The sequence below is a fragment of the Massilia sp. FBCC-B171 genome (genome assembly GCF_059134155.1).
Genome location: NZ_CP101443.1, coordinates 5364956 through 5480298 on the forward strand (window position 1 = coordinate 5364956; position 115343 = coordinate 5480298).

The 115343-nt window shown below is 64.0% G+C and carries 104 protein-coding genes and 1 tRNA gene (2 of these 105 running past the window's edge); 53 read left to right on the forward strand and 52 right to left on the reverse strand.

The window, feature by feature from the left end; genetic code table 11:
- The 6 genes from NMB41_RS24215 to NMB41_RS24240 all read left to right on the forward strand — a co-directional run.
- A protein-coding gene (locus tag NMB41_RS24215; protein WP_494380278.1) for a DEAD/DEAH box helicase crosses the window boundary here: on the forward strand, positions 1–2021 show its end. The gene continues 2113 nt to the left of window position 1, outside the view; only the last 2021 of its 4134 coding nucleotides appear in the window; its start codon lies off the left edge, out of view; its stop codon occupies positions 2019–2021.
- 60 nt (positions 2022–2081) lie between these two features.
- Complete coding sequence (locus tag NMB41_RS24220; RefSeq protein ID WP_494380279.1) at positions 2082–2564, forward strand: hypothetical protein; 483 nt, start codon at positions 2082–2084, stop codon at positions 2562–2564.
- Positions 2564–3025 (forward strand): hypothetical protein, encoded by a 462-nt coding sequence (locus NMB41_RS24225; RefSeq protein WP_494380280.1) that lies wholly within the window; start codon positions 2564–2566, stop codon positions 3023–3025. Before NMB41_RS24220 ends, NMB41_RS24225 begins: the two co-directional genes overlap by 1 nt.
- Before the next feature lie 71 nt (positions 3026–3096).
- Positions 3097–5052 (forward strand): DUF885 domain-containing protein, encoded by a 1956-nt coding sequence (locus NMB41_RS24230; RefSeq protein WP_494380281.1) that lies wholly within the window; start codon positions 3097–3099, stop codon positions 5050–5052.
- Between the two features lie 350 nt (positions 5053–5402).
- Positions 5403–7151: an extracellular catalytic domain type 1 short-chain-length polyhydroxyalkanoate depolymerase gene (locus NMB41_RS24235; RefSeq protein ID WP_494380282.1), complete on the forward strand. Its 1749-nt coding sequence runs from the start codon at positions 5403–5405 to the stop codon at positions 7149–7151.
- 228 nt (positions 7152–7379) lie between these two features.
- A complete protein-coding gene (locus NMB41_RS24240; RefSeq protein ID WP_494380283.1) occupies positions 7380–8261 on the forward strand; it encodes a DUF2167 domain-containing protein in 882 nt (293 codons plus the stop codon).
- Positions 8262–8334: 73 nt separating this feature from the next.
- Here NMB41_RS24240 and NMB41_RS24245 read toward each other — a convergent pair whose 3' ends face one another.
- Positions 8335–9306 (reverse strand): IS1595 family transposase, encoded by a 972-nt coding sequence (locus tag NMB41_RS24245; protein ID WP_494380284.1) that lies wholly within the window; start codon positions 9304–9306, stop codon positions 8335–8337.
- A gap of 232 nt (positions 9307–9538) precedes the next feature.
- Between NMB41_RS24245 and NMB41_RS24250 the strand changes: the two genes are divergently transcribed.
- The 6 genes from NMB41_RS24250 to NMB41_RS24275 all read left to right on the forward strand — a co-directional run bounded on the left by NMB41_RS24250 (position 9539) and on the right by NMB41_RS24275 (position 17321).
- On the forward strand, positions 9539–11038 hold the full coding sequence (locus tag NMB41_RS24250; RefSeq protein WP_494380285.1) for an alpha/beta hydrolase: 1500 nt from the start codon (positions 9539–9541) through the stop codon (positions 11036–11038).
- A 115-nt stretch (positions 11039–11153) separates the two neighbouring features.
- Positions 11154–11867 (forward strand): hypothetical protein, encoded by a 714-nt coding sequence (locus tag NMB41_RS24255; RefSeq protein WP_494380286.1) that lies wholly within the window; start codon positions 11154–11156, stop codon positions 11865–11867.
- A gap of 419 nt (positions 11868–12286) precedes the next feature.
- Positions 12287–13873: a flavin monoamine oxidase family protein gene (locus NMB41_RS24260; protein ID WP_494380287.1), complete on the forward strand. Its 1587-nt coding sequence runs from the start codon at positions 12287–12289 to the stop codon at positions 13871–13873.
- Positions 13870–14268: a c-type cytochrome gene (locus NMB41_RS24265; protein ID WP_494380288.1), complete on the forward strand. Its 399-nt coding sequence runs from the start codon at positions 13870–13872 to the stop codon at positions 14266–14268. Before NMB41_RS24260 ends, NMB41_RS24265 begins: the two co-directional genes overlap by 4 nt.
- Positions 14269–14296: 28 nt before the next feature.
- Entirely contained in the window at positions 14297–14791 is a 495-nt protein-coding gene (locus NMB41_RS24270; protein WP_494380289.1) for a RidA family protein, read from the forward strand.
- A gap of 58 nt (positions 14792–14849) precedes the next feature.
- Positions 14850–17321 carry a TonB-dependent receptor plug domain-containing protein gene (locus tag NMB41_RS24275; RefSeq protein WP_494380290.1) on the forward strand — a complete coding sequence of 824 codons (2472 nt, stop codon included), beginning with the start codon at positions 14850–14852 and terminating at the stop codon, positions 17319–17321.
- Between the two features lie 77 nt (positions 17322–17398).
- Here the strand turns inward: NMB41_RS24275 and NMB41_RS24280 are convergent, their stop codons facing one another.
- Positions 17399–19699, reverse strand: coding sequence for a TonB-dependent receptor (locus tag NMB41_RS24280; protein WP_494380291.1), 2301 nt, complete (start codon positions 19697–19699; stop codon positions 17399–17401).
- Positions 19700–19903: 204 nt separating this feature from the next.
- Between NMB41_RS24280 and NMB41_RS24285 the strand changes: the two genes are divergently transcribed.
- From NMB41_RS24285 to NMB41_RS24295, 3 genes are all read left to right on the forward strand, one after another.
- On the forward strand, positions 19904–21172 hold the full coding sequence (locus NMB41_RS24285; protein WP_494380292.1) for a ferritin-like domain-containing protein: 1269 nt from the start codon (positions 19904–19906) through the stop codon (positions 21170–21172).
- A gap of 21 nt (positions 21173–21193) precedes the next feature.
- Complete coding sequence (locus NMB41_RS24290; RefSeq protein WP_494380293.1) at positions 21194–21445, forward strand: MbcA/ParS/Xre antitoxin family protein; 252 nt, start codon at positions 21194–21196, stop codon at positions 21443–21445.
- 101 nt (positions 21446–21546) lie between these two features.
- Positions 21547–22884: an IS4 family transposase gene (locus NMB41_RS24295; RefSeq protein ID WP_494379701.1), complete on the forward strand. Its 1338-nt coding sequence runs from the start codon at positions 21547–21549 to the stop codon at positions 22882–22884.
- Between the two features lie 27 nt (positions 22885–22911).
- Here the strand turns inward: NMB41_RS24295 and tatC are convergent, their stop codons facing one another.
- The 30 genes from tatC to NMB41_RS24445 form a co-directional block, all read right to left on the reverse strand.
- Entirely contained in the window at positions 22912–23673 is a 762-nt protein-coding gene (tatC, locus tag NMB41_RS24300) for a twin-arginine translocase subunit TatC (RefSeq protein WP_494380294.1), read from the reverse strand.
- Positions 23674–23685: 12 nt separating this feature from the next.
- On the reverse strand, positions 23686–24177 hold the full coding sequence (tatB, locus tag NMB41_RS24305; protein ID WP_494380295.1) for a Sec-independent protein translocase protein TatB: 492 nt from the start codon (positions 24175–24177) through the stop codon (positions 23686–23688).
- 15 nt (positions 24178–24192) lie between these two features.
- Entirely contained in the window at positions 24193–24432 is a 240-nt protein-coding gene (gene tatA, locus NMB41_RS24310; RefSeq protein ID WP_494380296.1) for a Sec-independent protein translocase subunit TatA, read from the reverse strand.
- Between the two features lie 116 nt (positions 24433–24548).
- On the reverse strand, positions 24549–24923 hold the full coding sequence (locus NMB41_RS24315; RefSeq protein WP_494380297.1) for a histidine triad nucleotide-binding protein: 375 nt from the start codon (positions 24921–24923) through the stop codon (positions 24549–24551).
- Between the two features lie 67 nt (positions 24924–24990).
- Positions 24991–25329, reverse strand: coding sequence for a phosphoribosyl-ATP diphosphatase (locus NMB41_RS24320; RefSeq protein ID WP_494380298.1), 339 nt, complete (start codon positions 25327–25329; stop codon positions 24991–24993).
- Positions 25326–25748: a phosphoribosyl-AMP cyclohydrolase gene (gene hisI, locus NMB41_RS24325; RefSeq protein WP_494380299.1), complete on the reverse strand. Its 423-nt coding sequence runs from the start codon at positions 25746–25748 to the stop codon at positions 25326–25328. The genes NMB41_RS24320 and hisI overlap by 4 nt, the downstream gene beginning before the upstream one ends.
- 2 nt (positions 25749–25750) lie before the next feature.
- On the reverse strand, positions 25751–26512 hold the full coding sequence (gene hisF, locus NMB41_RS24330; protein WP_494380300.1) for an imidazole glycerol phosphate synthase subunit HisF: 762 nt from the start codon (positions 26510–26512) through the stop codon (positions 25751–25753).
- A gap of 14 nt (positions 26513–26526) precedes the next feature.
- The gene (hisA, locus tag NMB41_RS24335) at positions 26527–27303 is read right to left on the reverse strand and encodes a 1-(5-phosphoribosyl)-5-[(5-phosphoribosylamino)methylideneamino]imidazole-4-carboxamide isomerase (protein ID WP_494380301.1); all 777 of its coding nucleotides are present in this window, start codon (positions 27301–27303) and stop codon (positions 26527–26529) included.
- 37 nt (positions 27304–27340) lie between these two features.
- Positions 27341–27982, reverse strand: coding sequence for an imidazole glycerol phosphate synthase subunit HisH (gene hisH / locus NMB41_RS24340; protein ID WP_494380302.1), 642 nt, complete (start codon positions 27980–27982; stop codon positions 27341–27343).
- Between the two features lie 4 nt (positions 27983–27986).
- Entirely contained in the window at positions 27987–28577 is a 591-nt protein-coding gene (gene hisB, locus NMB41_RS24345; RefSeq protein WP_489874867.1) for an imidazoleglycerol-phosphate dehydratase HisB, read from the reverse strand.
- An 18-nt stretch (positions 28578–28595) separates the two neighbouring features.
- Positions 28596–29693, reverse strand: a complete 1098-nt coding sequence (gene hisC, locus NMB41_RS24350) for a histidinol-phosphate transaminase (RefSeq protein ID WP_494380303.1) — start codon at positions 29691–29693, stop codon at positions 28596–28598.
- Complete coding sequence (locus tag NMB41_RS24355; protein ID WP_494380304.1) at positions 29690–30547, reverse strand: DNA-methyltransferase; 858 nt, start codon at positions 30545–30547, stop codon at positions 29690–29692. Before NMB41_RS24355 ends, hisC begins: the two co-directional genes overlap by 4 nt.
- Positions 30544–31866 (reverse strand): histidinol dehydrogenase, encoded by a 1323-nt coding sequence (hisD, locus tag NMB41_RS24360; RefSeq protein WP_494380305.1) that lies wholly within the window; start codon positions 31864–31866, stop codon positions 30544–30546. The genes NMB41_RS24355 and hisD overlap by 4 nt, the downstream gene beginning before the upstream one ends.
- Positions 31867–31878: 12 nt before the next feature.
- Positions 31879–32553, reverse strand: a complete 675-nt coding sequence (gene hisG / locus NMB41_RS24365) for an ATP phosphoribosyltransferase (protein ID WP_494380306.1) — start codon at positions 32551–32553, stop codon at positions 31879–31881.
- A 7-nt stretch (positions 32554–32560) separates the two neighbouring features.
- A complete protein-coding gene (gene murA / locus NMB41_RS24370; protein ID WP_494380307.1) occupies positions 32561–33811 on the reverse strand; it encodes a UDP-N-acetylglucosamine 1-carboxyvinyltransferase in 1251 nt (416 codons plus the stop codon).
- The gene (locus tag NMB41_RS24375; protein WP_056341013.1) at positions 33812–34048 is read right to left on the reverse strand and encodes a BolA family protein; all 237 of its coding nucleotides are present in this window, start codon (positions 34046–34048) and stop codon (positions 33812–33814) included.
- Between the two features lie 17 nt (positions 34049–34065).
- Positions 34066–34833: an ABC transporter permease gene (locus tag NMB41_RS24380; protein WP_494380308.1), complete on the reverse strand. Its 768-nt coding sequence runs from the start codon at positions 34831–34833 to the stop codon at positions 34066–34068.
- Positions 34830–35765 (reverse strand): ABC transporter ATP-binding protein, encoded by a 936-nt coding sequence (locus NMB41_RS24385; RefSeq protein ID WP_494380309.1) that lies wholly within the window; start codon positions 35763–35765, stop codon positions 34830–34832. Before NMB41_RS24385 ends, NMB41_RS24380 begins: the two co-directional genes overlap by 4 nt.
- Positions 35766–35938: 173 nt before the next feature.
- The gene (locus tag NMB41_RS24390; RefSeq protein WP_494380310.1) at positions 35939–36214 is read right to left on the reverse strand and encodes an STAS domain-containing protein; all 276 of its coding nucleotides are present in this window, start codon (positions 36212–36214) and stop codon (positions 35939–35941) included.
- A gap of 2 nt (positions 36215–36216) precedes the next feature.
- Positions 36217–36864 carry an MlaC/ttg2D family ABC transporter substrate-binding protein gene (locus NMB41_RS24395; RefSeq protein ID WP_494380311.1) on the reverse strand — a complete coding sequence of 216 codons (648 nt, stop codon included), beginning with the start codon at positions 36862–36864 and terminating at the stop codon, positions 36217–36219.
- A 75-nt stretch (positions 36865–36939) separates the two neighbouring features.
- Positions 36940–37749 carry an MlaA family lipoprotein gene (locus tag NMB41_RS24400; protein WP_494380312.1) on the reverse strand — a complete coding sequence of 270 codons (810 nt, stop codon included), beginning with the start codon at positions 37747–37749 and terminating at the stop codon, positions 36940–36942.
- Positions 37746–38219 (reverse strand): outer membrane lipid asymmetry maintenance protein MlaD, encoded by a 474-nt coding sequence (gene mlaD / locus NMB41_RS24405; RefSeq protein WP_494380313.1) that lies wholly within the window; start codon positions 38217–38219, stop codon positions 37746–37748. Before mlaD ends, NMB41_RS24400 begins: the two co-directional genes overlap by 4 nt.
- Before the next feature lie 62 nt (positions 38220–38281).
- A complete protein-coding gene (gene mlaE / locus NMB41_RS24410) occupies positions 38282–39064 on the reverse strand; it encodes a lipid asymmetry maintenance ABC transporter permease subunit MlaE (protein WP_494380314.1) in 783 nt (260 codons plus the stop codon).
- Complete coding sequence (locus NMB41_RS24415) at positions 39061–39864, reverse strand: ABC transporter ATP-binding protein (protein WP_494380315.1); 804 nt, start codon at positions 39862–39864, stop codon at positions 39061–39063. The genes mlaE and NMB41_RS24415 overlap by 4 nt, the downstream gene beginning before the upstream one ends.
- A gap of 285 nt (positions 39865–40149) precedes the next feature.
- The gene (locus NMB41_RS24420) at positions 40150–41613 is read right to left on the reverse strand and encodes a glutamate synthase subunit beta (protein WP_494380316.1); all 1464 of its coding nucleotides are present in this window, start codon (positions 41611–41613) and stop codon (positions 40150–40152) included.
- Positions 41614–41727: 114 nt separating this feature from the next.
- A complete protein-coding gene (locus NMB41_RS24425; protein WP_494380317.1) occupies positions 41728–46449 on the reverse strand; it encodes a glutamate synthase-related protein in 4722 nt (1573 codons plus the stop codon).
- A gap of 237 nt (positions 46450–46686) precedes the next feature.
- Positions 46687–47391, reverse strand: coding sequence for a transposase (locus NMB41_RS24430; RefSeq protein WP_494380318.1), 705 nt, complete (start codon positions 47389–47391; stop codon positions 46687–46689).
- 242 nt (positions 47392–47633) lie between these two features.
- On the reverse strand, positions 47634–48314 hold the full coding sequence (locus NMB41_RS24435; protein ID WP_494380319.1) for a response regulator transcription factor: 681 nt from the start codon (positions 48312–48314) through the stop codon (positions 47634–47636).
- Between the two features lie 19 nt (positions 48315–48333).
- Positions 48334–49527: a PAS domain-containing sensor histidine kinase gene (locus NMB41_RS24440; RefSeq protein WP_494380320.1), complete on the reverse strand. Its 1194-nt coding sequence runs from the start codon at positions 49525–49527 to the stop codon at positions 48334–48336.
- 251 nt (positions 49528–49778) lie between these two features.
- Positions 49779–52895 (reverse strand): DEAD/DEAH box helicase, encoded by a 3117-nt coding sequence (locus tag NMB41_RS24445; RefSeq protein ID WP_494380321.1) that lies wholly within the window; start codon positions 52893–52895, stop codon positions 49779–49781.
- A 240-nt stretch (positions 52896–53135) separates the two neighbouring features.
- On the opposite strand from NMB41_RS24445, the gene NMB41_RS24450 reads away from it, so the two are divergent.
- The 4 genes from NMB41_RS24450 to NMB41_RS24465 all read left to right on the forward strand — a co-directional run bounded on the left by NMB41_RS24450 (position 53136) and on the right by NMB41_RS24465 (position 56926).
- Complete coding sequence (locus tag NMB41_RS24450; RefSeq protein WP_494380322.1) at positions 53136–53474, forward strand: PadR family transcriptional regulator; 339 nt, start codon at positions 53136–53138, stop codon at positions 53472–53474.
- Positions 53471–54016, forward strand: a complete 546-nt coding sequence (locus NMB41_RS24455; protein ID WP_494380323.1) for a DUF2812 domain-containing protein — start codon at positions 53471–53473, stop codon at positions 54014–54016. The genes NMB41_RS24450 and NMB41_RS24455 overlap by 4 nt, the downstream gene beginning before the upstream one ends.
- A 105-nt stretch (positions 54017–54121) precedes the next feature.
- The gene (locus NMB41_RS24460; protein WP_494380324.1) at positions 54122–56476 is read left to right on the forward strand and encodes a Tex family protein; all 2355 of its coding nucleotides are present in this window, start codon (positions 54122–54124) and stop codon (positions 56474–56476) included.
- 3 nt (positions 56477–56479) lie between these two features.
- Positions 56480–56926 (forward strand): GNAT family N-acetyltransferase, encoded by a 447-nt coding sequence (locus tag NMB41_RS24465; protein ID WP_494380325.1) that lies wholly within the window; start codon positions 56480–56482, stop codon positions 56924–56926.
- A gap of 67 nt (positions 56927–56993) precedes the next feature.
- Here the strand turns inward: NMB41_RS24465 and NMB41_RS24470 are convergent, their stop codons facing one another.
- The gene (locus NMB41_RS24470; protein ID WP_494380326.1) at positions 56994–57302 is read right to left on the reverse strand and encodes a hypothetical protein; all 309 of its coding nucleotides are present in this window, start codon (positions 57300–57302) and stop codon (positions 56994–56996) included.
- 156 nt (positions 57303–57458) lie between these two features.
- On the opposite strand from NMB41_RS24470, the gene grxD reads away from it, so the two are divergent.
- Positions 57459–57776 carry a Grx4 family monothiol glutaredoxin gene (gene grxD, locus NMB41_RS24475; protein WP_494380327.1) on the forward strand — a complete coding sequence of 106 codons (318 nt, stop codon included), beginning with the start codon at positions 57459–57461 and terminating at the stop codon, positions 57774–57776.
- Positions 57769–58374, forward strand: a complete 606-nt coding sequence (locus tag NMB41_RS24480; RefSeq protein WP_494380328.1) for a UbiX family flavin prenyltransferase — start codon at positions 57769–57771, stop codon at positions 58372–58374. Before grxD ends, NMB41_RS24480 begins: the two co-directional genes overlap by 8 nt.
- A 2-nt stretch (positions 58375–58376) precedes the next feature.
- On the opposite strand, the gene NMB41_RS24485 is transcribed toward NMB41_RS24480, so the two are convergent.
- The 3 genes from NMB41_RS24485 to NMB41_RS24495 form a co-directional block, all read right to left on the reverse strand.
- Entirely contained in the window at positions 58377–58535 is a 159-nt protein-coding gene (locus NMB41_RS24485; protein WP_494382938.1) for a hypothetical protein, read from the reverse strand.
- A 130-nt stretch (positions 58536–58665) separates the two neighbouring features.
- A complete protein-coding gene (locus NMB41_RS24490; RefSeq protein WP_494380329.1) occupies positions 58666–59079 on the reverse strand; it encodes a hypothetical protein in 414 nt (137 codons plus the stop codon).
- Between the two features lie 284 nt (positions 59080–59363).
- Positions 59364–60416 carry an MBL fold metallo-hydrolase gene (locus tag NMB41_RS24495; protein ID WP_494380330.1) on the reverse strand — a complete coding sequence of 351 codons (1053 nt, stop codon included), beginning with the start codon at positions 60414–60416 and terminating at the stop codon, positions 59364–59366.
- Positions 60417–60538: 122 nt separating this feature from the next.
- On the opposite strand from NMB41_RS24495, the gene NMB41_RS24500 reads away from it, so the two are divergent.
- From NMB41_RS24500 to NMB41_RS24530, 7 genes are all read left to right on the forward strand, one after another.
- Complete coding sequence (locus NMB41_RS24500; protein ID WP_494380331.1) at positions 60539–60970, forward strand: MerR family transcriptional regulator; 432 nt, start codon at positions 60539–60541, stop codon at positions 60968–60970.
- Between the two features lie 111 nt (positions 60971–61081).
- Positions 61082–62266, forward strand: coding sequence for an isovaleryl-CoA dehydrogenase (locus tag NMB41_RS24505; RefSeq protein WP_494380332.1), 1185 nt, complete (start codon positions 61082–61084; stop codon positions 62264–62266).
- A 198-nt stretch (positions 62267–62464) separates the two neighbouring features.
- Positions 62465–64288 carry a bifunctional isocitrate dehydrogenase kinase/phosphatase gene (gene aceK / locus NMB41_RS24510; RefSeq protein ID WP_494380333.1) on the forward strand — a complete coding sequence of 608 codons (1824 nt, stop codon included), beginning with the start codon at positions 62465–62467 and terminating at the stop codon, positions 64286–64288.
- Entirely contained in the window at positions 64285–65484 is a 1200-nt protein-coding gene (locus NMB41_RS24515; RefSeq protein WP_494380334.1) for an acetyl-CoA C-acetyltransferase, read from the forward strand. Before aceK ends, NMB41_RS24515 begins: the two co-directional genes overlap by 4 nt.
- 84 nt (positions 65485–65568) lie before the next feature.
- Positions 65569–66237, forward strand: coding sequence for an SDR family oxidoreductase (locus tag NMB41_RS24520; protein ID WP_494380335.1), 669 nt, complete (start codon positions 65569–65571; stop codon positions 66235–66237).
- A 32-nt stretch (positions 66238–66269) separates the two neighbouring features.
- Positions 66270–67397 (forward strand): acyl-CoA dehydrogenase family protein, encoded by a 1128-nt coding sequence (locus tag NMB41_RS24525; protein ID WP_494380336.1) that lies wholly within the window; start codon positions 66270–66272, stop codon positions 67395–67397.
- Between the two features lies 1 nt (position 67398).
- The gene (locus NMB41_RS24530; RefSeq protein WP_494380337.1) at positions 67399–67965 is read left to right on the forward strand and encodes a GNAT family N-acetyltransferase; all 567 of its coding nucleotides are present in this window, start codon (positions 67399–67401) and stop codon (positions 67963–67965) included.
- Positions 67966–68039: 74 nt separating this feature from the next.
- Here the strand turns inward: NMB41_RS24530 and NMB41_RS24535 are convergent, their stop codons facing one another.
- The 3 genes from NMB41_RS24535 to NMB41_RS24545 all read right to left on the reverse strand — a co-directional run bounded on the left by NMB41_RS24535 (position 68040) and on the right by NMB41_RS24545 (position 73853).
- The gene (locus NMB41_RS24535; RefSeq protein ID WP_494380338.1) at positions 68040–69101 is read right to left on the reverse strand and encodes a S66 peptidase family protein; all 1062 of its coding nucleotides are present in this window, start codon (positions 69099–69101) and stop codon (positions 68040–68042) included.
- A 19-nt stretch (positions 69102–69120) separates the two neighbouring features.
- Entirely contained in the window at positions 69121–71877 is a 2757-nt protein-coding gene (locus NMB41_RS24540; protein WP_494380339.1) for a TonB-dependent receptor, read from the reverse strand.
- Between the two features lie 188 nt (positions 71878–72065).
- Positions 72066–73853 (reverse strand): ABC transporter substrate-binding protein, encoded by a 1788-nt coding sequence (locus NMB41_RS24545; RefSeq protein WP_494380340.1) that lies wholly within the window; start codon positions 73851–73853, stop codon positions 72066–72068.
- A gap of 248 nt (positions 73854–74101) precedes the next feature.
- On the opposite strand from NMB41_RS24545, the gene NMB41_RS24550 reads away from it, so the two are divergent.
- The 3 genes from NMB41_RS24550 (at position 74102) to NMB41_RS24560 (ending at position 79575) form a co-directional block, all read left to right on the forward strand.
- The gene (locus NMB41_RS24550) at positions 74102–75340 is read left to right on the forward strand and encodes a nucleoside recognition domain-containing protein (RefSeq protein ID WP_494380341.1); all 1239 of its coding nucleotides are present in this window, start codon (positions 74102–74104) and stop codon (positions 75338–75340) included.
- 28 nt (positions 75341–75368) lie between these two features.
- Entirely contained in the window at positions 75369–76850 is a 1482-nt protein-coding gene (dacB, locus tag NMB41_RS24555; protein ID WP_494380342.1) for a D-alanyl-D-alanine carboxypeptidase/D-alanyl-D-alanine endopeptidase, read from the forward strand.
- A gap of 265 nt (positions 76851–77115) precedes the next feature.
- Positions 77116–79575 carry a TonB-dependent receptor plug domain-containing protein gene (locus NMB41_RS24560; protein WP_494380343.1) on the forward strand — a complete coding sequence of 820 codons (2460 nt, stop codon included), beginning with the start codon at positions 77116–77118 and terminating at the stop codon, positions 79573–79575.
- 36 nt (positions 79576–79611) lie between these two features.
- Here the strand turns inward: NMB41_RS24560 and NMB41_RS24565 are convergent, their stop codons facing one another.
- From NMB41_RS24565 to NMB41_RS24605, 9 genes are all read right to left on the reverse strand, one after another.
- Positions 79612–80244, reverse strand: coding sequence for a hypothetical protein (locus NMB41_RS24565; protein ID WP_494380344.1), 633 nt, complete (start codon positions 80242–80244; stop codon positions 79612–79614).
- 167 nt (positions 80245–80411) lie between these two features.
- Complete coding sequence (locus NMB41_RS24570; RefSeq protein WP_494380345.1) at positions 80412–81032, reverse strand: M15 family metallopeptidase; 621 nt, start codon at positions 81030–81032, stop codon at positions 80412–80414.
- Between the two features lie 2 nt (positions 81033–81034).
- On the reverse strand, positions 81035–81940 hold the full coding sequence (locus tag NMB41_RS24575; protein WP_494380346.1) for a LysR family transcriptional regulator: 906 nt from the start codon (positions 81938–81940) through the stop codon (positions 81035–81037).
- An 87-nt stretch (positions 81941–82027) separates the two neighbouring features.
- Positions 82028–82975 carry an N-acetylmuramoyl-L-alanine amidase gene (locus NMB41_RS24580; protein WP_494380347.1) on the reverse strand — a complete coding sequence of 316 codons (948 nt, stop codon included), beginning with the start codon at positions 82973–82975 and terminating at the stop codon, positions 82028–82030.
- A 41-nt stretch (positions 82976–83016) separates the two neighbouring features.
- The gene (locus NMB41_RS24585; protein ID WP_494380348.1) at positions 83017–83940 is read right to left on the reverse strand and encodes an N-acetylglucosamine kinase; all 924 of its coding nucleotides are present in this window, start codon (positions 83938–83940) and stop codon (positions 83017–83019) included.
- 120 nt (positions 83941–84060) lie between these two features.
- Positions 84061–85659, reverse strand: coding sequence for a glycoside hydrolase family 10-like protein (locus NMB41_RS24590; RefSeq protein WP_494382902.1), 1599 nt, complete (start codon positions 85657–85659; stop codon positions 84061–84063).
- A 149-nt stretch (positions 85660–85808) separates the two neighbouring features.
- The gene (locus NMB41_RS24595; protein ID WP_494380349.1) at positions 85809–87074 is read right to left on the reverse strand and encodes an MFS transporter; all 1266 of its coding nucleotides are present in this window, start codon (positions 87072–87074) and stop codon (positions 85809–85811) included.
- Positions 87075–87129: 55 nt separating this feature from the next.
- Positions 87130–88017, reverse strand: a complete 888-nt coding sequence (locus NMB41_RS24600) for an N-acetylmuramic acid 6-phosphate etherase (RefSeq protein WP_494380350.1) — start codon at positions 88015–88017, stop codon at positions 87130–87132.
- A 97-nt stretch (positions 88018–88114) separates the two neighbouring features.
- A complete protein-coding gene (locus NMB41_RS24605) occupies positions 88115–88858 on the reverse strand; it encodes a GntR family transcriptional regulator (RefSeq protein WP_494380351.1) in 744 nt (247 codons plus the stop codon).
- 97 nt (positions 88859–88955) lie between these two features.
- On the opposite strand from NMB41_RS24605, the gene NMB41_RS24610 reads away from it, so the two are divergent.
- The 14 genes from NMB41_RS24610 to NMB41_RS24675 all read left to right on the forward strand — a co-directional run bounded on the left by NMB41_RS24610 (position 88956) and on the right by NMB41_RS24675 (position 106337).
- On the forward strand, positions 88956–90278 hold the full coding sequence (locus NMB41_RS24610) for a serine hydrolase domain-containing protein (protein WP_494380352.1): 1323 nt from the start codon (positions 88956–88958) through the stop codon (positions 90276–90278).
- 125 nt (positions 90279–90403) lie between these two features.
- Positions 90404–91639, forward strand: a complete 1236-nt coding sequence (locus tag NMB41_RS24615; protein WP_494380353.1) for a D-amino acid dehydrogenase — start codon at positions 90404–90406, stop codon at positions 91637–91639.
- A 133-nt stretch (positions 91640–91772) separates the two neighbouring features.
- The gene (locus NMB41_RS24620) at positions 91773–92831 is read left to right on the forward strand and encodes an AI-2E family transporter (protein WP_494380354.1); all 1059 of its coding nucleotides are present in this window, start codon (positions 91773–91775) and stop codon (positions 92829–92831) included.
- A gap of 119 nt (positions 92832–92950) precedes the next feature.
- Positions 92951–95011, forward strand: a complete 2061-nt coding sequence (locus tag NMB41_RS24625) for a PAS domain-containing sensor histidine kinase (RefSeq protein ID WP_494380355.1) — start codon at positions 92951–92953, stop codon at positions 95009–95011.
- A 67-nt stretch (positions 95012–95078) separates the two neighbouring features.
- The gene (locus NMB41_RS24630; RefSeq protein WP_494380356.1) at positions 95079–95552 is read left to right on the forward strand and encodes a YchJ family protein; all 474 of its coding nucleotides are present in this window, start codon (positions 95079–95081) and stop codon (positions 95550–95552) included.
- A gap of 12 nt (positions 95553–95564) precedes the next feature.
- Positions 95565–97172: a carboxyl transferase domain-containing protein gene (locus NMB41_RS24635; RefSeq protein WP_494380357.1), complete on the forward strand. Its 1608-nt coding sequence runs from the start codon at positions 95565–95567 to the stop codon at positions 97170–97172.
- A gap of 10 nt (positions 97173–97182) precedes the next feature.
- On the forward strand, positions 97183–97968 hold the full coding sequence (locus NMB41_RS24640; protein ID WP_494380358.1) for an enoyl-CoA hydratase/isomerase family protein: 786 nt from the start codon (positions 97183–97185) through the stop codon (positions 97966–97968).
- A gap of 19 nt (positions 97969–97987) precedes the next feature.
- Positions 97988–99331, forward strand: a complete 1344-nt coding sequence (bioA, locus tag NMB41_RS24645; RefSeq protein ID WP_494380359.1) for an adenosylmethionine--8-amino-7-oxononanoate transaminase — start codon at positions 97988–97990, stop codon at positions 99329–99331.
- On the forward strand, positions 99331–100512 hold the full coding sequence (gene bioF / locus NMB41_RS24650) for an 8-amino-7-oxononanoate synthase (protein WP_494382903.1): 1182 nt from the start codon (positions 99331–99333) through the stop codon (positions 100510–100512). Before bioA ends, bioF begins: the two co-directional genes overlap by 1 nt.
- Positions 100512–101348, forward strand: coding sequence for a dethiobiotin synthase (bioD, locus tag NMB41_RS24655; RefSeq protein ID WP_494382904.1), 837 nt, complete (start codon positions 100512–100514; stop codon positions 101346–101348). The genes bioF and bioD overlap by 1 nt, the downstream gene beginning before the upstream one ends.
- A 10-nt stretch (positions 101349–101358) precedes the next feature.
- A complete protein-coding gene (gene bioB / locus NMB41_RS24660; RefSeq protein ID WP_494380360.1) occupies positions 101359–102393 on the forward strand; it encodes a biotin synthase BioB in 1035 nt (344 codons plus the stop codon).
- A 50-nt stretch (positions 102394–102443) separates the two neighbouring features.
- Positions 102444–104486 carry an acetyl/propionyl/methylcrotonyl-CoA carboxylase subunit alpha gene (locus NMB41_RS24665; protein WP_494380361.1) on the forward strand — a complete coding sequence of 681 codons (2043 nt, stop codon included), beginning with the start codon at positions 102444–102446 and terminating at the stop codon, positions 104484–104486.
- Complete coding sequence (locus NMB41_RS24670) at positions 104486–105415, forward strand: 2-hydroxyacid dehydrogenase (protein WP_494380362.1); 930 nt, start codon at positions 104486–104488, stop codon at positions 105413–105415. Before NMB41_RS24665 ends, NMB41_RS24670 begins: the two co-directional genes overlap by 1 nt.
- Position 105416: 1 nt before the next feature.
- Positions 105417–106337 (forward strand): hydroxymethylglutaryl-CoA lyase, encoded by a 921-nt coding sequence (locus tag NMB41_RS24675; protein WP_494380363.1) that lies wholly within the window; start codon positions 105417–105419, stop codon positions 106335–106337.
- Positions 106338–106449: 112 nt separating this feature from the next.
- On the opposite strand, the gene NMB41_RS24680 is transcribed toward NMB41_RS24675, so the two are convergent.
- Positions 106450–106526 (reverse strand) — tRNA-Pro (locus NMB41_RS24680).
- A 66-nt stretch (positions 106527–106592) separates the two neighbouring features.
- Between NMB41_RS24680 and NMB41_RS24685 the strand changes: the two genes are divergently transcribed.
- Positions 106593–107225, forward strand: coding sequence for a hypothetical protein (locus tag NMB41_RS24685; protein ID WP_494380364.1), 633 nt, complete (start codon positions 106593–106595; stop codon positions 107223–107225).
- A gap of 79 nt (positions 107226–107304) precedes the next feature.
- Here NMB41_RS24685 and rsmI read toward each other — a convergent pair whose 3' ends face one another.
- Entirely contained in the window at positions 107305–108210 is a 906-nt protein-coding gene (rsmI, locus tag NMB41_RS24690) for a 16S rRNA (cytidine(1402)-2'-O)-methyltransferase (RefSeq protein WP_494380365.1), read from the reverse strand.
- A 225-nt stretch (positions 108211–108435) separates the two neighbouring features.
- Here rsmI and NMB41_RS24695 point away from each other — a divergent pair, with 225 nt between their 5' ends.
- From NMB41_RS24695 to NMB41_RS24720, 6 genes are all read left to right on the forward strand, one after another.
- A complete protein-coding gene (locus NMB41_RS24695) occupies positions 108436–109485 on the forward strand; it encodes a penicillin-binding protein activator (protein ID WP_494380366.1) in 1050 nt (349 codons plus the stop codon).
- A gap of 1 nt (position 109486) precedes the next feature.
- Entirely contained in the window at positions 109487–109846 is a 360-nt protein-coding gene (locus tag NMB41_RS24700; RefSeq protein ID WP_494380367.1) for a YraN family protein, read from the forward strand.
- Positions 109847–109933: 87 nt separating this feature from the next.
- Positions 109934–110530 (forward strand): phosphoheptose isomerase, encoded by a 597-nt coding sequence (locus NMB41_RS24705; RefSeq protein ID WP_494380368.1) that lies wholly within the window; start codon positions 109934–109936, stop codon positions 110528–110530.
- Complete coding sequence (locus tag NMB41_RS24710) at positions 110523–111158, forward strand: BON domain-containing protein (protein ID WP_494380369.1); 636 nt, start codon at positions 110523–110525, stop codon at positions 111156–111158. The genes NMB41_RS24705 and NMB41_RS24710 overlap by 8 nt, the downstream gene beginning before the upstream one ends.
- A gap of 41 nt (positions 111159–111199) precedes the next feature.
- A complete protein-coding gene (locus NMB41_RS24715) occupies positions 111200–111715 on the forward strand; it encodes a peroxiredoxin family protein (protein WP_494380370.1) in 516 nt (171 codons plus the stop codon).
- A 194-nt stretch (positions 111716–111909) separates the two neighbouring features.
- Positions 111910–112551, forward strand: a complete 642-nt coding sequence (locus tag NMB41_RS24720) for a hypothetical protein (RefSeq protein ID WP_494380371.1) — start codon at positions 111910–111912, stop codon at positions 112549–112551.
- Between the two features lie 25 nt (positions 112552–112576).
- Here the strand turns inward: NMB41_RS24720 and NMB41_RS24725 are convergent, their stop codons facing one another.
- Positions 112577–113002 (reverse strand): PaaI family thioesterase, encoded by a 426-nt coding sequence (locus NMB41_RS24725; protein WP_494380372.1) that lies wholly within the window; start codon positions 113000–113002, stop codon positions 112577–112579.
- A 69-nt stretch (positions 113003–113071) separates the two neighbouring features.
- Positions 113072–115069 carry a helicase-related protein gene (locus NMB41_RS24730; RefSeq protein WP_494380373.1) on the reverse strand — a complete coding sequence of 666 codons (1998 nt, stop codon included), beginning with the start codon at positions 115067–115069 and terminating at the stop codon, positions 113072–113074.
- 256 nt (positions 115070–115325) lie between these two features.
- On the opposite strand from NMB41_RS24730, the gene NMB41_RS24735 reads away from it, so the two are divergent.
- Positions 115326–115343 carry the 5' end (the start) of a sensor histidine kinase gene (locus NMB41_RS24735; RefSeq protein ID WP_494380374.1) on the forward strand. It continues 1812 nt past the right edge of the window, so only the first 18 of its 1830 coding nucleotides appear in the window; the start codon lies at positions 115326–115328; the stop codon falls past the right edge of the window.

The window sequence follows — 115343 nt, forward strand, 5'->3', positions numbered from 1 at the left end:
TCGCCGATTTCAACGGCATCCGTACCGAAGCCAGGCGCGATCTGAACGCCGAGCGCGAAGCCGAGCGCCAGCTGGTGGCGAACTGCCGCGCACTCGAAAGCGCCGAAGAAGAACACGGCGAATGGCTGCTCGGCCAGCCGATCGCCTGCCTGGAACTGGTGAGCGAACTGCAGGAACTCGATCCATTGAAAGTGGTGATCGGCTGGCCCGAAGGCGAGCCTTTCCGCGTCAGCAAAAAAGTGGCCTCGCAATCGGTGCGCATCAACATCAAGCGCGACAAGGACTGGTTCGCCGCGAATGGCGAAGTGACCGTCGACGAGGGCCGCGTGATGGATCTGCGCTCGCTGCTCGACAAGGTGCGCGCCGGAGACGGGCGTTTTGTCGCGTTGGGGGACAACCAGTTCCTGGCGCTGACGAACGAGCTGCACCGGCGCCTGCTCGACGTCGCCGCCTTCACCGATGCCGACGGCGAGGTTTTACGGGTCCATCCGCTGGCCAGCTTCGCGCTGGAAGAACTGGCGCTGGGCGCCGGCGGGGTCGAGGCGGATAAAGCCTGGCGCGCGCACATCAAGAAGATGGCGGACAACGCCGCCTACGAACCGCAGCTGCCCTCGACCCTGCAGGCCGAACTGCGCGACTACCAGCGCGACGGTTTTACATGGCTGGCGCGCCTGGCGCACTGGGGCGTCGGCGCCTGCCTGGCCGACGACATGGGGCTCGGTAAAACCCTGCAGGCGCTGGCCCTGATCCTGCTGCGCGCACCGAACGGCCCGACCCTGGTGGTGGCGCCGACCTCGGTCTGCACCAACTGGATCGCGGAAGCCGAACGGTTCGCGCCAACCTTGAAGATCAAACTGTTCGGGCCGGGCGAGCGCGCCGACATGATCGAACAGGCCGGCGCCTTCGACGTGATCGTCGCCAGCTACGGCCTGCTGCAGAACGAAGCGCCGCAGTTCACCAAAAAACGCTGGCACACGATCGTGATGGACGAGGCCCAGTCCTTCAAAAACGCTGCGACGCGGCGTTCGCAGGTGGTGATGGCGCTGCAAGGGGACTTTAAAATGGTCGCCACCGGCACGCCGCTGGAAAACCACCTGGGAGAGTTGTGGAACCTGTTCCGTTTCATCAACCCGGGCCTGCTCGGCACCGCCGACCAGTTTCAACTGCGCTTTGCCGGCCCGATCGAAAAGGCGCAGGACAAGCGCGCCGAAAGCGCGGCTCGCGCGCGGTTAAAGCGGCTGACGCAGCCGTTCATTTTGCGCCGTACCAAGAGCCAGGTGCTGACCGAACTGCCGCCGCGTACCGAGATCGTGCTGCCGGTCGAACTCAGTCCCGAAGAAACCGCCCTGTACGAATCGCTGCGCCGTGAAGCGCTGGATAAACTGGCCTCGCTGGAAGCGCCGCAAAGCCAGAAGTCGATCGCGATCCTGGCCGAGATGATGCGGCTGCGCCGCGCCTGCTGCAATCCGGAGCTGGTGGCGCCCGGCCTTGGCATTGCCAGCAGCAAGCTGGCCACCTTTGCGCACCTGGTCGAGGGCTTGCTCGAGAACCGCCACAAGGTGCTGGTCTTCAGCCAGTTCGTCGACCATTTGTCCCTGATCCGCAAGCACCTGGATGCGCGCGAGATCCGCTACCAGTACCTCGACGGCTCCACCCCGATGCAGGAACGGAAAAAACGCGTGGATGCCTTCCAGGCCGGAGAAGGAGATCTATTCCTCATCAGCCTGAAGGCGGGCGGGGTCGGCATCAACCTCACGGCCGCCGACTACGTGATCCACATGGACCCGTGGTGGAACCCGGCGGTGGAAGACCAGGCCTCGGACCGCGCGCACCGCATGGGCCAGCTGCGGCCGGTGACGATTTATCGCCTGGTGGCGCGCCACACGATCGAGGAAGGCATCGTCGACCTGCACCGCCACAAGCGCGACCTGGCCGACAGCCTGCTGGAAGGCGGCGACCTGTCGGCGCGCATGGCGCCGGGCGAGATGCTGGCGATGCTGCAGCAGGGGCTGGGCGGCTAGGCCATCTGGCGCTGCCGCGCATTCCATGTGATGATTCCGCTTTTGTCACGGAACAGCACCATGGAAGAACAGAACGCGCCCGCTCCTTCGAAGGCCCAGGTCATCGGCCTGAAGTCCTGGCTGGCCTATGCGGGCGTCGCGGCGCTGGCGGTGATCCTGTTCGGCGTGCTGCTGCCCCTGTCCTTCCTGTGGCACGAGATGGCGGCCCTGGCCGTGCTGATCCTGTCGGCCTTGTTGGTCGGCTATGAATTCCTGTTGGTACGCAGCGTGCAGCTGTATATGGACGACCTGGGCGTCTGGGTGCATTCGGGGGTGCTGCCCTGGAAGCAGGGCGTGAGCGGCGTCAAATGGCGCGACATGGATGAAGCGACCTTCGTGAACGGTTTTAAAAGCTGGGCCACGCGCTCGTACACGGTGCGCATCGGGCACCGGTTTACCAAAGAAAGCGAGATCGTGCTGACGAATATCGCGCGCGGCAAGGAGGCGGTATCGATCGTCAATGCGCGCCACCAGGCGCTGATCCGCGCAGGCGTGGTCGACTGATGGATGCGCAGGCGGCACTGGCCTTTGTACGCGAACACGGCGTCGTGCTGGTCTCGGCGCGCTGGCCGGCGCCAACACTCACCCATGCGATTGCGGGCGAAGCGATCAAGGGCAGCTGGTGGGGCCGCCCCGCAGGCAAGCAGATTTTCGCTGTGCTCGAAGCGGTACAGGGCGAGGCCGAGATCCTGGTTTGCCGGCTGGTCGAGAACAAGATCACGCTGGTGCACCGGCGCCTGTGGGCGGCGCTGGCAGCGAGCGCGCCGGCCTTCGACTCGGCGCGCCTGGCGCGGGTGATGCAGGTGCATAGCGCCCATGGTCATCATGAAAACATTGAAACGCCCTTCCCCGACTGGCTGAGCGCCGAAGTCCTGGAAGAGGCGGCCACGCTGGACCCAAACGCTGCACTGGCCGCGTTGGGCCCTGCATTCGTTACAAAGCCGGGCAAGCGCACCCCGCGCTAAAAATGCTAATCTGGCGCGCTGTCGCGTTGTAAACAAGCCGCGCCGCTCCATGTCTTTACGGGCCGAATACGATGATGAAAACGAAACTCGCGCTGGCAGCCATGATCGCCAGCCTCGCGCTGGCGCCGGCCAGCGCCAAGCAAACCAAGACCTCCAAGCCGAAAGCGGCCAAGGTCGTCAAATCGAAGGCGTCCGCCAAGCGCGTCGCCGCTCCTGTCGCGAAGGCAGGCGCCAAGGGTAAACCGGGCAAGGGCAAAGGCAAGGCCGCCGCTGTTGCTGCGGTTGCTGCCGGCGCCGCCGTCGCCACGGCCAAACCGGAACCGGTGCAGGCGCAAGCCCCCGCATCGAACGAGAAACGCCTCGACCGCCGCGCCGATTCGCTCAGCATGCAGTACCTGACGGCGCTGTGGCGCGTCGATCCGGAAGGCGGTATCGCGGTCGGCAAGTTCGACGCCGCTGCTAATCTCACCATTCCCGATGCCGCCACGCGCGCCAAGAAGCTTGCCTTCACCGGCGAGTGGCTGGAAAAATTCCGCAAGATCGACACGCGCCAGCTGTCGCCGCGCCAGCGCACCGATCTCGCCCTCCTGATCAATAAGCTCGAGAACGACCGCTGGCGTTTGACGACGCTGCGCGAATTCGAATGGAATCCATCGCAGTACAACATCGCCCAGCCGCTCGACCTGGTCCTCAATACCGACTACGCGGCGAAACCGCAGCGCCTGCGCACGATCCTGAAGCGCCTGGCCAATGTGCCGGCCTATTACCAGGCGGCGCAAAGCAGCATCGTGAATCCGACGCGCGAACACACGCAGCTGGCGATCGCGCAGGCGCCGGGCACGCTGGTGGTGCTGGCCGACCTCGGCCAGGCGGCGCAGGGCTCGATCCTGAACGCGCAGGAAAAGGCGCAGTTCGCGCAGCGCGTTGCCGCCGCCGGCAGCGCCGTGCTCGGGTATGTCGACTTCCTGAGCAACCTGGAAAAGACGCAATCGGCCATCGGCACCGCGCGCCCGTTCAGGCTCGGCAAGGCGCTGTACGAACAAAAGTTCGCGCTCGAGATCCAGTCGGCCAGCAGCGCCGAGCAGACCTACCGCAAGGCGCTGGCCGCGCGCGAGGAACTCCTCACGCGCATGAATACGATCGCGGACGAACTCTGGCCGCGCTATATGGCCGATAAAACCAAGCCGAACGAGCGCTTCCAGAAGATCGGCATGCTGATCGACCGGCTCTCGACGCGCCACGTCGCGCGCGAAAACTTCTTCCCCGAGATCCGGCGCCAGATCCCGCTGCTGCAGGACTGGGTGATCAAGAACGATCTCTTGACGCTCGATCCGGGCAAGCCGCTCGAAGTGCGCGAAACGCCGATGTACCAGCGCGGCGTGGCCGGCGCCAGCATCGACGCGCCGGGCCCTTACCGCCCGAAGGACAAAACCTATTACAACGTGACGCCGCTCGACGGGCTCTCCGCCGAGCAGGCCGAGAGCAGCCTGCGCGAGTACAACGAGTGGATCCTGCAGATCCTGAACATCCACGAGGCGATCCCCGGCCACTACGCCCAGCTGGTGCACGCAAACCGTTCGCCTTCGCTGGTCAAGTCCCTGTTCGGCAATGGCGCCATGGTCGAAGGCTGGGCCGTGTACGGCGAGCGCATGATGCTGGAATCGGGCTATGGCGGCAACGCCCCCGAGATGTGGCTGATGTACTCGAAGTGGAACCTGCGAAGCGTCACCAACACCATCCTCGACTACTCGGTGCACGTGAACGGCATGGGGCGCGAGGAAGCGCTGGACCTGCTGACGCGCCAGGCTTTCCAGACGCGCCAGGAAGCGACGGAAAAATGGCGGCGGGTGCAGCTGTCGTCGGTGCAGCTGACCAGCTACTTCAGCGGCTACGAGCAGATCATGGAGTTGCGCGAGCAGCGGCGCCAGGCACTCGGAGAACGCTTCAACCAGAAGCAGTTCCACGACCAGTTCCTCAGCTACGGCAATGCGCCGGTGAAGATGATCGCGGAGCTGATGCGCGATTGAGCGCAGGCCTTATCAGCACGATCGAACCGGGGCCATGTGCCCCGGTTTTTTTATGCCCGGCGCGTTCACGCCCTGCCGCACCGATGCTGTGCAAACCGCACAAACAGCGTGCCTGCGCGCCGCTTGTGCGGTTTCCGTCCAGGTCTAGAATACCCTGGCGACTTCCCGTCGCGATAAAACTATACCGACAGCGGAGACAAGCCATGACCTTCCTTCCCTCGCCTGCCTCCTAGCGCCGTCCGCGCAGCTGCCTGCTCTCCCGTGTCACCAATCCCGGCGCTTTCCTTGCGACGCCGTCGCGTCCTCACGCCCGGGCTCATCCACGTGCGTCATGCAACGGAGGCTCTACCATGGCATTTTCCTTTTCAAGCGCGGCCCGCCAGGCCGTATTCCTCGCCGCGCTTCTCCCCTGGATCGGCGCCCAGGCGCAGGTGCAGGCCGGTCCCGGCACCTGGTCCGGCAACCAGACCTGGGCCACCGATACGGTCAACGGCGGCGCCCTGACCGGCTACTACTACTGGCCAGCCTCCAACCCCACGCTCGCGGGAAAGCGCGCGCTGGTGCTGGTGCTGCACGGCTGCTCCCAGAGCGCGGCCGGCGACGTCATCGACGGCACCAGCGACAAAGGCTATAACTGGAAAGGCGTGGCCGACCAGTACGGCGCGGTGATCGTGGCGCCAAACGCCACCGGCAACCTGTACGGCTCGCACTGCTGGGACTGGGCCAAGAGCACCCACAGCCGCACGACCGGTCACTCCGGCGTGCTGCTGGACCTGATCAACCGTTTCGTCAGCAATCCGCAGTACGCGATCGATCCGAAGCAGGTGTATGTCGCCGGCCTGTCCTCGGGCGGCGCCCAGACCATGGTGATGGGCTGCCTGGCGCCCGACATCTTCGCCGGAGTCGGCATCAATGCCGGCCCGCCGCCGGGCGTGACGACCCTCCAAATCGGTGCCGTGCCCTCGGGGTACACGGCCACCACCGCCGCCAACAACTGCAAGAACCTGGCCGGCACCAACGTCTCCCAATTCGCCACGCAGGTGGCCGGCGTCATCTGGGGCACCAACGACTACACGGTGGCGCAAGGCTACGGCCCGCTCGACGCGGCGGCAATGCGCATCGCCTACGGCGGCACGTTTACCAAAGGCGCGGCCGTGAGCGTGCCGACCGGTGGCAGCAACATCCCGTACACGGACGCCAACGGCAAGGTACGCACCTCGGAGATCACCGTCACCGGCATGGGCCACGCCTGGCCCGCCGGCACCGGCGGCCAGGCCAGCAATTATGTCGACGCCAGCAAGGTCAATTATCCGGCCTTCGTGATGGACTTCTGGTTCAAGAACAACCTGCGCGTGGCGCAGGTGGCGCCGCCCGCGATGACGTCCTGCAGCGCCAGCGTCTCGGGTTCCACCGTCACGGTGAACGGCGCAGGTGTGAGCAACAGCGGCGGCAGCATCGGCAGCTACAAGGTCGTGCTCAATGGCCCGACCCCGGTGAACGATGCGGCCGCTGGCAGCGGCGCAAGCTTCAGTAAAGCCTATACTGCGCGCGCCGACGGCTACTACAGCGGCAGCGTGACGGCCACCGACAGCGGCACCGGCCTCACCTCGGCCGCCTGCAACATCGGCCAGTTCCTGGTCGGCAGCCCGCCGGCCTTGCAGGCCCCAGCCAATCTCGCGGTCGGCACGCGCACCGCCAGCAGCATCGCGCTGACCTGGAACGCGTCGAACGGCGCCACCGGCTACAACGTCTACCGCAACGGCAGCAAGGTCAATGGCGCGGCGGTCGCCGCCACCGGCTACACCGATACGGGCCTCGCGGCGGCAACGAGCTATAGCTACCAGGTCTCGGCGGTCGGCAACGGCGGCGTCGAGAGCGCGCGCTCGGCCACGGTGACGGGCAGCACCACGTCCGGCTTCGTGTGCACCGCGACGACCGCCAGCAACTACGCCCACGTGACTGCCGGTCGCGCCCACAACAGCGGCGGCTATGCGCTGGCCAATGGCTCGAACCAGAACATGGGGCTGAACAACACCTTCTACACGTCCACGCTGGCGCAGACGGCGGCCGGTTACTACATCATCGGCAGCTGCCCGTAACGCTCAAATGCCGTACTTCGCCGGGGCCGATGCCCCGGTTTTTTTTCGCCTGCTTGCATTGACCCGTCTCAATATTTTTCACAGAGGCAACAATTGGAGAGACTTTTGGCCACTTCAGCCGCGTAAACTGCCGGCATGGATCCGGACGTGCAGGCTGCGCGCGGAGCCTGGCGCTGCGGCGCCCTCTTTCACCATCAGCGGCCGGCTGCGGCCATCCACGAGGAAGTCATGAAGACCTTGTTTGCGCGCGTATGCGCCACCGTCCTGCTGGCCGCATGCGCCCAGGTCCACGCACAATCGGCGAAGATCGACCCGGAAGCGGAAATGACTGCCGCCTTGACGTCCGCCAGGGCGGCGGCCAAGACGGGACCGGCCGACATCGCGCTGGGCAGCCGGGCATCGCTGAAACTGCCGCAAGGGTATTCCTTCATTCCCCAGCCGCAGGCGGGAGCGCTCCTCAAGGCGATGGGCAATGGCGAGGATCCGACGCGCCTTGGCATCATCGTTCCGCCCGACAGCGACAGCTTCGTGGTCCCGCGCTTTATCGACGCCGGCTATATCAAGGACGATGAAGCGGCGGACTGGAAGGCCGACGAACTGCTCACGGGCCTGAAGGAAGGCACCGAGGAAAACAACAAGGAGCGCGCGGCGCGCGGCATGGCGCAGATGGAGATCGTCGGCTGGAACCAGAAGCCCGCCTACGACAAGATCGCGCACCGCCTGGTCTGGTCGATCGAGACCCGGGACAAGGGCACGGACAAGGGTGACCATGGCGCCAACTACAACACCTATGTGCTGGGCCGCGAAGGCTATCTGTCGATGAACCTGGTGTCGAGCTTCGATGCGCTGGCGGCAAATAAACCCTTTGCCCAGACCCTGCTGGCCCACACCAGCTTCAACGCCGGCCAGACCTATGCCGACTTCAATGCGTCGACCGACAAGGTGGCCGAATACGGCATCGCCGCCCTGGTCACCGGCGTCGCCGCCAAGAAGCTCGGCCTGTTCGCCCTGATGGCGGCCTTCCTGGCCAAGTTTGCGAAACTGATCGCCGTCGCCGGCTTCGGCCTGGTCATGGCCTTCGGCAAATTTTTTAAACGCGACAAGGCCTGAGACAGGGCGAGCAGGCGGTCATGATTGTCCCAAGACCGGCGCTGCGGCGCCGTTTTTTTAGGCGCTGTTCGCGTTAAGTGTGGAAATCCGCCTTGCGCCCAATGCCCAGCGCCGCCCGCAGCAATCCATCGGCCGTGGCGATGCGCCCGCCATCGAGCGCCCAGCGCCAACCCAGATAATTGCTCAGATAACGGCTGGCCACGCCACGAAACGGCAGCAGCCAGCCGCGCAGCCGGCTGTGGTAGCTGTTAACGTTCTGCACGTGAATTGCGCCGCGTACCCGGACTCCGGCTTTCAGGTTGACCGCTTCGTGGGTGATGCCGGCCTGCCGTGCGAAGGTCCGGTAGGCGGGATGGCCGTCGGAGACCAGCAGGACATCGCGTTCCAGGCGCGGCAGCAGGTGCTGGTGCAATTGCGCCAACGTTAATGCTCCCTTGCCGGGAACCCAGTCCAGGGTCTGACCGGTCCGGTCCCTGGCCACCAGCACGCACACCTGCTCGTTCGATATTCCTCGTTTTGTGGCTTTGCCGCCGCGCTTGCGTGGTGGGCGATCGAGCGTGCGCGATCCCTTGTGCGACTCCAGTACATACATTTCGTCCGCCTCGGCAATGCCGCCCATGCACTGCGGCCGGTCGTCCTTGCTCACTTTCAGGAAGCGGTGGCGCCAGCGAAAACTGGTGGCGCCGGCCACGCCAAGATCGGTGGCGGTGCGCCGGATGCTGCGCGAGTCGAGCATGCCGCCCAGGTAATCGATCCATCTCTCCTTGTGGCGCAGGCGCGCCAGCGCGGTGCCGGTCAGCGCGTTGCAGGTGCGTCCGCAGTCCTTGCAGCGATAGCGCTGCAGGCCGTGCGCGCGCCCGTGCCGGTGGAGTTGGCGCGAATGGCAGCCTGGACAGGCGATCCGCTGCGCCGCGGCCTGCTCGATGAGGTCGACGGCCTGGTCGCGTTTGGCCGCCGGCACCAGCAGCGCAAGCAAGCGCTCGCGCTGGCGCCGGGTCAGCGCGGGAAGTTGCTTGAGAAAATGATCGAACGGACGTGCTTGCATGGCTTCTCCGGTCTGATTACGGTTGAGGTTGGACCTCAGCCGTTCCGGGAAATTCCACACTCAACGCGAACAGCGCCTTTTTTTATGCCCGTACCTGCCGGTTGCCGTAATCCGTTGCTAGCCGGTCACTGCCGCAGGCTTTCCTTTTATTGTTTTCCATTTAACTCTAGAATAAAACCGCCACGCGGACTCTGGTTTCGCTGTGCAAGACAATAATTTTAGGAGACCTTCGATGAAAAAGCAGTCCAGCATGTTCCATGCACGTCGATTCATCCCGCCGCTGGTGGCGGCGCTCGCCCTGACCGCCTGCGGCGGCGACGACGATTCCGCGCCACGCCCGCCCCAGGCCAGCGTTACCCCGGTTCCCACCACCGTCGCCCCCGAATCGACCCGCGCCCAGGACGGGCGTACCTTCGCCACGGTCGGGAGCGCGACGACCTTCGCGGCCCTGGCCGGCACGCCCGCCACCGACCGCTGGGCGGGCGTCCTGAACAACGCTGCCTACCAGGTCGAGGTGCCGAAGAACTGGAACGGCATGCTGGTGATGTACGCCCACGGGTATGCGGGCGAAGGCGCCAACCTGGCGGTGCAAACGCCGGCGCTGCGCCGCCACCTGCTGAGCCAGGGGTATGCCTGGGCAGCCTCGAGCTACAGCAAGAATTACTATGACGTGCGCGCCGGCGTCGAAGACACCAATGCGCTGGCGATCGCCTTTGTCGACATCGCGCGCCAGAACGGCCGCACGCTGGCGGCCCCCTTCAAAACCTATATTACGGGCGTGTCGATGGGCGGGCACATCACGGCCGCCGCCGTCGACGAGGAAAACATCGCCACCGCCGTCAACCGCATCCGCTACAACGGCGCCGTGCCGATGTGCGGCGTGCTGGGCGACACCGAACTGTTCGATTATTTTGCCGCCTACCAGACCGCCGCCCAGGTGGAAGCGGGCATGCCTGCGACCAGCTGGCCGGTGGCGAACTGGGCGACCGTCGGGCCGCAGGTGCAGGCCAAGCTGTTCTCCAGCTTCCCCGGCGGCACCCCGAACGGGCCGGCCGTGCCGACCGCGCAGGGACTGCGCCTGAAGCAGATCGTCCAGAACCTGACCGGCGGACCGCGCCCGCTGTTCGACTTCGCCTACGCCGGCCCGCTGCAGAACACCGTCTGGGGCACCTTCGGGCGCGACGGCAAGGTCAACGGCATCCTGAACGAGGACGCGGTGTCCACCCGCGACATCGTGTTCCAGCTCGATGCCGACCCGGCGCTCAGCGCCGAAGAGCAGGCCTATAACGCGGCCATCTTCCGCGTCCAGGCGGCGCCCGAGGCCAACCGCCTGCGCCGCGACGGCCTGCGCTGGATTCCGAAGACGAACGCCCAGATCAAGGTGCCGGTGGTGACCATTCACACCCTGGGCGACATGTACGTGCCCTTCAAGATGGAGCAGATTTACAAGCGTCGGGCCGACGCCAACGGCACCTCGGGCCTGCTGGTGCAGCGTGCGATCCGCGGCATCAGTCACTGCGACTTCACGATCGCCGAGCAGGTCTCGGCCTTCGAAGCCATGGTCAAATGGGAGCAGCAGGGTGTGAAACCCGAAGGCGACGACGTCCTGACGCCGTCGGTGGTGGCCGATCCGAAGTACGGCTGCAAATTCAGCGACAACACCGCTTCCCCGGACGACAGCGCCAACCTGCTGAACACGAGGAGGACGCTGCCGCAGTGCAGTGGCACCTGACGCACGCTGCCTTGTGAACCCTGAACGCCGGCTTTGACGCCGGCGTTTTTTTTGATCCGCCGCTGGCTCGGAACTTGCATCAGTAAAGACGACCGAACGCGAAAAGGATCGTCGAATGCTGCTTCGAAACGATTTACTCGAATACGCCGGGGATGCGCGCACGTTGCGGATCCTGTGGATCGACCCGAACCACAAGCTGGTCTACACCTTTGCCCTGGGCGTGGTCAGCGCCAGCCCGCAGCAAGCGTCGTTCGACGTGCTGGCCGCCGACCTGCGCGAGCGGCGCGCACGCCTGCTCGCAAGCGACGCCTGGCGCACGAGCGTCGATCCCGCCACGCTGCCGCCCAGCTACCTGGCCTTGCGCGAGAATGCCTGGGCCATCGTCAGCATGCTCACGCGCGAGGAGCCGGCCATATATGAGGCGCGCCGGCGCGGCCGGCTGATTGCGGCCTGCTGCCTGGCGCACGGCGTCTCGGCGCCCACCGTTTACCGCTACCTGCGGCGCTACTGGGAACGCGGCCAGCATCCGGACGCCCTGCTGCCCGACTATGCCAACTCGGGCGCACCCGGCAAGACCCGCGGCGCGAACGCCGGCGTCAAACGCGGCCGGCCCAGCAAATCCGGGGCGCCCGGCCTGAACGCCGACGGCCCCTTGCGCGACACGATGCGCGCCGCCGCCATGCGTTACGCCGCCACCCACGAGCGCTTTTCCCGGCGCGCCGCCTACCGCCAGATGCTCGACGATTATTTCGGCGCCAGCCGCCACGCCGCGCCCAGCTACGGCCAATTCAGCTACTGGCTCGACCGCGACGCCCTGCTCCCCAGCTGATTTCTTTTCCAGCAGTCCCGAGCGCCTTCCCACGTGCCTCGCACGGCGGAAGGCGCTCTGTTCTTCGATGATGCGTTTTCGCAAAAAAATGCTATCCCGGTGCGGGGCGAATCAAATTGGTGCAGCGCATCATTTAACAGCCGAGGCGGGTAGCGTGCGGCCATCCCAGAGCGCCTGGAACGTCCTGAAAAACAAAGTGTACCCCGCAAAATAGAGTCTGTTTGCCGCCCCGGGCCCTCCGCCACCGCCTCGCCCGCCTGGACCCTTTGGCATAAATACATTGTTTTTCACGGCGGTCGCGCGCTGCCTTTCTGGCCGAAACAACATTGTTTTTCCAGTGGCCGGAGCCGGCTTCAGCAGCGATTTTGGCACGCCGCTTGCTATGTCTTTCCTTGTAACAACACGGAAAGAGGTGAGGTATGCGTAGTTCGAACACAGCAGGTACGCGGCGCGAATTCCTGTACCGGGCAGCGGCGGTCGGCGGCTCGGCACTGTTACTCAATACGATGAACGCCTGGGGCATGGGCATTGCGTCCCGGGCAGCAGTGCCGCCGGCGCTGAGCGGCAGCGGCAAGGGCAAGAAGGTCCTGATCCTCGGGGCGGGCCTGGCCGGGATGACGGCGGCCTATGAACTGGGCAAGCTCGGTTACGACTGCCAGGTCATCGAAGCGCGCGGCTTTGCCGGCGGGCGCTGCCAGACAGCGCGCAAGGGTTTCAAGCTGCAGGAGCTGGGCGGCGAGATGCAGGAATGCCGCTTCGACGCCGGGCAGTACATCAACCACGGCCCCTGGCGCATCCCGATGCACCACCAGTCGACCCTGCATTACACGCGCCTGTTCGACGTGCCGCTCGAGGTCATGGTCAACGATAACGACAACGCCCTGATCTATCTCGAGCAGGGCGGGCCGCTGGCGAAGCGGCGCCTGCGCGGCGCCCAGGTCAAATCGGACATGCGCGGCCACGTCGCCGAGCTGCTGGCGAAATCGGTCAGCAACGACCGGCTCGACGCCCAGATGAACGCCGGCGACAAGGCCCTGCTGCTCGACTACCTGGCCAACGAAGGCCACCTCGATGCCGGAGATTTGCGCTACAAGGGCCGCAGCGGCCGCGGTTTCAAGACCAATCCCGGCGCCGGCGTCAGCCCGGGTCCCGGCGAAGCCTCCGATCCGCTCGGCTTTCGCGACCTGCTGGCCTCGAAGGTGGGCAAGGTCTACAGCGCGGTGCAGGACTTCCCGATGCAGGCGACCATGTTCCAGCCGGTCGGCGGCATGGACGCGATCGCACGGGCCTTCGAAAAACGCGTCGGCCGCCGCATCCGCTACAACAGCGAAGTGCAGACCCTGCGCCAGGACGCAAGCAAGGTGACCGTCACGGTCAAGGACAAGGCCAGCGGCAAGCTGGCCAGCATCAGCGCCGACTACTGCCTGTGCACGATTCCCCTGTCGGTGCTGCGCATGCTCGACACCGATTTCTCGCCACGCTTCAAGGACGCGGTGAAGGCGGTGACCTATATGCCGGTCGGGAAGATCGGGCTGCAGATGAAGCGCCGCTTCTGGGAAGAGGACGACCAGATCTACGGCGGCCACATCGTCACCGACATCAAGGGCATCAACACGATCTCGGTGCCTTCCTCGAACTGGCAGCAGAAAAAGGGCGTCCTGCTCGGCTACTACAACTACATGCTCGACGCGATCGAGGTCAGCGCATTGAGCCCGCCGGCGCGCGCCGAATTCGCGCTCGCCGCCGGCCAGCAGATCTTCCCGGCCTACCGCAGCTCGTTTGAATCGTCCTTCTCGGTGGCCTGGCACCGCGTCCAGTACAACCTGGGCGGCTGGGCCGAGTGGACCGAGGAAAGCCGCAAGGCGGCCTACCCGATCCTCAACGAAGGCGAGGGCCGCATCCTGCTGGCCGGCGAACACCTCAGCTACCTGACGGGCTGGCAGGCCGGCGCCATCGAATCGAGCTGGCAGCAAATCGAACGCATCCACGCGAGGGCGCAGGCATGAACATCCAGTCACTCTTCATCGGCATCCTGCTCGGTGGCGCATCCATGAACGCCGGCGCGCAAGCCATGGACGGCAAGGCGCTGTTCGCCAAGAACTGCGCCGCCTGCCACCAGGCCAACGGCAAAGGCATCCCGGGCGCCTTCCCTGCCCTGGCCGGCAATGCGCTGGTGCAGGGCGCGCCGGCCGAGGTGACCACAGTGCTGCTCAAGGGCCGCGGCGGCATGCCGGACTTCAGCGCCAGCCTGTCGGACGCCGACATCGCCCAGGTGCTGACCTATGCCCGCGCCAGCTGGGGCAACAAGGCCGGCGCCGTGCCCGACACGGAAGTGGCCACCCTGCGCGCGGCGCTCCAGGCCGCGCAGGCCGGCACCGCACGCCTGAGCAACAAGCATTGAACCCCTTATTTAACCAGGAAAGCGCCCCATGAAAACACGCCTCACTACCCTCTTCGCCGCCCTGCTGTGCGCCACCGTCCTGCCGGTCAGCGCCCAGGAGATCGTGCGCCACAAAATTCCCGGCTCCGATTTTCCGATCGCCCAGGCCGTGACCCTGCCGCCCAACGCGACCATCCACTTCATCAGCGGCCAGGTCCCGCCCGTCGTCGACAAGGCCGCCCCCGGCGATTCGCTGGCCGCCTTCGGCAACACGAAGCAGCAGACCGTCGGCGTCCTGAACAAAATCCGCGACATCCTCGCCGGCATGGGTTTGACGATGGGCGACGTCGTGAAGATGCAGGTCTTCATCGTCGGCGACCCGACCAAGGGGAACAAGGGCGACGTGGCCGGCTTCATGGAGGGCTATACCCAGTTCTTCGGCGGCGCCCAGCCGAACCTGCCGGCGCGCGCCGTGTTCCAGGTGGCGGCACTGTCGAATCCGGGCTGGCTGATCGAGATCGAGGTGGTCGCCGCCAAAAAATAATCGTTTTTTTACATCGCCGTCGCTTCGATTCGCAGTCCATTCAATTCAGGGGTAACACATGCTCAAGGCAAAACTCAAAAAAGGCGCCGCCGCCATCATCCTGCTGCATTCAGGCCTGTCGTTTGCCCAGGAGACGCAGGTCGCCATGGCCGACGTCCCGGCGCTGCTGCCGAATGCCGAAGCCGGGCCGACGGTCTCCGGCGTCGTGATCGTCACCGGCACCCGCGCCTCCGGCCTCAAGGTCGAAAACAGCGCCTCTCCGATCCAGGTGCTCGACGCCGCTTCGCTGAACCGCACCGGCCAGGCCGACCTGCGCCAGGCGCTCGGCCAGAACCTGCCGTCGTTTACGATCCAGGCCTTCGGTTCCGACATGGCGGCCATGACCTTGTCCGCCCGCCTGCGCGGCCTGTCCCCGAACAACACGCTGGTGCTGGTCAACGGCAAGCGCCGCCACGGCACGGCCAACCTCGCCGTGCTGGGCGGCGCCTTCCAGGGCGCGGCCGCGGCCGACCTGAACTACATCCCGCTGGCGGCGATCGACCATGTCGAGGTGCTGCAGGACGGCGCCGCGGCCCAATACGGCACCGACGCCATTGCCGGCGTCATCAACATCATCCTGAAATCGAACAGCAGCGGCTTGACGGGTAACGTGAATGGCGGCGGCTACTACGATGGCGGCGGCCATACCGGCAACGGCAGCGCCAACATCGGCTTCGCGCCCTTCGAGACGGCCTTCCTGAGCCTGACGGTCGAATCGAAATACCACGGTTTTTCCAACCGCGGCGGGATCGACCCGCGCGTCAACGACCCGGCCACCCTCGCGGCCCAGCCGCAACTGCTGCAGTCGCCCGGCTACCCCTACCTGAACAAGATCCAGGGCGACGCCCAGTACCGCCAGCACGTGATGGCGGCCAACTTCGGTTTCGACCTCGGGGCCGACACCAGCGTCTACAGCTTCGCCACCTATGGCGAAAAACGCGCCCGCGCATTCGAAAACTACCGCATGCCGAGCCGCGTGCCGCTGGCCTACCCGCTCGGCTTTTCGCCTTTGGAGACCTTCGACGAGACCGACTTCGCCCTCACGGCCGGAGTGAAAGGCAGCATAGGCGGCTGGAAGTGGGATCTGTCCAGCACCTACGGCAAGGACGTGACGAAGATCGGCGTCGACACCTCGATCAACGTCTCGCTGCTGGCCGACACCGGCTTCTCGCCGACCACCTTTGCGGCGGGCCAGTTCCGCGCCAGCCAGTGGACCAACAACCTCGATATCAGCCGCGAGTTCGATCTCGGCTGGGCCACGCCCCTGAACTTTGCGATCGGCCTCGAGCAGCGGCGCGACACCTACGAGATCGTGGCGGGCGAGCCGGCGTCGCGCTACAAGGAAGGCTCGCAGTCGTATCCGGGTTTTCTCCTGACCGACGCCGGCAAGCATGACCGCGACAACGAAGCCTTCTATGTCAACGTCTCGGCGCAGCCGGTCAAGGACCTGACGGTCGACCTGGCGGCGCGCTACGAGCACTTCAGCGATTTCGGCAATGCCAGGGTCGGCAAGCTCACCTCGCGCTACGACTTTTCGCCGGCCTTTGCCGTGCGCGGCACGGTCAGCAACGGCTTCCGCGCGCCGACCCTGGCCGAGTCCTTTTATTCGGCCACCAACGTCTCGCCGCGTTCGGCCTTCGTGCAGCTGGCGCCGAATTCGCCGGGTGCGCGCCTGGTCGGGATCGACGGCCTGAAGCCGGAAGAGTCGACCAACCTGTCGGCCGGCATCGTGCTCAATCCTTCTCCCGGCCTGACGGTGACGCTGGACGCCTACCAGATCAAGATCCGCGACCGCATCGTCGGCAGCGGCGCCTTGTACGGCTCGGGCGGCGCGGTCAATTCGCCGGCGGTGACGGCGGCCATCCTCGCCAACGGCAACGTGCTCGATCCGACCGTCGTCGAAACCGGCATCAACATCTTCTCGAACGCGATCGACACCCGCAGCCGCGGCCTGGAACTGGTGGCCACCAAGAGCAGCAACTACGGCAACTACGGGCGCGTGGACTGGTCGGCGGCGGCCAATTACAACGTGGTGAAGGTCATGAAGATCAACCAGGCGCCGACCCAGCTGCAGCCGCAGCTGCTGCTCGACCAGACGGCCCTGTCGGACATCGAGACGGCCTCGCCGAAGATGCGCCTGAATCTGGGCGCCTTGTGGAAGGCCGGTGCGTGGACGGTGAACCTGCGCGAGTCGATCTACGGCAAGTCGTCGGAGATGCAGTCGCCGGACGGCGGTGCGACCTATTACGAGACCGAGATCGGCACCCTGGCCGTGACCGACCTCGAGGTGGCCTATAAAATCAACAATAACTGGACGCTGGCGCTCGGCGCCAACAACCTGTTCAACAAGTACCCGGACGGGATCAATCCGGAAGTGCTGGCCATCCAGCGCGCCAACCTGGACAACTCGGCGGTGACGATCTATCCATCGTTCTCGCCGATCGGGATCAACGGCGGGTATTACTACGCGCGCGCGAATTTCCGGTTCTGAGCGGCGGCGGGGAAAAAAGCGCAAAAAAAAGCCGGCCCGATCTGACTCGGGCCGGCTTTTTTCAATTCAAGCACAGATCAGAAGTTGACCTTGGCCTGCACGCCCACGGTGCGTGGTTCGTTCAGGATACCGGTCAGGTTGTCGAAGTCGATGGCGCCGACCACTTGCACCTTGTCGGTGATGTTACGTGCGAAGGCAGCGACTTCGTACTTGCCGTCACCCCACTTGTAGCCGACGCGCAGGCCGCCTTCGACCAGCGACTTGGCCTTGTACTCGCGCGCTTCGTACAGGAACATGTTGTAGGTGCTGCGGTAAGCCCAGTCGGTGTAGGCGTAGAAGTCGCCATTGCCCATCGGGACGCTGTAGCGCAGGGTGAAGTTACCCTGCCACTTCGGCGCGCGCGGCATCGGGTTGCCGTCGATGCGCACGGTGCCCGCGAACGGACCGGCTGGATCGGTCACCGTGCAGCCGGCCAGGCCGCCGGTGTTGGCGAAGTTGCCGCACTGCTGGACGAACAGGCCGCCGTCCTTGATCTCGGTATCGTTGTAGCTGCCGCCCAGGGTCATGCGCAGCGAATCGGAGAGCACGGCCTGCAAATCGAGCTCGACGCCCTGGCCGGTGACCTTGTCGGCGTTGATCAGCTGGTTCATGTTGATCACGCCGCTGCCGGCGGTGAGCTGCTTGTCGTTCACGCGGTACTGGAACACGCTGGCCGAAACGCGGGCGCGGCGGTCGAACAGTTCCTGCTTGATGCCGGCCTCGTAGGACAGGGCTTTCTCGGCGTCGGCGAACGAAGGACGGTCGGCCAGGCCGTTCAGGCGGCCCTGCATGCTCGGTGCGCGGTAGCCGGTGGCGATGCGTGCGAACAGGTTGGTGTTCTTGTCCAGGGCGTAGGTACCGGACAGGTCCCAGCTGACGTTGTTCGAGTCGTTATTGATGACGAAGGGGCCGGCCGTGGTGGCTTCGACGCGGCGCGCCGAGAAGTCCTTCTGGTCGCTGGTGTAGCGCAGGCCGGCGCGCAGTTTCAGCTTCTCGGAGACCGTGTAGTTCAGCGAACCGAAGGCCGCCCACGATTTGGTCGACTGGTCCTGGGTCGCGTAGAACGGGTTCTGCGGATTGCCCGGTGCCAGCGAATCGAAGCTGATGCTGTCGATGCGGATGTCTTCCTTGAAGAAGAACAGGCCGCCGATCCATTGCAGCGGACCCGGCACGTTCGACTCGGCGCGGAACTCCTGCGAGTACTGCTTGTGCTCCGGCAGCAGGTCGGCCGTCTCGACGACGAAGGGAATGAAGCCCGGGCCCATCGGCTGCGCGTAGACGGCGCCGAAGCCGCCGTCGACGTCGGCGCGGCTGTAGAATTCGGCCGTCTCGTAACCGGTGATCGAGTGCAGGGTCACGCGGTCGAAGTTCCAGCGCAGGCGCATGTTGGCGCCGTGGGTTTTCAGGCGCTGCTCGTTGACGCCGTCGGTCGGGTACTGGTCGTAGTCGAAACCGTCGACCAGTTCATTCGTGCCCTGCTTGATGATGTTCGCGCGGAACAGCGTGGCGTTGTTGTCGAGGTCACGGGCATGGAAGTTCAGCAGCGCGCTGAACGCTTTATTCGGCTGCACCAAGAGCTGGAAGCGGCCGGCGTTGTCGCTGTAGCCTTCGAATTCGCGGGTGCCGGTCGGACGCGGGTTGTGCACGCGGTTGTCGCGGTTCTGGGTCTGCACCGAGACGCGCGCGGCGACCGTGTCGCCCATCGGCAGGTTGTAGGCGCCTTCCACATTCATGGCGCCGTCGGTGCCCAGGCCAGCCGTGACATAGCCTTCGGTCTTGCCCAGCACAGGGCGCACCGAATCGAACTTGATGACGCCGGCCGGCGAATTGCGGCCGAACAGGGTACCCTGCGGGCCGCGCAGGACTTCGACCTGCTCGACGTCGAACACCGGGAAGCCTTTGAGCATCGGGCTTTCCTGCACGATGTCGTCGACTACCAGGCCGACCGGCTGCGACGCGTTCAGGTCGAAGTCGGTATTGCCCTGGCCGCGGATATAAAAGCGCGGGAAGGAACGGCCGTAGTCGGATTCGACGTTCAGGCTCGGCGAGCGGCTGGCGAGGAAGCGGATGTCCTGGCCGCCGGCGGTCACGGCTTCGAGCCGGTCGCCGCTGAGCGTGGTGATCGCCATCGGCACGTCCTTGATGTTCTCGGCGCGGCGCTGGGCCGTCACGATCACGACGTCCAGACGCTGCCCGTCCTTCGTTGCCGCCTGGGCGGCAGGTGCTTGCTGCGCCGCAGTGGTGTCCTGCGCCAGCGCCGCGTGCACCGGGAAGGTGCCGGCGACGGCCATGAACATGAGGGTGCGGCAGCTTGGGAGCGACAGGCGGGAGCGTTTCATTGTGTTCCTTAGGTAGCAGAGAAAACCGGCGGCAATGTGTGCAGGGGCGCTGTTTGATTAACGCTTGGGCAAAATTGCGAAAACGGAATTATATCAACGCGTTATCCTGTCTTTACGCAATTTCCGCACGATGATGTTTTTTTGCACATGCGAGAAAGGAATGCCGTGCCGCGCTTGCATTCTGGCTTCCGGTATAGTGATCCAATGAACCGACCGATCCCGCCCGACCGGCACGACGTCCGCGTCAACGACCGCGAGCAGCTCATCTATTTGCTGACCGAAGCGGCCGAAATTGAACACGGCCTGATGTGCACTTACCTGTATGCCGGCTGGAGCCTGAAGCAAGCGGCGGCCGAAGGCGTGACGCCGGCCCAGCTGGAGGCCATCGATCGCTGGCGCAAGGAAATCCGCAGCGTCGCCATGGAAGAAATGGCGCACCTGGCCAGCGTCAACAATCTTTTGATGAGCATTGGCTCGCCGCCCCATTTCCGGCGCCAGAATTTTCCCGTCCCGGCCGGCTACCACCCGGCCAGCCTGGTGGTGCGCCTGGCGCCCCTGAACCGCAACACCCTGGCCCATTTCATCTATCTCGAGCGTCCCGAGGGGATGGAGATGGCGCAGGCGCCGGGCTTCGAGATGCCGGTTTCCTACCAGCGCCGGCCCCGGGCGTCGCGCCTGACGCCGACGGCCGAGGAGTTCGACACGGTAGGCCACCTGTACCGCGGTATCGGCGCAGGGTTCAAGGCCCTGGCCGAACGCCTGAGCGAGCGCGTCCTGTTCGTCGGCGCACCGGAGGCGCAGCTGGGGCCGGACATCATGACGCTGCCCGGCCTGGTGACGGTCACCGATCTCACCAGCGCGCTGCAGGCGGTCGATGTGATCGTCGAACAGGGAGAAGGCAGCCGCCACGACAACGAGGCTTCGCACTTCGCGCGCTTTCAGGCGATGGCCGCCGAGTACGACGCTTTCCTGCGCGCCGATCCCGCATTCACGCCGCACCGCCCCGCCGCATCCGACCCGCTCATGTTCGCACCGATCGGCGACGCGCCTGGCGTTCAGGTCACGGATCCCGGCAGCGCGCGCGTGCTCGACCTGGCGAATGCAACCTATGGCCTGATGCTGCGCTTGCTGGCCAGCGGCACCGGCACGGCCCAGGGCGTGGCGGCGCGCCGCAGCGAGATCGACGGCGCCGTCGGCCTGATGCATGTGCTGAACGGCCTGAGTGTCCTGCTCACGACCCTCCCGGCGGGCAGCGACCCGGCCCCGCACGCAGGCATGAATTTCCACTTGCCGCGCAGCGGACTGGCCCTGCCCCAGGCCGGCGCCGGCGCAGCGCTGCTGGCCGAACGCGCGCACGAAATCTCGCTGGCGCTCGATGTGCTGGCAGATTCGATCCCTGGCCTGGATGCCAAGCTGGCAGACCAGCTGCGCGCCGTCGCGGCAGCGCTGGTGACGCCGGCGAACGACCATTAACCATTTTTATACTGAATAGTCATGACCCAAGACGGACCACTCGCTCCCGATTCCCTCACTGCCCTGCGCGATCGCTTCGAGGCCCAGTCGCGCAAGGCGCAGGCCTATTACGCCGTCATGCACGAAGCGAAGCGCGTGCTGGGCAGCGACGAGGCGGCAAGCAGCTGGATGGAGGCGCCGCTGGCGGCCTTCGACGGCAAGACGCCGGCCGCGCTGGTCGGCGCAGGCCGCGAGCGTGAGGTGCTGGAGCAGGTCCGTTCGATGAAGCCTTGAGGGGCGCGCGGCGGATAAAAAAAAGCCGGGCTAGCCCTAATGCCAGTCACTTAAGGCATTGACCAGCCGGCGGTTTGAGCTAAAACGGATTCACGATCAACGTGAATCCGTTTTTTATTATGGCCCTTCAATTTGACATGGACTATGCGGCTGAGCTGGCACCGCATGAGTTCGAGCGTTTCGCCAGCCTGATCGATCCGGCCTGGATCGACGAAGCCTTGCAACAAACCGGAACCGTGTCGTTGCGCCGACGGCGCCTGCCGGCTGAGCGCATGGTTTGGCTGGTCATCGGCCTGGCCCTGTTTCGTAACGAACCAATCTGGCATATCGTCCAGCAACTTGATCTGGCCGATGGGCCAATGCCAAATGCACCCGTTCCCAGTGCCGCAGTGGCAGGCCGCGAACGCTTGGGTGAAGCACCGATGGCATGGCTATTCGAACGCTTGGCAAGCTGCTGGACAAGCGCTGCCATACCTGAACATGGTCTCTTTCATGGGCTGCGAAGCTATGCCGTTGATGGTGTCGTGTGGTCGCTTCCCGATACGCCGGCCAACTGTGAGAAATTTGGGCGGGGTTTCAACGACAAGAGCAATGGCGCCTGGCCTCAATTACGTGCAGTCTGCTTGATGGATACCTACACCCATCTGATCCGCGCAACCGAGTTTGGTGATTACGGTACGGGGGAGGTGAGCTTTGCCAAGTCACTCATGCACAAGGTACCGGATCAATCGTTGACGATTTTCGATCGTGCCTATCTCTCTGCAGCCCTTCTTCTGGACTGGCAGCATGCAGGTGAACAAAGGCATTGGCTTATGCGGGCCAGAGCGGGATTGCGTTATGAGGTGATATGCCAATTTGCCCCCGACGACTGTCTGGTGAGCTTTTCAGTGTCGCCACAGGCACGCAGGCAACGGCCGGACCTGCCGTCGCATTGGCAAGCGCGGCTCATCAAGTGCATGGTCGGCGGAGAGCCGCGGCAGTACCTTACCTCCCTGTGCGATGCGCACCGCTTTCCGGCGCGCGAGATCGTGGCGCATTACACGCAGCGCTGGGAGATTGAACTGGGCTTCAGGGAAATTAAGCAGGGCATGCAAAAGAACATGACGACCCTGCGTAGCAGATTGCCTACGCTGGTACGCCAGGAAGTTTGGGGCACGCTCATCGCCTACAACCTGCTACGTCATGAAATCGCCCAGATGGCCGACGAACTGCACGTCCCGCCACAGCGCCTGAGTTTCCAGTGGCTGGCCCTGGCCATCACCACGGCCCTGTATCACTGGCCTTTGCAAACGCCAGGCACCTTCCCCAGGCGCCTGGCATGGCTGCGTGAGCAGGCACGCGCTTATCTTTTGCCAGAACGCCGAAGGCGCTCCTATCCCAGAGTCGTCAAACAGCCCAGATCCAAGTTTCCAATGAAAAATGCCAGTCAGCTTAACTGACTGGCATTAGGGCTAGCCCGGCTTTCTTCATGGCTGCGCCGGCTCTTCCGGCGCCTGCGTCATGCGCACGAACAGCGGCGCGACCAGCAGGCCCAGTTCGAACAGCAGGCACATCGGAATGGCCAGGGCCAGCTGGCTGACCACGTCCGGCGGCGTGACGATGGCGGCAATGACGAAGGCGCCAACGATCAGGTAGGGACGAATCGATTTGAGTTTTTCGATGCTGACGATCCCCATGCGCACCAGGATCACGACCACCACCGGCACCTCGAAGGTGGCGCCGAAGGCCAGGCACATCGACATGACGAAGTCGAGGTAGTTTTCGATGTCGGGCATCACCGCGATCGAGGATGGCGCGAAGGCCGCGATGAAGTGGAACACGCGCCCGAAGACGAAGAAATAGCAGAACGCGACGCCGCCCATGAACAGCAGGGAGGACGAGAACACCAGCGGCAGCACCAGGCGCTTTTCGTGGGCGTACAGGCCGGGGGCGACGAAGGCCCACATCTGGTAAAACACCCAGGGCAGCGCGACGATCAGCGCGAACATGAGCGTGACCTTCATCGGCACCAGGAAGGGCGCGACGACGCCGGTGGCGATCATCTGCGCGCCGGGCGGCAGCGAGGCGATCATCGGCATGGCGAGGAAGTCGTAGATTTCCTTCGGTCCCGGCCAGATCATCAAGCCGATGCAGACGAGCGCGACGCCGATGAGGGCTTTGACGAGGCGGTCGCGCAGTTCGACGAGGTGGGAGATGAAGGTTTCTTCGACTGGCGCTTCTTCGGTCATTCGGTCTTAAATCTAGAAAAAGGAAGCGTTGGTTTTCACGCCCGGACGGAACTTGCGCACCCGTGCGGCGCCCGACAAGACCCGGGTCTTGCTGCCGTTGCGGTGCTTGTACCAGGCCGGCACGGCCGAGGTGCGCACGAGCTTCTTGCGCCGGAAGTCCTTGGCCTTGCGCTCGAGGTTATCCATGCTGGCAACCGGGGCCGGGGCGCTCGGCTGGATGTCGCCGCGCCAGGCGGCTTCGACTTCGCCGATGCTGCTCGACATATGGTGCTCGACATCCGACTGGAACTCGGCGGCGCTGTCGGCCACTTCCTTCTGCAGGTTGCGCAGCTCGTCGAGCTGGATCTCGCGGCTGACCTCGGACTTGACCTCGTGCAGGTAGCGCTGGGCGCGGCCGTACAAGGTACCGGCCATGCGCGCCACCTTCGGCAGCTTTTCAGGGCCGATCACGATCAGCGCCACCACACCGATGATGGCGATCTTCGATAGTCCCAGGTCGATCATGAGGCCGCGACCGGATTACGAACGGTGCTTTTCGCGGGTTTCGACGTCGATCGTCGACTTGTCCGCTACCTGGCCCGGCGGCACAGGGGTGGCCGGATTGGCGGCCGATTTTTCTTCGTCGCCCTTCACGCCATCCTTGAAACCTTTCACAGCCTTGCCGATGTCGGAGCCGACATTGCCCAGCTTTTTGGTGCCGAACAGCAGCACCACCACGACCAGCACGATTACCCAGTGCCAAATGCTCATCGAACCCATCTTGATCTCCTCAGTGGGCGCAGGCGCCCTCAATCAGTGAAGCGTAGTTGAAACGTACTGCACCAGTATAAGCCATGCAGGCGCTGGCGATGCTTAGTAACAGCTTAGCAAGTGTTTCAGGTCCCCAGGCCGCGCCAGGGGCGCGCGCCGCCATACACGTGCATGTGCAGGTGATAGACTTCCTGCCCGCCGTTCGGCCCGCTATTGATCAGGGTTTTGTAGCCGCCGCTTGGCTTGCCGTCAGCACCTTTCGTTACCGCCACACCGTGCTCGGCGGCAAGCTTCGGCACCAGGGCCAGCATCTTGCCCAGCAGCGCCGTGTGTTCCTCGGTCAGGTCGGACAAGGTGTCGACGTGGCGCTTCGGGATCACCAGCAAGTGGACCGGCGCGGCCGGATTGATGTCCTTGAATGCCAGCACTTCGTCGTCTTCGTAGACCACGCTGGCGGGGATTTGTTTAGCGGCAATCTTGCAGAAAATGCAGTTATCCATGTTGTCTCCAAGGGCAATCGAATTATCTTATCTGGAAACGATGACGGGGCAATGACGCCGCGCGCCATCAATCCTTGCGGGCGGCTTTTTCGTCGAGGCCGGACAAACCTTCGCGGCGCGCCAGTTCGTCGAGCACCTGCTGCGGCGTGAGATCGAACTTGGCCAGCAGCACCATCGAATGGAACCACAGGTCGGCCACTTCATACAGCAAGCCGGAAGGGTCGCCGGAGACGCGCGCGTCTTTCGCCGCCATCACGGTCTCGGTGGCTTCTTCGCCGATCTTTTTCAGGATCGCGTCATCGCCCTTGGCAAAGAGCTTGGCGACATACGAGGTCGCCGGGTCGCCGCCGTTTTCAGGTTTACGCGATTCGATCACTGCGGCCACGCGGGCGAGGGTCGTGCTCATGGGGTCTTCTTGGTATTCGTATAAATCGTTTCCGGATCCTGCAGCACCGGCTCCACCGCCTGCCAGTCTTCGCCATCGAATTTCTGGTAGAAGCAGGAATGGCGCCCGGTATGGCAAGCGATGCCGCCCGTCTGCTCGATCTTGAGCAGCACCACGTCTTCATCGCAGTCGAGGCGCATTTCCAGCACTTTTTGCGTATGCCCGGACTCTTCGCCCTTGTGCCAGAGTTTTTTACGCGAGCGGCTCCAGTACACGGCTTCGCCCAGTTCCACCGTGCGCGCCAGGGCGTCGCGGTTCATCCAGGCGAACATCAAAATGTCGCCGGTGGCCGCTTCCTGGGCGATGACGGGTACCAGGCCGTGTTCGTCCCAGCGCACTTTTTTCAGCCAGGCCGCATTGTTGGTCGTCGAGTGAAGCATGCTTACTCCAGGCGCATCGGGATGCCGCGTTCGGCCATGAAGCGCTTGGCTTCCCCGACCGTGTGCTGCCCGTAGTGGAAGATGGACGCCGCCAGCACCGCATCGGCATGCCCTTTTAACACGCCGTCGGCCAGGTCCTGCAGGCCGCCGACGCCGCCCGAGGCGACCACGGGGATGCCGACCGCGTCCGACACCGCACGCGTCAGGCCCAGGTCGAAACCGGACTTGGTGCCGTCGCGGTCCATGCTGGTGAGCAGCAGTTCGCCCGCGCCCAGCTGTTCGAGTTTGATGGCCCACTCCACCGCATCCATGCCGGTGGCGTTGCGCCCGCCATGGGTGAACACTTCCCACTTGCCGGGCGCGACCTGCTTCGCGTCGATCGCCACCACGATGCACTGGGCGCCGTGTTTTTGCGAGGCGTCGAACACCAGTTGCGGGTTCTGCACGGCCGAGGTGTTCATGCTGACCTTGTCGGCGCCGGCATTTAACAAGCGGCGCACGTCTTCGACCTTGCGCACGCCGCCTCCCACCGTCAGCGGGATGAAGACGGTGGAGGCCACCGCTTCGATGATCGGCAGGATCAGGTCGCGCCCGTCGGACGAGGCGGTGATGTCGAGGAAAGTGATTTCGTCGGCGCCTTGCCCGTCATAGCGGCGCGCGATTTCGACCGGATCGCCGGCATCGCGCAGCTCGGTGAAATTGACGCCCTTGACGACGCGCCCGCCGGTCACGTCCAGGCAGGGAATGATGCGTTTTGCCAGCATAGTAGTGAGGCTGCTTAAGCCTGTTCGCCCTCGGTCAGTTCGTCGGCGCGCGCCTGGGCCGAGGCCAGGTCGATCGTGCCTTCGTAGATCGAACGGCCGCAAATCACGCCTTCGATGCCTTCGTCCTGCACCGCGCACAGCGCTTCGACGTCGGCCAGGTTGTGCAGGCCGCCGGAAGCGATGATCGGGATGCGCACGGCCTGCGCCAGGCGCACGGTCGCTTCGATGTTAATCCCGCCCATCATGCCGTCGCGGCCGATGTCGGTGTAGATGATCGATTCGACGCCGTAGCCCTCGAATTTTTTGGCCAGGTCGATCACTTCGTGGCCGCTCATCTTGCTCCAGCCGTCGGTGGCGACTTTGCCGTCTTTCGCATCCAGGCCGACGATGATCGAACCCGGGAAGGCGCCGCAGGCGTCGTGCAGGAAGCCGGGGTTCTTTACTGCGGCGGTGCCGACGATGATGTAGGAGATACCGTCGTCCAGGTAGCGCTCGATGGTGTCGAGGTCGCGGATGCCGCCGCCCAGCTGGACTGGAATCTCGTCGATGCCGTTTTGTTCGGCATATTCCTGGACGATTTTCAGGATCGACTTGATGGCCGGCTCGTTCTTCGGTTTACCCGCGAAGGCGCCGTTCAGGTCGACCAGGTGCAGGCGGCGCGCGCCTTTCTTCAGCCAATGCAGGGCCATTTCGGCGGGGTCTTCGGAGAAGACGGTGGCGAGGTCCATATCGCCCTGTTGGAGGCGAACGCAGTGACCGTCTTTCAGGTCGATGGCGGGGATCAGCAGCATGGTCGTTGTCGGTTAAGTGAACGGAAACGGTGAAGTTTCAGGGATTCCAGTGGATGAAGTTGTGGTACAGGCGCAGCCCGGCGGCCGCGCTTTTTTCGGGGTGAAACTGGGTGGCGACGATGTTGTCGCGCGCAACGGCGCAGGTGTAGGCCCCGCCGTAGTCGGCCTCGCCGATGGTGTCGCTGGCCACTTCCGGCGCGACATAATAACTGTGCACGAAATAAAAATAGCTGCCGTCGTCGACGCCGTCCCAGAGCGGATGGGCGCGCGTCTGCTGCACGCGGTTCCAGCCCATTTGCGGGACCTTGAAACGCGAACCGTCGGCCTGCAGTTTGCCGTCCAGCTGGAAGCGCACTACCTTGCCCGGGAAAAGGCCCAGGCCCGGCGTGCCGCCGTTCTCTTCGCTCTCGTCGAACAGCATCTGCTCGCCCACGCACACGCCCATCACCGGGCGGTTTTTCACGGCGCGCAGCAGCGCTTCCTCGGCGCCGGACTCGCGCAGGCTGGCCATGCAGTCGCGCATCGCGCCCTGCCCCGGCAGCACGATACGGTCGGCCGCATTGATGTCGTGCGCCTGGTTCGAGACCAGGATGTCGGCTTCCGGCGCGGCGGCGCGCAGCGCCTGCGCCACCGAGCGCAGGTTGCCCAGCCCATCGACCACTACGATCTTGTTGGCCATGATCTTACAGGCTGCCTTTGGTCGAAGGGATGATGCCGGCGGCGCGTTCATCTAAGGTAGTCGCCATGCGCAGCGCGCGGCCGAAGGCCTTGAAGACCGTCTCGCACTGGTGGTGCGCGTTCACGCCGCGCAGGTTATCAATGTGCAGGGTCACGCCGGCGTGGTTCACGAAGCCGCGGAAGAATTCGCCCGTCAGGTCGACGTCGAAGGTGCCGATCATGGCGCGCGTCCAGGGGATGTGCATTTCCAGGCCGGGACGGCCCGAGAAATCGATCACCACGCGCGACAGCGCTTCATCCAGCGGCACGTAGGAATGGCCATAGCGGGTCATGCCCTTCTTGTCGCCGACGGCTTTGGCAACCGCCATGCCGAGCGTGATGCCGGTGTCCTCGACCGTGTGGTGGGCGTCGATGTGCAGGTCGCCCACGGCCTCGACTTCGAGATCGAACATGCCGTGGCGCGCGATCTGGTCGAGCATGTGGTCGAGGAAGGGCACGCCGGTGTTGAGCTTCTGGCGGCCGGTGCCGTCGAGATTGATCGAGACGCGAACCTGCGTCTCGTTGGTATTGCGGGTAATGTCTGCGGTGCGGGTCATGAAAGGGTGCTCGTCGGGTCAGGCAGCCGCAAGGGCCGCCTTCAAGGCATTCAGGAATGCGGAATTTTCGTCCGGGGTGCTGACCGTGACACGGATGCAATTGGCCAGCAATCCATGCATTTTACTCAAATTTTTGATCAGTACCTTTTCATCCAGGAGTTTTGCGCAGACAGCGGCCGCATCGGGTACGCGCAGCGCGATGAAATTCGCCGACGATGGAAATACTTCGACCCCCGGCAGCGCCGCCAGTTCGGGCATCAAGCGCTCGCGCTCGGCGTTGATGCTGGCGGCCTGGGCGTCGAGCACCTCGATATGGTCGAGCACGAACTCGGCCGCCACCTGGGTCAGCACGTTGACGTTGTAGGGCGGGCGCACCTTCTCGAATTCGGCCAGCAGCTGGGGCGCGGCCGTCATGTAGCCGAGTCGGATGCCGGCCAGGCCCAGCTTGGACACGGTGCGCATCACGACCAGGTTCTCGAACTCGGCCAGACGGTCCATGAAGGTTTCACGGGCGAAGGGCTGGTAAGCCTCGTCCAGGACGGCGATCCCGGTGTCGCCCAGGGCGCGCAGGATGGCTTCGATGTCCTCGGTGGCGAACAGGTTGCCGGTCGGGTTGTTCGGGTAGGCGAGGAAGACCACGGCCGGCTGGTGCAGGGCGATCGCGGCCAGCATGGCGTCCATGTCGAGCGTGAAATCGTCTTTCAGCTTGACGCCGACGAAGTCTGCGCCGGCGAACTGGGCCGAGCGCGAATACATGACGAAGGCCGGCACCGGCGCCAGCACGGCGGCGCGGCGCTTCTGGTTGGCGACGGTGGTCGTGACGATCTGGATCAACTCATCCGAGCCATTGCCGAGCAGGACATCATAGCCGGCCGGGATGCCGAGCGTGCTGCATACCTTGTCCTTGAGGGTGGCATACGAGGCCACCGGATAGCGGTTCAGCACCGCTTCGGCCAGGCGCCGCGCCAGCTCTTCGCGCAGTTCTGCAGGCAGCTCGTAGGGATTTTCCATCGCATCGAGTTTGATGAAACCGCTCGCATCCGGCACGACATAGGCGCTGTTGGCGCGGATATCCTCGCGGATGACGTTGGCGATCAGGTTGTCGATGAAGCTCATGCTTCCTCCTCGGTGGCGGTGGCGCTGGTGGCACTGGCGGCGCGGATCACGGCTTTCGCTGCGCGCGCAATGCTCTTGCGTTGTTTGATGGTGGGGCTCGGTGCCGGTGCGGCCAGGCGCGCCTGGATAATCGCGCAGTATTCCGGGTTCAGCTCGAAGCCGGCGAACTGGCGCCCCAGGTTGCGCGCTGCAATGGCCGTGGTGCCGCTGCCCATGAAGGGATCGAGCACGACGCCGCCCGCCGGGCAGGAGGCCTTGATCATGCGCTCGATGATTTCGAGCGGCTTTTGCGTGGGGTGGTCGGCGCGCTCCGGATGCTCGCGGTGCAGGCGCGACACGCTCCACAAATCCTTCGGGTTATAGCCCACCTCCAGCCACTTGGCGCCGATGAAAATCGAGCGCGAGCGCGCCTTCTTGGTCGCCGCGTCGTAGGGGATGCGCACCGCGTCGAGGTCGAAATAATAATCCTTGCGGTTGACGAAGAAGCCGATGGTGTCGTGTACGGAGCTAAAGCTGCGCACGCTGCCGCCCATCGAGGGCACGCGCCGGTCCCAGATGATCTCGTTCATCATCGTCATGCGCTTTTTGAGCATGACGAAGATCTCGGGCGCGAAGCGCCAGGTGAGGAAGATGTACAGGCTGCCGTTGGGTTTGAGTTTCGGCAGCGCGGCATGGATCCACTGCTCGGTCCAGGCCAGGTAGGCTTCGACGCTTTGCTGGTCGGAGCCGTTGCCGTAGTCTTTACCGAGGTTGTAGGGCGGGTCGGTCAGGATCAGGTCAACGGCGCCATCGGGGATGCGCGCCAGTCCCGCCAGCGCGTCCTCGCAGAAGACCTGGTTGACCCAGTCCGTCATGGCTGCTGCTTGGGCTTGATGCGCAGCTCGGCGCTGCGTGCGTGCGCCTGCAGGCCTTCGCCGTAAGCCAGTTCGGCGGCCACTTTACCCAGCGTCTGGGCGCCCGCCTCGCTCACCTGCAGCACCGAGGAGCGCTTCTGGAAATCGTAGACGCCCAGCGGCGAAGAAAAACGCGCCGTGCGCGAAGTCGGCAGCACGTGGTTCGGGCCGCAGCAATAGTCGCCCAGCGCCTCGGACGAGAACTGGCCGAGGAACATGGCGCCGGCGTGGCGGATCTTATCGGCCCACTGCTGCGGGTTCTCGGCCGAGATCTCGAGGTGCTCGGCGGCGATGTCGTTGGCAATGGCGCAGGCTTCGTCCATGTCGCGCACTTTAATCAGGGCGCCGCGGTCGGTCAGCGAAGTGACGATGGTGTCCTGGCGCGGCATGGTCGGCAGCAGCTTGTGGATGCTCGCTTCCACTTTGGCGATGTAGTCGGCGTCCGGGCACAGCAGGATGGCTTGCGCCAGCTCGTCGTGCTCGGCCTGCGAGAACAGGTCCATCGCGACCCAGTCCGGATCGGTGCTGCCGTCGCACAGCACCAGGATCTCCGACGGGCCCGCGATCATGTCGATGCCGACCGTGCCGAACACGCGGCGCTTGGCGGCGGCGACATAGGCGTTACCGGGACCGACGATTTTATCGACCGCCGGAATTGTTTCGGTACCGTAGGCCAGCGCGGCCACGGCCTGGGCGCCGCCGATGGTGATCACGCGCGTCACGCCCGCAATCGCGGCGGCGGCCAGCACCATCTGGTTCTTGACGCCGTCCGGGGTCGGCACCACCATGACGATGTCCTGCACGCCAGCCACTTGCGCCGGAATCGCATTCATCAGCACCGACGACGGATACGCGGCTTTCCCGCCCGGGACATAGATGCCGACCCGGTCCAGGGGCGTCACGCGCTGGCCGAGCACCGTGCCATCGGGCTCGGTATAACTGAAACCCTTGAGTTCCTGCTTCTGGCGTTCGTGGAAGGCGCGGATGCGCTCGGCCGCCGTCTGCAGCGCGCTGCGCTGGGCTTCGGGCAGTGCCGCCAGCGCAGCGTTCAATTCGTCCTGCGACAAGTCGAAGGCGGCCATGCCGGTCGCGCTGACGCGATCGAAACGGTTGGTGTATTCGATCACGGCGGCGTCGCCACGCTTTTTCACGTCGGCGAGAATCTGCGTCACGGCCGTTTCGATCGCGTCGTCCGTTCCGGCTTCAAAGGCGAGCAGCGTATGCAGCTGTTCGGTAAAACCGTCGTGGGTGGAGTCGAGCATGCGGATCTGTACAGCCATGGGTCAGCCTTATTACGTAAATTGTTTCGAAGCCCGTTCGAAGGCTTCGATGATGGGTTGCAGGCGCTCGCGCTTGAGTTTCAATGCCGCCTGGTTGACGACCAGGCGCGAGGAGATCTCCATGATCTTCTCGACTTCGACCAGGTTGTTGGCGCGCAGGGTGTTGCCGGTCGAGACCACGTCGACGATGGCGTCCGACAAACCGACCAGCGGCGCCAGTTCCATCGAGCCGTACAGTTTAATGAGGTCGACGTGCACGCCTTTCGACGCGAAGTGCTGGCGCGCGGTGTTGACGAACTTGGTCGCCACGCGTAACCGCGCGCCCTGGCGCACGGCGCTCTCGTAGTCAAAACCCGCGTGCACCGCCACCGACATGCGGCAGGTCGCGATGTTCAGGTCGACCGGTTGATATAGACCTTCGCTGCCGTGCTCGAGCAGCACATCCTTGCCGGCCACGCCGAAATCGGCCGCGCCATACTGCACATAGGTCGGCACGTCCGAGGCGCGCACGATCAGCACGCGCACGCCCGGGTCGTTGGTCGCCAGGATGAGTTTACGCGAGGTCTCCGGGTTCTCGAGCACGGTGATGCCGGCCGCTTCCAGCAGCGGCAGCGTGTCCTCGAAAATCCGGCCTTTGGACAAAGCCAGGATCAGGCCAGGCTCGGTCGATTGAATTGCGATGCTCATGACGACCTTATTTAATGCGCACGATGTCCGCGCCGACCTTCGACAGTTTGACTTCCATGCGGTCGTAGCCGCGGTCGAGGTGGTAGATGCGGTCGATCACGGTCGTGCCTTCGGCCGCCATGCCGGCGATCACCAGCGAGGCCGAGGCGCGCAGGTCGGTCGCCATCACGGGCGCGCCCACCAGGCGCTCGACGCCCTTGATCAAGGCGGTATTCCCCTCCGTGAAGATGGCGGCGCCGAGGCGGTTCATCTCTTGCACGTGCATGAAGCGGTTCTCGAAGATCGTTTCGGTCACGCGGCTCGGGCCGGCGGCGATCGTGTTCACCGCCATGAACTGGGCCTGCATGTCGGTCGGGAAGCCCGGGTATTCGGTGGTGCGGAAGGAGACCGGGTGCGGACGCGCATCCATGCGTGCACGGATCGTGTTCGTGCCGACGTCCATCTGCAGGCCGACTTCGCGCAGCTTGTCGAGCGCGACATCGAAAATGTCGGTGCGGGTATTGGTCAGCAGGATGTCGCCGCCGGTGGCCGCCACGGCGCACAGGAAAGTCGCCGCTTCGATGCGGTCGGAAATCACGGCGTGCTTCGCGCCATGCAGCTCGCTCACGCCCTGGATCACCAGGCGGTCGGTGCCGATGCCCTCGATCTTCGCGCCCATGGCCACCAGCAGGTTGGCCAGGTCGGTCACTTCCGGCTCGCGCGCGGCGTTTTCCAGCACCGTCTCGCCTTCGGCCAGGGTCGCGGCCATCAGCAAATTCTCGGTGCCGGTGACGGTGATCATGTCGGTCAGGATGCGCGCGCCCTTGAGCTTCTTGGCTTTCGCGTAGATGTAGCCGCCTTCGATCGTGATCTCGGCGCCCATCGCACGCAGGCCCTTGATGTGCTGGTCGACCGGACGCGAACCGATCGCGCAGCCGCCCGGCAGCGACACCTTGGCTTCGCCGAAGCGCGCCAGCAGGGGGCCGAGCACGAGGATCGATGCGCGCATGGTTTTCACCAGCTCGTAAGGTGCCTCGAGGCTGGTGATGTTGGCGCCGTTCAGGGTGACGTTTTCGTCGTCCTGGGTCACCTTCAAACCGGTCTGCTCGAGCAGCTTCAGAATGGTTTTGACGTCGTGCAGGCGCGGTACGTTCGACAGCTCGACGTCGCCGGAGCTCAACAGGCCCGCGCACAGGATCGGCAGCGCCGCATTCTTGGCGCCCGATACCGAAATTTCGCCGTTCAGGCGTTTGCCGCCAACGATTTGCAGCTTATCCATTTAGCCTCCGTATTCTTCAGGGGTCAGGGTTTTCATCGACAGCGCGTGGATCTCTTCGCGCATGCGGTCGCCCAGCGCCGCATACACCAGCTGGTGGCGCTGGATCGGGCGCTTGCCGGCAAAGGCAGGCGAGACGATCAGGGCCGAGAAGTGACGTCCATCGCCCTCGACCTGCAAATGCGTGCATTGCAGGCCGTTTTCGATGTAGCTGTGGATCAGTTCTGGAGTGGTCGACACGATAATTCCTAAGGTTTTCAATGACGCAGTTTATAGCCGCCGCGCAGCAGCTTGATCGCCACTGCCGCGAGCACCGCGAAGAAGGCGGAGACGATGGCAAGGCTGGTCCACGGCGAGATATCGGACTGGCCGAAGAAGCCGTGGCGGAACCCGTCAATCATATAAAAGAACGGGTTGAAATGCGAGACCGCCTGCCAGAATGCCGGCAGCGAGTGGATCGAATAGAACACGCCTGCCAGGAAGGTGGCCGGCATGATCAGGAAATTCTGGAACGCGGCGAGCTGGTCGAATTTATCGGCCCAGATACCGGCGATCACACCCAGGGTGCCGAGGATGGCCGCGCCCAGGACGGCGAACACGATGATCCACAAGGGCGCTGCGAACGACAGATGGGCGAACCAGGCGGTAATGGCGAACACGCCGGCGCCGACCACCAGGCCGCGCACCACCGACGCGGCGACATAGGCGAGCAGGATTTCCCAGTGCGACAGCGGCGGCAGCAGGATGAACACCAGGTTGCCGGTAATCTTGGACTGGATCAGCGACGAGGACGCATTCGCAAAAGCGTTCTGCAACACGCTCATCATCACCAGGCCCGGCACCAGGAAGGCGGTATAGCTGACCCCTGGATAGACTTCGACCCGGCCTTCGAGCACGTGGCCGAAGATCAGCAGGTAGAGCATGGCCGTCAGGATCGGCGCGGCGATGGTTTGCGTCGCGACTTTCCAGAAGCGCAGCGTCTCTTTGAAGAACAGGGTGCGGAAACCCACGGATACGAAACTCACAGCGCGCCCTTTCCGGATTGCCCGTCGCCCATAATCTGGATAAAAATATCCTCGAGGTCAGCCTGCTGCAGCTGCATCTCGTCGATGACCGCCCCGCTCTCGCGCAGGCGCGCCAGGATCGGCTCGACTTCCGCGTAGTCGTTCACGCGCAGGCTGTATTTGTTGCCGCTTCCATTGCCATGCTCGTCATGCGACACCAAATGGCGCAGGCTGGCGGGCAAATCGCCGCTTTTCAGGTGCACGATCAGCTGCGACCCCGACACGCGGCGCAGCAGCGCGCTCATCGTATCGAGCGCCACCACCTGGCCCGATTTGAGCATCGCCACGCGCTGGCACATGGCCTGCGCTTCTTCCAGGTAATGGGTGGTCAGCACGACCGTGTGCCCGCCTTCGCGGTTCAGGCGCGAAATGAATTTCCACAGGGTCTGGCGCAATTCGACGTCGACGCCGGCGGTCGGCTCATCGAGCACGATGACGGGCGGTTTATGCACCAGCGCCTGCGCCACGAGCACCCGCCGCTTCATGCCGCCGGACAAGGCGCGCATGTTGACGTCGGCTTTGTTGGTGAGATCGAGGTTGTGCATGACCTCGTCGATCCACTTGTCGTTGTTCCTGATGCCGAAATAGCCCGACTGCAGGCGCAGCGTTTCGCGCACCGTGAAGAAGGGATCGAACACGAGTTCCTGCGGCACCACGCCAAGTTTCTTGCGCGCTTCACGGAAATCGGTGACGACATCGTGGCCGTGGATCTTGACGCTGCCGACATCGGGCCGGATCAGGCCGGCGATGGTGGAGATCAGGGTCGTCTTGCCGGCGCCGTTCGGCCCGAGCAGGCCGAAGAATTCGCCCTGCTCGATGGTCAGGGAAACGCCTTTCAGGGCTTTGAGGGCCTTGTAGCTTTTCTCGACGCTATTAATCTGGATCGCTGTCATTATTCTTCGATGTGGCCGCAGCACAGGCGTGCGCAAACCGGGCGGGGAAACTGCCCATTATAGGGGAAATCGGGAATGCAAGAGCCTGGCGGCATTGGATGCCCGCAAAAGGAAAGGGACGTATCGCGGACGGCAATGTCGCCCACGATACGTCCCTTGCGATGCCGCGCGATTTAGCTTCGTGCCAGCAAGCCGTCGAGCCCATACAAATGCGTCAGCGCATCGATATTGCTGGGCACATTAATAAACGTAAGCTTCTGCCCCGCATCGCGTGCGTGGCGCTGCCAGGCCAGCAGCAGGGCCACGCCGGACGAATCGGCGGCATGCACGCCGCCCAGGTCGAACACGGTCTCGCCGGCCTTGATCGCAACATAGCCCTGGTCCAGAGCCGCTTGCGCGGTCTCGAAGGTCAGTGCGTCGAGCGACAGCATCGGATTTGCTTCAGCCATGTTTACTTCGGGGCCTTCAGTGGCTTGTTGGCCAGTTGCTTGTTGCGGTCGGCCAGCTTGGTGATCAGGCCGTCGACGCCCGACTTGTTGATCTCGGCGGCAAACGTGCCCTTGTAGGTCTCGACCAGCCACGCGCCCAGCACGTTGATGTCGTAGATTTTCCAGCCGCCGCTCTCCTTCGACAGGCGGTAGTTCAGGGTGATCGGCTCGCCACGGGCAACGTTCACCTGCGAACGCACTTCAACGTCGGTGTCGGTCGGTTGCGAGCGCATTGGCTTGAATTCGACGGTTTCGTTCTTAATCTGCGACAGCGCGCCCGAATAAGTGTACACCAGCAGCGTGCGGAATTCTTCCGACAGGCGCTTTTGCTGTTCCGGGGTGGCCTGGCGCCAGAAGCGGCCGGCTGCCTGGGCCGTCATCTTCTCGGCGTCGACATACGGCAGGATCTTCGAATTGACCAGTTCCATGATCTTGTTGCGGTTGCCGGACTGAATGTCCTTGTCGGCCTTGACGGTGTCGATGACGTCGGCGCTGATGCGCTTGACGAGCACGTCCGGTGCCTCATTGGTGGCCGGGGCTGGCGCGGCGATGACGCTGGTCGCGAACACGAGGGTTGCGGCGGTGGCGATGAGTTGGGCGATTGGTTTCATGAGCTCTCTTTTTTAATGTTTGAAGAAAACAGCTTGCAGGCGTTTCATCCAGCCCGCGAGCTGTTTTACGAACTATTACTTCCGCGGCTGTTCGGCTTCGCTCGAGGCCGGCGTCGGCACCACCTGGGTGTTCGATGCCGGCGCGGCTGGCGCATCGGCTGCCGGCGCATCCTCGCGCGGCGCCGATTCGCCATCACGCACGCGGCTTTCGCGGCGCTGCATGAAGCCGTCACGGATGAATTCGTAACGGTCGAGGGCGGCATCTTCCATCAGGCTCGATGCGTCCAGGATCGCGGCGCGCTGGTCGATGGCGCGCACGCCGATACCGATGTTGCGCGTGCTGACCGGCGTGACGGTGGTCCAGGCATCGGCCCACATGTCGGCAGGCAAGGCCGCGGTGTCACGAATCGTAGATGGGCCCAACAGTGGCAACATCAAGTAGGGACCCGAAGGAACACCCCACACGCCCAGCGTCTGGCCGAAATCTTCGTTGTGTTTCTGCAGGCCGGCTTCCGAGGCGATGTCGAGGATGCCGGCAATGCCGAAGGTCGAGTTCAGGGCGAAGCGCATGAAATCGGTCGCGCCGTCCGCACCCTTGCCTTGCAGCACGTTATTCACCGAGCTCCAGGCATCCGACAAGTTACCGAAAAAATTGCTCACGCCTGTTTGCACGAAGCTTGGCAGCACCTTCTGGTAAGCGGTCGCAGCAGGCTTGAGGGCCACGCGGTCGACGGTGTCGTTGAATGCGAAGGTGGCGCGGTTAAGCTTTTCCAGCGGGTCCTGCGGGTTGCTCGGGGTTGCGCAGCCGGCCAAAGCGGCGCAGCTTGCTGCCGCCAGTGCCAGGCCACGCCAGCGCGGCAGGGTACTCATGTTCTTGCTTTTCATTCACTGCCTTCCTTTCCTTCGGCCGCCTTGCTGTAGATGAACTGATTGATCAGGTCTTCCAGCACGGTGGCCGATTGCGTACGGTTGATTCGATCGCCGTCGACGAGGTTTTTCGTGTCGCCGCCCGGCTCGATGCCAATGTATTGCTCACCCAACAGACCCGCGGTCAAGATTTTGAGCGACGAATCCTTCGGGAACTTGTAGTTTGGATCCAGATCGAGGCGCACATTGGCCTGATAGGTTTTGTCGTCGAAACTGATGTCGCCCACCCGGCCGACCACGACACCGGCGCTCTTGACTGGCGCCTGCGGCTTCAATCCACCAATGTTGTCGAATTTGCCAACGACGGCATAGGTTTCGGCAAACGAAAGCGAGCTCATATTCCCTGCCTGCAGCGCCAGGAACAAGACAGCGGCAGCGCCCAAGAGGACAAACAGGCCGACCCAGACATCGATGATTTTACGGTGCATAGTATTTCCTAGTATTCAGGCCGTCTGTGCGCGGCCAAACGAAACGATTCTTATTTATTTGCTTACTGCGCGAACATCAGGGCCGTCATCACGAAATCCAGGCCCAGTACCAGCAGCGAAGCGATGACGACAGTGCGCGTGGTGGCGCGTGCCACGTCGGCCGGGGTCGGCTTGACGTGATAACCCTGGAACACTGCAGTAAACGTCACCGCAATGCCGAACACGAAACTTTTAATGACGCTGCTGACCACGTCACGGTTGACGTCGACGCCGGCCTGCATCTGCGACCAGAACGCGCCTTCATCCAGACTGAGCATTTTGACGGCGACCAGGTAGCTGCCCATGATGCCGACGGCCGAGAACACGGCAGCGAGCACCGGCATGGCGATCACGCCGCCCCAGAAACGGGGCGCCAGCACGCGCTGCACCGGGTTAACGGCCATCATTTCCATGGCCGACAGCTCTTCGTTGGACTTCATCAGGCCGATTTCGGCGGTGAGCGAGGTGCCGGCACGGCCCGCGAACAGGAGCGCGGTCACGACCGGACCGAGTTCGCGGATCAGCGACAGGGCGACCAGCGAACCGAGCTTGTCTTCGGCGCCGAACTGGATCAGGTTGACATAGAACTGCAGGCCCAGCACGAGACCGACGAAGAGGCCGGACACGATGGTGATGAGCAGCGAGTAGTTGCCAATAAAATGGACCTGCTCGGAAATCAGGGTCGGACGGCGGAAGGCCCCCGGCGAAAAACGCAGCAGGTTGAAGAAAGCGCGCGTTGCAAAACCGAGGCTCTCGACTGATTCGCGCGCGGTGGCGCCGGCGGACTCCAGGAAACGCAGGATCATCGCGGCACTCCCAGGCCCAGGTCGTCGGCCAGCGACTTACCCGGATAATGGAAGGGCACCGGGCCGTCCGGCTCGGCGTTGACGAACTGCTTGACGTAGGGATCGGTCGAAACGCGCAGCTCGGCCGGCGTGCCTTCGGCAACGATCTTGCCGGCCGACATAAAATAAACGTAGTCGGCGATGGCGAAGGTTTCGTGGACGTCGTGCGAGACCAGGATCGAGGTCGAACCGAGGGCGTCGTTCAGGTTGCGGATCAGGCTGGCGGTCAGGCCCATCGAGATCGGATCGAGGCCGGCAAACGGCTCGTCGTACATGATCAGTTCGGGATCGAGCGCGATCGCACGGGCCACGGCGACGCGGCGCGCCATGCCGCCCGAAATTTCACGCGGCTTTAATTTGGAGGCGTTGCGCAGGCCGACGGCGTTCAGCTTCATCAGCACCAGGTCGCGGATCAGCTCTTCCGCAAGGTCAGTATGCTCGCGCAGCGGGAAGGCGACGTTGTCGAACAGGGTCAGGTCGGTGAACAGCGCGCCGAACTGGAACAGCATGCCCATGCGCCGACGCAGGCGGTACAGGCCTTCGGTGTTCAATTTGTGCACGACTTCGCCGCCGACCCGGACTTCGCCGCGTTGCGGACGAATCTGTCCGCCAATCAGGCGCAGTACCGTGGTCTTGCCGCAGCCGGAACCACCCATCACGGCAATGAGCTTGCCACGCGGGAAATCCATGCGCAGGTTCGACAGAATCTTGCGATCGCCATAGGCGAACTCGAGATCACGTATTTCTACAAGGTTAGACACAGAGGCGATAGTCGGATTTGGGAATCTCGTATTGTAGTGCAGAAACTGCAATCCTTGCTTGGGACAGCCCCGTTTCACACTTGCTTCCGACGTATTGCTACAACACTAATAACCGAAGAGTCAGCTATTTCATTCCGCAAGTCATTGTTTTTGTTGAGATATGCATATATGTCAACATTGCAATTCATTGTTTTACGTCAATATTACCTCCCAGCAGCATGCGCCAAGACAATGTAGGGTGGACCGGGTGGCGACCCGCTCCACCCTACATAAAGATGACGCCTGCTACCGCGGTAGTACCGAAGTACCCATCAGGAACTCATCCACCGCGCGCGCGCACTGTCTGCCTTCGCGAATCGCCCACACCACCAGCGACTGGCCGCGGCGCATGTCGCCCGCCACGAATACTTTCGGCGCCGAGGTCTGGTAACAAGTTTCGCCATCGGTCGTGGCGCGTGCATTGCCGCGCGCATCCTTCTGCACGCCGAAAGCGTCCAGCACCTGCTGCACCGGCGACACAAAACCCATGGCCAGGAACACGAGATCGGCCTTCATCTCGAATTCGCTGTTCGCCACTTCGATCATCTTGCCGTCTTTCCACTCGACGCGGCAGGCGATCAGCTTTTCGACTTTGCCGTTCTTGCCCTCAAAACGTTTCGTGGCCACCGCGAAATCGCGTTCGCAGCCTTCTTCGTGCGAGGACGAGGTGCGCAGCTTGGTCGGCCAGTAAGGCCAGACCAGGGGTTTGTTCTCGTGTTCCGGCGGCATCGCCATCAGTTCGAACTGGGTCACCGTCGCCGCGCCCTGGCGGTTCGAGGTGCCGACACAGTCGGAACCGGTATCGCCGCCGCCGATCACGACCACGTGCTTGCCGGTCGCCTTGATCTGGTCTTTCAATTTATCGCCGGCATTCACGCGGTTTTGCTGCGGCAGGAAATCCATCGCGTAATGCACGCCCTTCAGCTCGCGCCCCGGCACCGGCAGGTCGCGCGGCTGCTCGGCGCCGCCGGCCATCACGACGGCGTCGAATGCGGCGCTCAAATCTTCAGGGAAGATCGTGTCGCGCGCCATATTGCTGACCGCGGCAGGGAAATCCTTTCCGATCAGGACACTGGTGCGGAAGGTCACGCCCTCGGCCTGCATCTGCTCGATGCGGCGGTCGATCAAACCCTTTTCCATCTTGAAATCGGGGATGCCGTAGCGCAGCAGGCCGCCGATGCGGTCGCTTTTTTCGAACACCGTCACCTCGTGGCCGGCGCGCGCCAGCTGCTGGGCGGCGGCCAGGCCTGCAGGGCCGGATCCGACCACGGCAACCTTCTTCCCGGTTTTTACCAACGGCGGCTGCGGCACGACATAGCCGTGCTCCCAGCCGGCGTCGGCGATCTTGCGTTCGATCGACTTGATGCCGACCGGCTCGTCATTGATGCCCAGCGTGCAGGCCGATTCGCAGGGCGCCGGGCAGATGCGGCCGGTCACTTCAGGGAAGTTATTCGTCGAGTGCAGGTTCTCGATCGCGGCCCGGTAATTGTTGTGATAGACCAGGTCGTTCCAGTCGGGGATCTGGTTGTTCACCGGGCAGCCCGTGTTGCAGAAGGGGATGCCGCAATCCATGCAGCGCGCGCCCTGCACCTTGGCCTGGCCGTCGGTCAGGGTGATGGTGAATTCCTTGAAATTCTTGACGCGTGCGGCAGGATCCAGGTGATCTTCTTCCTGCCGTTCGAATTCCATGAAGCCGGTGATTTTGCCCACGTTTTATTCCTTTTAATCTTGGTGCAGCGCGGCTGCTTTAGCGCTGGTTGAACGCGTGGGGTAATTCAGGCCAGTGGCCTGAATTACGAGCCGCCCACGCTACACTTTGCTGCTTTACGCCGCGAGCTCGATCTTGTCGTTCGCTTCTTCCATGCTGCTGTTGTGCATTTCTTCCAGCGCGCGCTTGTACTCGGTCGGGAAGACCTTCACGAACTTGCCGCGGCTGTTGGCCCAGTCATCCAGCAAATTGCGGGCGCGGGTGCTGCCGGTGTACTTGAAATGGCGTTCGATCAGGCGGCGCAGGATGACTTCATCCGATTCCCGGTCCGTTTCGCGGCTCTGGCTGTGCCAGCCGGAGATATCGCCCTGCTCCTTGGTCGAGACCACGCGTTCCAGGTTCACCATGGTGGTGTTGCAGCGCGTCTCGAACTCGTTCTTCGGATCGTAGACATAGGCCACGCCGCCCGACATGCCGGCCGCGAAATTGCGTCCGGTCTCGCCCAGCACCACGACCGTGCCGCCGGTCATGTATTCGCAGCCATGGTCGCCGCAGCCTTCGACCACGGTCGTCGCGCCCGAGTTACGCACCGCGAAACGTTCGCCGGCCACGCCGTTGAAGAAGGCTTCACCGGAAATCGCGCCGTACAGCACAGTGTTGCCGACGATGATGTTGTCGACTGCCCAGCCGCGGAATTCCGTGTTCGGACGCACGATCACGCGTCCGCCGGATAAGCCCTTGCCGACGTAGTCGTTGCCTTCGCCCACCAGGTCGAGCGTGATGCCCGCCGCCAGGAAGGCGGCCGCCGATTGCCCGGCGGTGCCCTGCAGCTGGATGTGGATGGTGTCGTCCGGCAGGCCGGCGTGGCCGTAACGCTTGGCCACTTCGCCCGAAAGCATGGTGCCGACCGTGCGGTTGACGTTGCGCACCGGGGAAATGAAGGAAACGCGCTCGCCCTTTTCGAGTGCCGCTTTTGCCTGCGCGATCAGTTTATGGTCGAGCGCGCGGTCCAGGCCGTGGTCCTGCTCGCCGGTATGGAACAGGTTGCGCAGCGAATCGGTCTTCGGCTGATAGAAGATGTTCGAGAAATCCAGGCCCTGCGCCTTCCAGTGCGTGATCGCGCTCGATTTGTCGAGCAGGTCGGCGCGGCCGATCAGTTCGTCGTAGGTCCGGATGCCGAGCTGGGCCATCAACTGGCGCGCTTCTTCGGCGACGAAGAAGAAGTAGTTCACCACGTGTTCAGGTTTACCCTGGAACTTGGCGCGCAGGACCGGGTCTTGCGTGGCCACGCCCACCGGGCAGGTGTTCAGGTGGCATTTGCGCATCATGATGCAACCTTCGACCACCAGCGGCGCGGTCGCGAAACCGATTTCGTCGGCGCCCAGCATGGCGGCGATCACGACGTCGCGGCCGGTCTTCATCTGGCCGTCGGCCTGCACCCGCACGCGGCTGCGCAAGCCATTCAGGACCAGAGTTTGTTGGGTCTCTGCGAGACCCAGTTCCCACGGCGTGCCCGCATGTTTCACGGACGACAGCGGCGAAGCACCGGTGCCGCCATCGTGGCCGGCGACGACCACGTGATCGGCCTTGGCTTTCGAGACGCCCGCAGCCACCGTGCCGATGCCCACTTCCGACACCAGTTTCACCGAGATCGAGGCACGCGGATTCGCGTTTTTCAGGTCGTGGATCAGCTGCGCCAGGTCTTCGATCGAATAGATGTCGTGGTGCGGCGGCGGAGAGATCAGGCCCACGCCCGGCACCGAGAAGCGCAGACTCGCGATGTATTCCGACACCTTGTGGCCCGGCAGCTGACCGCCTTCGCCCGGTTTTGCGCCCTGCGCCATCTTGATCTGGATCTGGTCGGCGGAATTGAGGTATTCCGCCGTGACGCCGAAGCGGCCCGAGGCGACCTGCTTGATTTTCGAGCGCAGCGAATCGCCTTCTTCCAGCGGCAGGTCGATCGCCACGCGGTCGGCACCCAGCACCGAGGCCAGGGTCTCGCCCTTGGAAATTTTAATACCCTTGAATTCGTTCAGGTAGCGGCGCGGATCTTCGCCACCCTCACCCGTATTGCTCTTGCCGCCGATGCGGTTCATGGCGATCGCCAGCGTGGCGTGCGCTTCGGTCGAGATCGAGCCGAGCGACATGGCGCCGGTAGCAAAACGCTTGACGATGTCTTTCGCAGGCTCGACTTCGCCCAGCGGAATCGCTTTACTTGGATCGATCTTGAACTCGAACAGGCCGCGCAGCGTCAGGTGACGGCGGCTCTGGTCGTTGATGATCTGGGCGTACTCTTTATAGGTGCTGAAATTGTTGGCACGGGTCGAGTGCTGCAGCTTGGCGATCGCGTCCGGCGTCCACATGTGGTCTTCGCCGCGCACGCGGAAGGCATATTCGCCGCCGGTATCGAGCGCATTGGCCAGCAGCGGATCGGGACCGAAGGCCAGGTTGTGCAGGCGCAGCGCTTCTTCCGCCACTTCGAACAGGCCGATGCCTTCCACCGTCGACGAGGTGCCGCGGAAGTATTTGTCGACCAGCGATTTATTCAGGCCAACGGCTTCGAAGATCTGGGCGCCGCAGTAGGACATGTAGGTCGAAATGCCCATCTTCGACATGACCTTCATGAGGCCCTTGCCGATCGCCTTGGTGTAGTTGTAGCAGGCGACGTCGGGCGCCATTTCGTGCGGCAGGTGCTGGGCCAGGTCGGCCAGGGTTTCCAGCGCAAGATAGGGGTGAACGGCTTCGGCGCCATAGCCGGCCAGCAGTGCGAAGTGGTGGGTTTCGCGGGCCGAACCGGTTTCGACAACCAGGCCGGTCGAGGCGCGCAGGCCGCGCATCACCAGGTGCTGGTGGATGGTCGAGGTTGCCAGCAGGGCGGGAATGGCGACCACGTCGGTCGAGATATTCCGGTCCGAGATCACCAGGATGTTGTGGCCCGATTTCACGGCGTCGACCGCTTCCGCGCAGAGCGAGGCCAGCGAGGCTTCGATGCCCTCCTTGCCCCAGGCGACCGGGTAGCAGATGTTCAATTCATACGATTTGAACTTGCCGCCGGTATGCAGGCTGATGTTGCGCAGGCGCGCCATGTCGTCGAAACCGAGTACCGGCTGCGACACTTCCAGGCGCATCGGCGGATTGACGTTGTTGGTGTCCAGCAGGTTCGGCTTCGGACCGATGAAGGACACCAGCGACATCACCATCGCTTCGCGGATCGGGTCGATCGGCGGGTTCGTCACCTGAGCAAACAATTGTTTGAAATAGTTGTACAAAGGTTTGAGCTTGTTCGACATCACCGCCAGCGGCGAGTCGTTGCCCATCGAACCGGTCGCTTCTTCGGCCAGCACCGCCATTGGCGCCATCAGGAATTTCAAATCTTCCTGGGTGTAGCCGAAGGCTTGCTGACGGTCGAGCAGGGAGATTGCCGCTTTTTCGCCCTGCGCCGGGGTGTCTTTCAGCCGGTTTTGCGCCAGCTGCGACTCGCTCAGTTTGATTTCATTGAGCTTGATGCGCACCGACTTGATCCAGGCTTTATACGGCTTGGCGTTCGAATAGGTGTCTTTCAATTCCTTGTCGTCGATGATGCGGCCTGCTTCCAGGTCGATCAGGAACATCTTGCCCGGCTGCAGACGCCATTTCTTGACGATGCGCGATTCCGGAATCGGCAGCACGCCCGACTCCGACGCCATTACGACGAGGTCGTCTTCGGTCACGACATAGCGCGCCGGACGCAAGCCATTGCGGTCCAGCGTGCCGCCAATGTGACGCCCGTCGGTAAATGCCATGGCGGCGGGGCCGTCCCACGGCTCCATCATCGCCGCATGGTATTCGTAGAAGGCCTTGCGGTTCTCGTCCATCGAGGTGTGGTTTTCCCAGGCTTCGGGAATCATCATCATCATCGCCTGGGCGATCGGATAGCCGGCCATCACCAGCAGTTCGAGCGCATTGTCGAAGCAGGCGGTATCGGACTGGCCCTCGTAAATCAGCGGGAACAGCTTATGCAGGTCGTCGCCCAGCACGGCCGACTTCATCATGCCTTCACGGGCACGGGTCCAGTTGAAATTGCCCTTGACCGTGTTGATCTCGCCGTTATGCGCAATCAGGCGGTACGGGTGGGCCAGCGGCCATTCGGGGAAGGTATTCGTGGAGAAGCGCTGGTGCACCAGGGCGAGCGCGGAGACGCAGCGCGGATCCTGCAGGTCTTTGTAATAGACGCCGACCTGGTCGGCCAGTAACAAACCTTTATAGACGATCGTGCGCGCCGACATCGAGGGCACGAAGAATTCCTTGCCATGTAACAGTTTCAGCGCCTGGATCGCGTGGCCCGAGGATTTGCGGATCACATACAGCTTACGTTCGAGTGCATCGGTGACCATGATGTCCGGGCCGCGGCCGATGAAAATCTGGCGGATCACCGGTTCCTTGGCGCGCACGGTGGGCGACATCGGCATCGCTTCGTCGACCGGCACATTGCGCCAGCCGAGGACGACTTGCCCTTCGATGCGCACGGCGCGCTCGATTTCCTGTTCACAGGCGATGCGCGAGGCGTGTTCCTTCGGCAGGAAGACCATGCCGACGCCGTATTCGCCGGGCGGCGGCAGCTCGACGCCCTGCTTGGCCATCTCGTCGCGGAAATACTGGTCGGGAATCTGGATCAGGATGCCGGCGCCATCGCCCATCAGGGGATCGGCGCCAACGGCGCCCCGGTGATCCAGATTCTTCAGGATCAACAACCCCTGATCAATAATGGAATGGCTTTTATTGCCTTTGATATGGGCAACAAAACCGACGCCGCAGGCGTCATGTTCATTGGCGGGATCGTATAAACCTTGGGCAATCATGCGGGACTCTCCACAGCTTTTTCAGGGGTGAAGGTCGAGAATAGTGCAATGCAACAAAGACGGCAAGCGAAACAATGAGGGTCGGAGTCGAATTAAATCCACTATTCCATACGGATTGAATAAATAGGGACAGGTTAAATTTATTGAAATATTCGCGTTCGATACCGTTCAAAATTTGCACGCGGGGCTTCGCAGTAGCAGAAAATTGCTTCTGCCCATCAATTAAGCAATTAACTGCTAAGCCGCGTTGGTAGGCGCGGTCTTGAACGGGCGGCCGCGCTTGGCCGGCAGGATACGGCGCTGGGTCTGGCGTTCGAGATCCAATTTAAACGCCTGGCTGCCGAGCGGCTGGCCTTTCTGGACGGCGCCGGCGATGTGCGCCAGTTCATCGGCCCCAATGCCCTGCCCCACCAGGTCGATATAGGCCGCCTCGCGCTGGAAGGGGGTATTCCCCAGCCGCCAGAACTGGGCGTGGTCAGTGACGACGGCGTCGGCGTGAATGCCGGCGTGGTGGCGGTAACTCGACCACGAATAAGCCGCCGGCTCGCCCGCCTCTCCCTCGCGCACCGGCGCCAGTTCAATAAAACGGCTGCACATCAGGAAGTGGGCATCGGTATCGACCACGGCCGTGCGAAAACGGCCTTCGAACAGGCCGCCGGCGCGCCCATATTTGCTGTTGTACCAGGGAACATAGAAGCGGCCGAGCTTTTGCATCATCGCCGCCAAACCTTCTTCGGTCTCGGGCGTGGCCAGCAGGTGCAGGTGGGTCGGCAGCAAGGCGTAGGCGTGGATGGCGACGCGGTAGAAGCGGGCCGACTCGAGCAACCAGGCCAGGAAGCGCGCGTAGTCTTCCGGTTCGCGGAAGACTAGCTGGCGGTCGTTACCGCGCTGGAGGATGTGGTGCGGTTGCTTGGGGAGGATGAGGCGGGGTTGGCGGGCCATGGTCGCGGGCGGTGAAGGCGGATGGCGGTATTCTAGCGCGGCGCGAGGGACCGTGTCCCTGATTTATTTTGCGCCGTCTAATATCGTCGACGACTCTGTCCCGTTTTATACGCAACAGGAGAACCGAGCAATTCGTAGGGTGGGCACCTGTGCCCACGCGGTGCAACGTTTCCGTAATCGAAATGCATTTCGAACCGCCACGCCGCACCGCGTGGGCTCAAGAGCCCACCCTACGAAACCCGTCAGGCCAGCGTGAACCCTGCCGACAAACTATACCCCTCGCCATACGCGCTACGCAGCGGCAACTCCTGCCCCAACACCGTTCGCGTCTTCTTGCGCAGCCGGTACACCAGCATGTCGACGCGCCGGCTTGCATCCGGATCGTCGCCCCCCATGCCGGCCACGATGGTGGCGCGCGGGACCGGGCGGGTGTTGATCGTCAACAGGTGCAGGAAATTGAATTCCTTTTCGGTCAAATCGATCACCTTGCCCATCAGCTCGAGCTGGCGCGCGCTCACGCGCAGCGTCCATTTCACGGGCGCCGGCGCCGGTTCGGCCGGGCGCACGCGGCGGCCCAGGGCTTCGATGTGGGCGGCCAGTTCCGGGAATTTAATTGGTTTGGTTAAATAATGGTCGGCGCCGAGTTGCAGGCCGAGGATGCGGTTATCAAAAGCGACGCGTCCGGTCAGCACCAGCAGGCCAATCTCCGGATACAGCTGGCGCATGCGCGGAATCACCGTAAAGCCGTCTTCGTCGGGCAAGCCAAGGTCGAGCACCACGACCGCGGCCGGGGTACGCGTCAGCGCGGCCCACATTTCGCCGGCGGAGGTGGCGATCGTGACCTCATGCTCGAGTTCGCGCAGGAAATCGGCCATGTCGCCGGCGTAGTCGCCGTTGTCTTCCACAATCAATATCTGCGTCATCGGTAAGCCATCTTTTTGTTTAGGTGTTGCCAGATGGTGGCAGGGCCATTGCGGCCGACGGTGTCCCGGTCAGCGCCGGATTATCAGGGCTGGCGGCTTGCCGCGCAAGGTGCTTCGCGGCACCGGCCACCGGCAGCCAGATGCGGAACTCGGCGCCGCCGCCGGCCGGGGTGACCAGGCTCAGCATGCCGCCGTGCACTTCGACGATCGAACGCGCCATGTACAGGCCCAGGCCGCTGCCCGGCATGCCGGCGGCATTGCTTCCGCGATAAAACTTGTCGAACACGCGGACTTGCTCGTCCTGCGGCACGCCGGGACCGTGGTCGCGCACGGCCAGTTCGACGCCGCTCGCTGCCAGGCGCCCGTTCAGCACCACGGGCGAGGTCGGCGGCGAGTAGGCGACCGCATTGTCAATTAACACCTTCAGCGCCAGGCGCAGGCCTTCCGGCTCGCAGCGCAGGCTGGCCGGCAGTTCGCGCGTCTTGATGCTGGCCACGCGGCCGGCGGCACGCAGCTGCGCCAGCCCTTCTTCCAGCAAGGCGCGCGGCGCCAGCGTCGTCGGCTGGCGTTCGCTGCCGATACCGGCCATGCGCTCGGGCGACAGGTAGTCGTCGAGCATGGCGATCAGGCGGTCGGTGGCCAGGGCGATCTTGCGGTAGCGGGCGCGCGTCGCCTCGTCGGCATGGGAGCAAGTCGCTTCCAGGCGCTGGACGGCGCCGTCGATGGTCGACAGGGGCGTGCGAAATTCGTGGTTCAGCATGCTGGCGAAGCGCTTTTGCTCGGCCTCGCGCAGGCGCCGCGGCGACAGGTCGCGTACCAGGCCCACCAATGCCTGCGGGCGGCCGTCGTCGCCGACCAGCACCGAGGAGATGATCTCGACCGGTACCGGGTAGCCGTGCGCGCCATGGAACTCCGCTTCGCGCACCAGGCGCAGGCGGCTGCGGTCGCCCGCGCGCAGGCGCCGCAGACGTTCCGGCAAGCCGGCGCAGAGCGCCGCCAGCGGGCCGTTGGCGCCAGGGCCGATGCCGGCGGCCACCTCGGCCGGGGTATAGCCGACCAGTTGTTCGATGGATGGGCTGACGTAGCGCAGCTCGCCGCTGGCGCAATCGATGCTGAAAGCGATATCGCCGCCGATTTCGGCAATGACGCGAAATTGCTCGGCCAGCGCCAAGCCGGTGCTGCCGGAACCGTCGGTGCTGGCGCTGCGGTTCATCCAAATACCTTCCAGGAATAGGGAAAATTCATCGGCCGGAACGCAGGCCGCGGAAGAGTATATCGCCGCGCACGCCCTTCTGTATAGATAAGCGTTGCAGCGAAAGTGGCCCTGTATTTACAAATGTGTTCAATATCTTTCGAATCACGCCAGTTTCGTGCGAAATCCTGTTCACCGCGCATAGAAACTGGCGCGGCAGGCGAAAAAAAGCCCGCGCGCGGCGGGCCTTTGTGGCTTCTTGCGACAACGTTTTACTGTTCCGCGAGCGGCGCAAAAATTGCCTGCAGGTCTTCCTGCGTCAGCGCCATCTTTTGCGATTCGCCTTCGGCCAGGATCGAGTTCGCCAGCTCCGATTTCTTTTGCTGCAGCAGCTGGATCTTTTCTTCCAGCGTGCCTTTCGCAATCAATTTGTAGACGAAGACCGGTTTATCCTGCCCGATGCGCCAGGCGCGGTCGGTGGCCTGGTTTTCCGCCGCCGGGTTCCACCATGGGTCGTAATGGATGACGGTATCGGCCGCGGTCAGATTCAGGCCGACGCCGCCGGCCTTTAAACTGATCAGGAAAATCGGCACGGCGCCCTGCTGGAAGGCGGCCACCTGGGCCGAACGGTCGCGCGTTTCGCCGGTCAGGATGGCGTAGCGGATGCCGCGTGCGGCAAGTTCCTCTTCGATCAGCGCCAGCATGCTGGTGAACTGCGAGAACACGAGGATCTTGCGGCCTTCTTCCAATAAATCGTCGACCATCTGCATCAGGTCGATCAGCTTGGCGGAAATGGCGGCCGTGTTCTTTTTCGACGGCATGGCTTTGACCAGGCGCGGATCGCAGCAGACCTGGCGCAGTTTCAATAGCGCTTCCAGGATCACGATCTGGCTGCGCGCCACGCCCTTGCGGTCGATTTCCTCGCGTACCTTCTTGTCCATCGCCAGGCGCACGGTTTCGTACAGGTCGCGCTGCGGGCCGGTCAGTTCGACGCGGCGTACCATCTCTGTCTTTTGCGGCAATTCCTTGGCGACATTGTCTTTCGTGCGGCGCAGCAGGAAAGGACGGATGCGGCGGTTCAATAACATCCGCCGTACCGGATCGTCCTGGCGCTCGATCGGGTGGCGGAACTGGGTATTGAAGGCTTTTTCCTCGCCCAAGAGGCCCGGCAGCAGGAAGTGGAACTGCGACCAGAGTTCGCCCAGGTGATTTTCCAGCGGCGTGCCGGTCAGGCACAGGCGGTGCTTGGCATTCAGCGAACCGGCCGTCTGCGCCGCTTTCGAGCGCGTGTTCTTGATGTAGTGCGATTCGTCCAGGATCACCAGGTGATAGTGGTGTTCGCGCAGCTTTTCTTCGTCGCGCGGCAGCAATGCGTAGGTGGTCAGCACGATGTCGGCCTGCTCGATCTGGTCGAACAGGTCCATGCGTTCTTTGCCTTGCAGCAGCAGCACGCGCAGGTCGGGCGTAAAACGGGCGGCTTCTTCCTGCCAGTTGGTCATCAGGCTGGTCGGGGCGATCACCAGCGCCGGGCTGGTCAACCGGCCTGCCTCTTTTTCCGTCAGGATGTGCGCCAGGGTCTGCACGGTCTTGCCGAGACCCATGTCGTCGGCCAGGATGCCGGCCAGGTCGTATTCGCGCAGGAACTGCATCCACGACAAGCCGTCGAGCTGGTAGTCGCGCAAGGTCGCCCGCAGGCCGGCGGGCGCGGCCACCTTTTTCACGGAACCGAACTGGCTCAGCTTGCGGCCGGTCTCGCGCAGCTGCTCGCCGCCGAACCAGCGCATCTCGACGCCGCGCGCCAGTTCCTCGAGCCGGCTCGCGTCCAGCGTCGACAGGCGCACGCGCTGCTTGATCTTGTCATTGAAATACAACTCGCCGAGCGTCGCCAGGATCGGTTTTACGCGTGCCCATGGCAGGGCAACCCGCAGGCCTTCGGGCAGGGTGGCCAGCATCTGGTCGGTTTCGCCATGGGCGGCCAGCACCGCCGGATCGAAGTCCATCGGCGCGTTGCGGATCATCTGCACCAGCACCGGCAAGAGCGGCACGCGCTGGCGATTCACGACAATGCCGAGCTCGAGCTCGAACCAGGCCTTGCCCGCCTCTTCCGGCTCGTCGATCTCGGCATACCAGTCTTCCACCGGCACCACGTCGTAGCGGTACTTGGACGACTTCTGCAGGTGCCAGCCGGCGTCCGACAGCGCATCGAGGTCGCTTTCGGCAAAGCGAAGCCAGTGCGCCTGGCTTTCCAGCTGCACCGCGCCGGGAACGCCCGACAGCGGCGTGGTTGCCGGCTTTTTAAAACCGAGTTCGGCGAGTTTCTCGAGCGCCGTGGCTTCGGCGGCCGCATCGCGGTCGATGATTTCGGTAACGTCGCCAATCTGGCGCACCACGCGCTGGGACGGGTCGAACGAGACGCGCTGGCCGTCGTAATCGAAGGACAGCACGGCGAAATCGTGCCAGCGCTGGGCGCCGGTGTCGGCCAGCGCCACCGAATCGAGCAGCAGGAAGGGTTGCGGTGTGACGTCATTGCGCAGGCGCTGGGTGAGCGGCTGCGGCAGCGGCATCAATTCTTGCAAGCCATGCGCCAGCAGCAGTTGCGAGACGCGTTTTTTATCGTTGCCGGTCAGCACAGGCGCTTGCGCCACCAGGGCTTGCAGTTCGGCCAGCGAGATGTCGACGCCGCCGCGGTTCAGGGCCAGCGGGCCGCAGGACAAGTTGTCGATATACCACGGCGGATCGGTCGGCAGCATGTAGTCGATCAGGTCGGCGCCGGGGTGGTTCGCGCCATTGGCCGGCTCCACCGACCAGCCGAGCTTGGCCGCCCGGCCTTCGTCGCGCCAGGCGAGATTGGCTTGCCGGGTCGGGCCGCCTTGCAGCGGATAGACCAGGCCATTCGCCATGTCGGCCCAAGAATTTGCCCACAGCAGCTTGCCTTGGCGCAGCAACAAATCGAGCAGGATGGCGCCGACCTTGCCCTTGGGCTCGGTTGCGCTGGTGCTTTGCGAAGAACCGCTGCGCATGGCGATGAAGAAACGCACCAGGTCTTCGTCCTCGCCTTCCAGGTAGGCGGGCGGGGCCGACAGCAGCGAAAACACTTCGTTGACGGGACTGGCGGCGGCGACTTCGCCATTCGGGCGCAGGCGCGCCTTGCACAGGCAGATGGCCACGTGGCGCCCGCCGCTGGTGGGCGCCATCACATACACGAATTTGTACTGGACTGCCTTCGGATCGGCGACTTCAAGGGTCAGCTTGGGCTGCGGATGCGCCGCTGCCTCGACCCGTTGCAGCCAGGTTGTCACCGGTGCGGGCAATGCGGGCGCGCGTGCCGGCGTCGCGCGCGGGGCCGGGGCATCGTTCGCGTGTTCGCGTGGGTAATCAACTGTGTGCATTGGGTCCTTGAACCTGTATGAAAAAAAACAACAAACACCATTATCTCTCATACGGGCACTTCAGTTTTGTTCGTGATCGCACGTACCTGAGAAATCTTTATTTTGCGAAAGAATGGCCTCCCATCATGGCATATTGCTGGCTTTCAAAAAAGTCATTGACACGCGAATCGGCGCTGCTACTATATCGATAAACGATATGTCGTCACTCGATATACCGGGGCAATACAACGGGGAGCTGGTATGGACATCAATTTTGCAAAGCTGTTGCCGCTGTCGGAGGCGACCTATTACGTGCTGGCGGCGCTGGACGAACCACTGCACGGCTACGCATTGATGCAGAAGGTGGAAAGCATGAGCCAGGGGGCGGTCGTCATCGGTCCCGGCACGCTGTACGGCGCCTTCGGCACCCTGGAAAAACAGGGCCTGATCGAAAAGGTGAGCGAAGTGGAGCGGCGCAAGACTTATGCGCTGACGGAAAAAGGCAGGCTGGTGCTGGCCGAACAGGTAAGGCGCCTGGCCATCATGGTGCGCAACGGGCAGTTCGCACTGTCGACAATGGGAAAAGGAGAAGCGGCATGAAGGAGGCGATGGTCAGAATCTTTAAATTTTTCCTGGCGCACCAGGACGAGGAGCAGGAAGCCTGGCTGCGCGCGATGGCAAACCAGGGCTTGCACCTGGTGGACGTCAACCCGCTGAGCTTCTGGACCTTTCGCCGCGGCGCACCGGCCGACGTCGCCTATCGCGTGGATTATTCGAGTGCCGCCGGCAAGGCCGACTTCCACCAGTTGATGCAGGATGCAGGCTGGAAACTTGCCGCCACGACGATCGGCTGGGAATACTGGTGCACCCCCGTCGTGAATGGCCGCGCGCCCGACATCTATACCGACAGCGTCTCGAAAACGAAGAAATTCCAGGTGGTGCTGGCAATACTGATTTGCACCGGCGTGCCCGCTTTCATCGCGATGATGAACTCGGACAAACAGGCCCTGTTTGCCGAGGTATCGATGCCGGGACGCGTGATCATCGGGATCATATTCACCGTGTATCTGCTGCTGGTGCCGTACACGATCGTGGGCTTGCTGCGCCGCATACGCCAGATTCGCGCGGCGCCGGCCGGTTGATCGATGGCGGGCGGCATGGCCGCTTGCTGAAAATCCCTTGTCAAGACTGGCGCATTCCTCCCGTTTGCGTAACACTGCCCGCCTGACTCACGGATTTACTGCCCCATGCTGCCTTCCATCGAACAACGCCTCGCCATCGAACTGGCCGCCAAGCCGGCGCAAGTTGCCGCCGCCATCGCCTTGCTGGATGAAGGCGCCACCGTCCCGTTTATTGCACGCTACCGCAAGGAAGCCACCGGCGGCCTCGACGACATCCAGCTGCGCCTGCTGGAAGAGCGCCTGCGCTACCTGCGCGAGCTGGAAGACCGGAGAAGCGCGATCATCTCCTCGATCACCGAGCAGAACAAGATGACGCCCGAGCTGCTGCAGCAAATCGCGCTGGCCGAAGACAAAACCCGCCTGGAAGATTTATACCTGCCATATAAACAGAAGCGCCGCACCAAGGCGCAGATCGCGGTCGAAGCCGGCTTGGCCCCGCTGGCCGACGATTTATTGAGCGACCCGGCGCGTAATCCGGAAGAAGAAGCGGCCAAATACCTGCGCGAGGCGTTCAGCAATGCCGATGGCGTGAACAACCCGGGCGTGCCCGACACCAAGGCTGCGCTCGACGGCGCGCGCCAGATCCTGATGGAACGCTTTGCTGAAGACGCGACCCTGCTGCAGGCACTGCGCGAATACGTGCAGGATCACGGCGTGGTCGAATCGAAAGTCGTCGCCGGCAAGGAAGACGAAGGCGAAAAATTCGCCGACTATTTCGATTACTCGGAGCCGCTCGCCAGCGTCCCCTCGCACCGGGCGCTGGCCCTGATGCGCGGGCGCCGCGAAGGCATCCTCGACGTCGTGCTGCGCCTGGACACCGAGGCGGAAAAGCCAAAATGGGACGCCCCGCACAATCCGTGCGAAAGCCGCATCGCCGCCCGTTTCGGCATCAAGAGCGCAGGCCGCCCGGCCGACAAATGGCTGCTCGACACCGCGCGCTGGACCTGGCGCGTGAAAAGTTTTATGTATATCGAAACGGAATTGATGGGGGCCTTGCGCGAAAAAGCCGAACTCGACGCCATCAACGTGTTCGCGCGCAATTTAAAAGCGCTGCTGCTGGCCGCCCCTGCCGGCCAGCGCGCCACCATGGGCCTGGACCCGGGCCTGCGTACCGGTGTGAAAGTGGCGGTGGTCGACGCCACCGGCAAAGTGGTCGACACGGCCACCATCTACCCGCACCAGCCGAGGAACGACTGGGACGGCTCGCTGCATGTGCTGGGCCAGCTCGCCGCGAAGCACAACGTCTCCCTGATCTCGATCGGCAACGGCACCGCCTCGCGCGAGACCGACAAGCTGGCGCAGGATCTCATTAAAGCCCGGCCGGAACTCACACTCACCAAGATCGTCGTCTCGGAAGCCGGCGCCTCGGTGTATTCGGCCTCCGAATTCGCCTCGCGCGAATTGCCGGACATGGATGTCTCGATCCGCGGCGCCGTCTCGATCGCGCGCCGCCTGCAAGACCCTTTAGCGGAACTCGTAAAAATCGACCCGAAATCGATCGGCGTCGGCCAGTACCAGCACGACGTCTCGCAGACCCAGCTCGCGCGTTCGCTCGACGCCGTGGTCGAGGATTGCGTGAACGCGGTCGGCGTGGACGTGAACACGGCCTCGGCGCCGCTGCTGGCGCGGGTGTCGGGATTATCGAGCAGCGTGGCCCAGAGCATCGTCAGCTACCGCGACATGAAGGGCGCTTTTGCTTCGCGCGCGGCCTTGAAAGCCGTGCCGCGCCTGGGCGATAAAACCTTCGAACAGGCCGCCGGCTTCCTGCGCGTAATGGGCGGAGAAAACCCGCTGGATGCTTCGGCAGTGCACCCGGAATCCTATCCGGTCGTGCAAAAGATCCTGGCGGACGTAAAACGCGACATGAAGGCGGTGGTCGGCGACAGCGCCCTGGTGAAAAGCCTGAATCCGGCCAAGTATGCGGACGACAAATTCGGCGTGCCGACCGTCACCGACATTTTGAAAGAGCTGGAAAAGCCGGGACGCGATCCGCGCCCGGAATTCACCACCGCGACCTTCAAGGAAGGCGTCGAGGAGATCAGCGACCTGCGCCCGGACATGATTTTAGAGGGCGTGGTCACCAACGTCGCCGCCTTTGGCGCCTTTGTCGATATCGGCGTGCACCAGGATGGCCTGGTGCACATCTCGGCGCTGTCGAACACGTTTGTGAAAGATCCGCACACGGTCGTCAAAGCGGGCCAGGTGGTCAAAGTAAAAGTGCTGGAAGTCGATCCGAAACGCAAACGCATTGCGCTGACGATGCGCCTGAGCGATTCGGCGCCGCAGCCGGGATCGCAGCCCCAGCAGCGCGGCGACCGCGACGACCGCAAACGCGTGGCCCAGCACCAGCGCCAGGAACGCCCTGCCGCGCAGGATGCGGCAGGCGCGATGGCGGCGGCTTTTGCCAAGCTGCGCAAATAAGCCGTGGTCTGCGCGCCGCTCGACCCAAGCAGTGCCGACGCGCGCGCCTTAATTGCGGAACTCGAGGCGGCGCTGGCGGCGATCTGCGGCGACAGCGGCTCGGGTTCCTTCGACCCGAACGACGTGCGCGGGCCGGGTGCGGTTTTTCTGGTGGCGCGCGATGGCGCCGGCGCGGCGCTCGGCTGCGGCGCATTGCGGCCGCTGGCGCCGGGCGTGGCGGAACTGAAGCGGATGTATGCCAGGCCGGGCACTGGCGCCGGGCGCTTTTTACTGGGCGAGCTGGAAGCGCAGGCGCTGGCGTTCGGGTATCGGGAAGTGTGGCTGTCGACCAGGAGAATCAACCTGCGGGCGCTCGCGTTTTATGAGCGGCACGGCTATCTGCCGGTCGAAAATTACGGCAGGTATGCAGGGCGCGAAGCATCGGTTTGCCTTGGCAAGCGCATGGCTTAAGCGATAGCCGATGAAAGTGGCGGACCGTACGTTACCCATGAGCCACCATCGTTCCCGGCAATTCGGTTTAACTAAAAAACTGCGCCATCTCCGGCACGCGTTTGACCAGGATGCCAAACACATACAGCGCCAGGCAGGCCAGGCCGATCTGGTTCATGCGCTTGCGGCTCATCGCAGGCTGGCCGGTTTTCCTGATGTGCAGGGCGTCGCGCAGCAGCACGGCTGCGTAAATGGTCAGGGCCAGTCCCGTGATGATGACGCCGGCGCCGTCGCGTGTGATGCCGCTGTAAATGTCGTAGAGTCCGACAAAGCCCAGCACGAAGGTGAGTACCAGGTTGAAAACGGCTGAGGGTGCGACCTTGGGAGCTTGTAGCATGGGAAATCCTGATCGTTGGCAGAAGAGAAACCGGGCGATCATACCGCAATCGCCGGCCTGCCTGGCAGCAGGCGAAGTGGGCGCTTGCGCCGCACCGCCGCGGTCGATTTCTTATAGAATGGCGCCATCCCCCATTTTCTCACCGAAGGCAAGCACATGAGCGACGTACAATCCTGGATCAAAGAGACCGTGACCACCACCCCGGTCGTGCTGTTCATGAAGGGCACCGCGCAGTTCCCGCAATGCGGCTTTTCCGGCCGCGCCATCCAGATCCTGAAAGCCTGCGGCGTCGATAACATCGCCACCGTCAACGTGCTGGAAGATCCGGAAGTGCGCCAGGGTATCAAGGACTATTCGAACTGGCCAACCGTGCCGCAGCTGTACGTGAACGGCGAATTCATCGGCGGCACCGACATCATGAACGAGATGTACGCGTCGGGCGAACTGCAGGCCATGTTCCCGAAAAATGCCTGATCAACGATCGCGCCGCATTGTCGTCGGCATCACCGGCGCGACCGGCGCGGTCTATGGCGTGCGCCTGCTGCAAAGGCTGGCGCTCGTTCCCGGCGTCGAGACCCACCTCGTGGTCTCCGATGCCGCCTCCCTGACCCTGCACCAGGAAGTTGGAATGCAGCGGCGCGACGTCGAGGCGCTGGCCCACGTCGTGCATAAAAATCGGGAAATCGGTGCATCGATTGCCAGCGGCTCGTTCCAGACCGATGGCATGGTGATCGCGCCCTGCTCGATGAAGACGCTGGCCGCCGTAGCGCATGGCCTGGCCGATAATCTGGTCGCACGCGCGGCCGACGTCATATTAAAAGAACGGCGCAGACTGGTGCTGATGGTGCGCGAAACGCCGCTGAACCTGGCGCACCTACGCAATATGACGGCGGTCACGGAAATGGGCGGGATTATTTTCCCGCCATTGCCGAGCTTTTATCACCGCCCGGCCAGTATCGACGAGATGGTCGACCATACGCTCGACCGGGTGCTGGATTTGCTGGGCATCGACAACGTGGCGGCGCCACGCTGGACCGGCATGCGGGGCACGCCGGACGCTCCAGCCAGCTGAACTCAGCGTTTCATGAAATGGTCGCTGTCACCGGCCTTTTTCAATTCCCGTGCTTCTTCCAACATACGCCGCTGGGCGATGCGTTTGCGCATCACCTCCGCATGGCGCGCGGCCGTCATCGGCGGCGCAGTCATGAGTTCTTTCAGCTGGGCAGTGTTCATGTAATTGCTTTTCATTGGCGCACGTTCCTCGGCTGTGAGAATTTGATTATGCGCCAACCCGGACAATTTGTACTGCCCGACTCGGAAGAAAATTTGTAAGCGGAAACGCAGTCGTGAAGAAGGCGCGGGCTTACTTGGGGGTGGGTTGGTGGTTCATCCGTACTAGCATCCGGATGAACTCGCGCGCCAGCTGGCGGTGATGTTCGTCCAGGCGCTGCAGGTCGGCGATCAGCTTGACGTCGGCCGATTCGAAACGCGCGCTGGCGCCGCCTTCGGCTTGCGCACCCGGCGTCTCGGTTCCGCCGAAGCGCAGCCAGTCGGCCGGCACGCCCAGCCACTGGGCGATCATGCGCAGCTTTTCCTGGGTCGGAATGGCTTCGCCCACAAGCCATTTGCGGGCGGCATGCACCGTGATGGGACGGCCTTCGAAGCGAATGTTAAATTCGCGCGCCAGGCGGGTCGGGCTGTCCGGTGAATAATGTGCGTTTTTCAGCGCTTGCTGGAGACGCTCACTAAAGCTCTCCCGTTCGTTCGTGGAATTCATGATGGCACTATTTCATGCTCGACCATAAAAGTCAGTTAAGCGTCCAAAAAGACCGCTTGTGACACTTTTCAGGCCGAAGACTTAACAAAGAAGTGGAAATTGATGAGATTTTTCGTGCAACGCGAAATCATGCCACAAAATTTCCAAGAAGCATGAATGTATCTCACCCGTATCTGAGCAGAAATAAATATGTATCGCGTGCGCGACAGGCAAGCCGGCCGAAGGCCGTTGCACAGGATGCGGGCGGGGCAGGACGCCCCGGGCGGATCCGGCGGGAAAAGCGGTCAGGTCAGGTGGAAGCGGATGATTCCATCGACGCCAGTTACACGCTTTAACATACCATCATTCCAAAGTTTATGCAGGTGGGCTAGCGCCTCACCCAGGGCAAAGCTGAGCTGGTGGGCATCGAGCTGGCGCCGGAACATGATCGGCACGATGTCCATTGCACTGCACGGCACGCGGCAGGCTTCCTGCACTTCGGCCAGGCGCGCCACGTGGTGTTCGCGCAGCTGCGCGATGCGGGTGTGCAGGCCGCGGAAGGGCTTGCCGTGCGAGGGCAGCACCAGCACGTCCTGCGGCAGGTCGGCGAACTTGTCGAGCGAATCGAGGTATTGCTGCAGCGGGTTGCCTTCCGGTTCGACCGCGAACACGGAAACGTTGGTCGAAATGCGCGGCAAGACCATGTCCCCCGAGATGAGCACATTGCGTTCTTCGCAGTACAAGGAGGCGTGCTCCGGCGAGTGGCCGAAACCGGTGATCACGCGCCAGCTCGCATTGCCGATCGACACCAGATCATTGTCCTGCAGCCGGGTATAGGCGTCCGGCACGCTCGGCACCAGCGAGGGATAATAATTGCGGCGGCTGCGCATCTGCTCGAGCATGGCCGGCTCATTCAAACCGTGGCGCTCGAAATGGGGAATCGCCGAGGGCCCGTCGACGCCCGGCAGGGCCGCGGCCATCATGCGCGCGAAGCCGAATTCGCCGGCCGTCAGCCAGAACGGCGCATCGAAACGCGTGCACAGCCAGCCGGACAGGCCGACGTGGTCCGGGTGGCAGTGCGTGGCCAGCACGCGCAGCACGGGCGCACCTGCCATCGGGCCCGCCAGCACTTGTTCCCAGTTGGCGCGGGTGGCGTCGGTCGCCACGCCGCAATCGATCACGGTGTAGCCGCTCCTCCCTTCCCGCTCGTCTGTCAAGAGCCACAAGTTGATGTGGTCGAGGGCGAACGGCAGCGGCATGCGCAGCCAGGCCAGACCCGGCGCCAGCGCGCGCACGCCGCCCGGTGGCGGCAATTCGTCGGCGAAGGGATAAACGAGCTGGGATTCGAGCGGATTCATGTTCGACAATCTTTCGTGGTTATGCAATGCGGGCGCGCTACAATGTGTTTGACGTTGACGTAAACGGAAACACCAGGGAATTCTAAGCGATTCTACGATCTGCCACTTTCAGCCGCTTTTCCATGCCCACGACCTACACCATCGCCGAACTGGCCCGCGAATTCGACATCACCGCGCGTGCCATCCGCTTCTATGAAGACCAGGGTTTATTAAGCCCGAGCCGCGAAGGCGTCGGCGGGCGCAGCCGCGTCTACACGCCGCGCGACCGTACCCGCTTGAAATTGACCCTGCGCGGCAAGCGCCTCGGCCTGACGCTGTCGGAAATCAAGAGCATCGTCGACATGTACGAGTCGCCCAAGGACACGGCGGCGCAAATCAACCGCTTTCTGGGCGTGCTTTCGCACCAGCGCGAAACCCTGGAGCAGCAACGTGCCGACATCGAGATGGCCCTGGAGGAAATTTCCGCGCACGAGGAAGAATGCCGCCGCCTGCTGGCCGACAGCAACACGCCGGGCGGCGTCCCGGACGCAATCGACGCCAGCAAAGCTGCCTGATTTTCAGGCAGCACGACGACGAGCTTTACCCGCTACTTGACGTTTACGTTAACGTCACACGCGAGTATGATTCGACGTGCCCATTCCATACCCGTTCACCGAGAGGACGACATGCTGCATCTTCCAGGCTTGACCTTTGACCATGGCGAAGACATCGCCGCGCTGCGCGAAGCAGTCCAACAGTTTGCAGCAGCCGAAATCGCGCCGCGCGCTGCCGAAATCGACCGCACCGACCAGTTCCCGATGGACCTGTGGAAGAAGATGGGCGAACTCGGCCTGCTCGGCATCACCGTCAGCGAGGAATACGGCGGCGCCAACATGGGCTACCTGGCCCACATCATCGCGATGGAAGAAATCTCGCGTGCCTCCGCGTCGGTCGGCCTGTCCTACGGCGCCCACTCGAACCTGTGCGTGAACCAGATCAAGCGCAACGGCACCGAAGAACAAAAACAGAAATACCTGCCGAAGCTGATTTCGGGCGAACACATCGGCGCGCTCGCCATGTCCGAGCCGAATGCAGGTTCCGACGTGGTCAGCATGAAGCTGCGCGCCGACCTGAAGGGCGACCACTACGTCCTCAATGGCAACAAGATGTGGATCACCAATGGTCCGGACGCCGACACCCTGGTCGTCTACGCCAAGACCGACCTCGAAGCGGGCGCGCGCGGCATGACCGCCTTCCTGATCGAGAAGGGCTATAAAGGTTTTTCGATCGCGCAAAAGCTCGACAAACTCGGCATGCGCGGCTCGCACACGGGCGAACTGGTGTTCCAGGATTGCGAAGTGCCGGTCGAAAACGTGCTCGGCGGCGTCGGCAAGGGCGTCAACGTGCTGATGTCGGGCCTGGATTTCGAGCGCACCGTGCTCTCCGGCGGCCCGCTGGGCATCATGTCGGCCTGTATGGATTCGGTTGTTCCTTACATCCATGAGCGCAAGCAGTTCGGCCAGGCGATCGGCGAATTCCAGCTCATGCAGGGTAAAGTGGCCGACATGTATTCGACCATGATGGCTTGCCGCGCCTATGTGTACGCCGTCGGCCAGGCCTGCGACCGCGCGACCAATGCCGCCGCCATCCGCGCCCTGCGCAAGGACGCCGCCGGCGCCATTTTGTACAGCGCCGAAAAGGCGACCTGGATGGCGGGCGAAGCGATCCAGACCCTGGGCGGAAATGGTTATATCAACGAGTATCCGGTCGGCCGTCTCTGGCGCGATGCCAAGCTCTACGAAATCGGCGCCGGCACCAGCGAAATCCGCCGCATGCTGATCGGGCGTGAACTGTTTGGCGAGACGATGTAAATAGAGTTAGCTTGTGCCGTAGGGATGTAGGGTGGGCGGGTCTCCCGCCCACGCGTTCAAATCACGTTTGAAATGCCCGCGCGCTTGATCTAGTGCTGGCTGAACGCGTGGGCGGCAAAGCCGCCCACCCTACCTCCTGCTGCATACCCAACACTGCACTAAAATAGCCGATACCCAAGCCCAGGCGCGAGACGAACGATGACCCAAGTTGCGTTCCCCAAACTGCTGTCTTCCCAGATAGCGTTCGACATCGCGCGCAGCATCCTCGACGGCTTCGACAAGCACTACCGCCTGTTCCGCGAGGCCAGCCAGGCCGCCAAACGCCATTTCGAAACCGCCGACTGGCCCGTCGCCCAGCGCGCCGCGCGCGAGCGCATCGATTATTACGACCAGCGCGTGCAGGAAGCCGTGCGCGCCCTGGAAGACGAGTACGCGCCCGAGGAACTGGCCGACCACGTCTGGCGCGAAATCAAGCTGCATTACATTGGCCTCTTGTCCGGCCACAAGCAGCCGGAACTGGCCGAGACCTTTTTCAATTCGGTCAGCTGCCAGATCCTGCACCGCACCTATTACCACAACGATTTCATCTTCGTGCGCCCGGTCATTTCGACCGAATACATCGACACCGAAGAATTGCTGCCGACTTACCGTGTGGTGTACCCGGCCGCCGACGGCCTGCGCTTTGCATTGAAACGCATCGTCACCAATTTCCAGCTCGATTGCCCCTTCGCCGATCTCGAGCGCGATATCGCCCTGGTCGAAGCGTGCATGACGCAAGCCTTCGGCTTGCAAAAACGCGAACCGAACCAGCAATTCCAGGTGCTGTCGAACCTGTTCTTCCGGAACAAGGGCGCCTATATCGTCGGGCGCGCCATCAACGGCGCGCGCGACTATCCGTTCGTGATTCCAGTGCTGCACGACGGGCGCGGCGAACTCTTCCTCGACACGGTACTCACCGACCTGGAACAGATCGCCATCCTGTTCTCGTTTACGCGGGCCTATTTTTTGGTCGACATGGAAGTGCCCTCGGCCTATGTGCAATTTTTACGCAGCATGCTGTCGCGTAAGCCGAAGAGCGAAATCTACACCCTGCTCGGCCTGCAAAAACAGGGCAAGACCCTGTTCTACCGCGATTACCTGCAGCATTTGAAGCACAGCTCCGACTGTTTCCAGAGCGCGCCCGGCATCCGCGGACTGGTCATGCTGGTGTTCGAGCTGCCCTCCTTCCCCTATGTCTTCAAGGTGATCAAGGATTTTTACCCGGCGCCGAAAGACACGACGCGCGCCCAGGTCAAGGAAAAATACCTGCTCGTCAAACACCACGACCGCGTCGGGCGCATGGCCGATACGCTCGAATACTCGGACGTCGCCTTTCCGCTGGCGCGCTTCAGTGACGAGCTGCTCGCCGAACTGCGCCATCATGCGCCCTCGCTGATCGAGATCGAGGGCGATTACATCATCCTCAAGCACCTGTATATCGAGCGCCGCATGGTGCCGCTGAATATCTACCTGGCCGAGGCCGAAAAGGCGGGCGACGACGCGCGCATCGAGCACGGCGTGCGCGAATACGGGAATGCCATCCGCGACCTGGTCGCTGCGAATATTTTTCCCGGCGATATGCTGTACAAAAATTTCGGCGTCACGCGCCAGGGCCGGGTCGTGTTCTATGATTACGACGAGATCGAATACCTGACCGATTGCGTGTTCCGCGATATTCCCGAGGCGCGCACCGAGGAAGAGGAAATGTCGGCCGAGCCGTGGTACCCCATTGGAAAACACGACGTCTTTCCGGAACAGTTCGGCCATTTCTTGCTTGGAAATTCGAAGATCCGCCACCATTTTCTACAACATCACGCGGACCTCTTGACGCGCGCCTGGTGGCAGGCGCACAAGGACCGCATCCTGGCGGGCGAGGTGCACGATATTTTTCCTTACCCGCAGCAGATCCGTTTTCACCACCCGATCACCACCCCGGCGCTTTCACTTGAAACAGCGCCATCCCTTTTGGAGAACCAAGAATGAATGATCCAGTCGTTATCGTCGGCGCCGCCCGTACCCCGATGGGCGCCTTCCAGGGCGATTTTTCCTCGAAAACGGCAAGCGACCTCGGTGCGGTGGCAATCAAGGCCGCCGTCGAGCGCGCCGGCGTCGATCCGCAGTCCGTGGAACACGTCTATTTCGGTAACTGCCTGATGGCCGGCCAGGGCCAGGCCCCGGCCCGCCAGGCGCTGATCAAGGCCGGCCTGCCCCTCTCGACCGGCGCCGTCACCCTGTCGAAAATGTGCGGCTCGGCCATGCAGGCGGCGATCTTCGCGCATGACCAGCTCGTTGCCGGCAGCGCCGACGTCGTCGTTGCAGGCGGCATGGAATCGATGACCAACGCGCCTTACCTGATCCCGAAGGCACGCGGCGGCTACCGCATCGGCCACGCGCCGATGTTCGACCACATGATGCTCGACGGCCTGGAAGACGCCTATTCGCGCAACGAGAAGACTGGCGAAGGCCGTTCGATGGGCACCTTCGCCGAAGAGTGCGTCGCCTCGTACAACTTCACCCGCGAAGAGCAGGACAACTTTGCCATCACCTCCGTCAAGCGCGCCCAGGCCGCCAACAGCGACGGCTCGTTTGACTGGGAAATCGCACCGGTCAGCGTCGCTGCCCGCAGCGGTGACGTGGTCATCGAGAAAGACGAAGGCCCGCTGAAGGCCAAGATCGACAAGATCCCGACGCTGCGTCCTGCCTTCAAGAAGGACGGCACCGTGACCGCCGCCTCGTCTTCGTCGATCAACGACGGCGCCGCGGCCCTGGTCATGATGCGCGAATCGAAGGCCAAGGAACTCGGTCTCACGCCAATCGCGCGCGTCGTCGGCCACGCCACCCACGCCCAGGAACCGAACCTGTTCACCACCGCCCCGATCGGCGCGATGCACAAGCTCTTTAAAAAGACCGGCTGGACGGCTGGCGATGTCGACCTGTTCGAGATCAACGAAGCCTTTGCCGCCGTGCCGATGGCCGCCATGCGCGACCTGGACATCCCGCACGACAAGGTCAACATCCACGGCGGCGCCTGCGCACTGGGCCACCCGATCGGCGCTTCCGGCGCGCGCATCGTCGTGACCCTGCTCGGCGCCCTGAAAAAGACCGGCGGCAAGCGCGGTGTGGCGGCGCTGTGCATCGGCGGTGGTGAAGCCACGGCAATGGCGATCGAGATGGTGTAATTGACGTTGTAACGCGTGGAGTTGTAATTCAGGCCACTGGCCTGAATTACTCCACGCGGTTGAACCCCAACCGAAGGGAATAACATGCCTACTGCCCTGATCATCGGCGCCTCGCGCGGCATCGGCCACGAACTGGTGCGTCAATACCGCGCCGACGGCTGGCGCGTGATCGCCACCGCGCGTAAACCAGAAGACATCGACAGCCTGACCCGGCTCGGCGCCGAAGCGCACGCACTCGACGTCACCGACCTCGATGCCATCGCCGGCCTTGGCTGGAAACTCGACGGCGAAAAAATCGACACCGCCTGGCTGGTCGCCGGCGTCTATGGCCCGCGCAGCGAGGGCTTCCCCACGCAAGACGATTTCGACAGCGTCATGCACACCAATGTGCTGGCCGCGATGCGCCTGCTGCCGATCGTGGCGCCCCTGGTGGCATCGACGCGCGGCAAACTCGGCGTGCTCTCGTCGCGCATGGCGTCCATCGGCGGGCGCAATGGCGCCAACGGTTCGCTCTACCGCGCCAGCAAGGCGGCCCTGAATTCCGTGCTGCGCGACACCGCCATCACCCATGGCCCGCAAGGCGCCACCTGCATCGCCTTCCACCCCGGCTGGGTCCAGACCGACATGGGCGGCAGCGCGGCGGCCATCAGCGCCGAGCACAGCGTGCGCGATTTACGGGCGACGCTGGCGAACGCCACCCCTGCCGCGAACGGCAGTTTCCTGAACCACGACGGCGAGCCGATTCCCTGGTAAGCCGATCCCAAGACCACAAGACAAGAGACACCATGATCCTGACCGAAGAACACCAGATGATCCGCGACGCCCTGCGCAGCTTTTCGCAGGAACGCCTGGCCCCGCAAGCGGCGCGCTGGGACAAGGAACACTATTTCCCGAAAGCCGAACTGAAGGAACTGGCCCAGCTGGGCGCCTTCGGCGTGGCGGTGCCGGAGCAGTACGGCGGCGCGGGCCTTGATTACGTGTCGCTGGCGCTGGTGCTGGAAGAAATCGCGGCCGGCGACGGCGGCATCTCGACCATCATCTCGGTCAACAACTGCCCGGTCTGCAGCATCGCCATGATGTACGCCAGCGAAGCGCAAAAGCAGCAGTGGCTGGTTCCCCTGGCCCAGGGCGAACTGCTCGGCGCCTTTGCGCTCACCGAACCGCACACCGGCAGCGACGCCGCCGCCCTGCGCACCACGGCCACGCGCGATGGCGACGAGTACGTCATCAACGGCACCAAGCAGTTCATCACCAGCGGCAAGTACGGCGATGTCGCCATCGTGATGGCCGTCACCGATAAGGCGGCAGGTAAAAAGGGCATCAGCGCCTTCTGGGTGCCGGTGAACACCCCCGGCTATATCGTCGCCGGCATCGAACAGAAGATGGGCCAGCATTCCTCGGACACGGCGCAGATCGTGTTCGAAAACTGCCGCATCCCGGCCGCCAACCTGATCGGCGAAGAAGGCATGGGCTATAAGATCGCCCTGTCCGGCCTGGAGGGCGGGCGCATTGGCATCGCCTCGCAATCGGTGGGCATGGCGCGTGCGGCTTTCGAGGCGGCGCTGGCCTACGCCAAGGACCGCGAGAGCTTCGGCAAAGCCATCTTCGAACACCAGGCCGTGCAGTTCCGCCTGTCGGAAATGGCGATGCAGATCGAAGCGGCGCGCCAGCTGATCCTGCATGCGGCCTCGATGAAGGATGCGGGCCTGCCCTGCCTGAAGGAAGCGGCGATGGCAAAATTGTTCGCCTCCGAGATGGCCGAACGCGTGGTGTCGAGCGCGATCCAGGTCTTCGGCGGCTATGGGTATGTGGCCGACTTCCCGATCGAACGCATCTACCGCGACGTGCGCGTCTGCCAGATTTACGAAGGCACGAGCGATATCCAGAAAATCCTGATTGCACGGGCTCTCTGACGTGCCTGCAATCCGCAGCGTCGCGCCCGCCGACCTGCCCGCCCTGTTCGTCTACCTGGACGACCACCTGCAGGACAACGGGCGCGCCGGCACACCCCTGTTCCAGCCGATGGCGCGCGCCGATTCACGCTTCCCGGTCGACAAGCGCGCCGCATTCGCCATCGGCCTTCACGCCGAGGTGGGCGCGCCGGGCTGGCGCCGCGCCTGGATGGCGCTCGATATTGATGGCGCCATCTGCGGCCACGTCGACCTGCGCGCGCGACCGGAACGGGCCTCCAGCCACCGCTGCCTGCTCGGCATGGGCGTGCACCGCGACTGGCGCCGCCAGGGCCTGGGCGAGCAGCTGATGGCGACCGCGCTCGGCTGGGCAGGCACGCAGGCGGCGCTCGACTGGGTCGACCTCGAGGTGCTGTCCTCGAACGGGCCGGCACGCCGCCTGTACGAACGCTGCGGGTTTGCCTTCGCCGGCGAACTGCCCGACCTGTTTCGCATCGATGGCGAGCAGCACGGCTATGTCTACATGACAGCTGGGGTCAGGTCTGACATTCGGACACGTCCTCTGCCGTAACACCCAAGGCAATATCGGAAGGTCTCAGAATATGGATGAGGTCGTGTCTTAATGTCAGACCTGACCCCAGCCGTTCAACTGACCGCAGGCTCGAGCAGCGTCACCGTCTGGCGATCCGTATCGAGCCTGGCGCGGATCCCCATCGGAATCGTAAACTGGTCGCGGATATGGCCGATCGAATAGCCCGTCACCGCCGGAATCGAGAGCGGCTGCAGGTGCAGGTCCAGGGTCTGGTCGAGGGTCAGCGAAATCTCTTCGTGTTCCGGCCCGCAGTCGTCGCAAATACCAACCATTACCCCCGCCGCTTTTTCAAAGCCGACCGACAGGTCGAGCTGGGTCAGCCAGCGGTCGATCCGGTAGGGCGCTTCGTTCACTTCTTCCAGGAACAGCAGGCTGTCTTTGAAATCAGCCGCATACGGCGTGCCGGCCAGCGCCGCGACCAGGCTCAGGTTGCCGCCGATGAGACGGCCGGTCGCCACGCCGGGGTGCACGGTGCGGATGCCGAAATGGGGTTTTTCCAGCGCGCGCCGGCTGTTTTCCAGCGCCATCGGGATGGTGTAGGTCGGCTGCGGAGCGGACAGCACCGCCATCATGTGTTCGATCCCGTAATCGGTCAGCGTCGACGAGGCCACCGGGCCGTGGAAGGTGACCAGGCCCGCATGCTTGTAGATGGCCAGGTGCAGCGCGGTGATGTCGGAATAGCCCAATAAAATTTTTGGATTCGCGCGGATCAGCTTGAAATCGAGGTGGGCCAGCAGAGAAATACAGCCCGAGCCGCCCCGGATCGGCCAGATCATCTTGATTTCCGGGTCGCCGAACATGGCGTGCAGATCGGCCAGGCGCTGCGGCATGCTGCCGCCGTAGTTGCCGTACACGGCGCGCAGGGAGGCGCCTTCGCGCACCTTCAAACCCAGCGCTTCGATGTTGCGCCGTGCCTTGGCGATCGATTGTTCGGTGGCATAGCCGCCCGGCGCGATCAGGGCGACGGTATCGCCCGGCTGCAGGCGCGGAGGTTTGATCAGCGGTGTCATGGTCGATGGCGCGCTGCGGCGCCGGCGTGGAGCGGCCGCTGCCGCCCAGGGAAGCAAGGCGGCGGCGCCCAGACCGGCCGCGAAGGCGCGCCGGCTGGTGCTCATACGGCGCGCGCCCGGTGAATCAGAAGAACTTGTAGGTGAGGTTCAGCGTGTAGGCGCGGCCGCGCGGATCGGCCACCCGAGGATCCCAGCCGGCGCCAACGACATCGTCGACGTTGTGCGCGGTGAACGGCGGATCGCGGTCGAACAGGTTCTGGATACCGAAGGTGATCGACGTGTCCTTGAAGCCTTTATACGTCGTCGCCAGGCCAAAGCGGGTGTAGCTCGACACGTCCGGATCGAAACCGGCCGGCGGCGCGCTCCGGCCGGCGTTCGGCAATTGATCCTTGTAGCCCGAGGCAAAGTTGTTGCTCACCAAAACATTCCAGTCGCCACGCGTCAGGTTGAAGGTGGCCGCATGCTTCCAGCGCAGGTAGAGGTCGCGCGTAAAGAACTGGCCGACGTATTCCTTGTACGGCTGGCCCTGGATCTCGGCAAATTTGAAGCTGTCGGTCCAGGTGCCGTCGAGGGTGGCGCTCCACTTGATGCCGCCCTCGAACTTGCCGTCGCCGCGCAGGCCGAGGTCGATGCCGCGGGTTTTCGCGCCGGCCGCATTTTCCCAACGCGCCAGCACGTAATTGATGGTGCCGTCGGCGTTGCGGACAATGCTGTCCGACAGCAGGACCGGATTGTTCAGCACGAAGCTCGCGCTGCGGTTCAAAATGCGGTTCTGCATGTTGATCGCCCACCAGTCGATCGATGCCGAGAAGCCCTTGAACGGCTCGACCACGACGCCCAGCGTGCCCTGCTTCGAAGTTTCCGGCTTCAGGTTCGCGTTGCCGCCGGTCTGGTAGTCGAAGCGGTCCGGCGCGCAGAAGCGGGCGTCGCCCGGATGCGCTGCGCAGCCGACGGTGTCGACCACGCCGCTCGAGAGTTCCTGCGACAGCGTGCCGGTGTACAGTTGCGCAAAGCTCGGCGCCAGGAAGCCCTTGTTGGCCGAACCGCGCAGCAGCAGCCAGCTGCTTGGCTGGTAACGGAAGGCGACCTTCGGATTGGTGGTCGCGCCGAAGCCGGTGTAGTCATCGCGGCGCAGCGCCAGTTGCAGTTCGAGGTCCTTGGTGACCGGGACGATGAATTCGGCAAACACCGCCTTCACGTCGCGCGTCTTCTTCGGCAGGTTGGCATTGCCCGGCGAAAGGAAAATCGGCTCGGCGGGCACGTCCTGGTTGTACAGGTAGCTCTCGCGGCGCAGGTCGATGCCGGCCGCCATGGCCACCGCACCGGCCGGCAGCTGGAACACTTCGCCGGACACCGTGCCGTCGACCTGGGTCATGGTCGTCTTGCCGGTCTGGAAGGCGCCGCGGTACTTGACCGCTTCGAGCGCATCCATGGCCGCCTGGGTCTGGCTGCCATCGAGCGACCACGGGTTGACGATGCCACTGCCGAGCACGTTATAGAAATCGGGGATCTTGGCGTAGCCGTCGAGCAGTTCCATGCGGGTCTTGCTCTGGGCGTGAGACACGCCGGCCTTGTAATCCCACTTGCCGACGGCGCCTTCGAAGCCGGCCAGCAGGCGCGCACTCTCGGTCGTGTTGTCCTGGGTACGGTTGCCGAGCGGGTTGGCGCGCCACTTGTAGATGATCGGCTTGGTCTTGTCGAAACTCGGAATGAAGGCCGACAGGTCCTGGTAGTACTGGCCGCCGACCGGATAGGCATTCCGGTTGGCCAGCGAGGTCGAGATCTGGGCCGGCGTCAGGATCGAGATGACTTTCGAGCGCGAACCGATCGCCTCGACGAACATTGTGTGGTTCGGGGCCAGCTTGATGCTGCCGCGTGCCAGCAGGTTGGTCTGTTCCGACGGCGACTGCATGATGTAGTCGGCGCCGTAGTCATAGGTGCAGGAATAGGTCGAGCGCTGCGGCGAAGTCACGTTCTTCCACAGCTCGGTCTGGTATTGCGCCATGCCTTCGACCGTGTCGCACTTGCCCTGGAAGCTCAGCGGGTTCGCTTGCAGGTAGGTCGTCGCATCGCCAGGACGCGTGAAACCGGTACCGAGCGCGGTATTGGCGCCGGTCAGCTGGTTCGCATACGGCGTGCCGGTGGTGTCCGGCGACAGGCCGCGCGCCGGCTGGAAGCCGTTGGCGAAGTCGCGCTTGGGCGATGCGAGCTTTTCGTTCTTGGTGAAGGACGCCGTCGCCATCACGTTGAAGCCGTCGGTGTCGATGTTGCCGTGGCCGACGATCAGGGAGCCGCGGTGGATGTTGCCCCCGCCCGCTTCGGTGACATTGGTATAGGCCGACGCTTCCGCGCCTTCATAGTCGGTTTTCAGGATGATGTTCATCACGCCACCGATCGCGTCGGTGCCGTAGATGGCCGAGGCGCCATCCTTCAGAATCTCGATGCGCGAAATGGCCGCCATCGGGATCGAATTCAGGTCGACCGCCTTGCCGCTCTTGCCGTGGGTCGGTGCGCGGCGGCCGTTGATCAGGACCAGGGTGCTGTTCGCGCCGAGGCCGCGGAAGGACGCGAACGAGGCGCCGCCGACGACGCGGTCGGCGTCCGAACCGAATACGTTATTGCCCGAGGTCGGGTTGTCGGCGCCGGTGCCGTTCGCCGAGATCATGCTCATCAGCTGCTCGGCCGAGGTGATGCCCTGTTTTTGCAGGGTGTCGAAGCTGATCACCTGCACTGGCAGGGCGCCTTCCTTGGCCACCCGCTTGATGCTGGAACCGGTGATCTCGACGCGTGCCATCGGGGCATTTTGTTGCATTTCCTGTGCAACGGCCGGGCTTACCACCCCGATCAGGGCAATCAGATGGGCAATTTTCTTGAGCTTCACGCGTGTCTCCTGGAGTGTTCTGGGCGATCTTGAATGGGTATGGCGATGTGTCGCCTTGTTGCCGGAATCTCATTCCATTACGGCATGGATTGTTTCGAGAGTACGCCCGCGCAAGGGGCCTCATCCAATGAAATATCTGGCGGGAAGTATAACTTCCAGGAATGTTTATAAATCGAACTTCGACGAATCTAACGGCGCAGTTCTAATAAACGTGCCCTTTGCGCAACATCGATGTCCAGATAACGCCAGGATGTGAATTCGACCGGATGGCGCTTGTAGTTTTTTAGCCACGGATGACGGATATCGGCCGATACCGCATGGGTCAGCGGTACCCAGGGGTTGTAGGCGTGGATCAGCTGGTTCATTTCGAAGTACAGGCGTTGCCGCGCCGGCCCGTCGGACAGCAGGCGCGCCTGTTCGTAGCGGCTGTTGTAAGCCGGTAAATCAAAACGCGCATAGTTGGCGCGGCCGGCGTTCGGGCCGTACAACAGCTGATAAAAATTGTCGCCGTCGGGGAAGTCGGCGATCCAGTTACTTTCGAACATGGTCACCTTGCCCAGGCGCGAGGCCTTGATGATCTCCGTCTTCTTGTCCGACTTGAACAGCACGCGCAGCCCGATGGAATTGAGGCATTTTCTCCACAGCTCGTCGCGCAGGCGTCCGGCAACCGTCGCTTCGCTGTGCATGGTCAGGGTCAGCGGCTTGCCGCCGGGGGCGCGCCGAAAGCCGTCGGCGTCGCGCTGCCCGTAACCGTGGCGGTCGAGTAAGGCGTTGGCCAGCGCCGGGTCGTAGGGCACCGGGCTGCGGTAGGCCGGGTCGTAGCCGAGCACATTCGGCGGCAGCGGCGACTCGGCCTTGATCGCAAAGCCTTTTTTTAACAGCGCGATGTCTTCGGCATTGTTGTAGGCCAGTGCAATGGCGCGGCGCAGGGCGATCCGGTCTTTGGTATAGCCGCCCAGCACCGGGTCCTTCATGTTCATCCACATGTAATAGGTCTGCAGCACCGGGAAGCGCGACAGCTGCATGCCGCGTTGCTGCAGCTCCGGCTTCAGGCGCCCATCGCGGATCACCATGTCGGTCATCGATTCCGGCACCTGCTCGAGGTAGTCGTATTCGCTGTTCAGGAAGCCCAGCATGCGGCCCTGGAATTCCTCGGCGATTTTTACTTCAACCCGGTCCACGCGCGGCAGGCGCTTGCCGGCAAGGGCGGCGGCAATTTTTTGATCTTCCGCGTCGGCACCGGGCGTGGCGCTGAACACGGCGCTGGAATACGGGTTCGCCAGCAGCACGATGCGGTCGCTTCGCTTCCATTCGCCGATCATGAAGGGGCCGGTGCCGACCGGGTGGTTCCCGGCCTGGCCTGGATAAGCCTCGATGACTTCGCGCGCCACCGTGCTCGACGCCGGCGTCGCCATATAAAACAGAAAATTGTTATCCGGCTCTTTTAAGCGGATGCGCAGGGTGAAGCGGTCGATTGCCTGCAGGCCGGGAATGGCCTGGTCAGGGCTGAACTGTTTTTTCAGGGCCTCGTCGCCCGCGAGCTTGCCGTCGAACATGTACGACCAGGGCGACTTGATGGCCGGGTCGTACAGGCGCGTGATGCTGTAGACGACATCCTGCGCCGTCATCTCGCGCTTGACGCCTTTGAAGGCAGGGTCGGGCGTGAAATAAATGCCGGGGCGGATGCGGAAGGTATAGGTGCGGCCGTCGGCGCTCACGTCCGGCATGGCGCTGGCCGTGTTCGGACGCAGTTTCACCGGGCGCGCCAGGTAGTCGTAGCGCAGCAGCGGGTCGAACAGGTTTTCCAGCAGGGACAAGGTGGCGATGTCCGAGGCGGCGGCCGGATCGAGGCCGGTTTCGCTGGTCGACAGGAACATGTGCAGCACTTTTTCGCCCGCTGCCGGGGCTGTGGCAGGCGCGGCCAGCGTGGCGCCGGCGGCGAGCAGCAAACTGAAAAAGGCGGCGCGAAGTGTCATGGGGGCAAGTCCTGGTTGAGCGTTGCGTATCATAGGCGCGGCGCCGGGAGCAGGCAAACAAAAAGCCGCACCCATCACTTTTCTGCATGGCATGGCTGCATTCTTTCATCCTTGCAGCTTGCTCTGCGCCTATACTCTCCGCTGCACAATCGTGCGCATGAATGCCGTGACTTCGTCTGCGGCTGTTGAACAAGCGGCGTCGTTCCACGCACTGGCCTGATGACGCCGCCCGCATATCGGACTGACTCATGGCATTAAATTACATCTGGACTGGTTTCTTCCTCGTCGGCTTCATCGCCGCACTTGCCCAATGGCTGTTCCTGGGCGACGCGGAAATTTTCAAACGCGTCATCGACGGCACCTTCAGCTCGGCCAAGATGGCGGTGATGGACATCGCCCTGCCGCTGGCCGGCGTGATGACGCTCTGGCTGGGGATCATGAACATCGGCGAGAAGGCAGGCGCCATCAACCTGTTTGCGCGCATCATCGCGCCCTTCTTCTCCCGCATCTTTCCAGGCGTTCCACGCGAGCACCCCGCGAATGGCCACATGGTCATGAATTTTTCGGCGAACATCCTCGGGCTCGACAATGCCGCGACGCCGTTCGGCCTGAAGGCGATGGAAAGCCTGCAAACGCTCAACCCGCGCAAGGATGAAGCGAGCGATGCCCAGATCATGTTCCTGGTCATCCAGACCTCGGGACTGACGGTGATTCCGCTGGCGATCATGGCCCAGCGCGCCATTCTCGGCGCGGCCAATCCGGCCGATATCTTCATTCCGACCCTGATCGCCACCTTCTGCTCGACGTTCACCGGCATCGTTGCCGTCAGCCTGCGCCAACGCATCAACCTGCTCGATCCGGTCGTGTTCGGCTGGATCGGCGGCCTGACGGCGATCATCGGCGCCCTCGTGTTTTACCTCACCAATTACCTGGCCAAGTCGGAAATCGAACTGGTATCGGTGGTCGCCGCCAACCTGATCCTGTTTTCCATCATCGCCGCCTTCATGGTGGCGGCGCTGCGCAAGCGGGTCAACGTGTTCGAAGCCTTCATCGAGGGCGCGAAAGGCGGCATCGAGACCTCGCTGAAGATCATTCCCTACCTGGTCGGCATGCTGGTGGCCATCAGCGTGGTGCGCAACTCGGGCATCCTGGGCCTGATCGTCAACGCCTTCGAATGGGTGTTCACCCAGCTTGGCCTGCGCACCGACTTCGTCGGCGCCCTGCCGACCGCCCTGATGAAGCCCTTGTCCGGCAGCGGCTCGCGCGCGATGATGATCGACGCGATGACGACCTACGGCGTCGACTCCTTCGTCGGCCGCCTCGCCTCGATCCTGCAAGGCGCAGCCGACACCACTTTCTATATCGTCGCCCTGTATTTCGGCTCGGTCGGTATCCGCAAGACGCGTTATGCGATCGGGTATGGATTGCTGGCCGACCTCGCGGGCGTGATCGCCGCCATTTTCGTCGCTTACCTGTTCTTCGGTTAATCGCTGCGCTTAATCGATAAGGAGCCCCATGTTGCGCCACCTGACCCTCGCCGCCGCCGTCCTCCTTGCCTGCGCACCCGCCAGGGCCCAGTTGCCGGAACCGGTAACGCAATTGCTGGCGCAGCAAGGCATAAGCCCGGAATCGGTCAGCGCCCTGGTGCTGCGCGGCGACCAGGTCGTGCTGAGCCACCTGGCGCAACGGCCGATGCAGCCGGCCTCGACCATGAAGCTGGTGACGACCCTGGTCAGCCTGGAACACCTGGGACCGGTGTTTCGTGGACGTACCGAGCTGCTGACGAACGGCGAGGTAAAAAATGGCGTGCTCCAGGGCGACCTGGTGCTGCGCGGCGGGGCGGATGCCGATCTGTCCGGCGAAGTGCTGGAAGGGATGCTGCGCGCCCTGCACAATGGGGGCATCCGCCGGGTCACCGGCAACCTGGTGCTCGACCGCAGCCTGTTCAATCCGCCACGTGTCGACGTCGGCCTGCCGCCCTTCGACGAGTCGCCCGAAGCGTATTACAACGTCATTCCCGACGCGCTCCTGATCAACAAGAACATGCTGCAACTGGACATGCGCTCGACCGATAAACGCCTGCAGCTCGACATGCAGCCGGCGCTGAGCGGCGTGACGATTTCCTCGAACATGACCCTGATCGATGCCGATTGCGCGACCTGGGAAAACGGCTGGAAGCTGCCGCAGGCGCAGCGCAGTGAGGGCAAGATCAAGCTGGTCTTGCAGGGGACCTATCCGAAGAACTGCGCCCGCAGCAACAGCATCAACGTGCTCGACCGCGACGACTATATCGACGGCCTGTTCCGCCTGAAGTGGAAGCAGCTGGGCGGCAAACTCAATGGCAAGACGGTGACGGGGACGGCGCCGTTTGATGCCCGCCTGCTGGCCGAGCACCGCGCGCGGGCCTTGCCGGAAGTGGTGCGCGATACGAACAAACCCTCCGACAACGCGCTGGCGCGCACCCTGTTCCTGAGCCTGGGCGCCCTCGAGGCGGACCCGGTGCTGGGCAGCCGGCCGCTGCCGCCGGTCGCCGGCCAGACCACTTACACCCGGGCCGACGGCGCCGTGCGCAACTGGATGCGCGCGCGCGGCATCGACGACAGCGGTTTCGTGATCGACAACGGGTCCGGCCTGTCGCGCATCGAGCGCATCAGCCCGGTGCAAATGGGCGGCGTCCTGCGCGCCGGCCTGCACAGTCATTGGGCACCGGAATTCATGGCCAGCATGCCGATTGCAGCGCTGGACGGCACCATGCGCCGCCGTTTGAACGGCAGCCCGGCGGCCGGCCGCGCCCGTTTGAAAACGGGGACGCTGCGCAATGTGGTGGCCGTGGCCGGCTATGTGCCGGATGCGGCCGGCGTGCAGCACGTGGTGGTGGCGATGGTCAATGACGAGCTGGCGGGCGACGGGCGCGGGCGGGCCGTGGTCGATGCGCTGGTGGATTGGGTGGCGAAGTCAGGGGCGGTGGCTGCGCCGGCCGTGGTAGCTGCGCAATAGGTAGGCCTTCCTTTTCCCATCTAAAAGCCGGAATCCCGGCTCTCAAACCCCGCACTTTGCGCAGGCTCAACCAATCGAGCTTACTGCCTTTTCTATTGTTTCGCACGTAATATTGCTGGGATAACACCCAAAAACAACGCACCGTTTCTGTGCGTTGTATGTACTCACTTCAATGGTTAAGATGAATTGCGCGTATGGAAACATATCCAGACGTTATGGCGTGTATTCCGAGGCAATCCGCTTCGCTACCAAGAAAAGAGAGAACATGACGATTCACCCTGCCAGCCATCCATTCCGAAAAACCCTGCTCGCGACCGCCCTGCTGGCGGCGCTGTATCCCGCCGCCGCACAGGAAACCACGACCGACGCCAGCGCCGCCGACAGCGATACGGCCCGCGTCGTCGTGCTCGGCTCGCGCTCGAGTGCCAAGACCTCGCTCGATACGGCTGCGCCGGTAGGACTGATCAATATCAAGGACATGCAGACTGCAGGTCCGCTCGAACTGGGTAAATTGCTGCAGACGCTGGATCCATCGTTCAACTTCTCGACCACCTTCATCAGCGACGGTACCGACATCATCCGTCCGGCCACCCTGCGCGGCCTCGGCCCCGACCAGCTGCTGGTCTTGGTGAACGGCAAGCGCCGTCACCAGCAAGCCCTGGTCAACGTCCAGCAAACCATTGGCCGCGGTTCGGCCGGTACCGACATCAATGCGATCCCGATGTCGGCGATTGCCCGCATCGAAGTGCTGCGCGATGGCGCCGCCGCCCAGTACGGCTCCGATGCAATCGCCGGCGTGATCAACATTGTGTTGAAATCGCAGGTCAAGGAAACCCAAACCAGCACCTCGGTCGGCACCACCGCCGAGGGCGACGGCGACATGGTCTCGGCCAGCGCGAATACCGGTTTTGCGATCGGCGACGGCGGCTATGTGAACCTGTCGGTCGAAGGACGCCGCCGCGGCGAAACCAACCGCGCCGGCGTCGATACCCTGCGCGTCGATCCGCCGCGCGTCACCCAGCGCATCGGCGACAGCCTGGCCAAGGATGCCTTCCTGTGGGTCAATGCCGGCCTGCCGATCGACAAGGACAGCGAATTCTATGCCTTCGGCGGCGTGTCGAAGCGCACCGGCGACTCGGCCGGCTTCTACCGCTCCGCAGGCGATGGCCGCAACGTGCCGGCCGTGTACCCGAATGGCTTCCTGCCGAACATCATGACGACGGTGAAAGACGCCTCCTTCGCCGTCGGCTACCGGCGCGATCTTGCCAATGACTGGAAGTTCGACACCAGCGTCAATCACGGCCGCAGCCAGCTCGGCTTCCGTGAGCGCGAGTCGATCAACGTCAGCTACTGGTACGAACCGAAACCGGGTGGCGGCATCTACGCCGAGTCGCCGCTGGACGCCGATACCGGCACCCTGAAGTTCAACCAGACCACCTTCAATGCCGACGTGCGCGGCCCGATCGACCTGGGCGGGCGCAAGGTCTCGCTGGCGGCCGGCTTCGAATACCGCACCGACAACTACGAAATCGAAGCAGGCGACCCGGTCTCCTACCAGTACGGCCGTACCAACAATCCAGCCATCGCCATCTTCAACCAGAATGGCGGCATCGCCGCATCCGGCGCCCAGGGTTTCCCGGGCTATACGCCGACGAACGCAGTCGACGATGGCCGCCACAACATCGCGTTCTATATCGACGCCGAGCACAATATCACCGAGAAACTGATGGTGGCTGGCGCCGTTCGCTACGAAAAATACTCGGACTTCGGCAGCACCACGACCGGCAAGCTTTCGATGCGTTACGACCCGACGCGCACGGTCGGCCTGCGCGGCAGCGTCTCGACCGGCTTCCGCGCACCGTCGGTGCAGCAGAAGTTCTACAGCTCGGTCTCGACCAACCTGAACGCGGCCGGCGTGCTGACCGAAACCCTGACCGCGCGCGAAGGCAGCGCCGTCACCCGCGCCTTCGGCATTGCGCCGCTGAAGGAAGAAACTTCGAAGAACGCCAGCGTCGGCATCGTGCTGCGCCCGATGCAGAACTTCTCGGTCACGGCCGATCTGTACCGCATCGATATCGACGACCGCATCGTCTTCTCGAGCAACATCGCGCCGGAAGCCGGCGCCGGCCCGATCCGCGCCATCCTCGACCCGCTGAAGGTCGGCCAGGCGCAGTTCTTCACCAACGCGATCGACACCACGACCGACGGCTTCGACCTGGTGGCCGAGCACACCACGCGCTGGACCGGCTCGACCCTGGTGCTGTCCGGCCAGCTCGGTTTCAACAAGACCGAAGTCAAGGCGCGCCGCTCGCAGTCGCCGGTGCTGACCGGCGCCCAGCTCTTCGACGACGCCCAGGTCACGCTGATCGAACGCGGCCAGCCACGCCAGCACCACGTGGTGGCCGCCGACTACACGTCCGGCCCGTGGAACGTGAACACCCGTGCCAATTACTTCGGCGAGGTACAAGGCCAGGGCTTCACGGGCGACTATGTCCAGACCTGGGGTTCCGAGTGGCTGGTCGACCTGAGCCTGCGCTATGCCTTCACGAAGCGCCTGTCGCTCGCCGTCGGTGCGAACAACCTGTTCGACAACTACCCGACGGAATGGGACAAGAGCCCGCGCGGCGGCGACTTCCCGCACATCGGCTTCAAGCACTGCTGGGAAACCTGCCCGATCGGCATCAACGGCCGTCAAATGTACGCCAGGGTAGACTGGGCTTTTTAAGGCTTAGCCCAGGCTAGCCACACCGGGCACGCAGCGTCAGGGTTTCGACGTCTGCGTGCCCGCTCCCGCCGGCTCCAGCCATGGGGCTCCGGCCACGTCGGGCTTTGCCTCGACCAGCGCCACCTGCGCCTTCGTCGTTTCGCGAATCGTGCGTACGACGTCGAGCATCGTTTTTTCGACGAATTTTTCCGGTGTGCCCAGCACCATGCCGGTCGCGCGCCGCGGCCAGTGGAGCCAGCCCCCTTCTTTCTTGGTGAACCCGGCATACATGTCGAGGTGGTAGCCGGTTTTATACTGGTACAGGCAGGCGACGATGTGCATGTCCTGCCCGCCGCGCACGTCGGGGCGTGCTTTCGCGGTCCAGCTGGCGCCGTCGCAGCTCGGTCCGCGGGCGGCGCCGGGGGTGTCGGCCATCTTGAACCTGCCCGGCTGGTCGAGCACGTCCGTCGTTTCAGGCAGGGGCGTGGCCAGCGTGGCGTTCTGGATGTTGCGGCTGATGCCCTCGCTGGCTGCGCGCGCCACGCTGGGAGGCGGCGCATCGGTCTTGATATCGAATACCCGGACATACTCGACCGTCCGGTCCCGCGATGCAAACATGTTGTCGCCCGCGCCCGTGCTGCAGCCGGCCAGTGCCGTTCCCACGGCAGCCGCCATCATCAATCGTTTCATTGCGCACCTCTCCTGTCCGTTGGAAGAATGGGTATTGCGCGAGAGGGAAGAAGCGGACTCGTCAAGCCATCACATCAATCTCTCGTCCTTACCAGCAGATTGTCCGGGTCAGAAGAGAGGTAAAGGCTGAGAAAACTCAAGTGTGCGCGCGGCACGCGCAGAATGGATCAGAGCACGCGCTGGAAGGTGGTCCGCACGCGCTCGCGCTCGCCGCAGTCGAAATGCCACCATTCGGTATTGATGCCGAGGAAGCCGGCCCCGAACATGGCGCCGCGCAGCAGCCGGCGGTTCTCGATCTGTTGTTCGCTCAAGGTTCCGGCAGCCAGGAAACCTTGTTCCAGCGCCGGGTGCGAGACATCGGTCATGTCGTCGAAGCCGGTGCCCATGTCGAGTTCGCGTCCCTGCGGGTCGAGGATGGTGACGTCGAGCGCCATGCCGTAGGAGTGGATCGAGCCGCGCGCCGGATTGGCCAGGTACATCTGCAGGCCGGTCCCGTCCAGGGCATCCCACAACTGCTGCTGCACCCGCTGCGGGCGCAGGGCGTCGAGCACCAGCAGGGTGTGGCCAGGTGCGCGCGCGGCCAGCCAGGCGACCGCCGCTTCCAGGGCCGCGGCCGCCTCGACGTGCAGCCAGGCGCAATCGAAGGGCGAATACAGGTCGCGCCCGACGAAATTATTCGGGCCGGCGTAGCGCAGGTCGACCGCAATCCCGGCGATCGAGGACAGATGGCGAAACTGTGCGCAGCCGGCAATGTCTTCGCTGGCCAGCGTCAAGGGTAAAACGGTCATGCCTACACGCCTCCCTGCTCCAGGCAGGCGCGCGCCGTCGCGCCGATGCAATTGGCCAGTTCGCGCGCGCCGTGCGAGAGCGGCGCGTGGTTCGCCGTCAGCAGGAACAGCTGGACCGGCATGGCGGGCGCCCAGGGGCGGCGCTGGACCTTGCTTGACGCGGCCGAGGCGGCCGTGAACGGATCGACCACGGCCGTGCCGGCGCCCGCTTCGACCAGGGACCGGGCGATCTGATAAGTCTGCACCACGGTGCGAAACACCGGCTGCACGCCTTGCGCCTCGCAGGCGGCGACGACAATTTCTCCGATCGGATCGTTGTCGGCCAGGCCGATCAGCTCGCCAGTGAGCCCTTCGGGCCCGATCGGCTGCGCGCATTCGGCCGCGGACCAGGTGCCGCTTGGGGCGATCACGGTGAGCATGCCCTGCGCGATCGGTTCGGCGACGATGCCGGGATGGCGCGGGTCCTGCAGCGACAGCGCGAGGTCGGCTTCGCCCAGGCGCAGCGCGTTGACGATCTCGCTGGTGTGATAGGTCGCCAGTTCGCAGCGGGTCTGTTCGAAATCGCGGCGCCAGGCCGTCATCGCCTGCGGCAGCACGCTGATCGCCAGGGTCGGGGTCGACACCAGGCGCACGGTTTCGACCGCGCGGCCCTTGAGGCTGGCGGCCAGGCGGCGGATGCCCTGCAGGTCGCGGTTGAGTTTTTCGGTCTCGGCGAACAGGCGGTGCGCTTCCGGCTTCGGATACAGCTTGCCGCGCACGCGCTCGAACAGCGGCATGCCCAGCTGCAGCTCGGCGTGCTGCAGCACCTTGGTGACGGCCGGCTGCGAGATGTGCAGGACCTGGGCGGCGCCGCTGATGGTGCCGACCTGCATGATGGCGTGGAAAACTTCGATGTGGCGCAGGCGCATGTTCAATCCTTCAAGACGCCCGTGCGAGGCGCGGGCAGGCCGAAGGATACAGGGAAACGCAGGGCGCGGCGACCGTCACTGTGGGTCCTATACAACCGGCGGCGTGTTCGGCGGCATCTCGGGTACCGGCGGCGGCGCCACAGGCGTGGGCACCTCCACCGGCGGCAGGGGTTGTTCCGGCTGTATCGGCTGTTCCGGCTGTACCGGACGCATTTCCGGAATCGGGCGCGGCGGCACCGGCGGCAGCGGCGCGTTGGCCGGCGTGGTCAGCACTTCCAGCATGGCCGCGGTTTCCGCATCCGGTTCGCCCGCGATGTTGGCCGGGCGGTATTTCATCTGGAAGGCGGCGATCACGGTTTTGGTCGGCTGGTCGAAGACGCCGCTCTGGGCCAGCGCAAAACCATGGCTGGCCAGCTTTTTCTGGAACCACGGCGCATCCGGGGTCTGGATGTCGAATACCTGGCGCACCGCGGCGACCCGGTTCGCATCCGGCCACGTCACCAGGCCCGCCCGGGCCAGCTGGTACCACGGGAACAGCGGTCCCGGGTCTTGCTTGCGCAACGGGGCGATGTCGCTGTGGGCAAGGACGTTCTCCGGCAGGATGCCGTGGCGCTCGACGATCCCTTTTACCAAGGGAATCAGGGCGTCGATCTGGGTCTGCGGGAAAGGCGCGAACACGCGTCCGGTGGGCGTGTCGACCCAGCCGGCATTCACGATTTCGATCCCGATCGAGCTGTTGTTGAGCTGGGTGTAGTTCTTCCAGCTCGAGTTGCCGGCGTGGTAGGCGGCCCGGGTTTCGTCGACCAGGCCGTAGATGGTCGGCCTGGCATCGTCGGTGACGAGGTAGTGGGCGCTTACTTGCTGCTCGGTCAGGATTTTTACCGAGGCCGGCTTGTTCGCCACCGTATAGTGCAGCACCAGGAACCGCACGCGGCTGGCCTGGCCCTTGGCCGTATAGGTCTTGTCGATGCCGCCCGGTGCGGTGGCGCAACCTGCCAGCAAGGCGATCAGGAGGGTAGCTGCTAGGGATTTCATGGTGGTCCGTTTACATTAAAACATCAGAAATTGGTCACTGTTCAGGCCGGGACGCCGTCGCCGGCGGCCAGGCGCGCGGCGGCGTGGTGTGCGCGCATCGCGCCCTGCGTGATGATGCAGACTGGCGCCAGGCTGGCGCGCATGCTTGCCGCGATCGACGGATGCAGCTGCGCGGCGCGCCCCGCCAGCGCCACCGGGCGCGGCCCGAAGCGCGCGATCAGCGCCCGCGCCAGGCGGCCCAGTTCGCGGCCGGCTTCGAGCAGGATGGCGTCGGCCGCCGGATCCTTCCCGGCGCTCGCCGCCACGGCCAGCGCCAGCTTGCCCACTTCGCCGCGTTCTTGTCCATAAATAAACTGGCGCGAATACGCCCAGTCCGAGCCACCGACCTGCGCAAACACGGCGCGCGCCATGGCCGACGCTTCCCAGCTGCCCGGCGCTTCGTCCTCGCGGCGCCAGATCTGGCGCAGCGCTTCGCGCGCGATCCAGAAGCCGCCGCCGCCATCGTCCAATACGACGCCGCGCCCGCCGGCCCGGTGAAAAACCCCGTCGCCATCGATGAAGGCGCCGATCGAGCCGGTGCCGGCATAGACCAGGTAGCCTTCACCGGGCGCAAAACTGGCGCGGTAGGCGATCTCGATGTCGTTGCACATGGAAATCGCCGCAGGCGCGATGCCGAGCAGCCCGGCCAGCCAGTGCGTCAACTGTTCGCCGTCGCCGCCGAAACCGGTCAACCCGGCCCGCACGCGCACTGGCTGCGCATGGGCCAGCACGGCAGCGGCCAACGCCGCGAAGGTGGCCTGCACGCTGGCGCGGCCAGCCGGATTGCCCATCTGCAGGGCCGACAGGCCGGCGACCGTGCCTTCGGCCAGGATGTCTCCGCCCGGCCCCGCCAGCGCCCAGCGGGTCTGGGTGCCGCCGGCGTCGATGCCCAGGCCGATGCCTGTTTCATTTTGAAAATTCAACATGGGGCGAGTGTAAATCCTGGCGCCGCAGGAGGCGAATGAAAGCTGGCCATCATTGCATGAGCAGAAGTTATGAATAACTGTAAATACATGAGCGTATTTAATATATTCCCGGACAAATGCTTACGGTTTGCCCCACACCTGGACGCGCTCGCCTTCGATCCCCAAACGGTCGACCGCGCCGACGAACACCGCATCCACATCGCCGAGGCTTGCGTCGTCCGGCACCGTCCAGTCCACCTTCGTCGCCGGCACCACCGTAAATTTCCACTCGTCGCCATGGCGTGCCCACACCGTGTACAGCGCATTCGCCTTGCCGGCCGCCAGTTTCAGATCGATCCCCTTGCCGTTTTTCACCGCCTTGACGCGCGGCAGGCCGGGTTTCACGTTGCCGAGCCAGGGCGTGGCCGGCACCAGCGCGGGCGTCGCGTACGAGCCCGTGCGCAGCTGGTCGGCGATGCCCTTGCGGTTCTGCATCAGGGCGACCATGCTGAAGTGTACGTGACCGCCCGCCTGCGGGCGCGCACGGGTGGACGCGATCTGGTCGAGGATTTCCTGGGGCTGGAATTCCTTGGTCGCGGCCCCGATGCGGCTCGTAAACAGGCCGGGCCAGATGTGGCGGCCCTGCGTATTCTGGCCGATCCAGTAGTCGAGCAGCACGTCGTACGCCTGCGGCGCCTGGCTGCGCGCCCAGTACAGCTGCGGCGTGAAATAGTCGAGCCAGCCCTTTTGCAGCCAGAGTTCGGCGTCCGCGTACAGCTTGTCGTACTGCGAGAAGCCGACGATGCCGGGCGGGCGGCGGTCAGGACGGCCCAGGCCGAAAGGACTGATGCCGAAGCGCACCCAGCTCTTTTCGCGGTGGATGCCCTGGTACATGTCTTTGATGAGTTCGTTGACGTTCTCGCGGCGCCAGGACGGGCGGTCGAGCTTGCCGCCACGGGCGAGATAGCGCTCCCAGGCCGGCGTATCCGGGAAATCGAGCTCGGCCTTGACGCCGGGCCTGCCGTCCAGCGCGGCCTCGTTGCCTGCCACGCCAGGAGTCGCTTCAATCGGGTAGGGATAAAAATAGTCGTCGATGTGCACGCCGTCGATGTCGTAGCGGCGCACCACGTCGAGCACCACGTCCAGCGTCTGCTTCGAGGCCGCTTCCTCGCCCGGGTCCATCCACATGAACTTGCCGTAGCGGCGCACCGCCGAGGGGTTGGAGCGGGTGATGTGGTTGCTCGCCGCCGGCGAACGGGCGCCGTCGTGGCGCGCGCGGTAGGGGTTGAACCAGGCGTGCAGTTCGAGGCCGCGCGCATGCGCTTCGGTCACCCAGAATTTCAGGGGGTCGTACCAGGGCTGCGGCGCCTGGCCCTGGGCGCCGGTCAGGTATTCCGACCAGGGCTCGATGGGCGAGGCGTAGATGGCGTCGGCCGAGGGCCGCACCTGCAGCACGATCGCATTCAGGTTCATGGCCTTGGCGCGGTCGAGGATGGCAATCGCCTCGGCCTGCTGCTGCGGAGCCTTCAGGTTTTGCCGGCTCGGCCAGTCGATATTCGCCACCGTCGAGACCCAGGCGGCGCGGAACTCGCGCGGGGCGGCGGGCGGCAGCTTGCCGGTGGCGACAATCGTGCCCTTCGGCGTCGCCTCGCCCTTTTGCGGGGTGGAGCAGCTTGCCAGGAAACCGCTCAGGGACAACATACTTGCCACGCCGGCCAGCGCCAGCGCCCGTTTTTTCATATCTGCCACTACCACTCCTGCATCGTGTTGATCGTTATACTTTGACAAGCCCTTATGCCGCCCTATCAGGCGAAGGCGCTGAATAGTAGCAAAGCCGAGCCTGTTAGCAGGAAACAATAGGAGGGCGGGCATGTGGATGCCCACGCGGCTTACTTCTTGCCGAACTCCGGATCGATCTTCACCAGCGCCGCCATCACAAAGGCCGGAATCGTCGCAATGCATACCCAGATGAAGAAGTTTTTATAACCCAGGTATTCCTGCAAATCCCCGCTCCACATGCCCGGCACCATCATGCCCAGCGCCATCAGGCCGGTGCAGATCGCGTAGTGCGCGGTTTTGTGTTCGCCATCGGCAACCATGATCATGTACAGCATCATGGCCGTGAAACCGAAGCCGTAGCCGAACTGCTCGATGGCGAGGAAGGCCGAGATCAGGACCAGGCTGGTTGGCTGCGCCTGCGATAAATACACGAACACCAGGTCCGGCAGGTGCACGGCAAAGACCATCAGCCACAGGCAGCGTTTCAGTCCCAGGCGCGAAATCAGGTAGCCGCCGGCCAGGCCGCCGATGGTGAGCGAAATGATGCCGATGGTGCCGTAGGCCCAGCCGTACTGGGAGGTAGTGAGGCCCAGGCCGCCTTCGGCCAGCGGATCTTTCAAGAAGGGGGCGACCAGTTTCAGCAGCTGCGCTTCGCCCAGGCGGAAGGTCAAAATAAAACCGAGGATCAGCCAGATGTCGCGCTTGCGGAAGAAGGAACCGAAAGTGCCGAAGAATTCGCGCAGCGGATTCGCACCAGCGGCCACGGCATGGTCCTCCTTCGGCGTCGGCAGCACCAGCTGGTGCCAGGCGAAGGCGGCCGTGAACATGGCCGCGAGCACGAAGAACACGATCGACCAGGCCTGGTGTGCGTCCCCCAGCGAGATGGCGAGATAACCGGCCAGCACCACCAGCGGCCCCTGCCCCGCCAGCGAGGCCAGGCGGTAGAAGGTGCTGCGCACGCCGACAAACGCCGCCTGGTCTTTCTGGCGCAATCCGAGCATATAAAAGCCGTCGGCCGAGATGTCGTGGGTGGCCGAGCAGAAGGCCATCAGCCACATGACGGCCAGGCTGACGGCGAAGAAGGCGGGCAGGTGCAGCACCGTGCCGACCGCGACCAAGGAGGCGGCCACCGCCAGTTGCAGCAGCACCGTCCAGCGCCGCTTGGTGCCGAACATGTCGACCACGGGCGACCACAGCGGCTTGATGACCCAGGGCAGGTACAGCAGGCTGGTATAGAAGGCGATGTCGGAATTCGACACCCCCAGGTCCTTGTACATGATGACCGACAGGTGCATCGCGACGACATAGGGAATGGCCTGGGCAAAGTACAGCGATGGCACCCACAGCCACGGGCTTTTCGTTTCAGACTTGTTCATAAGACTTTCGTGAATGAGAGAACTACCAAGGCCGGCAAGCCTCTCGAATCACGGCTTACGAAGCGAATGCAAGTGCCTGGCGCACGCTGCCGTGCGCAGTCTCCAACAAGGCCCGAGCCTGCTCGACAGTGGTTTTTCTCGTCAAGGCCACGATCGCGGTCTTGACGTGGAAATCGCACTGTTCCAGCACCGCGCGCGCGGCAGCCTCGTCGGCGCCGGTGGCGAAGGCGGTCAGGCGAATCGCGCGCCCGACCAGCTTGGCGTTGGTCGCCTTCAAGTCTACCATCAGGTTGCCATGAACCTTGTTCAAACGCACCATCAAGGCACTCGAAAAAGTGTTCAAAGCAATTTTTTGCGAGGTCCCGGCCTTTAAACGCGTGCTGCCGGAAATGACTTCCATGCCGGTGTCGAGGGTGACGCCGATCTCCGCCTCGTTCGCCACCGGGGCGTCGACGTTGTTGGCGAAACCGATGGTCAGGGCGCCGATGGCGCGCGCGGCGCGCAGGGCGCCCAGCACATAGGGCGTGGCGCCCGAGGCGGCGATCAGGAGCACGACGTCGCCGGCTGTCACGTTCACCGCACGCAGGTCGGCCGCGCCTTGCACGCTATCGTCCTCGGCGCCTTCGACGGCGGCGAACATCGCCTCCTTGCCGCCGGCCAGCAGGGCCACGGCGCGCTCATGCGGCCAGGAAAAAGTGGGATACAGCTCAACGCTGTCGAGCACGCCCAAGCGGCCCGAAGTGCCGGCGCCGACATACACCAGGCGCCCGCCCGCTTCCATGCGCGGCAGCGCGGCCGTCACGGCGGCGGCGATGCGGGGCGCCGCGGCGCGCACGGCGTTCACGGCATTGACCTGGTCGTCCACCAGCACATTCACCAGTTCCGTCGTCGGATACTGGTCGAGCAGGGCGTGGTCCTGGGCCGGGGTTTCGGTTTTCAGCATGGCGGCAAAGTTCTGGCAGATTTGTTCGATAAAACCAGTGTAGGTCCAATTGAGCAAGCCCTGCCATGAAACTCAGGGACAAGCGCATGCCAAAAAGTTATGCCGGCGCCCGGCGCAGTTCGGCCACGAAATCATAGTAATCGCTGCGGCAATACGAATGCGTCAGCTCCACCGCCACGCCCGATTCCAGATAACCCACGCGCGTGATGAACAGCACCGCCTGCCCTTCCGCCACCTCCAGTTGCTGCGCCAATGCGGCCGGCGCGTTCATGGCGCGGATGTGCTGCAGCGCGCGCACCGGCATCTGCCCGCCGCGTTCCAGGTAGGCGTACAGCGAATGGTCAACCTCTTGCGGACGCGGCAGCACGCTGGCCGGAATTACGCTCGTTTCATAGGCCATCACGACCTCGTCGGCCAGGCGCAGGCGCTCCAGGCGTGCGACGCGGGCGCCGGGAGACAGGCCCAGCGCCAGCTGCTCGTCGGCATCGGCCGCCACCAGTTCGCGCCGCAGCCAGCGCGACCTGGGCGTGTAGCCGCGCTGCTGCAGCTGTTCGGAAAAACTCGACAGGGTCGACAAGGGCTGCTCGATGCGCGGCGCAATGTAATTGCCCGAGCCGCGCCGGCGCACCACCAGCCCCTGCTCGACCAGTTGATCGATGGCTTTGCGGGCGGTCACGCGCGAGACGCCCTGCTGCTCGGACAGCGTACGCTCCGAGGGCAGCGCCTGGTCGGCCTGGTAGCGGCCCTCGCGCACGTCGCGGGTCAGCTTGCGCGCCAGCTGCAGGTAGAGCGGCGAATTGTCGTTGAGATCGATGTCGAGGTCGATGGTGGCCTGGTTCATGACCGCCAGTGTAAGGCGAGTGCGGGCCCGGCAGACTAAAAATTATGCCGATGACATCGTTTATGATGTGGCAAACAAGCTGATACGGGGAGCGCGCATGAATGGACATCGGAGAACGGTGCTGGGCCTGGCCTTGCTGGGCGCCTTCGAGCCGGTGCTGGCGGCTGGGCCTGGTCGCGGCGCCTCCGACGCGGCGCTCGACCGTGCGCTGGCCGCCATCGTCCGTGACCCCGCCTGCGAACTGGCGAGCCTGTCGGTGCTGGCGATCCGCGGCGGCAGCATCCGCTACGAGGGCCAGTTCGGCCGGCGCTGGATCGGCAATGGGGCGAAATCAGACTTGCCGGCGAACCGGGACACCCTGTACCGGATCGCCTCGGTCTCGAAATTGATGACGACCCTGGGCCTGATGCGCCTGGTCGAAGCAGGTAGCGCGGATCTCGATGCCGACGTCTCGGGCTATCTTGGTTTCAGCCTGCGCAATCCCCATTTCCCGACCCGGGCGATTACCCTGCGCCACCTGCTCACCCACCGTTCTTCGCTGCGCGACGAGGCCGGCTATTCCTTCCCGGCCGGTACCGCCTTGAAAGACTTCGTCACGCCCGGTGCGCGCCTGTACGACGTGGGCGCCATGTGGACGGCCAGCGCAGGGCCCGGCGAGTATTTCACCTATTGCAATCTCGGCTGGGGCCTGATCGGCACCCTGATGGAGCGGATCACGGGCGAGCGTTTTGACCGCCTGATGGCGCGTTTGCTGCTCCAGCCGCTCGGTTTAACAGGCGGCTATCACCCGTCGACGCTGCCGGCGCCTGCCTTGGAGAATCTGGCCACCCTGTATCGCAAGCGCACGACCGACACCGAAGTCTGGGATGCCACCGGCCCCTGGATCGCCCAGGTGGACGACTACCGCAACACGCCGCCGGCGCCGCCGCCCGGGATCGAAAATTATGTCATCGGAGAAAACGCCACCCCCTTCAGCCCGACGGGCGGCCTGCGCATCTCGGCGCGCGGCCTGGGCACGGTGATGCTGATGCTGATGAACGGCGGCCTGCATGAGGGCAAACACATCCTGCAAGGCGCCACGCTCGCGCGCATGTTCGCGCGCCAGTGGACGCCCGACGGGGGCGGCAACGGCGACACCCTGAACGGCTTGTTTACTGCCTGGGGCCTGGGCAATGCCCAGTTCCCCGATCAGCCTGGACGGCGCCTGGTCGACGGCGGTTTCGATGCGGTGGGCCACCTGGGCGACGCCTATGGTTTGCGCTCGGTGTTCGCGCTGGACCTGAAAAAGCGCAACGGCATGATCGTGCTGGTCGGCGGCACATCGAGCGACCCCGGCCTGCAGCAAGGCGCCTACTCGGCACTGGCGCGCTTCGAGGAAGCGATACTGACGAGCATGTTCCGCCATGCGATCCTGCGCTAATGTCCGACATTCTCACAAAAATTCACATGACCGTTGGTTATGGCCTGGCTTGCCACTTTCATTGGCCCTGAGCGCTGCCAGCCCCTAAGCTGTTCCTTTAGTTCAGTCAAACACGGTGTTTCGGAATGCAGCAAGTAATTGTCATCGGTGGCGGTGTCGTCGGCCTGACCTCGGCCTGGTGGCTGCTCGAGGCCGGTTTTGGCGTGACCGTCGTCGAACGTGCGCCCGCCGTGGGCAGCGGCGCCAGTTATGGCAATGGCGGCCAGCTGAGCTACCGCTACGTCTCTCCGCTGGCCGACGCCGGGGTACCGTTCAAGGCCATTGCCTGGCTGTTCCAGGAACACGGCCCCCTGCGTTTCAAACCCGAATTCGACCTGCGCCAGTGGACCTGGCTGGCGAGTTTTCTGGGCCAGTGCACTGCCGGCGCGAACCGCCGCACGACGGCGAAACTGCTGGAACTGGGAGAGTGGTCGCGCGCCGGCATGAAGCAGCTCGATCATATCGTCTCGCCCGACGATTTTGCCTGGCGCGACGCCGGCAAACTCGTGGTCTACCGCTCCTCGAAAGTGTTCGAGCAGGCGGCCGGCAAGGCCACGGCCGGCGAGATCTGGAGCGGCGCCGAATGCGCCGCGCGCGAGCCGGCGCTGGCAGCAGCGCGCTCCCAGCTGGCCGGCGGCATCTATAACCGTGGCGAGGCGGTCGCCGATTGCCACGCCTTTTGCGTCGCGCTTGCCGAACGTGTGCGCACGCATCCGCGCTTCCAGGGCTTCGTGCAGGCCGACGTGACGCGCATCGCGGCCAACGGCGGCAAGGTGGTGGGGCTGGACACGACGGTCGGCACGATCGGCGGCGACGCTTTCGTGCTGGCCGCCGGCATCCACAGCCGCAACCTGGCCGCGCACGCCGGCATCAAGCTGCCGCTCTATCCATTAAAAGGCTACAGCCTGACGGCGCCGATCCGCCCGGGAGATACCGCGCCCGACATCAGCGTGACCGATTTCGAGCGCAAGGTGCTGTATGCGCGCATCGGGAATAAATTGCGCGTGGCGGCGATGGTCGACATCGTCGGCGAAGACTTGACGCTGAACCCGAAGCGCATCGCCAGCCTGACGAAACAGGTGAAGGACACCATGCCGCATGCGGCCGACTACGACCACATCTCGGCCTGGGCCGGCCTGCGCCCGGCCACGCCGAACAGCGCCCCGATCATCGGCGCGACTCCCCTGTCGAACCTGTGGCTGAACGTCGGCCATGGCCCGCTCGGCTTTACCTTCGCCGCCGGTACCGCGCGCGTGCTGGCCGACCTGATGCAGGGGAAAGCGCCGCCGTTTGCGCTGGACATGCTGGCGCTCAGGTGCTGAAACGCCGTTTCTCGACGCGCTTGACGATGAACCCTCCACGGAGGGTTTTTTCTTGCCTGTGTCTTGGGCAACGCGTGGTACTGGCCTGAATGCACTATCATGATTCCAACATTATAAAAAGACCATTGGCACCATGATCCAGTACAACCTGCAGCAAAAATTCTTCCTGCTTCTCCTGGCCTTCGTCACCCTGGCCTTCATCTACATCCTGCTGCCGTATTCCGGGGCCATCTTCTGGGGCGTGGTGCTGGCCATCCTGTTTGCACCGCTGCACCGGCGCGTACTGCGCGAGACCAAGCACAAGCAGACGGTCGCGGCCCTGATCACGCTCTCCCTGATTATCGTGATGGTGATCCTGCCGCTGTCGATGATCACGGCCTCGCTGGTGAAGCAGGCCGCTGCCGTGTACGACATGATCAACTCGGGCCAGATCAATTTCGGCGCCTATTTTTTACGCATCATGCACGCGCTGCCGCAGTGGATGGTCAATTTGCTCGAACGGTTCGAATTGACCGACCTGGCATCGCTGCAGCAGAAACTGTCGGAAGGCGCGGCCCAGCTGAGCCAGACGGTGGCGCGCCAGGCCATCAATATCGGCGGCAAGACCTTCGATTTCCTGGTCGGCCTGTTCGTGATGCTGTACCTGCTGTTCTTCCTGTTGCGCGACGGCCAGTCGCTGGCGACCCGCATCAAGCACGCCTTCCCGCTGGGCAGCAAGTACAAGCAGCGCCTGTTCAACAACTTCACGACCGTGATCCGCGCCACCGTCAAGGGCAACGTGCTGGTGGCGGCGGCGCAGGGCGCGCTGGGCGGGCTGATCTTCTGGTTCCTCGGCGTCGAAGGCCCGCTGCTGTGGGCGGTGGTGATGGCCTTCCTGTCGCTGCTGCCGGCCGTCGGCGCGGCCATCGTCTGGGCCCCGGTCGCCATCTATTTCCTGGTCACGGGTGCCATCTGGCAGGGCGTGGTGTTGATTGCGTTTGGCGTGATCGTGATCGGCCTGGTCGACAACGTGCTGCGCCCCTTGTTGGTCGGCAAGGACACAAAGATGCCGGACTACCTGGTGCTCTTGTCGACCATCGGCGGCATGGCCCTGTTCGGCCTGAACGGGTTTGTGATCGGGCCCGTCGTCGCGGCGCTGTTCCTCGCCTGCTGGGACTTGTTCGTCTCTACCGAGGAATTCCAGTTGCATTGACAAGAGGTCCCGGGCAGGGTGTGATAGTCGAGCAATCAGCGTAAAACTATGACATCATGCCGCGCGTAACTATTCACGCGGCCAAATCGCCGGCCCCCCTACGCTCGCTCCTCGACCCCATGCCCGACCCAAGCTCCACCCTATCCGGCATCGAACACCACGCCAGTTCCGAGACGCGGTTCCAGGCATTGTTCGAGCAGGCGCCGACCAGCATCCAGATCCTGGGACCGGGCGGCTACACGCTGCGCGTCAACCAGGCGTGGGAAGACCTGTGGCACATCCGTACCGGCACGGCGCTGCACGCCTTTGTCCACAGCCCCGGCTACTGCCTGCTGGAAGACCCGCAACTGGTGGCCAGCGGGGTGGCCCGCTGCCTGCAGCGGGCGCTGGATGGCGAATCGGTGGAAATCCCTGCGATCTACTATGACGTCGGCGAGCTGGGCACCACCGGCCGGCCGCGCTGGGTCACCGCGCGCGCGCATCCGGTCAAGGATGAGGCGGGACGCACCGTCGAAGTGATGCTGATACACGAGGACATCACCGACCGCGTGAAGGCCGAAACGGCCCTGCGCGAGCGCGAAGAACGCTTCCGCTCGCTGGTGATGGCGACTTCGCAGATTATCTGGACCAACACGCCGGAAGGCCGGGTGCTCGACGATTCGCCGTCCTGGCGCGCCTTCACCGGCCAGTCCTACGAGCAATGGAAGGACTTCGGCTGGCTCGACGCGCTGCATCCGGACGACCGCGAACGCACCCGCTGTGTCTGGATCGCCTGCGTTGCCAGCCGCTCGGTCTTCGAGACGGAATACCGCCTGCGCCGGGTCGACGGCGTGTACCGCTGGACGGCCGTCAAGGGCATTCCGCTGATCGACGCCCAGGGCGCCGTGCGCGAGTGGATCGGGGCGAATACCGATATTCACGAGAAAGTCATGGCGCAAGCCGAACTGGCCGAGCGGCTCGACCGCGAACGCCGCCATTCGGCCCTCCTGATCAAGGTGGCGCAAGCGTCGCGTACGCTCAACAGCGCCCTGTCGAGCGAGGACATCGCCGCCGGGCTGGTCGAGGAAGTGCGCGCCATCCTCGAAGTGCACCAGGCGGTCGTGTCGCTGGGCATGGGCGGTACCCAGGAAATCAATGCGGTGTCGATGTCGGACAAATATGCGCGCTACCGCAGCTACGCCGTGAAACCGGACGGCAGCGGCATTTATGCCGAGGTTTGCCGTACCAACCAGGTGCTGCGCCTGACCCAGCAGGAACTGGAAGCCCATCCGGCCTTCAAGGGCTTCGGCGCCCATGCCGCGCAGCACCCGGCGATGCGCGGCTGGCTGGCCGTGCCGCTGGTCGACCGCACCGGCAAGAATATCGGCCTGATCCAGGCCTCGGACAAGTTCGCGGGAGAATTTACGGAACAGGACGAAGCCATCCTGGTGCAGCTGGCCTCGATCGCCGCCAACGGCTTCGAAAATGCCCGTTTGTACAGTTCCCTGAAAGAGCAGGACCGCCGCAAGGACGAGTTCCTGGCGATGCTGGCGCACGAACTGCGCAACCCGCTCGCGCCCATCGCCTCGGCCGCCGAACTGCTCAAGATCGGCACCGCCAGCGAAGAGCGGGTGCGCCGCTCGAGCGAAGTCATCAGCCGGCAAGTCAAACACATGACCTCGCTGGTCGACGACCTGCTCGACATCTCGCGCGTCACCCGCGGCCTGATCCAGCTCGACAACGTCAAAGTCGACATTGGCGCCACCATCCGCAGCGCCGTCGAGCAGTCGCGGCCCCTGATCGAAGCGCGCGAACACACCTTGATCATCGAGCAAGACCCGGCGGGCAGCACCGTCATGGGCGACCCGAACCGGCTGGTGCAGGTGGTCGCCAACTTGTTGAACAATGCCGCGAAATACACGCCGCGCGGCGGGCGCATCCTGCTGGCGGTCGAGCGCAAGCACGATACCTTGCACATCCGCGTGCAAGATAACGGGATCGGCATCGACGAGGGGCTGCTGCCCCAGGTGTTCGACCTGTTCACCCAGGCCGAACGCACGCCCGACCGCTCGCAAGGCGGGCTCGGGATCGGCCTGGCGCTGGTCAAAAACGTCGTCAACCTGCATGGCGGCAAGGTGACGGCGCACAGCGACGGACCGGGCACGGGCAGCACGTTTATGGTATCGCTGCAAATAATTTAAGCAGAGATAGTTCTTCCAGCCAGTTCAGGGAGCGTCGGGGCGAGCCAAAATCGCGGATAATCGCGGGATGTCCACGCCCTCTTCTTCCGGCGCCTGCCCCTGCGGCGGCGCCTCGCTCGCGGCTTGCTGCGGGCCCTATCTTGCCGGCGAGGCCTTGCCGCCGACGGCAGAAGCGCTGATGCGTTCGCGCTACACGGCCTACGTCCAGCGCAACGAGGCCTACCTGCGTGCGACCTGGCACCCGCGCACCCGGCCCCTGGACGCCATCATCGACCCCGACGAGAACCTGCGCTGGCTCGGCCTCGAGATAAAATCTGCTTTACGTTTACGTCAACGTAAAGCAGAATTGCCGGATCATCCAGATAGCGATCGAGACAGCGATCGGAATACCGTCGAATTCGTCGCGCGCTTCAAGCTGGCGGGCCGCGCGCACCGGCTCCACGAGCTCAGCCGTTTCCTGCGCGAACCCGACCCGGCCCTGGGCGGCGCGCCGCGCTGGTTCTATCTGGACGGAACATTCCCCAAGCAAGAACGAGAATAGAGGACGGACAGCATGCCCCAGATCGAGAGCAAACTTAACCCGCGCAGCGAAGACTTCAAGGCCAACGTCACGGCCATGCAGCTGATTGTGGACGACCTGCGCGACAAGGTCGGGCAAATCGCCAAGGGCGGCGGCGAAGCGGCCAGCGCGAAGCACGTCGCGCGCGGCAAACTGCTGCCGCGCGACCGCGTGCAGATGCTGCTCGACCCGGGCACGCCCTTCCTCGAGTTCTCCCAGCTGGCCGCCTACGACATGTACGACGGCGCGGCCCCTGCCGCCGGCATCATCACCGGCATCGGCCGCGTGGCCGGCCAGGAATGCGTGATCGTCTGCAACGATGCCACGGTTAAAGGCGGCACCTACTACCCGATGACGGTCAAAAAACACCTGCGCGCCCAGGAAATCGCCGAGCAAAACAATTTGCCCTGCATTTACCTGGTCGACTCGGGCGGCGCCAACCTGCCGAACCAGGACGACGTTTTTCCGGATCGCGACCATTTCGGCCGCATCTTTTACAACCAGGCGAATTTGTCCGCCAAGGGCATCCCGCAGATCGCCGTCGTCATGGGCTCCTGCACCGCGGGCGGCGCCTACGTCCCGGCAATGAGCGATGAGTCGATCATTGTGAAAGAACAGGGCACGATTTTCCTGGGCGGCCCGCCTTTGGTAAAAGCGGCGACCGGCGAAGTCGTCACGGCCGAAGACCTGGGCGGCGGCGACGTCCACACCCGCTTGTCCGGCGTGGTCGACCACCTGGCCCAGAACGATTTACACGCGCTGTCGCTGGCGCGCACCATCGTCTCGAACCTGAATCGCACCAAATTGGTGCAAGGCGCGACCCGCGAAGCCGTAGAGCCGAACTATCCTTCGCAAGAGCTGTACGGCGTCATTCCGGTCGACACCCGTAAACCCTTCGACGTGCGCGAAGTGATCGCCCGCGTGGTCGACGGCAGCGAGTTCGACGAATTCAAGGCGCGCTACGGCACCACTCTGGTCTGCGGCTTCGCCCATATCTACGGCGTGAAAGTCGGCATCATCGCGAACAACGGCATCCTGTTCTCGGAGTCGGCCTTGAAAGGCACGCACTTCATCGAACTGTGCTGCCAGCGCAAGATCCCGCTGGTCTTCCTGCAGAACATCACCGGCTTCATGGTCGGCCGCAAATACGAAAACGAAGGCATCGCCCGCAACGGCGCCAAGATGGTCACGGCAGTCGCCACCGCCTCGGTTCCCAAATTCACCGTCATCATCGGCGGCTCGTTTGGCGCCGGCAACTACGGCATGTGCGGCCGCGCCTTCTCGCCGCGCTTCCTGTGGATGTGGCCGAACGCGCGCATCTCGGTGATGGGCGGCGACCAGGCGGCATCGGTCCTCGCCACCGTCAAACGCGACGGCATCGAGGGCAAGGGCGGCCAGTGGACAGCGGACGAAGAAGCCGCCTTCAAGCAGCCGATCAAGGAGCAGTACGAACACCAGGGCCACCCGTACTACGCCAGCGCGCGCCTGTGGGATGACGGCGTGATCGACCCGGCCGACACGCGCATGGTCCTGGGCCTCGGTTTGTCGGCTGCGCTGAACGCGCCGATCGAAGAGACGAAGTTCGGCGTCTTCCGGATGTAAGGAGTAAAAAATGGACTACGACACCCTGACCATTACCGTGGCCGACAAGGTCGCCACCGTCACCCTGAACCGCCCGGAACTGCGCAACGCTTTTAATGAACAAGCGATCGCCGAGCTGGCGCTGGCCTTCGATGAACTCGGACGCAATGAACTGGTGCGCGCGGTCGTCTTGGGCGCGAACGGCCCGTCCTTCTGCGCCGGCGCGGATCTGAACTGGATGAAGAAGATGGCCGGCTATTCGCAGGACGAAAACGCGTTTGACGCCGCCCGTCTGGCGAACATGCTGCGCACGATTTACCTGTGTCCGAAGCCCACGGTGGCCAAGATCCAGGGCGATTGCTATGCCGGCGGCATGGGCCTGGCCGCGGCCTGCGATATCGTTGTTGCCGCCGAAGGAGTAAACTTCTGCCTCTCGGAAGTCAAACTCGGCCTGATCCCGGCCACCATTTCGCCGTATGTGATCAAGGCGATGGGCGAGCAGGCCGCGCGCCGTTATTTCCTGACGGCCGAGCGTTTCGACGCCACGGCAGCGCTGCGCATCGGTTTTGCGCACGAAGTGGTGCCGCAGGAAGAACTCGACACGACTGTCGCCGGCATTGTAAAAGCGCTGGTCTCGAACAGCCCGAACGCGGTGCTGGAAGCGAAAAAGCTGGTGCGCGACGTCGTCGGCCAGCCGGTCACCGAGGCGCTGCTGCTGGACACCGCCGAGCGCATCGCGGCGATCCGCGCATCGAACGAGGGACGCGAAGGCGTGGCATCCTTCCTGGAGAAGCGCAAGCCGAATTGGCTCAACTAGAACAGCAACAGGATTCAAAGTGAAGCACCAGACATCGTCCGACTGGATCGCACGCAGCCTGCGCAGCGTGTGGCACCCGTGCACGCAGATGCAGCACCACGAACAGGTGCCGCTGATCGCGGTCGCCCGGGCCAAGGGCCCCTGGCTGTACGACCACGAGGGAAAACGCTACCTCGATGCCATCAGCTCGTGGTGGGTGAACCTGTTCGGCCACGCCAACCCGCGCATCAACGCGGCCTTGAAGCACCAGCTCGACACGCTGGAGCACGCGATGCTGGCCGGTTTTACGCACGAGCCGGTGATCGAATTGTCAGAGCAGCTGGCCGCCCTCACCGGCCACGCGCTCGGCCACGCCTTCTACGCGTCGGATGGCGCGTCGGCGGTCGAAATCGCGATGAAGATGAGCTTTCACGCCTGGCGCAATGCAGGCTTTTCAGACAAGCAGGAATTCGTCTGCCTGCAGGGCAGTTATCACGGCGAGACCATCGGCGCCCTGTCCGTCACCGACGTTCCGCTGTTCAAGGATGCCTACGGCCCGCTCTTGCGCGCTTCCCACGTGGTGGCCTCGCCGGACGCGCGCCATGCCGTCGAAGGCGAGTCGGCCCAGGACGTGGCGCGGCGCGCCATTCAGGATGTGGAGCGCCTGTTCGAAGAGCGCGCTACTAAAATCGCCGCGATGATCGTCGAGCCGCTGGTGCAGTGCGCGACCGGCATGGCCATGCACGACCCCTTGTACCTGGAACTGCTGCGCGAACTGTGCGACCGTCACCACGTGCACCTGATCGCCGACGAGATCGCGGTCGGGTGCGGGCGCACCGGCACCTTCTTCGCCTGCGAACAGGCCGCCATCTGGCCGGACTTTTTATGCCTGTCGAAGGGGATCAGCGGCGGCTACCTGCCGCTGTCGCTGGTGCTCACCACCGACGAGATCTATCAATCCTTCTACAGCGAAGACATCACGCGCGGCTTTTTGCACTCGCATTCCTACACCGGCAACGCCCTGGCCTGCCGCGCGGCGCTGGCGACCCTGCAGATCTTCCGCGAGGATGACGTGTTGAACCGCAACCGCGAGCTGGCCACGCAACTGACGATTGCCATGGCGCCGCTGGCCGAACACGAACGCACCCACCACTTCCGCCAGCGCGGCATGATCTTCGCGTTCGATGCGATCGAACCGGACGCCGCGCGCGCAGCGAGCTTCTCGCGGCGCTTCTTCAGCGCCGCCGTCGAGAACGAACTGCTGCTGCGCCCGATCGGCCGCACCGTCTACGTCATGCCGCCGTATGTGCTGGACGAGGAAGAGATCGCGCTGCTCGGCACGCGCGTGCGCTCGGTCTTCGAATCCGTGATCGCGGGCCAATGATGGACCTGATCGACAGCGTCAACCGCAAGCTGGCCGCACTCGACCAGCAAAGCCTGATCCGCCGGCGCCGCGTGGCCGACACCCGCTGCACGCCGTTGCAGGTGGTCGACGGGCGCGCCATGCTGGCTTTTTGCAGCAACGACTACCTGGGCCTGGCCGCCCACCCGCGCGTGGTCGAAGCGCTGCGCGCCGGCGCCCAGCTGTACGGCGCCGGCAGCGGCGCTTCGCACCTGATCAGCGGCCATAGCCGCGCCCACGCCATCCTCGAGGAACGCCTGGCCGCCTTCGCCGCGCCCCATATCGACGAGGCGCGCGCCCTCTACCTGAGCACCGGCTACATGGCGAACCTGGCCGTGCTGACCGCGCTCGGGCTTGATGCCGACGCGGCCATCTTTTCCGAAGCGCTGAACCACGCCTCGCTGATCGACGGTGCGCGCCTGGCGCGCGCCAGCGTCAGCGTCTACCCGCATGGCGACATCGCCGCGCTCGAGGCGCTGCTGGCCGCCAGCAGCGCCAGCACCAAAATCGTGGCCACCGACACCGTCTTCAGCATGGACGGGAACCTGGCGCCGCTGCCGGCGCTGCTGGCCCTGTGCGAGCGCCACGGCGCCTGGCTGGTGGTCGACGATGCGCACGGCTTCGGCGTGCTCGGCGCCCAGGGCCGCGGCGCCCTCGAACATTTTAATTTGCGCTCGCCGAACATCGTGTATGTCGGCACGCTCGGCAAAGCGGCGGGCGTGAGCGGCGCGTTTATCGCGGCCCACGCCAGCGTGATCGAACTGATGATCCAGCGTGCCCGCCCCTACATCTACACGACGGCGGCGCCGCCGGCGCTGGCGCATGCGCTCTTGACGAGCCTGGACATCATCACCAGCGAGGAAGGCGCGGCCCTGCGCAGCCACCTGGAACTGCTGATCGCCCAGCTCGACGCCGACCTGCGCCTGACGCGCTGGCAGCGGGTCGCGTCGACCACGCCGATCCAGCCGATCCTCATCGGCCCGAACGACGAGGCGCTGCGCATCGCCGCGGCGCTGCATGCACGCGGCCTGTGGGTGCCGGCGATCCGCCCGCCCACGGTCCCGAAAGACACCGCGCGCCTGCGCGTGACGCTGTCGGCGGCGCACACCCATGACGAAGTCGCGCAACTGGCGACGGCACTCAACGAACTGGAGGCCATGTGATCACGAACCTGAACGATCCGCAGGAACCGGCAGGCGAGATCGTGGCCGGGCGTACCGCCACGCTGCCCAAGCCGGCGGCGGCGCCTGTCGCCGCTCCCGCCGAGGCGCTGGCCGCGGAAGGCATCCCGATGCGCTTCTGCTGTTTCGTCACCGGCACCGACACCGAGATCGGCAAGACCCTGGTCTCGAGCGCGATCCTGCACAGGCTGGTGGAAAGCGGCCAGCGCGCCTGCGGCATGAAGCCGGTCGCGGCCGGCGCGGAGCTGGTCGACGGCGAACTGCATAATGAAGACGCCGACATGCTGGCCGCCGCCGGCAACGTGCACCTGCCGCAAAACATCACGACTCCCTACATGCTGCGCGCCGCCTGCGCGCCGCATATCGCCGCGAGCCTGGAAGGGGTCAGCATCGAGCCGGTGCCGATCATCGCGGCCTATGCCGAGATCCTGGCGGCGTCGGACGCGGTCGTGGTCGAAGGCGTGGGCGGCTTTTGCGTGCCCTTCTCCGACACGTTTGACAGCGCCGAACTGGCGACGCAGCTGAACCTGCCGGTAATCCTGGTGGTCGGCATGCGCCTGGGCTGCATCAGCCATGCCCTCTTGAGCGTGGAAGCCATCGTCGCGCGCGGCCTGGTGCTGGCCGGCTGGGTCGCCAACACGGTCGACCCGGACATGGCTTATTTCGACGAAAACCTGCAGGCGCTGGCCGCACGCATCCCGGCCCCGATGCTGGGCATCGTGCCGCGCCTGGAACAAGCAACCGCCGCCAAAGCGGCCCAATTCATCGATCTCGCGGGACTGCCAGGCTGGCCGTCGCGCGGGGTCGGCACCAACTGAAGGATAGATCATGAATGCACCCCAAACCGTCGCCCTGCACCGCCCAGGCGCTGCCATCACCGAACGCCACGACGCTACCTGGCCGCTGGCCGACGTGCTGGCGCTGTTCGAACTGCCGTTCAACGAACTGATGTTCCGCGCCCAGGAAGCCCACCGCGCCCACTTCCCCGACGGCGACGTCGAACTGGCGACCCTGCTGTCGATTAAAACCGGCGGCTGCGAGGAAGACTGCGGCTACTGCCCGCAGGCCGCGCGCTACGACACCGGCGTCGAAGCGAAAAAAATCCTCGACATCGACACCGTGCTCGACGCCGCGCGCCAGGCGAAAGCCAATGGCGCCACCCGTTTCTGCATGGGCGCCGCCTGGCGCAGCCCGAAAGAGCGCGACATGGAGAAGGTCGAAGAGATGGTGCGCGAAGTGAAGGCACTGGGCATGGAAACCTGCGCGACGCTGGGCATGCTCGAAGAAGGACAGGCCGAGCAGCTGAAAAAAGCGGGCCTCGATTTTTACAACCACAACATCGATACCGCGCCCGACTTCTACAACAACGTCATCTCGACCCGCGAATACCAGGACCGCCTCGACACCCTGGGCCGCGTGCGCCAGGCCGGTTTGAAAGTCTGCTGCGGCGGCATCGTCGGCATGGGCGAGACGCGCGAACAGCGCGCCGGCCTGCTGGCCCAGCTGGCGAACCTGAATCCGTATCCGGAGTCGGTGCCGGTGAACCACCTGGTGCAGGTCGAAGGCACGCCGCTGCATGGCCTGGAGCCGCTCGACCCGCTCGAATTCGTGCGCACCATCGCCGTGGCCCGCATCACGATGCCGGAAGCGCGCGTGCGCCTGTCGGCAGGGCGCCGTCAGTTGGGTGAAGCAGTGCAGGCGATGTGCTTCATGGCCGGCGCGAATTCGATTTTCTATGGCGACAAGCTGCTCACCACCGGCAATCCTGAAGCCGAGGACGACCGCGTGATGCTGGCGAAACTGGGCCTCAAAACGCGCTCGGCCACGCTGGAATCGGCACCAAAAGAGGCTTGCGGCTGCTAAGCCGCGTTCTTCTTCGATCACCATTAAAAAACATAAAGCGAGACACACGCATGTTCAACAAAATCCTCATCGCCAACCGTGGCGAAATCGCCTGCCGTGTCGCCGCCACCGCGCGCCGCATGGGTATCCGCACCGTTGCCGTCTATTCGGACGCGGACGCAGGATCGAAACACGTTGCGGTCTGCGATGAGGCGGTGTGGATCGGGCCGGCTGCGGCCAAGGAAAGCTATCTGCGCGGCGCCAGGATCATCGAAGTCGCACTGGCCACCGGCGCCCAGGCGATCCACCCGGGCTACGGCTTCCTGTCCGAGAACGCGGAGTTCGCCGAAGCCTGCGAAAAAGCCGGCCTCGTGTTCATTGGCCCGCCGGGTTCCTCGATGCGCGCGATGGGGTCGAAGTCGGCTGCGAAACAACTGATGGAAGGCGCCAACGTGCCGCTGGTGCCGGGCTACCATGGCGAAAACCAGGACCCCGAATTCCTGCGCCAACAAGCCGACGGCATCGGTTACCCGGTGCTGCTGAAGGCAAGCGCCGGCGGCGGCGGCAAGGGCATGCGCGTGGTCGAGCGCAGCGAAGATTTTGTCGCAGCGCTGGGTTCCTGCAAGCGCGAAGCGATCAGCTCCTTCGGCGACGACAAGGTGCTGGTCGAAAAATACCTGCAGCGCCCGCGCCACATCGAGATCCAGGTGTTTGCCGACAAGCTGGGCAACTGCGTCTACCTGCACGAGCGCGATTGCTCGGTGCAGCGCCGCCACCAGAAGGTGCTGGAAGAAGCGCCGGCCCCCGGCATGCCGCCGGACCGGCGCGCCGCGATGGGCGAAGCGGCGGTCAACGCCGCGCGCGCCGTCGGCTATGTCGGCGCCGGTACCGTGGAATTCATCGCCAACCAGGACGGTTCCTTCTACTTCATGGAGATGAACACGCGCCTGCAGGTGGAGCATCCAGTCACCGAAATGATCACCGGGACCGACCTGGTGGAGTGGCAGCTGCGCGTCGCCTTCGGCGAGCCGCTGCCGAAAAAACAAAGTGAACTGGCCATTCACGGCCACGCGATCGAGGCGCGCATCTATGCCGAAAATCCGGAAAAGGGTTTTTTGCCGTCGATCGGCACGCTGCGCCACATGGATACGCCACAGGCCGTGAACTTTGAATTGGGCGGCGTGGCGGGCGTGGAACCGGCCGCGGTGCGCATCGATTCGGGCGTGCGCGAGGGCGATGCGATTTCTCCCTTCTACGACCCGATGATCGCCAAGCTGATCGTCTGGGGCGCGGACCGCACCCAAGCGCTGGCGCGCCTGTCGCAGGCCCTGGCCGAATTCCAGATCGTGGGTCTTGCCACGAACATCGCATTCTTGAAACGCCTGGTCGAAGGCCAGGCGTTTGCGACGGCCGACCTGGATACGGGCCTGATCGAACGCAATGGCGCGACCCTGTTCCCGCCGCTGCGCCCGGCGCCGGCCGGTGCGCTGGCCCTGGCTGCCGTGTCGCTGATCGAAGCGGAAAAGCGCAGCTCGGCCGCCGCGTCGGCGAATGCCGCCGACCCCTGGGGCCAGGCGCAAGGCTGGCGCCTGAACGGCGACTACCGGCGCCAGCTCTCCTTCGGCGACGAGTACGCAGCCGGCCTGATTGGTGGCGCCTACAGGGTCGGCCTCGTGTACCACCCGCAGGGCTGGGAACTCGAGGTCGATGGCGTCAAGCAGCCGCTGACGGTCAGCGGCCATGCGGGCGCCACGCTGTCGGTGCGCCTGGGCGAGCAGTCGATGCACGGCACCGTGCGCCGCGACGGCGAGTTGTTCCACGTATTTACCAATGGCGAACACCACACGCTGGCCTACAACGACCCGATGGCGCATGCCGGCGAGGCGGAGGCCGCAGGCGGCCGCCTGACCGCGCCGATGCCGGGTAAGGTCGTCGCGGTGATGGTCGAGGCGGGCCAGGAAGTGAAAAAAGGCGATGCCCTCGTCATCATGGAAGCGATGAAGATGGAGCACACCATTGGCGCGCCGTCCGACGGCCTGGTGGAAGAGGTGCTGTACGCGGTCGGCGACCAGGTGGCGGACGGCGCGCCGCTGCTGGCGTTCAAGGCGGCGTAATGCGCATCCTGCTGTACCGGGGCGACGGCGAGATTGGCGCCTGGGCCGAGGATCTGGCACGCGCGCTGCCCGGCGCCGAAACCGTCGGCTGGCAGGAGGGAGAAACGCTGCCGGCCTGCGACTACGCGGTGCTGTGGAATCCGGCACCGAGCCTGTTGCCGCAACTGGCGCAGGTGAAAGCGGTGTTCCTGATGGGCGCGGGCGCGGACGCGATTTTGAAGTTTGGCGACGCGCTGCCGGACGTGCCGATCGTGCGCCTGGGCGACACCGGCATGGCGGTGCAGATGGCCGAATATGTGGCCTATGCGACGCTGCGCTACTTCCGCCGCTTCGACGAATACGAGGAGCAGGCGCGCCATGGCCTGTGGGCGCCGCTGCCCGCCCACGCGAAGGAAGATTTTACGGTCGGCGTGATGGGGCTGGGCAAACTCGGCCTGCGCGTGGTCGAGACCATGCGCAGCTTTGGTTTCCCCGTGCGCGGCTGGAGCCGCACGCCCAAGGAGCTAACGGGCGTCGACTGCTTCGCCGGCATGGAGGCACTCGATGCCTTCCTGAGCGGCACGCGCGTGCTGGTCTCGTTGCTGCCGCTGACGAACGAAACGAACAACCTGCTCGACCGGCGGCGCCTGTCCACGCTGCCGCGCGGCAGCTATGTCATCAACGTCGCGCGCGGTGCGCAGCTGGCCGAACCGGATTTGCTGACGCTGATCCGCACCAAGCACATCGCCGGCGCCACGCTCGACGTGTTCCGCAACGAGCCGCTGCCGGCGCCGCACCCGTTCTGGGAAGAGCCGCGCATCACGATCACGCCGCATATCTCCGCCATTACCATCCGTGGCGAGGCGGTGAAGCAGATCGCCGAGAAAATCGCCGCCTTCGAGGCGGGCAACCCGGTGGACGATATCGTCGACCGCAACCTGGGATACTGAGATGAACCACCAAGCTGGCCTGCCGAAAAAAGTGAAGGTCGTCGAGGTCGGTCCGCGCGACGGCCTGCAGAACGAGAAGGAAACCATCAGCGCGCTTGTGAAGATCGAATTGGTCGACCGCCTGTCGCGCGCCGGTTTCAGCAATGTCGAAGCGGCGTCCTTTGTCTCTCCGAAATGGGTGCCGCAGATGGCCACCAGCAGCGAAGTCATGGCCGGCATCACGCGCCTGCCGGGCACGATCTATTCGGCGCTCACGCCCAATATGCAGGGCTTTGAAGCGGCACTGGCGGCGAAAGCCGATGAAGTCGTGATCTTCGGATCGGCCTCGGAAGCGTTTTCGCAAAAGAACATCAACTGCTCGATCGCCGAATCGATCGCGCGCTTCGCGCCGGTGGCGAAAGCGGCCAAGGATAAGGGTTTGCGCCTGCGCGGCAGCATCAGCACCGCCTTTGGCTGCCCCTACCAGGGCGAGGTGCCGCTGGACGCGGTGGCCGACGTGGTGCGCCGCATGCGCGACCTCGGCTGCGACGAGATCGACATCGCCGACACCATTGGCGTGTCGACCGCGCGCAAAACACAAGAGGTAATGCTGGCGGCCGCGCGTGAATTCCCGCTGCAGCAGCTGTCCGGCCACTTCCACGATACCTATGGCCAGGCGCTGGCGAACATCTATGCCAGCCTGGAAATGGGCGTGCAGATTTTCCACTCCTCGGTCTCGGGCCTGGGCGGCTGCCCGTATGCCAAGGGGGCGACCGGCAACGTCGCCACCGAAGACGTGCTCTACCTGCTGCATGGCCTGGGGATCGAGACGGGCATCGACCTGGACCAGGTGGTCGACGCCGGCCAGTTCATCTCGCAGCAGCTGGGAAGAAAAGGCGCCAGCCGCGCCGGCAATGCGATTGCGGCCAAACGCCTGGGTTGAACCAAAATAAAATGCGCCCGGTCGAAGCTTGTTCGACGGGCGCTTTTTTCTTTGTTCGGCGATGTAAACGAAAAAAGCCGACAACTTTCGCTGTCGGCTTTTCTCTTCATACTGGTCGGAGTACAAGGATTCGAACCTTGGACCCCCTGGTCCCAAACCAGGTGCGCTACCGGGCTGCGCTACACTCCGAAGACACGCATCATAGCGGTTGAGATTCCTTTGGTCAAGGTCGGGTTTTCATTTTCTGGATTTTTCATGCATCGGGATGGGGTAGCGACCTTCGCAGCAAGCGGTGACAAGGTCTTCCAGGGCGATGCGGGACTGGCAACGCGGCGCATCCTGGCCGCCGTCGCGGTTTCGCTGGCCGTGCACGCGCTCGTGCTCTCGCTCCAGCGGGACCAGGCGCGCCCTGCGCTGGAGGAGCCGCGCCCGATCGCCGTGCGCCTGCGCCCGCCTCCACCGCCGCCGCCCCTGCCGCGTGTCGAGCAGGCGCCGGCGCCCGCACCTGTGCCTGCGCCGCGTCCGCCGCGCCGTGCACGGCAGAACAAACCTCCGCCCGTGATCGCCGTCGATCCTGCGCCGGCACCAAGCGAGCCCGATCCGTTTACCGTGCAGCAGGCGCCGGAACCGGCACCGGAGCCGGAGACGCCGCGCTTCGACCGTGAAGCGGCGCGCAAGATGGCGCGCTCGCTGGCCAATATCCGCGATCCGGCCAAGGAAGGCACGGCAATCGGGCAGTTCCCGGAGCCGCCTTTGGAAACGGAGTCGCGCGCCGCCCGTGCGATCGGGGCGGCCAAGCGGACGCATTGCAAAGATGGTCTTCCCGGCGGTTTGCTGGGGCCCTTGTTGATATTGGCAGACAAGAAAGATAGTGGCTGCAAGTGGTGAGCCACAGATCGCGCGATGAGACCGCGTGGGCACAAGTGCGGTTCGCCGCCCGGCCCACCCTACAAATGCCGCACCTTCCTTACTCGCCCTTGATCTGCAGCGCCCGCTCATACAGCGCATTCTTTTTTCTACCAGTAATCTGCGCCGTCAGGTTCGCCGCCTGCTTGACGCTGCATTCGCTCAATAAAATGTTCAGGATGCGCTCGGCTTCCGCGTCCTGCGCATCGGTCTCGACCGTCGCACCTTCGACCAGCACCACGAATTCGCCGCGCTCGCGGTGCTGGTCGGCCTTGACCCAGGCCAGCGCCTCGCCCAGCGGGCAACGGTGGATTTCCTCGAACATCTTGGTCAGCTCGCGCGCGAACACCACCTGGCGCGCCGGCTCGAAGACGGCAACCAGCGCTTCGACGCAATCGACGATCCGGTGCGGCGCCTCGTAAATGACCAGGGTGGCCGGCTCGCGCACGAGTTCCAGCAAAGCCGCTTCGCGCTGCTTCGGTTTCGCAGGCAGGAAGCCGACAAAGCTGAAACGGTCGTTGACCAGGCCGCTGGCCGAGAGCGCCGTGACCGAGGCAGAGGCGCCCGGCAGCGGCAGCACGCGCAGGCCGGCGGCGCGCACGGCGTCGACGATGCGCGCGCCGGGGTCGGAGACGGCGGGCGTGCCGGCGTCCGACACCAAAGCGACACGTTCGCCGGCCTGCAGGCGCGCAACGAGCTTGTCGGCCACTTCGCGCTCGTTATGCTGGTGCGCCGCAAGCATCTGCTTGTTCAAGCCGTAACGGGTGAGCAGGGCGCCGGTTTTCCGCGTATCCTCACAAGCGACCACGTCAGCCAGCGCCAGCAGGTGCAGCGCGCGCAGCGTGATGTCGGTGGCGTTCCCGATCGGGGTGGCCACCACGTACAATGTTGCTGTAGGATAAGACTGTTGAGCTGCCTCGGCCATCACGGGGAGCTGGGCGATATCGATGGTCTGGTTGTCGGTCATGTTGAGGATACGATGCTCGTAAAAAGTCTGAAAGGCGTCATTGCCACCGCCCATATCGGCATGCTCGCCGGTTTGATGGGATGCAGTAGCACGCCCTTGCCGCCCGATCGGGGTTGCGGGGTACCGGGCGGATTGTGCGCGCCCGCCGAGCCAAACACAAGTGCGCTTCCTCCAGCGACGCCACCGCCGCCGGAAGCGCCCGATTCCGAAACCCGCACCTCGCCCGTGGAACTGTATCCCGGCACCGGCACGCCGCAATCGCAGGCCCAGCCAGGCACCGGCACGGCGCGCATCGCCCTGCTGCTGCCCTTGCAGTCGCCGGGCCTGGGCCAGGCGGCCGAAGCCGTGCGTGCCGGTTTCCTGGCCGGGCACGAACGCGACCGTGCGGGAATCGAGGTCACCGTGGTGCCGAGCGGAGATTCGCCCGAATCGACCCTGCAAGCCTACGCCAGCGCCGCCGCACAGAACGACATCGTCGTCGGCCCGCTGGCGCGCTCGAGCGTCGCCGCCCTGATTGCCGGCAATGCCGTGACGAAACCGACGCTGGCCCTGAACCACCCGCAGACCGACCGGCCCTTGCCGCCGCAATTGCTGGTGGTGGGCTTGTCGCTCGAGGAAGAAGCGAAGCAGGTGGCCGACTGGGCCGCGAAAGAACATCCGGCCGGACGCGCCCTCGTGCTCGGCGGGAAAGCCGCCTGGCAGCAGCGCGCCGCCGGCGCGTTCACCATGCGCTGGTCGCGCCAGGGCCGCAACAACGCGACCGTCGAGCTGCCGAGCCAGGACGGCTATGTCGACGCCAATGCGCTGGCCGAACTGCGTTCGCGCATGGAAACCGACCGTCCCGAACTCGTCTTTGCCGCGCTCGACGCCGGCGCCCTGCGCCAGGTGAGGAGCGCCCTCGGCACCTCGCTGCCGACCTACGCCATCTCGGTGGCCAATCCGGGCCGCGCGCCCGGCCTGTCGGTGCCGGAACTCGATGGCGTGCGCCTGGTCGACCTGCCCTGGACCATCCAGCCTGATCACCCGCAAGTGATGGTGTATCCGCGCCCCGTCGACACCGATTCGCTCGACATGCAGCGCTTGTATGCACTCGGCATCGACGCCTATCAGGTGGCGCGCACCCTGGTGCAGCAGCCGGGCACGGATTTCGAGCTCGATGGCGTCACGGGCCGCCTGTCGGTACGCCGCAGCAATGGCGGCTGGACCCTGCAGCGCACCGAGACGGCCGCCGTCTACCGCGACGGCATCGGTTACGAAACGGTGGCCGGGAAGTGACATGGCCCCCACCAGGCTGTCCGAGAAGCAGTCCCAGGGCCGCGACTGGGAGCAAACGGCGCTGCGCTACCTGCGCCGCCACGGCCTGGTCCTGATCGAAGCCAATTTCACCTGTAAAGGCGGCGAGATCGACCTGATCATGCGCGATGGCGAATCCTTCGTGTTTGTCGAAGTGCGCCAGCGCGCCGACCGCCGCCACGGCGGGGCCGCCGCCAGCATCACCCCGAGTAAAATCCGCAGACTGGTACGCGCCGCCCAGGTCTACCTGCAGCGCCTGCCCACCCTGCCGCCCTGCCGTTTCGACGTCGTCGCCATCGACGGCGACGAACTCGACTGGCTGCGTGACGCGATTCAGGTTTGATAACGGAAATAGCGGATCGCGCTGGTTGTAAGCATTGTTTACATCGCTTTGCCGTCCGCGCGCTCTACTGCACTATAATCTTCGGCTATGAATACTCAACGCATCCTCGCTCACTTCCAGGAGAGCGCCGACCTGAAACTGCAGTCGGCCGCGGCTCTTTCGCAACCTATTTCGCAGGCAATCGAACTCATGTTCGGCGCCCTGTCCAACGGCAACAAGATTCTGGCCTGCGGTAACGGCGGTTCCGCCGCCGACTGCCAGCACTTCGCTGCCGAACTGGTCGGCCGCTTCGAGCGCGAGCGCTTCCCGCTGCCGGCCATCTCGCTGACCACCGACACCTCGATCCTGACGGCCGTCGGCAACGACTACAGCTACCGCGAAATTTTCTCGAAGCAGGTCCAGGCCTTCGGCCAGGCCGGCGACATCCTGCTGGCGATCTCGACCTCGGGCAATTCGGGCAATGTGCTGGCCGCCGTCGAAGCCGCGCTCGAGCGCGAAATGCGCGTGGTGGCGCTGACCGGCAAGGATGGCGGCGCGCTGGGCAAGATGCTGACCGACGCCGATGTCCACATCAACGTGCCGCACAGCCGTACCGCGCGTATCCAGGAAGTGCACCTGGTCGCGATTCACGCTATTTGCGACGGCATCGACGTCGCGCTATTCGGAGGAGACGAGAATGAATAAACCCGGCCTGACAAGCTCCCTGGCAAAAGCCGTCCTGTTCACAGCCCTGCTGGGCTCGCTGCAGGGCTGCGTGCCGCTGGTCATCGGCGGCGCCGCGATGAGTGCGGCCGCCACCATGGACCGCCGCACGCTGGGCGCGCAGACCGAGGACAAGGCAATCACGGTCAAGGCCGAGGTGCAGGTACCGAAACTGGTCGGCAGCGCCGGCCACGTGAACATCGCCAGCTACAACCGCAAGGTTCTGCTCACCGGCGAAGTGCGCGACGAGGCAATGAAAGCGGCGGTCGAGCGCGAAGTGCGCGGCATCGAGAACGTCGTCACCGTGATCAACGAACTGGTCGTCGCCGGCCCTTCGAGCTATACCTCGCGTTCGTCGGACGCCATCATCACCGGCAACGTCAAGGGCAGCCTGGTCGAAATGAAAACGATCTCGGCCACCTCGTTCAAGGTGGTGACCGAGCGCGGCACCGTCTACCTGATGGGACGCGTGACCCAGCGCGAAGGCGACCTGGGCGCGAACATCGCCAAGAGCGTCTCGGGCGTGCAGCGCGTGGTGAAAATCTTCGAGTACCTGAGCGAAGAAGAACTGCGTGCCCAGTATCCGAAGACCTCCTCGGTCGCCCTGTAAGATCCCGGCGGGGCTCTCCCCGCCTTTTTTTCGCCTGCGCCATGACTGCTCATAAACGTTCCTGGATCAAACCCGCCGCCATCGGCGCGCTCGTGCTGGCGCTGGCGGGCGTCGGCTATGCCAGCTTCTCCAAGGGCGAACAGGCGCCCCAGGTCACCTTCATCAGCATTGCCGGCGACAAGATCGATACGGCCAAGCTGCGCGGCAAGGTCGTGATGGTCAATTTTTGGGCAACTTCCTGCACCACCTGCGTGAAGGAAATGCCGGCCATGGTCGATACCTACAACAAGTTCAAGGGCCAAGGCCTGGAATTCGTGGCGGTCGCCATGCAGTACGACCCGCCGAATTACGTATTGAACTTCACCGAGACCCGCAAGCTCCCCTTCATCGTTGCCCTCGACTCGGGCGGCGACATCGCCAAATCCTTCGGCGACGTCACCCTCACGCCCACCACCTTTGTGATCGGCAAGGACGGCACCATCCTCAAGCGCTACGTCGGCGAACCGGATTTCACCGAGGTACACGCCCTGCTGCAAAAGGCGCTGGCCGCCGGTTAGTCAGCGCTGCGGCCGTGCTCGCCTTGCCGCGATGACGATCTGTCATTACACTGGATTGACCACATGGCAGGGCGCCTTGGCGGCGGGAATGCTACAGCACGCCTGACTTAGCGCAAACAGGCAGCGCCGGGACGGGCCAAGCTTGATGCATTCGCTGGCCTCGCACGCAAGGCCATGCGCGCAAAGGAGATGCAATGGTTCATTACTTTCGCAGGATAGGCATAGGCGCCGCGCTGCTCGCGCTGGCCGCTTGCGCCTCACCGCGGCCGAAGGCGATCGCCGTGCTGCAATACCAGCATGTCGCGAATGCCCACGAAATCCGTTTCACCAACCCGATTGCCTTGTCGGCCGCGCTGTATCGCGTGGGCCATTTGTCGCCGGTCGATGCGCAGGGATTCTGGGCCATTTTTGTCCTGTGCAATGCCGACGTCACCGAGCAGGCGCGGCGCGGCTTTCACTACAACGTCCATCAATTCCGCGTCCTGCACAATGGCCGCGAATTCGGCGGCCTGCCGCCCTATTCGCTGCGTTACCAGGGGCAGGTTGACCTGAACAATGCCGGCGACACGATGCCGATCCTCGACGCCGTCGCCGCCGAAATCCAGGAAGGCCCGCCCGAGCAGATTTTCCAGAGCGGCTTTTATCCCGACCTGAACTACCGCTTCGCGGTCTTCGTGCCGAAAGGGCTGACCAAGTATGCCGGCGAGGAACTGGCGCTCACGTATAAAGGGCAGCCGGTCATCCTGTCCGGCAACGGCAAGCCGCCCTCGGACTTGCCGGCCGTGGGCGGCAGCGCGGGCGGGGTGGCGGCGGCTTGCGTGCCGCCGCTGCCCTGATATTTAGAGCGTCCGGCAGCGGGCCTCAGGCGCCTTTTGGATACAGGATCATCTGGGTGCAGCGGAACAGGGCAATGGTCTTGCCGTTCGACTTGTCCGTCACCTTCACATCCCAGACCTGGGTCGTGCGTCCCATGTGCACGACGTTCGCCACGGCGACGATCGTCCCTTCGCGTGCGGTGCTGAAATGGTTCGACTTCAGTTCGATGGTAGTAAAACTTTGCGCGCCTTCGGGCAGGTTGGCGATGCAGGCATAGCCGGCGGCGGTATCGGCCAGCGTCACCACGCTGCCCGCGTGCAGGTAGCCGTTCGGCGCCAGCAGGTGCGGCTTGATCGGCAGCTGCGCGGTCATGCTCTGGTGGCCGACCTCGATGATCTCGATGCCGAGGTAGCCGGGCAGCGTGCCGATGCCGCGCTGATTAAAACTTTCTAAGCTGTGTTGGGTGGTCATGTCAGGTTGTCCAGTGGCGAATTGGATATCGTACACCGGGTGAATGAATGGCGCCGGCGGGGCGGCACATCAAGCCCGGCGCTTGTGCTTGTTCGGTTTACTGGTACTGCTACCCTGGCGCTTGCGCGTGGCCGCATTCTGCTGCTGCAAGAGCGAATCGACCCGCTCCGACGCTTCGCGCGCCAGCTGCTGCGCCTCCTCGATGCTCGGGAAGAATTCCGGTTCACGGTAGCCGAGCCAGGCATAGGCCGAATACATGCGGCAGGTGTCTTCGACTTCCTGCAGGTTTTTCCAGAGCAGCCCTTCCGGGTGCGGCGACAAGCGGGAAATCTTTTTCTTGGCCAGCGCCAGGGCCCAGTGCTCCCAGGCGCTTTGCAGCATCGGCACCCGGCTCGAGATCGGCACCAGCGACAGCATGAATTTTTCGGCGACCGACAGGTCCAGGGTGTCGAGCCATTCGGCGCGCTCGTTCTGGTCTTCGGTGATGCGCGGATAAAAAAAGCCGTCCGGCACGTCGATGTTGTGCACGAACCGGCGCAGCAGCTTTACCAGCGAGGTTTCCCGGGTCACCGAGGAAATCCGGTGCAGCTGCTCGAGCGACGGCGCCACCGCAAAGCCAGTGGCCGGCACCGGCGGGATCTTTTCCTTCATTAGCGCGCGCATGACTTCGTGGGTGTCGTCGTCGTAGCCGGCCACGAACCCTTCTTCGTGCACGCCGTAGCGGCCGGCACGCCCGGCGATCTGTTTCGCCAGCGCCGCCGAAATTTCTTCTTCCTCGACCCCGTTGTATTTCACCGCGGTGGTCATGACAATACGCGCGATCGGCATGTTCAGGCCCATGGCCAGGGCGTCGGTGCCGACCACGATGTCGGCCTGCCCTTCGCGGAAACGCTCGGCCTGGGCACGGCGCACTTCGGGCGACAGATTGCCGTAGACGGTGGCGACCGATAAACCCTTCTCGGTGATCATGTCGCGCCACATCAGCACTTCGCGGCGCGAGAAAGCAATCACCGCGTCGCCGCGGCGCAGGTTCGACAGTTTACGGACCGGCCCCGCTTCCATCGCCAGCGGCCCCATGCGTTTCAGGAGGTGCACCTCGAGCGGTACTTCCAGCCGTTCGGCCAGGGCCTCGATCGCGCGCCGCGCTTCCGGGGCGCCGACGAGATAAACGGTGGAGGCCGGGGCGCCGCAGACGGCGGCGGTCCAGGCGGCGCCGCGGTCGCGGTCGGCCAGCATCTGGATCTCGTCGATCACGGCCACTTCGATCGGGGTTTTACTGTCGAGCATTTCGACCGTGCTGGCCACGTGGGTGCTGCCCGGGGCGATGCGGCGCTCCTCGCCCGTGACCAGGCTCACTTTTAACGGCTCGCCGTGCGGGCGCGCCGCCAGCAGGCGTTCGTAGTTCTCCAGCGCCAGCAGGCGCAGCGGGGCGAGATAGGCGCCGCTGGCCGCTTTCGCCAGCGCTTCCATCGCGCGGTGGGTTTTACCCGAATTGGTCGGCCCCAGCAGGGCGATGAATTTGCGCTGCATGCGGCTGGCCACCTCGAACGATTCCGGGTACTCGGCCAGGTTGATGCTTTCCTTGGTGCGGGCGGCGTGGCGTTCTTCCTGCTCGCGCTCGATCGCGTGCTCGACGCGCTGGCGGATGCGCTCGAACACGTAGTCGGCCGGCTCCGAGGTTTCGAGTTCGTCCAGCACGCCCAGGAACAGGCGCGGATCGAACCCGGCGTCGTCGGCCTGCTCGGCGATGTCGCGCACGAACTCCTCGGTGTCGAGCTGGAGTTCGGCCAGGGCCTTGTCGCCGGTGCGTTCCTCGATCAGTGCGCGCCGCGCAATCAAGTCCAGCTTGCGCCATTTGCTGGGTTTGGCCAGCACGCCGCGCGACGGCACCAGCGCGTAGGGCACGCGCAAGCCTTCATAGCTTACTTCGCCGGAAAAACGCAGGAAGACCCGCCCTTCCATCTTGACCAGTTCAATGCCGCGCGCGGCCAGGTCGAGTTCGCGTTCGAGGAAGGCGTCTTCGCCGCCGGTGTCGTTGTCGGAAGCGTCGTTGCGTGGATTGCTCATGTGTCTTGGAGATGATGTCTGCTTGTTATCACTATAACGCGGATGGGGCGCTGCTCCGGTTCCGCAATAGCGCGCCGGCGTCCTCCAAACTTCGCGTTTCGTCCCGAAGTGTGTCCCGGTATCTACAAAAGTTTGACCCGACAGGCGGTGCAAGCAGAATGTTATTTTCCTGAAAGAAATTTTCCACTATAGTCTGACGCTCCCCCATCACTAATTGTCAACCTGCGCATTTACCGCCCGGAAGAGCCCGCCAACAATGAAAAATAACCGGATC

Coding starts and splice junctions, on each gene's coding strand:
- NMB41_RS24220 (WP_494380279.1), top strand. CDS start 2,082: ATGGAAGAACAGAACGCGCCCGCTCCTTCGAAGGCCCAGGTCATCGGC.
- NMB41_RS24225 (WP_494380280.1), top strand. CDS start 2,564: ATGGATGCGCAGGCGGCACTGGCCTTTGTACGCGAACACGGCGTCGTG.
- NMB41_RS24230 (WP_494380281.1), top strand. CDS start 3,097: ATGATGAAAACGAAACTCGCGCTGGCAGCCATGATCGCCAGCCTCGCG.
- NMB41_RS24235 (WP_494380282.1), top strand. CDS start 5,403: ATGGCATTTTCCTTTTCAAGCGCGGCCCGCCAGGCCGTATTCCTCGCC.
- NMB41_RS24240 (WP_494380283.1), top strand. CDS start 7,380: ATGAAGACCTTGTTTGCGCGCGTATGCGCCACCGTCCTGCTGGCCGCA.
- NMB41_RS24245 (WP_494380284.1), bottom strand. CDS start 9,306: ATGCAAGCACGTCCGTTCGATCATTTTCTCAAGCAACTTCCCGCGCTG.
- NMB41_RS24250 (WP_494380285.1), top strand. CDS start 9,539: ATGAAAAAGCAGTCCAGCATGTTCCATGCACGTCGATTCATCCCGCCG.
- NMB41_RS24255 (WP_494380286.1), top strand. CDS start 11,154: ATGCTGCTTCGAAACGATTTACTCGAATACGCCGGGGATGCGCGCACG.
- NMB41_RS24260 (WP_494380287.1), top strand. CDS start 12,287: ATGCGTAGTTCGAACACAGCAGGTACGCGGCGCGAATTCCTGTACCGG.
- NMB41_RS24265 (WP_494380288.1), top strand. CDS start 13,870: ATGAACATCCAGTCACTCTTCATCGGCATCCTGCTCGGTGGCGCATCC.
- NMB41_RS24270 (WP_494380289.1), top strand. CDS start 14,297: ATGAAAACACGCCTCACTACCCTCTTCGCCGCCCTGCTGTGCGCCACC.
- NMB41_RS24275 (WP_494380290.1), top strand. CDS start 14,850: ATGCTCAAGGCAAAACTCAAAAAAGGCGCCGCCGCCATCATCCTGCTG.
- NMB41_RS24280 (WP_494380291.1), bottom strand. CDS start 19,699: ATGAAACGCTCCCGCCTGTCGCTCCCAAGCTGCCGCACCCTCATGTTC.
- NMB41_RS24285 (WP_494380292.1), top strand. CDS start 19,904: ATGAACCGACCGATCCCGCCCGACCGGCACGACGTCCGCGTCAACGAC.
- NMB41_RS24290 (WP_494380293.1), top strand. CDS start 21,194: ATGACCCAAGACGGACCACTCGCTCCCGATTCCCTCACTGCCCTGCGC.
- tatC (WP_494380294.1), bottom strand. CDS start 23,673: ATGACCGAAGAAGCGCCAGTCGAAGAAACCTTCATCTCCCACCTCGTC.
- tatB (WP_494380295.1), bottom strand. CDS start 24,177: ATGATCGACCTGGGACTATCGAAGATCGCCATCATCGGTGTGGTGGCG.
- tatA (WP_494380296.1), bottom strand. CDS start 24,432: ATGGGTTCGATGAGCATTTGGCACTGGGTAATCGTGCTGGTCGTGGTG.
- NMB41_RS24315 (WP_494380297.1), bottom strand. CDS start 24,923: ATGGATAACTGCATTTTCTGCAAGATTGCCGCTAAACAAATCCCCGCC.
- NMB41_RS24320 (WP_494380298.1), bottom strand. CDS start 25,329: ATGAGCACGACCCTCGCCCGCGTGGCCGCAGTGATCGAATCGCGTAAA.
- hisI (WP_494380299.1), bottom strand. CDS start 25,748: ATGCTTCACTCGACGACCAACAATGCGGCCTGGCTGAAAAAAGTGCGC.
- hisF (WP_494380300.1), bottom strand. CDS start 26,512: ATGCTGGCAAAACGCATCATTCCCTGCCTGGACGTGACCGGCGGGCGC.
- hisA (WP_494380301.1), bottom strand. CDS start 27,303: ATGCTGCTGATCCCCGCCATCGACCTGAAAGACGGTCACTGCGTTCGC.
- hisH (WP_494380302.1), bottom strand. CDS start 27,982: ATGGCCAACAAGATCGTAGTGGTCGATGGGCTGGGCAACCTGCGCTCG.
- hisB (WP_489874867.1), bottom strand. CDS start 28,577: ATGACCCGCACCGCAGACATTACCCGCAATACCAACGAGACGCAGGTT.
- hisC (WP_494380303.1), bottom strand. CDS start 29,693: ATGAGCTTCATCGACAACCTGATCGCCAACGTCATCCGCGAGGATATC.
- NMB41_RS24355 (WP_494380304.1), bottom strand. CDS start 30,547: ATGACGGACTGGGTCAACCAGGTCTTCTGCGAGGACGCGCTGGCGGGA.
- hisD (WP_494380305.1), bottom strand. CDS start 31,866: ATGGCTGTACAGATCCGCATGCTCGACTCCACCCACGACGGTTTTACC.
- hisG (WP_494380306.1), bottom strand. CDS start 32,553: ATGAGCATCGCAATTCAATCGACCGAGCCTGGCCTGATCCTGGCTTTG.
- murA (WP_494380307.1), bottom strand. CDS start 33,811: ATGGATAAGCTGCAAATCGTTGGCGGCAAACGCCTGAACGGCGAAATT.
- NMB41_RS24385 (WP_494380309.1), bottom strand. CDS start 35,765: ATGACAGCGATCCAGATTAATAGCGTCGAGAAAAGCTACAAGGCCCTC.
- NMB41_RS24390 (WP_494380310.1), bottom strand. CDS start 36,214: ATGGCTGAAGCAAATCCGATGCTGTCGCTCGACGCACTGACCTTCGAG.
- NMB41_RS24395 (WP_494380311.1), bottom strand. CDS start 36,864: ATGAAACCAATCGCCCAACTCATCGCCACCGCCGCAACCCTCGTGTTC.
- NMB41_RS24400 (WP_494380312.1), bottom strand. CDS start 37,749: ATGAAAAGCAAGAACATGAGTACCCTGCCGCGCTGGCGTGGCCTGGCA.
- mlaD (WP_494380313.1), bottom strand. CDS start 38,219: ATGCACCGTAAAATCATCGATGTCTGGGTCGGCCTGTTTGTCCTCTTG.
- mlaE (WP_494380314.1), bottom strand. CDS start 39,064: ATGATCCTGCGTTTCCTGGAGTCCGCCGGCGCCACCGCGCGCGAATCA.
- NMB41_RS24425 (WP_494380317.1), bottom strand. CDS start 46,449: ATGATTGCCCAAGGTTTATACGATCCCGCCAATGAACATGACGCCTGC.
- NMB41_RS24430 (WP_494380318.1), bottom strand. CDS start 47,391: ATGGCCCGCCAACCCCGCCTCATCCTCCCCAAGCAACCGCACCACATC.
- NMB41_RS24435 (WP_494380319.1), bottom strand. CDS start 48,314: ATGACGCAGATATTGATTGTGGAAGACAACGGCGACTACGCCGGCGAC.
- NMB41_RS24440 (WP_494380320.1), bottom strand. CDS start 49,527: ATGAACCGCAGCGCCAGCACCGACGGTTCCGGCAGCACCGGCTTGGCG.
- NMB41_RS24445 (WP_494380321.1), bottom strand. CDS start 52,895: ATGCACACAGTTGATTACCCACGCGAACACGCGAACGATGCCCCGGCC.
- NMB41_RS24450 (WP_494380322.1), top strand. CDS start 53,136: ATGGACATCAATTTTGCAAAGCTGTTGCCGCTGTCGGAGGCGACCTAT.
- NMB41_RS24455 (WP_494380323.1), top strand. CDS start 53,471: ATGAAGGAGGCGATGGTCAGAATCTTTAAATTTTTCCTGGCGCACCAG.
- NMB41_RS24460 (WP_494380324.1), top strand. CDS start 54,122: ATGCTGCCTTCCATCGAACAACGCCTCGCCATCGAACTGGCCGCCAAG.
- NMB41_RS24470 (WP_494380326.1), bottom strand. CDS start 57,302: ATGCTACAAGCTCCCAAGGTCGCACCCTCAGCCGTTTTCAACCTGGTA.
- grxD (WP_494380327.1), top strand. CDS start 57,459: ATGAGCGACGTACAATCCTGGATCAAAGAGACCGTGACCACCACCCCG.
- NMB41_RS24480 (WP_494380328.1), top strand. CDS start 57,769: ATGCCTGATCAACGATCGCGCCGCATTGTCGTCGGCATCACCGGCGCG.
- NMB41_RS24485 (WP_494382938.1), bottom strand. CDS start 58,535: ATGAACACTGCCCAGCTGAAAGAACTCATGACTGCGCCGCCGATGACG.
- NMB41_RS24490 (WP_494380329.1), bottom strand. CDS start 59,079: ATGAATTCCACGAACGAACGGGAGAGCTTTAGTGAGCGTCTCCAGCAA.
- NMB41_RS24495 (WP_494380330.1), bottom strand. CDS start 60,416: ATGAATCCGCTCGAATCCCAGCTCGTTTATCCCTTCGCCGACGAATTG.
- NMB41_RS24500 (WP_494380331.1), top strand. CDS start 60,539: ATGCCCACGACCTACACCATCGCCGAACTGGCCCGCGAATTCGACATC.
- NMB41_RS24505 (WP_494380332.1), top strand. CDS start 61,082: ATGCTGCATCTTCCAGGCTTGACCTTTGACCATGGCGAAGACATCGCC.
- aceK (WP_494380333.1), top strand. CDS start 62,465: ATGACCCAAGTTGCGTTCCCCAAACTGCTGTCTTCCCAGATAGCGTTC.
- NMB41_RS24515 (WP_494380334.1), top strand. CDS start 64,285: ATGAATGATCCAGTCGTTATCGTCGGCGCCGCCCGTACCCCGATGGGC.
- NMB41_RS24520 (WP_494380335.1), top strand. CDS start 65,569: ATGCCTACTGCCCTGATCATCGGCGCCTCGCGCGGCATCGGCCACGAA.
- NMB41_RS24525 (WP_494380336.1), top strand. CDS start 66,270: ATGATCCTGACCGAAGAACACCAGATGATCCGCGACGCCCTGCGCAGC.
- NMB41_RS24535 (WP_494380338.1), bottom strand. CDS start 69,101: ATGAGCACCAGCCGGCGCGCCTTCGCGGCCGGTCTGGGCGCCGCCGCC.
- NMB41_RS24545 (WP_494380340.1), bottom strand. CDS start 73,853: ATGACACTTCGCGCCGCCTTTTTCAGTTTGCTGCTCGCCGCCGGCGCC.
- NMB41_RS24550 (WP_494380341.1), top strand. CDS start 74,102: ATGGCATTAAATTACATCTGGACTGGTTTCTTCCTCGTCGGCTTCATC.
- dacB (WP_494380342.1), top strand. CDS start 75,369: ATGTTGCGCCACCTGACCCTCGCCGCCGCCGTCCTCCTTGCCTGCGCA.
- NMB41_RS24560 (WP_494380343.1), top strand. CDS start 77,116: ATGACGATTCACCCTGCCAGCCATCCATTCCGAAAAACCCTGCTCGCG.
- NMB41_RS24565 (WP_494380344.1), bottom strand. CDS start 80,244: ATGAAACGATTGATGATGGCGGCTGCCGTGGGAACGGCACTGGCCGGC.
- NMB41_RS24570 (WP_494380345.1), bottom strand. CDS start 81,032: ATGACCGTTTTACCCTTGACGCTGGCCAGCGAAGACATTGCCGGCTGC.
- NMB41_RS24575 (WP_494380346.1), bottom strand. CDS start 81,940: ATGCGCCTGCGCCACATCGAAGTTTTCCACGCCATCATGCAGGTCGGC.
- NMB41_RS24580 (WP_494380347.1), bottom strand. CDS start 82,975: ATGAAATCCCTAGCAGCTACCCTCCTGATCGCCTTGCTGGCAGGTTGC.
- NMB41_RS24585 (WP_494380348.1), bottom strand. CDS start 83,940: ATGTTGAATTTTCAAAATGAAACAGGCATCGGCCTGGGCATCGACGCC.
- NMB41_RS24590 (WP_494382902.1), bottom strand. CDS start 85,659: ATGAAAAAACGGGCGCTGGCGCTGGCCGGCGTGGCAAGTATGTTGTCC.
- NMB41_RS24595 (WP_494380349.1), bottom strand. CDS start 87,074: ATGAACAAGTCTGAAACGAAAAGCCCGTGGCTGTGGGTGCCATCGCTG.
- NMB41_RS24600 (WP_494380350.1), bottom strand. CDS start 88,017: ATGCTGAAAACCGAAACCCCGGCCCAGGACCACGCCCTGCTCGACCAG.
- NMB41_RS24605 (WP_494380351.1), bottom strand. CDS start 88,858: ATGAACCAGGCCACCATCGACCTCGACATCGATCTCAACGACAATTCG.
- NMB41_RS24610 (WP_494380352.1), top strand. CDS start 88,956: ATGAATGGACATCGGAGAACGGTGCTGGGCCTGGCCTTGCTGGGCGCC.
- NMB41_RS24615 (WP_494380353.1), top strand. CDS start 90,404: ATGCAGCAAGTAATTGTCATCGGTGGCGGTGTCGTCGGCCTGACCTCG.
- NMB41_RS24620 (WP_494380354.1), top strand. CDS start 91,773: ATGATCCAGTACAACCTGCAGCAAAAATTCTTCCTGCTTCTCCTGGCC.
- NMB41_RS24625 (WP_494380355.1), top strand. CDS start 92,951: ATGCCCGACCCAAGCTCCACCCTATCCGGCATCGAACACCACGCCAGT.
- NMB41_RS24630 (WP_494380356.1), top strand. CDS start 95,079: ATGTCCACGCCCTCTTCTTCCGGCGCCTGCCCCTGCGGCGGCGCCTCG.
- NMB41_RS24635 (WP_494380357.1), top strand. CDS start 95,565: ATGCCCCAGATCGAGAGCAAACTTAACCCGCGCAGCGAAGACTTCAAG.
- NMB41_RS24640 (WP_494380358.1), top strand. CDS start 97,183: ATGGACTACGACACCCTGACCATTACCGTGGCCGACAAGGTCGCCACC.
- bioF (WP_494382903.1), top strand. CDS start 99,331: ATGGACCTGATCGACAGCGTCAACCGCAAGCTGGCCGCACTCGACCAG.
- bioB (WP_494380360.1), top strand. CDS start 101,359: ATGAATGCACCCCAAACCGTCGCCCTGCACCGCCCAGGCGCTGCCATC.
- NMB41_RS24665 (WP_494380361.1), top strand. CDS start 102,444: ATGTTCAACAAAATCCTCATCGCCAACCGTGGCGAAATCGCCTGCCGT.
- NMB41_RS24670 (WP_494380362.1), top strand. CDS start 104,486: ATGCGCATCCTGCTGTACCGGGGCGACGGCGAGATTGGCGCCTGGGCC.
- NMB41_RS24675 (WP_494380363.1), top strand. CDS start 105,417: ATGAACCACCAAGCTGGCCTGCCGAAAAAAGTGAAGGTCGTCGAGGTC.
- NMB41_RS24685 (WP_494380364.1), top strand. CDS start 106,593: ATGCATCGGGATGGGGTAGCGACCTTCGCAGCAAGCGGTGACAAGGTC.
- rsmI (WP_494380365.1), bottom strand. CDS start 108,210: ATGACCGACAACCAGACCATCGATATCGCCCAGCTCCCCGTGATGGCC.
- NMB41_RS24700 (WP_494380367.1), top strand. CDS start 109,487: ATGGCCCCCACCAGGCTGTCCGAGAAGCAGTCCCAGGGCCGCGACTGG.
- NMB41_RS24705 (WP_494380368.1), top strand. CDS start 109,934: ATGAATACTCAACGCATCCTCGCTCACTTCCAGGAGAGCGCCGACCTG.
- NMB41_RS24710 (WP_494380369.1), top strand. CDS start 110,523: ATGAATAAACCCGGCCTGACAAGCTCCCTGGCAAAAGCCGTCCTGTTC.
- NMB41_RS24715 (WP_494380370.1), top strand. CDS start 111,200: ATGACTGCTCATAAACGTTCCTGGATCAAACCCGCCGCCATCGGCGCG.
- NMB41_RS24720 (WP_494380371.1), top strand. CDS start 111,910: ATGGTTCATTACTTTCGCAGGATAGGCATAGGCGCCGCGCTGCTCGCG.
- NMB41_RS24725 (WP_494380372.1), bottom strand. CDS start 113,002: ATGACCACCCAACACAGCTTAGAAAGTTTTAATCAGCGCGGCATCGGC.
- NMB41_RS24730 (WP_494380373.1), bottom strand. CDS start 115,069: ATGAGCAATCCACGCAACGACGCTTCCGACAACGACACCGGCGGCGAA.